The sequence below is a fragment of the Nostoc sp. genome (assembly GCF_036917575.1).
Taxonomy (GTDB): domain Bacteria; phylum Cyanobacteriota; class Cyanobacteriia; order Cyanobacteriales; family Nostocaceae; genus Nostoc.
This window is the reverse complement of the sequence record NZ_JBALDC010000027.1, coordinates 1-112,286: the sequence shown is the minus strand read 5'-3', so window position 1 is coordinate 112,286 and position 112,286 is coordinate 1. Positions and strand designations below refer to the sequence as shown.

Genomic DNA, 112,286 nt, shown 5'->3' with positions numbered 1-112,286 from the left:
TTGTAATTCTACATCCATTGCCCTACCTCCCTTGCAGAGTTTTTTCTTCTAATCCTTTTATTTAGAATAACCGGAAAGTGACAGAAGAGGGATAATTCATCACTGAGCAAAGCTGTACCAATCAATTTATCCAAAGCATTGTGTCGCCCAACATCCTCCCACAGGTTTAACAGTTGTCCTTGAGCATCAAAGATAGCCGCAGCGTGCAAACCCCCTGTTGCGGTGAAAATACCTTGAGCAGCCCGGAGTTTTTCTGGTAGGCTGTATACGATCTCAGGTGTTACCATTGGGCCAGAAGAAATTACCGCACATCCCCGCAGACGCAAAGCCTCAAGGCTAGCTTTACCACACACTCCACAGGCGCTACTTGTATAGAAATGACGCTCCAAAGGCTGTAAGTCTGGAATCAACCCATCCCGCAGTTCCACATTTACAATATTATGGCGCTGCTCACCATCTACTAATTCATCTACGCAGTAGCTGATACGTCGAAATATCTTCCCTGCTATTAACCACTCCTTCACTGTAGAGGAAACCAGCAGCTAGTTCAAAATCTACCCCTGGCGTCCGCATTGTTACAGCTACCGTCTTCTGGAAAGGAAAAAGACGAATTTCCAAAGGTTCTTCGGTGGTAAGTTGATCTAAACGAGGTCGTATTTGACCTTTTTCTACTACCCAAACAGTGGCTTTGGTCTTACTTTTAGTTGGCGTTCTCATATTTGTGAAAGTTGGTGAATTGAAATTTTGATACTAATCTGGAAACAAAGTAATGCTATTTATATGTCAGATGTCAGGTTGATGATTATCAATTACTTTGTGCAGTTGAGCTAGATCGGCTATGTTTCTGTTTAGGAAGTAAAATGAACCTAAAACTTTTGGCTTTCAGTAAAATTTTATTTGCAATAGTCTTTGTGATTTTCCTTGGTTTTACAGGATATTTAGTGGCTAATAACATTAGTCAAAGAGTAATTGAAAAATCTCTTGCTAAACAAGTGGTGTCTACCTCCACTGTAGGAAAAAGTTCTCAACTACAGAAGCTTTTAAATGAGATAGTTGTAGAACAGAAAATACCTGGTGCAGTAATGTATATTACTACACCTAATGGTTCTTGGCTGGGAGCATCTGGTGTCAGTAACTTATCAACTAAAACCCGGATAAAACCCACAGATGGCTTTTCTATTGCCAGTATGAGTAAAACTTTTGTGGCAGTGGTTGTGCTGAAATTAGTGGAACAAAGGAAGATAGGATTAGATCGGGCGATCGCAACCTATTTACCAAGAGACATCACTCCTCATATTGTCAACAGCGACAAAATTACAGTTCGTCAACTGCTTAACCATACTAGTGGTGTCGCTGAATACCTAGAAACAAAAGCATTTATTCAAGCTACAGCGAAAAGAAGTCGCTCACAGCCTTGGACAGCTAGAGAAGCTATTCGGTATATGTATCAAGAAGAACCGCAGGCAAATCCTGGAGAAAAATTTATTTATACTGATTGCAACTATATTCTTTTAGAACTGATTGTTGAAAATATCACTAGGGGAACTCTCGCCCAAGCAATCCGCAGTCAGATTTTAAAACCATTAGGATTGAAACATACCTTTACGGAATTGCGCGAACCGACAATTGGAGAAGTCGCTACAGGTTATGGCGATCGCAACAAAGATGGTAAGCTAGATAGCTACGCCCAAGTCAATGATGGCAATGGTTTGGGAGATGGTGGATTAGTTTCAACAGCAGAGGATTTAGCCAAGTTCGCCAAAGCGTTATTTGTCAAAAAAACCTTACTTTCCTCCAAGACGATGAAAGAAATGCTGAAATTTAAAGATAATGGCGCAGGTTATAGTTATGGCTTGGGTGTAGAAAGATTTTCATCTCCTTTAGCAAAAGCAATTGGGCATAGTGGTACAGCTTATGGCTTCGTAACATTGCTTGCATATTTACCCAATGAAAAAACTACTATAATAGTGCTGCTGAACAATCAGAATGTTGATATTAAATCAGTAGCTAGAACAGGTCTAAATGTCGTTGAGAATAAATGATTTGAATTTGTGATTATACTCGTAAAGCTGGCATTTTAATAATTCAAAATTCACACATTAAAGACATTTTCCGACTCTTATTTAAACCCCGACTGAAATTGATTAAAGGCGGAGTGGCTTTGATTTTGCCCTACGTATACACGTATAAATTTTAAACCCTTTAATTTACGAGAAATTTTCTGGGTCAATATTTAGTTCTCGCAATTTGGCTGCTAGGCGTTCAGCGCGTTCTCGTTCTTGTTCAGCAGCTTCTTCAAGTGTGGGAATTAGATTTCCTTCCGCAGTAAAATAGCGCAATTTATGTTCATAAATACCCAAGTACAAATTTAATTGCTGACTCCACAGCCATCCATGAGGATTAGGTTCTATCGGTTCATAAGTACCGCCAATCAAGATAAAGCCAGCAAATTCTAAATTATTGGGATCAAACCAAAAATATTCTGGTGTACGAAAGATATCTTGAAAAATTTGTTTTTTCAAACCTTTGTCAGTTGCTGCTGTAGAATCCGAGAGAAACTCTACAATTATGTTAGGATATTTCCCGTCTTCTTCCCAAACAACCCAACTTTTACGAACTTTACGTTCACATCCCAGCACTACAAAAAAATCAGGACCCCGGAATTCTTCTGACCTTCGCTGGCGTTTACTGTAGTAAATTGTTAGATTACCCGCAGCGTAAAAGTCATTGCGATTTCGCCACCATAATTCCAAAGATTGTAATAGCAGAATTATTTGGCGTAGATGTAATTCACTTTCCAAAGGTGGTTCGTCACTATATAAATCCCCTAAAGGAAATATTACATCATTTGGGAATTCAAAATCTTTAGCGGCGGACATGGCTGAAAGTTTTAGGGTGATATGGGTGATATAAACTTACCGTAATCTAAGTTTGTTTTTCCAGACGCGCGATCGCATTATAATCAGGAACTCCTTCAAGCGTTCGGCTAAAGGAGATGAAAAATTTTTCCACCGACTTACTTAACTAGTGCTTGAGTACTTTTATCACCACTGCAAAAAAGAATAAAGCGATGTGCGACTTTTTTTATTCTTGTGGGATGGACATCTTGTCCGTCCTTTCTGGTATGGCGAGATGCCTACCCCACAATGAAATCAAGGTTTAACAAAATTAAGTTGCACACGAGTTTTGCTTTTATAAGCCTACTATTGCATTATAATCAGGAATTTTTTCAAGCGATCGCTTAAAGTCACAGACGTTACTTGGCTTGCATCATACATTGAAGCAGACATTTTTGTAACTAGCATTTTCAGTTATTTATATCTGTCTTATGTAATAAATCCTATACCTACCCTAAGTAGGGTTATCTATCTAATTTTGTTCGTTAAGTTATATGAAGTACTAAAGAATTGTAATTTTCTCAGTAGGTAACTGAGGAAATTAGAATAGCCTTAACTTAATTGGAGTTTTTTATGACTTACACAGCTGATGAAGCAACAAAACCGGCTTTAGAAAGTTTTAAGCCCTTTGATGTGGATACGAAATTAGCCCTACTTTGGTTCGGTTACTTGGATCTTAAAGAGCAGCTACAGCCTGCACCTCCTGAAAGGATAGAGGTTCCTGCCAAAGCAGTGTTTGACAAATTCCTGGACTTGTCTAAAGAAGAGCAACTGCAAGCACAACGCGACATTATTAATGGTGCAGCTAACGAGATCAGCCAAGCCTATAATGCTCTAAGTGCTAATTCCAGATTAAACGTTTGGCTGTTGCTAGCACAAGGAATGGACAATGGAACCATCATTCAAGTTCCCTCCGATTATCAACTACCTAGTGAAACGGATGAATTTGTCGCATTGATCAAAAAGCTAGAGTTTGAGCAACGGATTAATTTCATGCTGACTGCGGTGCAAGCGATGGGTTAGTCAAGTCCAAGAACTCTCAATAGCTTTTTAGAATTGAGGATAATTGAAAGTAACAAATTAAGCTAGATATGGCTGTTTTTGTTCTACTTTAATAGTGGTTAACTTAAAACTACCGCAGAGATGCTTATCTTTGCGGTAGTTTTAATGCGAGTTAATTTTGTGAAAACTGGGAAAATGAGACTTGATTTAGAGGGTGTTTATAAATAAAAATAAAGAGCACCATGATTACGAATTAAAAATAAGCATTTGGGTTTGTGGCAACAATCAAAATTGTATAGCAGGAGGCAGGAGGTAAAACTATTGCTAACTCTAGCATTTACCCCATCCTTCTGTCATAACCTGTGTGACTACGGCTATAAATGAACCCCATATTTTAAAAGCAGAGTTTCAACTTTTATTACCAACCAAATTGATCCAATGAAACTCGTAGATAAGATGATTAAAACGTTAAAAATCTAATTACTCTACGTTCTTTGGCTGGAATTTTTCCAGATATGAGAAAGCATCATCACTTTGAAATGCTTATTGAAAAACGCAAGTGTAAAGAAATTACCAAGCACAGGTAGGGTAAAAGGTATTTCCGCACTTGATGATTGACATAGATATTAATCAATGCCCTCAGATATTTCATGAGGGCTTTCTTGATGGAAATCAGCATAAGTAATCAAAAAATCAGAATATAATTTTTATTCCTTAGCAGAAAATCAATACAGACAAAGGTGAGCAAGAAATGAGCAAGTTTTGGTCTGGAAAGTGAGTAGTAAGAGCAAATAAGCTGTGAAGCGCCTCGGTAATAACCGCAGTCTTTTTTGAAATCCAAATCAACTTCCTATTTCCACACCAACAGTAGAGATCAAACACCTCAAAAAGGGCAACTATGAGAATAAATGCTCAGAGTATCACCTCTTTTATAGCAACTGAAGGCAGGTTACTCGTTGTATGGGCGACGGCAATGTCAGCACTGATTACTGTACTGACATCAAATCAAGCACAGGCTGTGACGTTAACGGAAATTGGAGATGCAGGCGAGAGTTTGAGTACAGCCCAAATTATTCCATCGGGATTACTACCGCTAGAGTCAATCTCTGGGAAAATTTCTCAAGCAACTCCCGATGCTGACATATTCCAAATCTTTCTGACTGAGGGAAAGCTGTTCTCAGCTACGACAGCAATTAATCCAGGCACCCTTGCAGACCCACAGTTGTATTTGTTCGACTCAAGCGGCAAAGGCATTTTTGCCAACGACAACGAAAGCTCTAATTCAACACAGGCAACTCTGCCGATAGGTGGTTTTTCCCCTAACCAATCAGGAATCTATTACTTAGCCATTTCTGGTTTTGATTACTATCCTGTTAGTGCTGAGGGGGATATTTTCCCGCGTTTCCCTGAAGTCTCCTTTGATGGAGTGGGAGTTTACAGTCCGACTGGTGCGGGTGGCAAATCTCCACTTAGTGAATTTGACGGTCTGAGATTGAACGGTGGGAGTTATACTATTACCCTCACTGGAGTTCAGACTAGTACTGTAGCAGTCCCTGAATCATCTTTTGGGTTGGGTATATTAACGTCAGGTTTTTTATCTACAGCTGCTTTGTTGAGAAAGAAAAAAAAGCAAGAAAGCGTTGTTTCTAATAATAAACTGGGCGTAAATGTCGCCTGATGTTCATTTCTGCCCCGCTACGGATAGGCGCAGTAATTAATAGAGATGTGTTTGTAATCATCCTTAACTACTAGTGAGTAGGTAAATAAAAACTGACTTTTTTAGGAGAGAACAACATGAATAGGAAGTTATCTTCCACCTCGCGACGTGCCTTATTAAAATGGGGTCTTTGTAGTTTTGGTGGAGCAGCCTTAACGATATTACCTAAGAAGCTAATGGCAAACACTATTAGCTCAAGCAAAACTCTGACATTTGATGCTAATGATGTTGGTATCCTTAACTTTGCTTTATTATTGGAAGAGCTGGAAGCAGCATTCTATTTATTTGCTCTTAGGTCTGGCAAAATTAAAGACAAAAAAGAGTTTGACTATCTTCAAGCCATAGGCTCTCATGAAGCCTCGCACGTAACTTTTCTCCGCCAGGTGCTAGGTGCAAATGCGAAATTTAAAACGAAAGACCTCTGCTTTAATCAAGCTGGGTTAAATGCTGTTCTCAAAGACCGCGACACCATCTTGAATACAGCTGTGTCTTTGGAAGACACGGGTGTTCATGCTTACAATGGTGCGGGGACTAGCCTGAAAGACCCCACATACTTACTTGCCGCTGGTTCTATTGTGTCTGTAGAAGCACGTCATACAGCAGGCGTACGTGCTCTCCTAAAGCGACCCACGACTGAGTTAGATATAGAGCGGGCAGTGAATGATGCTAACTTAGTTCCTGCACTAAATCCAGTCAAGGGAAAAGCTTACGATGAGTTATACACGCCTAAACAGATTGTGGCGATTGTTGGCTCTTTGAATATATTGAACAACCCAATCAATGGCGCTCTCGTCGCCTAACTTAAGGAGTTACTCGAAGATGAAAACCCTTTTAGATTTGGCGACACAAATAGTTGCAAACCTCAGTAATTTTAGTGGACTATTCCGCTGTCTGGTAGCAAGAGTTTGGGGTATAGTTCTTATCCTGCCTCTAATCACCTTTCTATCTTTGTTGTTAATTTCAGCAACACCAGCCTATGCTCAAGGGACAGTGCTGAAGCCGAAAGAAGTTGTTGAATATGCCCTAACGTTAGAAAAACTGGAAGCTGATTTTTATCGCCGTGCAATTACTGCAACCCAAAGTGGCGGATTGAGCAGTCTTCCACAGGTAGCCAAAAACGCCCTCATCTCTTATGGAAACGATGAAGCTCAACACGTTACTGATTTATCAGCTGTATTGAAATCTCTAGGAGGTAATCCAGATGGAATTACTATCCCAGCTAATCCCAACTACGATGCCATACTTCAACGTAACCCATTTGCTAAACCGGAAGACTTTTTACTTGCCCTACAGTTCGTTGAAGACACAGGAGTAGCAGCTTATAAGGGACAGGTACAAAACTTGCTTGCTGCCGGTCCATCTGGCAAAACGGTGCTAGCCGCCGCTCTAGAAATCCACAGTATAGAAGCCCGACATGCTGCTGGAATACGATACCTGCGACAGACTATCTACGGTGTAGACGTGCGACCGTGGATTAGAAATGTAAGTGAAGTAATTTACAACGAGAATCGTCTTGGTAGTCCAATTCCGTTCGCTAGTGAAGCTTTCGATGGCTTTGCTACAAAAGATGAAGTGTTAGGGCTAGTGGGTCCTATATTAACTGAGAAGTAAATAGACATCTGCTGAAAATGAATGTAGAGACGTAGCATTGCTAGGTCTCTACAGGGGTTTCAGGCAAGGCAGAATTATTTTCTGGAGATGTCTAATGTAATTACGGACATCAACAGATGATAAAACTTAGACACAAAGCGAAAAGTCGGAGCGGCGGCTTCCGCCGATCTGAACTTTTCAAGACAAAGACTTTTCACCCAGTCCCCAGTCCCTTGCTATATTATCCCTGCCGAAAATCATTTCGTACTTATACTAATTCAATTAATGATTGCAACATATCTTTGGGTGAAGACGCGATGAATCGCGTCTCTACAAAATTTTAGCTGATTAGCTAATTTCTTTTTGCCACAAAATATCTACAACTTTCGTCATCCCAGCTTTCAGATGGCGGCGATAGGTACTGAAAGGCAAATCTAGTAACTCAGCTGCTTGTTCTTGGGTGGGGGCGGGATTTAAATAAGTTCGATAAACAGCGCGGTAGAGTTTTTCGTCACGCGGGGATGATTGTAAATATTCAACTGCTTGTTTCACCAGATTTTGTAAAGCGTTAACGCGTTCGCCTAATGTGTCCAAAGGACTCTCGTTCACACTTGCTTTTGTGGCAACTTGTTTTGATACGCTTCGCGAGAGCACTTCGTGCACGCTTCGCGATCGCACTAATGGATTATTCTGTAATACATCGGGACAACTAAAGTTACGTAATGCATTCTGCACCGCCTCCACAAATTCTGGCTGACTAAGAACTAATAGAGGTTCACCGACTGGAGTATTATCTACAGATTCTCCGACAGTTGTAACCTCTTTTCGGGCCAAAATTTCCTTCCATGCAGCAGGTGAGACAATTCGCCAGTCATGACCATAAACACCATAGTGTCTTCCCCCAACTGTAAAATCAGTTTCAGAAAGTCGTGTTAAGTCGAAATAGTTTAACATTGCTGTCCAACTATCTGCTTGGGCACAAGGTAGGAAGGTGTATGCTAACCCTGGTGTTTTCTGAAAATACTGCACAAAATTAATGAAAATTAGACTTTGGGTAGGGGAAACAGCTTGATACGTGTCCCGCGCCATCCAGAAGCGAAAAATAGTTGCGCCTTCACTAGGGCGTAATGGTGTATGGGTTTGGAGATATTGCCAAGATGCGAAAGCGCCCGGATCTGCACTTAAATCTTCAATAGTTGCTGTCTGCAATGCTACCATCATTGCAAATCCCCCAGGTTCGGAGTGTAAGTCACGAAATACTACTACATTCTGCGGTTGGCGCTTCAACCAGTGAGCTGCTATTTTTGCTGATTCTTCGCCTTCGTATTCTGCCACCATCCCCAGGAGTGCGGTTTTGTCAGTTTCCCGTAGTGAGTCCGTCAATAAACTACTTTGCTCACCCCAGGTAAAACAGGATCGAATTGCCGAGTTATCCCGATGCAAAAAAATATAATCAAGTAACACTCGATGCTTTTCCTGCCCTTGGGTTTGTCCTAGTCGTTTAGTATAATATTGACGCGCTCGGTGGTGTAATTCCATGTAAAATTCCGAATTACGCCAACGCAAGTCAGCGATTAAAACTTCGCGTGCTAAATCGTGGGGAAATAAACCCAATTGTCCTGATTCGATAAACGACAATCCGCGCAACCACTCAAATAAATCGTGAACATCAAGCATCTCCCCCAAAGAGTGAGGCTTACCAGCCAAAGTATTTTGAGGTACAGCCAGTATTTGATTTAGTGCGGCTTCGGTAGTCAACCGAATCACCGCACAAGCTTCTAAAGCCATCCGGTGTGCGGGCGTTGGTACTTCTTTTATGAATCTTGACAATAGTGTTTTAACAACATTGGGAGCAGATTCTGCTTGAAAAGAGATTTCTTTTCCCTGAGCAAACACCTCAGCAACCAAGGATAATGCTAGAGGATGTCCGTGGGTAAAATCTAGAATCGCCTGATGCTGTGTGGTGGGAATATCTCGTGTGGTGAGATAAGTTTGACTTTCTTCTGGAGTAAGGTTGCGTAGGGGCAATGTGTGCATCAAAGCTTGCCAACCCAAATCGCTACACCAAGCAGATGAAGGGGAATTGCGTCCAGCAATCACAATTAAGGTATTAACAGACAAATGAGGTAAGAATCCTTCCCGTAACCATTCATCTAGCTGGGTAATAGCTTCATAGGTGTCAATAAAAATTACATTACGTTCTTGTCTTTGGGCTAGTATTTGTAAAAGAGAATCTGATTCATTCAATCCCATCAACGAATGCAAGGTGCTAAGAAAAGATTCTGGTGCAGCTTCTATATTACGTCCTTCTACGTAGATAGTTGATATTTTTGACTGTTCGCAAAACCGTACAAACTGCTGTATGAGAGTTGTCTTGCCTACACCACCTGGGCCAAAGACGTGCAAAATGTGAAAAGGTAATTCTGTTGATGCGATCGCATCAAGAAATAGCTCTACTTCCTGCCCACGTCCTACAAATCTGCGATTTCTTTCTGCACTTAGTCGCTGTAATAGAGATGTCATTGCCATCCCTTCCTTAAATTTTACGTAGGATTACTGTTTTAAAGTATGAAGGATATTGTTGATTTATAAAATCTACTTTGACAAAATTTATAAATTTTACATCCAACTTTAAAGGCGTAATAAGTAGGTGGGCGCTCAAAAAATACAAATATATTAATAGATATAAAGTAACATAAACGCCTATAATATAAGCTTTTATGGTATGTTATATAATGTTTATATAGTTTGGTTTAATTGTACCTACCTATTTACTAACAAATCAGTATTAGATAATCTTCTTTGTAGCATTGATTTGGCTCCCCAATTGCAACTGGTACAACTCAGCAAAGGTGTTGCAAGGTCGCACTTAAAAGAAATGTTTATGCAACAATACTTTACACTTTATAGATTTCTTACCTTTTTCTCTTAGACCTGGCTTTTAACATTAAGTCTCAAAAAGCTTGTTTGTAGAGGATTCTGGGCAAAACACAGTATATACAATACAGGAATTGAAATTCAGTGCTAAAAGTGACAAGCTGTTTGTTGCACTAATGGAAAAAAATTTGTACTTGTCCTGCGATCGCAAACGCGGTTAAGAATTTTTTTCTAATCCCAAAACAACATTAAATCTGACTTTTCCATATCCTGTGAAAAGTCAGATTTAATAGTGGGGTGAAATGACTATGGAAATCATAAATAACTTATGCAAAAATAATACAAGTAGGCTAAGTTGTTTACTTTTTTACATTTTTAATATCACCAATTAATTCATCAATCCTTGATTGACTAGTGTTCCAAGAACACATAAAACGTACTCCTCCCACACCAATAAATGTATAAAACTGCCAGTTCTTTGCTTTTAAGCTGTGAATGACTTCTTCAGGTAATTTTACAAATACGGCATTGGCTTCTCTAGGAAACATCAAATCAACGCCTTCTATATTTAATAGTTGATTTTCTAAGTATTCAGCACATTGATTAGCGTGTCTGGCATTTTTTAGCCAAGCACCAGTTTCTAATAAACCCAACCAGGGAGCAGAGATAAACCGCATTTTTGAAGCTAGCTGGCCTGCTTGCTTGCATCGATAATCAAAATCTTCTGCTAGCGCTTTGTTAAAAAAAAGAATGGCTTCACCTAATGCCATTCCATTCTTAGTACCACAAAAGCACAATACATCCACTCCAGTTTTCCAAGTAATTTCAGCAGGGCTTTTATTCATAGCAGCAACTGCATTTGCAAAACGAGCGCCATCCATGTGAATCTTTAAGTTATATTTGTTTGCAACTTCTTTGATACTTAAAAGTTCTTCAATAGAATATAAAGTTCCTAATTCAGTTGATTGGGTAATGCTAATAACTTTAGGTTTGGGATAATGAATATCAGTACGTTTAATAACAATTGCCTCTATAGCTTCTGATGTTAATTTGCCATTTTTACCTTGAGCAAGTAGCAGTTTTGAGCCATTAGATGCAAATTCAGGTGCGCCACATTCATCTGTTTCTATGTGAGATGTCTCATGGCAAATGACGCTATGATATGACTGACAAAGAGCAGCTAAAGATAAAGAATTTGCGGCCGTACCGTTAAAGGTAAAAAATACTTCACAATCAATTTCAAAGAGTTCCCGAAAATAATCTGTTGCTTTTTGAGTCCATTGATCATTTCCATAAGCTGGAACACTCCCTTGATTTGCCCTAATCATATATTCTAGTGCTTCAGGACAAATACCAGAGTAATTATCACTTGCAAACTGTTCTAATTGGCTATTCATAATTTAGATTTTAATTTTTAACAGTTATTACTACAATAATAGTAAATAATGAGTGAAGTTGCCAATTATCAGATTAAAATATAACACTATTATTTCTAACCTTATCTAATAAGTATGCTAATTTCAATAACTTTGGATGGGAGCAAAATATTTTTTTATAGCTATACTTAATAATTGACAAACATATTTTTTACTGATTCTAAAAAGTTAGAAATCAGAATGTCTCAAGCTTCATAAATAAAATCTGATTTCTATATTTTGTGTTAACCGACTAAATGAGTTTTTTGCTGAACTTTTCTCTGAATTAGTATAGTAATACTATTAAATGAGTTTACTTATATCTATAGAAAACTGGAATTTTATTCTCATCTTACTGAGATGTTTAATTACTACGGTGTATTCGTCAGCTTTGCGTTGAGAGTATTTTGAGACAACAAATATCGCTAGTAACTAAATATTATGCAAAAAAAATTATGATAAAAAATAAAGTTTGCTAATTAAAATGCTAATTATGTACTTATAATACACTATACAATGTCATAACAATAACTATGAAATTACTATTTGGTATATTTGTCCTTTGTTAGTTCTCAGTAGTCATTTGTTTATTTTCTACTGATTAATGACCAATGACCAATGACTAATAACTAATGAATAAACCATTGATTGAACTCAAAGGTGTTTCTAAGTCCTTTGGTAGCCATAAAGTTCTAGATAATATAGACTTGACTATCTACCGGGGAGAATCACTGGGGATTATTGGCCCATCAGGAACTGGAAAATCAACTATTCTACGAGTAATAGCGGGGTTACTTAGTCCTGATGAAGGAGAAATTTATGTGCAAGGAGTGCAGCGAGAGGGTTTAATTGAGGATGGCGGCCAGCAGGTTGGCATTAGTATGGTGTTTCAGCAGGCGGCACTATTTGATTCGCTGACAGTAGAGGAGAATGTAGGATTTTTACTTTATGAAAATTCAAAGCTGCCGCGATCGCGCATCCGAGATTTGGTAAGAGAAAAATTAGAGATGGTAGGTTTGCCAGAAGTAGGCAACCAATACCCAGCCGAACTTTCCGGGGGAATGCGAAAACGAGTGAGTTTTGCCCGTGCAATTATGTCTAATCCTGATATTCCCAGTGAAAGCCCAGAAGTTCTACTATACGACGAGCCAACAGCCGGACTCGACCCCATTGCCTCAACAGTAATCGAAGATTTAATCCGCCACTTACAATGTTTACATGGAACTTGTAGTACTTATGCCGTTGTTACCCACCAGCACAGCACTATCCGCCGTGCATCTGATAAACTTATATTTCTCTATGAGGGTAAAGTGCAGTGGCAAGGTACAGTTACTGAAATATACAACACAGAAAATCCCTTGATCAGACAATTTCTGAGTGGAAATGTTGAAGGCCCGATTAAAGTCGTCGGCTAGAAACTTAAAAATGAAGAGTAAAGAATTACTAATGTCCTAACTTTTAACTCCTAATTGGTTATTGGTTGTTGGTGGAGGCAAAACAATGCGAGGTCTTATGACAAGCCGCTTCGCCTCTGGGCGAACATTTAGAGAAGGTTCTGTGGGGTTATTACTCCTGCTAGGACTAGGGGTATTTGGATTATTTTTTCTGTGGTTAAATAGATTAACTGCTGCTGGCCGTTCATACAAAATTATTGTAGAATTTGCTAATGCTGGCGGAATGCAAAAGGGATCGCCAGTTCGCTATCGTGGCTTTAAGGTAGGAACTATTTTCCAGGTTCGACCAAGACCAAATGCCATTGATGTAGAGATTGAAATTCCCCAACCTGACCTAATTATCCCTCGCGATGTAGTGGTAGAAGCTAATCAAAGCGGATTAATTAGCGAAAGTATTATCGACATCACACCAAAAGCGACGTTACCTTCTGGGGTTGTGCTTGCTAAACCCCTAGATAAAAATTGTGATAACAGCCTCATAGTGTGCAATGGCTCTCGGTTAAAAGGTCAGCTTGGCATCAGTGTTGATGAACTAATTCGCAGTTCAACTGAGCTAGCCGGTGCATATAATGACCCCAAATTTTATCGAAATGTCAATAGGGTTCTAGAAACTACCACAGGCGCAGCATCTAGTTTTACTCAGCTAAGTCAGGATTTACAAGGTTTGACCAAAAGTTTAAGACTACAACTTAATACCTTTTCTGCCACGGCTAATTCAGTGCAACGGGCGACAAACCAACTTAATGCATCCGCAAATCAAACAGTAAATAAATTCGGTGCAACTGCAACTCAAGCAAATCGATTGCTGAACAACCTGGATAATCTGTTGACAACAAATCGTTCGGCGCTGGTTGGTGCTTTGAATAATATCACCGAAACCAGCAACCAACTGCGGGTTACAGTCAGTAGCTTATCACCATCTGTGAATCGATTGACTAAAGGAGAATTACTTAACAATTTAGAAACGCTTTCAGCAAATGCAGCCCAAGCCTCAGCTAATTTACGCGATGCTTCTAAAACCTTAAAAGATCCCAGGAACATGGTGCTGCTGCAACAAACTTTAGATTCAGCACGAGTCACCTTTGAAAATACCCAAAAAATTACATCTGATTTAGATGAATTGACAGGCGATCCTAATTTCCGTAAAAATCTGCGGCAATTGGTAAATGGTCTAAGTGGTTTAGTATCTTCTACACAACAGATGCAGCAACAAGTGCAAGTTGCTACTACTCTAGACTCGGTGAAAGCTGCTGTGAGCAAGCCAAATAATCTAGTTCCGATACCAGCACCAACCCAAGAGGCGATGTTAAATGACAAGTCGCTACCCGTCTACGTAATTAATCCCTTATCGGCTAATTTTGCAAGTACCGACACCAACCTTCAACCAATTCCCAGTCCATCTATTCTTAACTCATCCCAAGAAAACCTGTTGAAGCAACTGCGGGAGTATGGCAAGCAAAGGGGGCAACTAGAGACACAGAAAGAGATAATACAGGTTGAACCTTCAGCTTCGCTCACCGTTGACCCAAAGCAAAGCCGAACTGTTGACAATTTTAAGTAAGAGCTAGATTCGGAAAGAAAATCTTAAGCAGCTAATCGCCTAACCATAAGACGAAGCAAGGAACCATAAATCATCTCTTATGCCCAATGCCCTTCAGGAGTGCTGAGTGCTGAGTGCTGAGTGGGGAATCTCACTTCTTTACTCGCTTGCCGAGGAACTCGAAACGGGCTAAACGCCCCGCTTGCGCTAACGGAACTGTTTTGCTCACTGCCCATTCCCCATTCCCCATTCCCCATTCCCCATTCCCCATTCCCCATTCCCCATAACTAATTCCAATCCTGTTCATCCTTCTTGCCACGGCTTTTGTAAATTCCTCCCAAATCGTGAATTTGACGAGTTTTCTCAAAAAGCTCGGCTTCGGTCAAACTCCACTGCTGCAAGACTTTATCTAGGTCTTTTTGAATGTCTCTCGCCCCTGGAAACCCTTGATAACGCATTCGTAGCCTAGCCAATTCTGCTAAGTTATAGTCTGTCGCCTCTTGAGAGAGTAAAATATCAATAAGGGTGCGATCGCGGTTATAAAGTGGATGTTGTTGATCTTTACCGGCCGTTGCTTCAGTCATTGTCAGTCTTGAGTTGAGAGTGCTAAGTCCTGAGTTTTAAGTTTAGCTGACAGTGGAAAACAGGACAGACAAAAGAAAATTGTCAAATACCGAAAGTTTAACTGTCAACTTTGCAACTCTTGTACAGACAAGGGTTAATCGCGTCTCAGCACTCAGCACTCCTAGTAGACGGCAAGTACACCTGATGTCTTACGGCTCTCACCACTGCCACTCAAGTTTAAATAAAGTTACATTGTTCTTAAGAAAATACAAAAAACTTTAGATGAGGGTGAATTTTATCTCACCCAAAGTCCAAGCAGCGAGGGAGCAAGAACCCATTATGTTTGAACACTTCACTTCCGAAGCCATTAGAGTAATTATGTTAGCTCAGGAGGAAGCACGTCGCCTGGGACACAATTTTGTAGGAACTGAACAAATTCTCCTGGGTTTGATGGGAGAAGGAACTGGGGTTGCTGCTAAAGTGCTGGCGGAATTAGGCGTTACCCTCAAAGATGCACGTCGCGAGGTAGAAAAAATTATTGGTAGGGGTTCTGGCTTTGTACCACCAGAAATTCCTTTTACTCCTAAAGTGAAAAGCCTCTTCGAGCAATCGTTTAAAGAAGCTCATAGTTTAGGACAGAATTACATTAACACTGAACATTTACTCTTAGGATTAACCGAGGCTGGTGAAGGTGTCGCCGCCAAAGTACTGCAAAATCTTGGGGTTGACTTCAAGAGTGTCCGCAGTGCTATAGTTCGCCGTTTGGGTGAAAATGCACCAGCTTTTGCTGGTAGTAGTGGTAGTCAAAAACGCACCCAACCGCTAACGATGGAAGAGTATGGCAGAAATTTGACTAAATTAGCCCAAGAAGGCAGACTTGACCCCGTAGTTGGTCGCCAGAAGGAAATTGAGCGGGCGATCCAAATTCTCGGTCGCCGTACTAAGAATAACCCAGTGTTGATTGGAGAACCAGGAGTTGGTAAAACTGCGATCGCCGAAGGTCTAGCTCAACGCATTATCAACCAGGATGTTCCCGAAAGTTTGCAAGACAAGCAAGTTATCAGCCTCGATATGGGGTCATTGGTAGCTGGAACTCGCTTCCGTGGCGATTTTGAAGAACGCATCAAAAAAGTCGTGGAAGAAGTCCGCACTGTCGGCAATATCATCCTAGTGATTGATGAGATTCATACCTTGGTTGGCGCTGGTGGTACAGAAGGTGGCTTGGATGCAGCCAACATCCTTAAACCTGCCCTAGCACGAGGTGAACTCCAGTGCATCGGCGCAACTACCCTCGATGAATATCGTAAGCATATCGAACGCGATGCCGCCCTAGAGCGTCGTTTCCAACCGATTCAGGTCGGGGAACCCTCAGTAGAGGAAACCGTACAAATTCTTTACGGCTTGCGCGGTGCTTATGAACAACACCACAAAGTCACAATTTTGGATGCGGCACTTGTCGCAGCAGCAGAATTATCAGACCGCTATATTAGCGATCGCTTCTTGCCCGATAAGGCAATAGACTTGATTGATGAAGCTGGTTCTCGCGTTCGTCTGCGGAACTCCCAAAGTTCTCCTAATAAAGAACTTAAGCGCGAACTTGCTGGCGTTACCAAAGAAAAAGAAGCAGCAGTTAGAGTTCAAGATTTTGACAAAGCTACACAACTGCGCGACCAAGAATTAAAACTTGCAGAACAACTGCAAGCGACGTTTACATCAAACGAGCAACCTGTCAACTCGACTGTGGTTGACGAAGAAGACATCGCTCAAATCGTTGCCTCGTGGACTGGTGTACCAGTCAACAAACTTACTGAATCGGAGTCAGAGTTGCTCCTGCATTTAGAAGATACTCTGCATCAGCGGCTCATTGGACAAGAGCAAGCAGTCACGGCTGTATCTCGCGGTATCCGTCGCGCCCGCGTCGGCTTGAAAAATCCCAATCGTCCCATTGCCAGCTTTATCTTCTCTGGCCCCACTGGCGTTGGTAAAACAGAATTAGCGAAGGCGTTAGCTGCCTATTTCTTCGGTGCGGAAGATTCGATGATTCGGCTAGATATGTCCGAATACATGGAAAGTCACACCGTTGCCAAGCTAATTGGTTCGCCTCCAGGTTATGTAGGATACGATGAAGGCGGACAGCTTACAGAAGCTGTACGTCGGAAACCGTACTCAGTGCTGCTATTCGACGAAATCGAAAAAGCACACCCCGATGTATTCAATATGCTGTTACAACTTTTGGATGACGGTCAACTTACTGATTCCAAAGGTCGGAAAGTAGACTTCAAGAACACGCTGATCATTTTGACTTCTAACATCGGTTCCAAGGTGATTGAAAAAGGCGGTAGTGGTTTAGGCTTTGACTTCGACACTCAAGCCGACGCTAGTTATAACCGCATCCGCAACTTGGTAAATGAGGAATTGAAAGCTTACTTCCGTCCTGAGTTCCTTAACCGTCTTGATGAGATTATCGTCTTCACCCAGCTTTCTAAGGATGAAGTCAAGCAAATCGCCGAAATTATGCTGCGCGATGTTGCTAACCGCTTGACAGAAAAAGGAATTATCCTGGAAGTTAGCGATCGCTTCAAAGAACTTGTAGTACAAGAAGGTTATAACCCCAGCTACGGCGCTAGGCCATTACGTCGGGCAATTATGCGCCTTTTAGAAGATTCTCTTGCCGAAGCAATGCTGTCTGGTGAAATTACAGATGGAGACACGGCCCTTATCGATGTTGATGATGACTCTCAAGTGAGAGTACAAAAATCAGAAAAACGAGAATTACTCTTGGCAAATGTTGGCTAATTTTATACCCCTCGCTTTTTACTGTAATATTTGAGAAAAACTCCAGCCTCTTGCCTAGAGCAGAGGCACAATCAGGGTCATCTCAGACAAACATCAAGTGAAATGGTATTATTTCTCACCCCTAGTAGAAATGCTAGGGTTTTTTTTATGCGATTCTTTTTGAGTGGTCAATACTCACTGGAGTTTAGACTAGTCAGGAGTGCAAAACTCGAAGTTATAGCAGGAGGTAGGAGGCAGAGGGCAGGAGGTAAAACTATTGCTAACTCTCTTCTTTCACCCAGGGCAAATGTCCTAACCTGTGTGACTACGGCTATATTTGAAACTTGGTTAGAAACGTGCTTGATTCCCACCCTTAGACCAGGACAGAAACTGGTGATTGACAATGCCACCTTTCATAAAGGCCGACGCATTGAGCAACTGGTTCGAGCTGTAGGCTGTGAGGTGTGGTACTTACAACCTGTTTCACCAGACTTAAATCGGATTGAAAAATGCTGGTCGTGGCTAAAAAGCCGCATTCGCAAACAACTAGAGTATTTTGAAACACTGCGAGAAGCTATGGAGCATGTCCTAAGTTTAGCGTCCTAACCAAACTGGCGGTTGCTATAACTCTAGCTCTTGGGATAAATGGCTGCCATTAGCATTACGGTAACAGGTGGGTGGCGCGGTGGATTCATCATTCCCCTATTTTTCACTGGTGCTTGCATTGGTAAAGCAGTAGCAGTTTTAATTACAGGACTCGATCTTACCCTGGCGATGATTTGGACAATGGCAGCTGTTAATGCTGCCGTAACGCGCACACCCATAAGTACAATTTTACTACTGTCAAAACTGACCAACTTGAGTCCTTTGACACCGATCCTTTTTGCGAGTTTAATTGGATTTTTTCTCGCGCCCAAAGTTCCTTTGATTGCATCTCAACTTAAATCCCAGAAAGAAGCTACTGAATTAGACAGCTAAAGTAGTTACTAGTAAAATCTTTATCATTTGAGGTTTTAAAGGAAATCTTGCATTTATTCCAAAAAAGCCATTTTTTTGGTCAACTCACTTCTGCTAATTGGTATTCGCCGATCGAATTTTATTAATTCAGATAACTGTCAATTTGTACGGAGCATAAGTCCTAATATTTTATGAATATTTTCCTCAAAACCGTCTTTACGCTGATATATAAACAACTGGGCGCTTTTTCTAATTTAGAAAACTTTTAGAATTTGTTCGATACCGTCTTTGGTACACAATACATTCATGCTACTACCACAACATTGCGATCGCAGTGATAAGCTGGTAATTTTAGTCAATTACCTAAAATCATTAGGTGCTAAATTATTATTCCAATTAACTTTTATAGCTCCAATGTCTGTATACTTAATCTAATTTATCAGTAGGATTACTAAATCGTCAGTGTAGTAACAGTATCAATGCAGTTGCACCTGCTCACTTTATAGTTTTGATGGGTTCAACGAGTGAAGTTGATCCCCATATTCTGTCGTAGTCTTTTTCAAAAATCAAACCGGATTCTGATATTCAATCTTTAAGAATGCTTGTCCAAATTTCACAAAAGGAAAAATATGCCAGGAAGTACATTAAGGACTGCTCAAAAGATTGGTGTTCTCACATTTTTTAACTACAATGATGCTATCGGGAATACAAATCCAGTTGATTACTACAAATTCTCCCTAACAAGCACAAGTAATATTAGTTTGCTGTTGAGTGGAGTGACTCAAAACTATGTCGATGCAGCTATTTATTACGATAGCAACAATGATGGATTGATTGAGAGTGGAGAACAACTTTACTCTACTTATGCTGGTAGTTCCGGTCAAAACGGTCAAATTAGTGCAACCTTGGGAGCATCGGGGAATTATTATGTTGGAATTCGTCAAGACTCCAACAACGTTAACTCCAACTATTCCCTACAGTTATCAGCGACATCTGCACCTCCTTCCATTGCCTCAGATCCTGGTAGCACACTCAGCACTGCTTATAATATTGGCAATCTGACTGGTACTAAAAGTTTCAAAGAATTTGTCGGGAATGTAGACACAGTTGATTACTACAAATTCTCCCTAAGCAGCACAAGTAATATTAGTTTGCTGTTGAGTGGAGTGACTCAAAACTATGTCGATGCAGCTATTTATTACGATAGCAACAATGATGGATTGATTGAGAGTGGAGAACAACTTTACTCTACTTATGCTGGTAGTTCCGGTCAAAACGGTCAAATTAGTGCAACCTTGGGAGCATCGGGGAATTATTATGTTGGAATTCGTCAAGTACTGTAGGACAAGCTTTAACTGACTTTGCAGTTGTCACTGATGATAAATTCGTCAACGCTAATAATGCGCGTATTATATTTAGTCAAAGTAGTGGCAGCTTATTCTATAACCAGGATGGCAATGTTTCGGGTACAGGAACAGTGTTTGAGTTTGCTCGTTTAGGGAATCCTGATATTACTCTCAATACTAGCAATTTCACTCTGATTGCCTAGCTTTTTAAGTATTAAGATGTAGAATATCTTAATACCTATGTCAAAAAGAAATGTAGGTTTAACTTTTACCAAAACAGCCCAAAACAAAGCTGTGCTTGAGTATTAAACAAAATGTAAAACCTTTATTGTCTGAGACTTTGAAGGAACTCTTGCTTGAGCGTAAAATAGTTAGTAATTTCTGCGTGAGTAAGTGGTGTAACTTTTGTTTCTGCTCGAATTAGTTGTAATATGAGAAGCATTTAAACTGCAATGTGAACTACTAGCCTTTCTATATACGCAACCGGAACTCATACTAGGTATCCGAAAGTAGTCACCTATTTGTAGTTGTCGGAAAGTCATCAGATCCTCAGAATTTTTAGTAAATAAAGGTTATAAAAGTAAGAGCTTATAAAATAAATTTAGATTTATATCTTAAATTTTACCTCGTCATATTTCAAGTTAGGTAAATTTGTATTCAACAAGCTTTTAGTTCATCGCTCTCGTTAACTAGTCAAGAGTTTTTTATTGTAAATTATTATACTATTTATTTATTGAATACTTTGGTTAGTTATCCAGACAAAAAAAGCAATGAATATGCTAGAATTGTATCAAATTATAGCAATTATTCAAGAGTAATTTAGAATAATTTTGCGCTTTGTTGAGTAAAAAAGCTAAAATCTACGATTTTTGGAGATTTTTAGGTTATGACAACCTCACAGGAGAGGATTATCCCGATAGACTTGCGAACCGAAATGTCGCAGTCTTATCTGGAATACGCCATGAGCGTGATAGTGGGTCGGGCGTTGCCAGATGCCAGGGATGGTCTAAAACCTGTGCATCGCCGCATTCTCTACGCAATGCACGAGCTAGGTCTGCTCCACGATCGCCCCTTTAAGAAATGCGCCCGTGTGGTGGGTGAAGTATTGGGTAAATATCACCCCCACGGCGACACGGCAGTATATGACGCCTTGGTGCGGATGGCGCAAGATTTTTCCATGCGATCGCCATTAGTTAACGGGCATGGTAACTTTGGTTCGGTAGACAACGATCCGCCAGCCGCCATGCGGTACACAGAATGCCGCTTGCAAGCTTTAACTAGTGCTGGTCTACTCCACGACATTGAGTATGAAACCGTAGACTTTGCCGATAACTTCGACGGTTCCCAGCAAGAACCCACAGTTTTACCAGCAAGAATTCCGCAGTTATTGCTCAACGGTTCCTCTGGAATTGCTGTGGGCATGGCCACCAACATTCCGCCGCACAACTTGGGGGAATTAATTGATGCTTTGGTGGCTGTAATCCACAATCCCGAAATCACCGACATCGAATTAATGCAGTATGTCCACGGCCCAGACTTTCCGACTGGGGCGCAGATTTTAGGAACATCTGCCATTCGAGAAGCTTATACTACAGGGCGTGGTTCCATTACCATGCGTGGTGTCGCTAACATTGAAACCGTTGAACAACGGGGACGCCCAGATAGAGAAGCAATTATCATTACTGAATTGCCCTATCAAACCAACAAAGCGGCGCTGATTGAAAAAATCGCCGAAATGGTGAACGAAAAGCGTTTAGAGGGGATTGCAGATATCCGAGATGAAAGCGATCGCGACGGGATGCGAGTTGTCATCGAACTCAAGCGTGATGCTTATCCCCGCGTCGTGCTGAACAATCTCTACAAGCAAACGCCACTGCAAGCCAACTTCGGCGCTAATATGCTGGCGTTGGTGAATAGCGAACCCCAAGTACTCACCCTCAAGCAGTTCTTAACCGTCTTCTTGGATTTCCGTATCGAATCCATTGCCAGACGCACCCGCTACGAACTGCGGAAAGCCGAAGAACGCGACCATCTTCTCCAAGGATTATTAATTGCTCTGTCTCATCTAGATCCAATTATTGTCTTAATTCGTCATGCTCCCGATGCACCCACAGCTAAAGGTGAATTAATCACAACTTACGGACTCTCAGAAGTGCAAGCAGATGCGATTTTGCAAATGCAATTGCGGCGCTTGACTGCTTTAGAAGCAGACAAAATTCGTCTGGAACACGAAGAATTACAAGCGAAAATTACCGACTTGCAAGATATTTTGGCACGTCGGGAGAGAGTGCTAGAAATCATTGAAACTGAAGTTACACAACTGAAAACTAACTTCGCCACACCCCGCCGCACGGTAATTTTACCAGGGGAAGGGGAATTAGATGACCGCGACCTCATTGCCAATGAAAAAGCGATAATTCTGGTGACAGAACAAGGCTACATCAAACGGATGCCAGTTAACACCTTTGAAGCCCAAAGCCGTGCTACCAGAGGCAAAGCCGCAGCCAAGGTTAAAGATGATGATACTATTGAGCATTTTTTGACTTGCTGCGATCACGACAGTATTTTATTCTTTAGTGAGCGTGGTGTTGTTTATTGCCTGAGAGCTTATCAAATTCCAGCGAGTTCGCGTACCAGTCGCGGGACACCAATCGTCCAGATGCTACCGATTCCCAAAGAGGAAAAAATTACCTCGATTGTCCCGGTTGACGAATTTAGCAACGAAGAATATCTGGTCATGCTCACCAAAGGTGGCAATATCAAGAAAACCGAATTGGCAGCCTTTAGTCACATTCGCGCCAATGGTTTGATTGCCATTTCCTTAGAAGAAGGCGATCAACTGCGCTGGGTGCGACGTGCTAGAGTCGAGGACAGTGTAATTATTGGTTCTCGTCACGGGATGGCGATTCACTTCCGGTGCAACCACGAACAACTGCGTCCTTTAAGTAGGGCGACTCGTGGGGTAAAAGCGATGAAACTCAAAAATAAAGATGAACTGGTGGGTATGGATATTCTCCCCGCAGCAATTCTGGAAACTTTGGATACAGTTATAGAAGCTGAAAATGAAGATATCGAAACAATCGAAACAGAAGATATCGAAATTACCGAAACTAATGAGGAGTCCGCAGAAGCGCCTAGCAGTGGCATTGTTGGCCCTTGGGTGTTGGTAATTACAATGGGAGGATATGGTAAGCGCGTGCCCGTTGCCCAATTCCGCCTGCAAAACCGTGCTGGTCAGGGTTTAATGGCTACCAAGTTCAAAAACCGCAAAACTAAAGACAAATTGGCAACCCTACGCATTGTCAACAATGATGCTGATGAAATCATGATGGTGACAAATCGCGGTATCATCATCCGTCAAGCGGTGAATGCGATTTCTATCCAATCGCGATCGGCAACTGGAGTCAGAGTACAGCGTTTAGACGAAGACGACGCCATTACTGGAGTGGCAATAGTTCCACCTGATGCTGGCGATGCAGAAGAAGCTGAATAAAAAGCAGGGGGAGAGGTTAACCGCCTTACTCCCTTACTTGATTGCCTTAAGTAGCGGCATTTTAATGGGGCTAACCGTCGCCCCTGTCGGCGCATGGTTCTTGGCTTGGATTGCCATAGTCCCTTTATGGGTGCTAGTTATCTCTTCAGCCAAAGGTAAAAACCAATTCCCTCCTGCTTTCTTCTGGGGTATCGGTTATCACGGTGTCGCCCTATGGTGGATTACCGGAATTCATCCGATGACATGGTTGGGCGTTCCTTGGTTGCCAAGTTTGGCAATCACCCTTTTTTGCTGGGGATTTATCACTGTATTGGGAGGGATATTCCTTACTATTTGGGCAGCTGTAATGGTTCGCTTGAGCGGACAAAAACCGTGGCTACGTGTATTGATTGGTACATCTGTCTGGTGCGGCTTAGAGAGCCTGTGGAGTGCGGGGCCTTTGTGGTGGAGTTCTCTTGCTTACACACAAAGCCCGCACAATCTCGTAATTGTACACCTTGGTCAACTCTCTGGCCCTAATACTGTAACAGCAGCGATCGCTGCTGTTAATGGTTTTATTGCTGAAGCATATATAAACCGCCAAGACACCAAGATTTCCTCTGTATCGCGCCAGTTGCTACCCTACGGGAACGCTAAAAGCGAACAAGTCGGGGAACCGCAAGGGCGCACTGGCTTCTTTGCGCCTCTGCGGTTCGTTAATAAATACTTAGCGACTGCCACAGGATTATTAATTAGTTTACACCTCATCGGTTTTTTCTTATACAGCCGTCCCATCGTCCAACCTCCAGAAGCAGCCTTAAAAGTGGGGATTGTTCAGGGTAATATCCCGAACCGACTTTTACGAAGTTCCGAAGGGTTTCGTCGCGCTCAAGAAAATTACACCAGTGGGTATATAACTTTAGCAAATCAAGGTGTAGATGCAGTCCTCACCCCAGAAGGAGCCTTACCTATTTTCCAACGTAATTTGCTCTTAACGGCCTTAGTTGCAGCCGTGAAAGAAAAAGGCGTAGTTGCTTGGATTGGGGCTTTTGGCGAACGGGGAGACAGTTATACAATTAGTTTGTTTACTTTCAATACTAAAGGTGAGATTGTCAGCCGCTACGACAAAGCTAAATTAGTACCTTTGGGAGAATATATTCCCTTTGAAGGAATTTTAGGCAAACTAGTTCAACGCTTGTCGCCTTTGGATGCACACCAAGTTGCTGGTTCAGCAAATCAGATATTTGACACTCCTTTTGGCCGGGCGATCGCTAGTATATGTTATGAATCTGCTTTTCCCGAACAATTTCGCCGTCAAGCGGCGGCGGGTGGGCAATTTATTCTCAGTTCTTCTAACGATGCTCATTACACTGCATCCATGCCATTCCAGCATCATGCACAGGATATCATGCGGGCAATTGAAATTGATCGCTGGTCAGCACGAGCAACTAATACCGGATATTCAGCTTTTGTAGATCCTCATGGCAAAACTTTATGGATGTCTGGATACAATACCTACGAAACTCATGCTGAAACAATTTATCGACGACAGACACAGACTTTATATGTGCGTTGGGGTGATTGGTTAACACCGTTGTTATTGATCTCCTCTGGAGGAGCTTGGCTGATAATTCGTGGTATCAAATAAATCCAGTATATTTGGGCAATTCCTAGCCTATTGAGTCTTTGGTGGCATGAAATCTGACCTCTCATAACTTTTCAAACACCCTGTTAATGGTTTGTACTCACAAGGAGAACTGAATTTATGGCAACAACAGCTTTAATCATCGGTGCAGGTAATGGACTGAGTGCTTCTTTAGCTCGCCTATTTGCTAAAGAAGGATTTACCATAGCTTTAGCGGCTCGCCAAATTGAAAAACTGACTCAATTGAGCAATGAAATTGGGGCGGTTAGTTTCGCTGCTGATGTCTCAAAGCTAGATGAAGTAGAACAGTTATTTATTGATGTTGATAATAAAGTCGGTTCCCCGAATATTGTCGTTTACAATCCCAGTTTCCGGGTGCGGGGGCCTCTTGTCGATCTAGACCCTGGTGAAGTGGCAAAAACCCTAGATATCACTGCTTTTGGTGGCTTTCTTGTGGCTCAAGCTGCTACCAAAAGGTTTTTACAGCAGGGTAGCGGTGCGATATTTTTTACTGGAGCCTCAGCCAGTGTTAAGGGTTATGCTCTGTCTGCTCCCTTTGCAATGGGTAAATTTGCACTACGCGGTTTGGCTCAGAGTATTGCTAGAGAATTAGCACCAAAAAATATCCATGTAGCGCATTTTATAATTGATGGTGGAATCCGCTCCGCAGACCGCCAAGATCCAGTAGATAATCCTGATAGTACTCTTGACCCGGATGCGATCGCTCAAACTTATCTCAGCATTCTCCGCCAACCCCGCAGTGCTTGGACTTATGAAGTAGAACTACGTCCTTGGGTAGAGAACTTCTAGCCTAAACAATTGTTACAAAAATAGTTTTGCAAGTATGAAAATTGATTTTGGTGCAACTGCTACTGATTATGCAAAACATCGGGCTGGCTTTCCCAATTCATTATTTAACAAACTGTCTGAATATGGCATAGGTTTACCAGGGCAAAATATTGTTGATCTCGGCACAGGAACAGGAACACTAGCGCGCGGCTTTGCCGATAGAGGTGCTTATGTAATTGCTATAGATCCATCAGCCTCACTTTTAGAACAAGCGAGACTGTTAAGTGAATCTGCCCAACTGAAAGTAGATTATCGAGTCGCAACTGCCGAAAATACAGAGTTACCAGACACTAGTGCAGATGTGGTGACAGCAGGACAGTGTTGGCATTGGTTTGATCGTCGGCGTGCTGTCCAGGAAATTACTCGGATATTGAGAAGAAATGGCTCGCTGGCGATTGCACATTTTGATTGGATACCCTTAAAAGGTAATGTAGTTGAAGCAACAGAACAACTAATCGAGGCTCATAATTCCGCATGGAATCTAGGCGGCGGTAACGGATTGTATCCCCAGTGGTTACAAGATATTGGCGAAGGAGGTTTTCGAGAAATCCGCACATTTTCTTATGATGTATTTGTATCTTATTCACACGAAGACTGGCGAGGACGAGTTCGGGCGAGTGCTGGTGTGGGAGGCAGCTTGACACCAGAAAAAGTAGAAGTATTTGACCAGGAATTGGCAACATTGCTTGAAACAAGATATTCTCCACCAATTCTTCAGGTTCATCATAGAGTTTGGGCTGCGATCGCAAAATCACCGCAATCTAATTCCTAATTCGTAATACTCGCCAAAAGTGAGAAGCAAGCTACGTAATTCGTAATTAAGATAAGAAATGTCTGTAACACACTATTAACCTACAAAACAATCGCGCAATTTTAGGAAAAGAACCATGATTGAACTTTACTATTGGGCAACTCCAAACGGTCATAAAATCACAATTTTCTTGGAAGAAGTTGGCTTACCATACACCATAATTCCTGTGAATATTGGGGCTGGAGATCAATTTAAGCCGGAATTTCTGAAGATTTCTCCTAACAACCGTATGCCTGCGATCGTTGACCACGAGCCAGCAGATGGAGGTGCGCCAATTTCGGTATTTGAGTCTGGTGCAATCTTATTATATTTGGCAGAAAAAACCGGGAAATTAATCCCCCAAGATTTACGTAATCGCACTCAAGTTTTACAATGGTTATTTTGGCAAATGGCAGGGCTAGGGCCAATGGCGGGACAAAATCATCACTTTAGCGTCTATGCTCCTGAAAAGATTGAATATGCCATTAACCGCTATGTGAATGAAACAGGACGCTTGTATGCAATACTGAATAAGCAACTAGCAGATAAAGAATTTATAGCTGGCGATTATTCCATTGCTGATATTGCTGCTTATCCCTGGATAGTGCCCCATGAACTCCAAAGTCAAAATCTAGAGAATTTTCCTCATCTCAAGCGCTGGTTTGAGACAATTAAAGCGCGTCCAGCAACAATTAGCGCCTACGAAAAAGCAGAAACATTCAAAACTGAAGCGCTCGATCCAGATAAGTTACGAAATTTGTTATTTAACCAGTCGGCGAAGACTATTCAGCCTTGAGCCTTTTAAATTGTTTTCTCACTGTGGCGATCGCTAATTTAGTAGGACTTACGCACAAGTTACGAAATAACGAACCGCCGAGGCACAGAGAAGCCAGTGCGCCCTTGCGGTTAAGAGACTTAAAGCAACTGGCGCGGCATGGAGAAATCAGAGTTTGAGAGATATTTTGCGTAAGTCCTATATTATTAGTTTCGTTAAAAGCTAGGTTATACAATTTGCAAAAAAAACCTACAGATTCAAAGCTGAAAATCCCGATCAATCTAATTCTTATTAATTATGAATTACTAACTACGTAGCTTACTTCTTACCTTTGGCGGGTATTACGAATTACAAAATAGTATTATCATTTCAACAATTTGCTAAACTTCAACTTCGTGGAGAGCAAATAAAAACAATTTATTTGAGTATTAGGAATTTGAAGGGGGTTGTAGAGTGGCTGATGATGAAGGCATAGTCAATACACAACAGATTTATCCAAAGGATTTTTCTTGGGGATTATGGCCTGTTGTGCCACTCTACCCTTATGGTAGGCGGCAGACAATTCGTCAAGAAGTGATTAAGGACACAATCTGGAATTTTGACCAGATTCAAGGCATTTTCTACGTCGTTGTACCGATTCGCATGACTGTTATTAAGCTGGAAACCGGGGGTCTTCTCGTCTATGCGCCTGTTGCCCCAACTCCAGAGTGTATCAGACTTGTGAATGAGTTGGTGACAAAATATGGCAATATTTTGTACATCATTCTGCCAACTATCTCTGCTATAGAACACAAAGTTTTCGTTGGTCCCTTTGCTAGATATTTTCCGACTGCACAAGTGTTTGTGGCTCCGCATCAGTGGAGTTTCCCGCTAAATCTCCCCCTTAGCTGGCTTGGCTTACCCCCAAAACGAACTCAAGTACTTCCAGAAGATAGCAGCAAAACACCTTTTGCTAATGAATTTGATTATGCAATGCTAGGCCCCATCGGTCTTGGCCCTGGTAGGTTTGCGGAAGTTGCTTTTTTCCACAAGCGATCGCATACTCTTTTAGTTACAGATTCTGTGCTTTCGCTTCCAGAAGATCCACCTGCGATCGTTCTGTTAGATCCATATCCTTTATTATTCCATGCCAAGGATTACGCTTCTGATATTGTTGTAGATAATCAGATAAATCGCCGTAAGGGTTGGCAGCGCATCTGTCTGTTTGCTTTGTACTTCCAACCAAGCGCATTAGATATACGCCGATGGGGTCAGGTGTTACAAGACTCCTTGAAAGCCCCAGAACGCTCAAGAAAAGCTTATTTTGGATTATATCCCTTTAAATGGCATCTAGATTGGCAGCGATCGTTTGATGCTCTGCGAGGGAATGGACGTTTGTTTGTCGCACCAATTTTACAAACGTTGATTCTCAACCGCGCACCAAGGGAAACCATTGACTGGGCTGATAAAGTTGCAAGTTGGGACTTTGAGTGGATAATTCCCTGCCACTTTGATTCACCAATTAAAGCCCAAGCGCATCAGTTTCGCCAAGCTTTCTCTTTTTTAGAAAAGCAGCCTGTTGTTAGTGGGGGTTTGTTAAGTACTAGCAGCTATGCTTTACCAGAGGAGGATTTTAAGACACTTAGAGAAATCGATGCAGGTTTAAATAAGTTTGGCATTGTGCCAGCAGCAAAAGAGAAGGTGTAAGAAAAACAATATAGTGTTCTTCTTTAATAGCTGTGCGCCCTTACTAATTGTTCACAAATAGATTACGTAGGGCTATATCCACCGTAGAATATAACTGGAGTTACGCTGGCTAATGCTTGCTTTTAACCTTTGTAATGCCAACTTCAAGATTATTCGTTTTTTGCGTAAAGTACGAAAATTGAGGTGAATAGTATTATATAACAGTATTTACTATGGCTAAACTGGAGACAACATTAATTGTCCCCTATATAATTTACTTCTATCAAAAACTGCTCTGGCTTGCATCCAGGGCAGTTTTATATTGCACGGTAGAAGACAGATTTTGAACTGCGCCTAAAATAAGTAGTTGCTATCAGCTAAGACTTTCGCAGTTCCCTACATCCTCGGTGCTTTTAAAGTCCCTATTGATTAGCTCTTTGTTCACTAGCTCGATCAACTCGCTGCCACAGTTCACGGTCTTCTCGATAAATAGCTAACGCTGCAACCGCATCTTTTGCATCGATGTCTTTTGCTTGAGCCACTAGTGAAATTAGAAAATCTATTGCTTTATCTTGTCGCAGTATCCCAATTGCTAGTAACAATGTGCGGCGAAGTTCTACGTTCCTTGTTTGCTCCCAGCAATTTCTGAGAAGATCAAATGCTTCCTCTAATCGTGATTCACCCAACGTCAATGCTGCTAACTCACAGATTTCTTCCTTTGGGTCAAAAAGAAAACCAGCAACCAAAGCAAGTGAATCAGTTGGAGCTAGTTGTAACAAAGCACTGAAGCACTCCGAAATCACCTCTGGTGCTTGATCGCCTATACGGGTTTTCAAACGAAGTAAAGGTACACCTTGGGGATTTCCTGTGTAGGCGATCGCTTTTGCAGCAGCAACTCTTGCTTCTGGTTTAGGGTCAGTTAGTAGATCGGCTAATTCGTTCATTACATTTGAGTAGTTCATTCTCACCAGACCTAAAGCACATATACCCCGAAGATGGGCAGCAGTATCTTCAAGTCCTTCCCATACTGGCTCCATCTGAACATGGCGAATCCCTTGCAGAAAAAGGTTTTCATTGCTGTATTCTAAGTAATACAGTGTTTGTGCTATCTCTCTCTTGGCAAGACAATTTTGGTCTACTTGTGTGGGTTTGACCATCATTCGAGCAAAAGCTTCTACAAGATCAGCAACCAACTCAGTGATAGTGGATTCGCCGACTATCTTGGCTGCTTGAGCAACAACTATAGAATATTTACTCTTAAGCCCTTGGCGTAAAATTATGATCTTTTCTTCACTTGTCGGATGCTGTCGAATTTGGGCAAGGATAGATAAAGTTTCTTCTAGTTTTTGTGATTTTGGCATATACCATCCTACACCCAGGCGCTCTGTTTTGATGAACTTAAAGCATTTACCATAAAAGTAGGGAATTAGAATTTGTCAAAGCGCATTCCTCACTTTTTAAGTGTGAATTGTTAATAATTGGATTTTAGACTAAATGAAGAGCGATCATTAAGTAGTGGGATTGCTATGGATGCGATCGCAGTATGTAACGCGATGTGCGACTTTTTATTCACTTGTTGAAAACCCCAACAACTACCCCTAACGTTCGATTTTCTTAAACCGTTCTTGCGCCGCTTTAAATGCTTCTTGCATCACTAACTGAATTTTCTGTTGATCGGGTTTCTTACCTCCCATTAAATCGCCAAAGTAAACACAGGCTGCTTCCCCTAGTGCCCAAGTGTAGGCGGCTGCCCAAGAGGCGGCGATCGCACTACCAATACCTGGGATAAATTTAATTAACTCCCGCGCAATTGCCTGTGCTAGAAAACCACCTGCGATCGCACTGACAACTCCTCCCGCCTGAGATGGCGTAACTGTTTGCCCATATAATTTACCCAATAGACCCACCATTGATACTTGCAAGGCAGTGAGTACAGGCATTGTGGTAAATGGCAGAGGTACAGCAGCGAGGGTGGCAGACATAATCGCAAATGGCAAAATGTAACGGCGGGCAGCATCTCGGTAAAGGTTGCCAAGTTGCTTCCCAGATTCTTCTCGATCCAAAAGTTGATAAATCGCCTGTGCTTCTGCTTGCGGGAGTAGTTCTGCTAAGGAATCTCGTAGCGCTTCTAAGCCATAAAATACCGGAGTGTAGCCATCTTCTTCTAAGGTAAAGTCAATGAGTACAGAGCGATCTGTTATTTTTGCGAAAGCTTGTTGCATGGCAACAAATGCGCGGTTGACTTCCTGATAATCTGGCGGATAAATAGGATGATCGACGGTATCAGCAGGATAAACTTCGTGCAAGCAGGTAACTACCAGCAGACAGGGAATGTCTGGATACTTCTGACGCAGTTGTTGAGCAATTTGTCGTAGCGTCTCAGTTGCAAAATCATTTATTTTAACCGTCAAAAGCAGGATTCTGGCGGAACGAGTTTCCTGTTGTAAATCGCCAACTAACTCCTGAATAATTTTTTGAGTATCTTGTTTGACATCACCCAGCCCTACTGTGTCAGTAAAAATCAGTAACGGCAGGTCATTGGAAGGATAGGCGTAGCGCTGGGTGTGTTGCGTGTGTGGGCGAAATCCTTGACCGACAATTTCAGCAGAAACTCCCGTCAATCCTCGGACAATGGAACTTTTTCCGGCTTGGGGTTTACCAATTAAGAGCGCTTCTGTGGTTGGCAGTTCGGCTCGGATTTTCTCTAAAATCTCCGCAACCTGAGTATCGCTCACACTAAACCATTCGAGAACTGTCTGTGCCAGTTGTTCTACGGGTAAGATTTGCGTTAGACGTGTTGTTGCTTTGTTCCAAACACCAGTAATCTGATTTGTCCAGGAATTATCAACCGACTTAGTAATCGTTTTGTCGATCGGTTCGCTCAATTGCTGAGAATCAGTTGATGGTAAGTCAGCATCACGTTGCTCAGTCATTTTCATCCAAACCTAGAAGACCCTTTTGTGATTTTATAGCGATTCTCAAAGGGATAACTAGTACCTTTAGTAGTGTTCCTGAGCGATCGCGTTTTGAGGGCTGACAATATTAATAATGCAAAACTAAAGTTATGGAAAACCTCTAAAAAGCTTATTTATAGCCGTAGTCACACAGGTTAGGACATTTGGAAACGGTGAATGCTAGATGTTAGCAATAGTTTTACCTCCAGCAAGAACTGCCCTCTGCCTCCTGCCTCCTGCTATATATCAGCTTGTTTGAATCAAATCAATGAGCGCTTGCACCAATACATCTGGATCTACTGGTTTGGAGATATGCATTTGAAACCCTGCGGCTAATGCTTGCTGTTGATTCATTTCGCCTGCATAAGCCGTCAGAGCGATCGCTGGTACGCGTCCTCGTTGTTAAGGCGATAACTTTTTGGTGTTGGTAAAATAGGAGCGATCGCCTGCTAATTAGTTTGCGTAGCAAGCCTCACTAATTTAGAAATTTACTTATTTCAAGTTTATTTTATCCATCTGATGGTTTCTCTTGAACACGCTCTTTCCAGTATCCCGGTTCGCGGCTACAGTGCATCACCGCCAAAATCAAAACATAATCTTCCTCAATGGTGTATAAAATTCCATAGGGAAATTTGCGCGTTAGACATCGACGAATGTCTTCGTCAACAACAGCCCAGCGATTCGGTGACTGAATAATTCGGAAAATTGCATCCTCTACCGCATTAATAAATGCTTGTGCTAATTCAACTCGGCGCTCTGCGTAAAACTTGACTGCTTCACCGTATTCAGTTAATGCTGCTGGATGAAAAACCTATTTCATTACTCCAAAAGTTGTCTTACTCTAGCTAACGCTTCCTCTCCAGGAATGGGTGAAACTGCACCGCTACGAACTTCATCTCTACGCTTCTTGGCTTCATCTGTCCACAGTGTTTGAAGTGTTTCGTCTACATCGAATTCAAGACTTTCAACCAGCTTTTCTGCCAACAATGCTCTCGCTGCACTGGGCAAAGTTAAGGCTTCTTTCATAATCTGCTCAACAGATGCCATAATTTCTGAAAGCATAAGGGCTATTCAGAGTCTAGCAGGAAAGCAGTAGATATCGTACAACACTAAAGTGATAGACAGCCGACGGGCACCAATCTAGTATTAACTTGGTTGAATCAAATCGATGAGCGCTTGCACCAATACATCTGGATCTACTGGTTTGGAGATATGCATTTGAAATCCTGCGGCTAATGCTTGCTGCTGATTCATTTCGCCTGCATAAGCCGTTAGAGCGATCGCTGGTACGTTTCCTCCTTGCTCTGGCGATCGCGATCGCACTTCACGCATCAGCATATAACCGTCTGTTTTTGGCATTCCAATATCGCTAATTAAAACATTTGGTATCACTTCAGATAGTGCTTGTAGTGCTTCCTGTGCTGATGATACGGCAGTTACTTGTACGCCGTAGTCTTGCAAAATAAAGCTAACTAAATCGCGGATATCTGGTTCGTCGTCCACTACCAAAACTTGAGTGTCTGAAAGCAGTAACGACTCAGGCTGAAAATCTGAAGACTGATTCTCGTCATCCCGAAACTGTTCGCTTCTAACCAAAAGCGGTAACTCGACAGTGAAGCTTGCACCCAATCCTTCTCCAAGACTTTCGGCTTGAACATTTCCCCCATGCATTTCTACAACCTTACGTACAATCGCTAGTCCTAAACCTAGTCCACCAAATGTCCGTGTAGTTGTGCCATCAGCTTGACGAAAGTAATCGAACACATAAGGCAAAAAGTCTAGGCTAATTCCCTTACCTGTATCGCTGACCTGAATTTGAGCCTGATTATCAGCTTCCATGAGTCGAATTTCTACTCGTCCTCCAATTGGTGTAAATTTTACCGCATTAGAAAGCAAGTTCCACACAACTTGTTGTAGCCGATTTGAGTCGCCCATAACTTGTCCCAAATTGGCATCGAATACGGTTTGAATTTGAATTGACTTGGCTTGTGCTGCTAGTTTTACTGTTTCTAAAACGGCTTCAACTACCATTACCAAGTTTACAGGACAGATATTCAAGTTTAATTTTCCTTGCAGGATGCGCGATACATCCAACAAATCTTCAATTAGCTGGGTTTGTAACTTAGCATTGCGTTCAATGGTTTCTAAGGCGTGGTGAGTAGTTTTTTCATCAAACTTGCGAGTCCGCAGCATTTTCGACCATCCGAGAATGGAGTTGAGTGGGGTTCGCAGTTCATGGGAGAGAACCGCCAGAAATTCATTTTTAACTTTGTTAGCGATTTCTGCTTGTTGGCGTGCTATCTTTTCGCACTCAAGTAAGCGATCGCATTCTTTCTCGGCCAATTTGCGATCGGTAATATCGAGTACAAAAGCAACACCATTGTCTTGGGAGTGATTTAGCAAAGCCATCCCCAAAACAATTGCTACTCGCTTACCGTTGCGGTGAATGTACTCTTTCTCGAAAATTCTGGAAACTCCACTGGTTTGCACCTCCAAAAGGGCGCGATCGTCTAAATGCTGATACTCAACAGGAGTAAGTTCTCTCCAATTAATTCCACCTAAAGTAGCAAACTCTTCACGAGTGTAGCCAGCTAGTTGCAGAAAGGCATCATTGGCATCAATAATGAAACCATCCACAGTCCAAAAAGCGACCCCAATCAGGTTAGATTCAAACAAACGCCGAAATCGCGCTTCGCTTTCACGTAATGATTTTTCTGCTCGTTTGTGTGCGGTAATATCGCGAGCAACAGTGATTACACCTTCAATACTTTGGTGATAATTTCTTAATGGTGTGAGGATGTATTCATAATAATGCAACCCATCGGCGGTAACATATTTACACTCATCCTTAATCGGCTGGCCACTTCTCATCACAGCTTGTCGTTGATTATCTATCTGCGTTATTAAGTCTAAGGGTAAATCCATTTCTGGCAAACTTTTACCGATAATATCTTCAGGATTTAAACCTAATATAGTTGCTCCATCACGGCTGACATACTGATAACAACCTTGGCGATTAAAAATGTAAATATGATCGACTGAGGCGGTAAGAATGGCATTTAAAATATTTGCCTGTTCTTGGACTTGTGTTGTGAGTTCGCGAGTACTTTCTTTTGCCTGCTTACATACAGTAGTTTCCATACAAACGCCGATCATTCGCACCGCTTGCCCTTGAGCGTCGTAGATAAATTTTCCCTTGGCAGAAATCCAATGTGTACTTTGGTCTGAGCGAACTATGCGAAATTCATCATTGTAGTCAGTCTTTTGTGTGAAAGCGTGGGCGATCGCTTGCATTACAGATTGGCTATCTTCAGGATGAACGCATTTTTTAAACGTCTCATAAGGGCTGTCAAAACTACTTGGAACTAGACCAAAAAGCAATTCATAATTTTCCGACCAGATAACTTGATTAGTAACAATATTCCAATCCCATAAGCCCATTTGGGATACATCTAGAGCTAGTCTCAGCCGTTCTTCAGTCTCTTTAAGAACTACTTCTATCTGCTGTCGTACTGCGATTTCTTGTTGGAGTTGCTGCAAAAGTAGTGTCATATCTGTTGACAAATTGAGATTTACAGAGTTTTCCTTCTCAATCTGCCAATCAGCAACTTTAAAATGACGATTTTCAACTTTTGCTGCTTCTACCAACTTTATTTTTAGTTTTTTTAATTGTTCCTCAAGCGCTGTTTGCCTTTGTTGATAATATTTTTCTGATTGCTCTAACTCAGCTACACGCTGCCGCAAAACTGCTAATTCATCAGTGAGTTTAAAGTTAATTTTATCTATATTTTGCATCTTCCACACCGCTTATTTTTTATAATATCGACTTGAAGAGTAGGTATTCCTAGTTCGATCTATGAATTTTTCAACTATCAAATGTATCTATCAAAAGGTAGATAAAGATTAATATAGATATCGTCGTAATCATTTGGCTTATTTATATACTTTGTTAGGTATAAACAGTTTCTAAATTTCAGCCAAAAGGTATATATGATTTTTACTGATTGTAGGGTAAATAATGCTAAAAATATCAAAATCAAAATTGAGTTTTTTGACATCAGTAGAACTCAATAGTTAAAGAAAATTTGTTTTTTAAATCGGATGAAAGCTATACCGATTAATATTCCCACAAATTGCCCTAAGAAGACAACACCCGATTGATTTACGCCGACAGGAGGAATATTTAAACTACCGATACCATAAAATAATTGTTGCACAAACCACCAAAATATATAGAAAAAGGCTGGAAGTTGAATAGGAATATACAAGATTATTAGCGGCAAAACAGTGTCAATTTTAACTTTAGGAAATTTCATCACATAAGCTCCTAAAATAGCTGCGATCGCACCATTTGCCCCAATCAATGGAACTGTCAAACTTGGTTCAGCCAGAACTTGTATTATCCCTGTCACCACCCCAGCAGCCAGATAAAATTCTAGATAGCGTCTGTGTCCCAGAAGATTTTCGACAGTTTTCCCAAAAACCCACAAAAATAGGAGATTTCCTAATATTTGACTAAAACTTCCGTGTAGAAATACCCCAAAAAATAGTGTAAATACCCGCCAAACGACAACTATCCAAGCAGCAGAATTGAAAAAGAGAGCATTGGTAACAGATCCACTAATCTGCGCTGGTATCACGCCCCAAGTATTGACAAAATAGCTTAATTGACCGCCAAACTCTAATTTAAGTTCCCATAAAAATACAGCTAGGTTAATGCCAATCAACCAGTAATTAATAATTGGTTTTTTTCGACAACGAATGTTATCACTAATAGGAATCATATATATTTGTCATTTGTCATTGGTACTTATCTTTCCCAGTCGCCATTCCCCCAACCTGTGGCAAGATTGAAATCAGATCGCATCGCACTTAATTAGGCAAACAAGATGCTAGGAAACACACTTGTAGGAAGATACCAAATTATTAGTAACTTGGGAGGTGGGGGTTTTGGTGAAACTTTTGTGGCTTGTGATACCCAATTACCTGGTTCACCTCTATGTGTTGTTAAGAGACTCAAACCCCAGGCAAGCGATCCAGTAACTTTAGAAACAGCTAGGCGTTTATTTGATACAGAAGCACAAGTTCTGTATAAATTAGGAACTCATGATCGCATTCCTCAACTTTTAGCTTACTTTGAAGAAAATGCCGAATTCTATCTTGTACAGGAATTGATCGAAGGTCACAATCTGAGTCAAGAATTAACATCAGGTAAAATCCTCAGTCAAGAAGAAGTTATTTCACTTTTACAAGAACTTTTGACAATCTTAGAATTTGTCCATCAACAGAATGTAATTCACCGTGATGTCAATCCCTACAATATTCTTAGACGCCAACCAGATGGCAAATTAATTTTAATTGATTTTGGTGCAGTGAAACAAATTGCTACTCAAGTTATTACTCCCCAAGGTCAAACTCTAGCAACAGTAGCTATTGGTACGCCTGGATATATTCCTGGCGAACAAGCTCATGGTACGCCAAAATTAAGCAGTGATATCTATGCTGCGGGAATAATTGCTATTCAAGCTCTGACTGGATTATCAGCAGAGGAAATAGTAAAAGATGCTGATACTAACGAAATTATCTGGCACGATAAAGCTACAGTAACACCAGAATTCGCTCAATTCTTAGATAAAATGGTCTGCTACGACTTTCGGCAACGCTATCCTTCCGCAACTGTGGCATTACAAGCGCTGAAGGAGGTAACACGACCACCTGTTCAGACAATAGCCTTAACTCCTCCTTCTCCACCAAAAAATATCAATAAACCTCAACCGAAAAAAGGTATATTAAATAAAATTTTACTAACAATATTTTTTCTTGCTGTTGGCGGAGTTGCATCAATATTTATTTGGAATTACATTAACTCAAATAATGCTATAGAGTTATCTAAACAAGGAAATACGTTTTTTGATTTGCAACGCTATCAAGATGCCCTAGAAGTATATGAAAAAGCCGTTAATCTTAGACCAGATTATGCTAAAGGCTGGAATGGTCAAGGCAAAACGCTAAATAAATTAAGAAAATATAAAGAAGCATTAGTAGCTTATGATAAAGCAATTCAAATTCAGCCAGATTATTTAGATGCTTGGATTGGACGAGGGTTTGTATTGGGAAATTTACAGCGATATCAAGAAGCGATCGCCTCTTTTGATAAAGCCTTAGAATTAAATAATGACAACTCAGAAGTCTGGAATGCTAAAGGTGAAGCTTTTAGTAATTTAAACCAATATGACCAAGCAATTAAGTCTTATGAAAAAGCGATTGCTCTCAAACCAGATAATTATGAAGCTTGGTATAAAAAAGGATTAGCTTTGCAAAATTCTCGGCAATATGAAGAAGCGATCGCCGCCTATCAAAAGGTCGTTGATTTAAAACCAGACTACGAACAAGCTTGGTATAACTTAGGGAATGTATTAGTCAATTTACAACGCTATCAAGATGCGTTTACAGCTTATGACAAATCAGTACAATATCAGCCAAACTATTATCAAGCTTGGTTATCTAGAGGTAATGTACTGCTGAATTTACGACGTTATCCAGACGCGATTGAATCTTTTAATCAAGTAATTAAATACAACCCAAGAAGCTATCAAGCATGGTATAATTTGGGCTGGTCACTGCATCAAAATCAACGCTATGAAGAAGCAATAAAATTTTATAATAAGGCAGCAACAATTAAATCAAATGACTATCAGCTTTGGTATAACTTAGGGAATTCACAATATATATTGCAGAAATACGAAGAAGCGATCGCATCTTATAATAAGGCAGTTCGTTATAAACCAGACCATTCCGAAAGTTGGTTTAGCAGAGGCAATGCTTTATTAAAATTGAAACGGTTTCAAGATGCGATCGCTTCTTACGATCGAGCAATAAAATATAAGCCTAATTACCAACAAGCAATAGATGCTCGCAATCAAGCCCAAATTCAACTGCAAGGCGAAAAATCAAAGCCTGTACCTGTAATTGTACCAACTCTTCCATTTCCTAATTCCACCAATCCACCGCAGACGAGACCCTAAGCAACTAATTCGTAATTACTTGGAGTCATAGCCCCTGCTAAATTGAAAATTTAGCGGTCTACAATTAGTGGTGGGTTCAAGGCTCCACTAATTACAATTACGAATTACGAATTATGTTGACAAAGGACACTCTAAAAGGCTTAGGGAATGAAACAGCTTTGCTCCTCATTCAATAGGGATTTGAATCAATCCGTCCCCTTTTGACACTCCTGAGATAATACCCAGAAGTTGGTCTGTTTCTCAAGTTGAAGGTGTCGCCACTGCGAACTTTCCAAATTTTGTAATTGGAAAAGGTCAAAGGCTTTCGCGGTTCGCATACTTCCGGCAGATGATTGCCAAGTACAAAGTATACCGCACCCCTACCCATAACTTTCACTAAACCGTTTTTATCCACAAGAACCGATGTACTTTCACTAACCGCTATACCTAAAACACTGCTAGATACACCGTCCTTAATTTGACGAGCAATGAAAGTCATAATTCGACCCATTCTTTCTCGCCTGTCAAAGTGCGTATCTACAATAGTTCCCTTCAAATTACTCCAATTGAAAAAGTCGTAAGTAAAAGTAATGTCTCGGTAGGGATCTTCGAGTGCGTCTCTAGTTTCAATGCCTTTTTCAGAAGAAGCGCAAGCATCATAGACGCAATCACTTTGAATCATCGCACCCGCACTTGTGCCACCAACACCACCTCCTTTCAGGTAAACTGACTTAACAGCAGCCTCAAGCTTAGTATCTTTCCAGTTGCGGATATATTGACATTGATCCCCGCCAGCAAAGAAAACTACATCAGCATTTCGGATTTTTTCATAAATCTCAACTTTGTTTGCCTCTTGTCTATCCCTAACCAGAAGAGTTTCCACAAAATTTACGCCTCTCATGGCATAAATTAACCGATTGTAATCGTGATTACCATTAGTGCGGAGAACTACAACATTAACTTTAGTGCTGGAGTCACTACCTCCCCTAACTTGGTTAATCATCCACTGGATAGCATCATCGACATCGGGGCCTCCCCCACCCAAACTCAGGACTGGGCCCGCTAAGGAGGGACGGACATCAAAGGAAGGAGAGGTGGAGGGACGAATATCAACAGTGTCACCCAGGAAGAAGCGTTTCCAGCTTTCAATAAAACGGGTTATTAGGAAGGTTCCCATCTTCAACAACTTGATTCTTGTACTTTTCAAGCGCCTTGCTTTGCTTGGGAATGCCTTTGTCATACTAAACTTCTGGAGCAAACTGCAATTATTGCTAGGCTGTGACACATTTTAATTGCTTATTTATTCGTGAAGTTTGTCCTTTGTCATTAGTCATTTATCAGTTGTTGTGAATAATCAATGACAAATCACAGTCTTGACGAAAAATATCCAATTTAGACGCGCACTAGCTTAACTGTGGCACTAGATAGGGTAGAATTTCCAGCGTACAGGTCTTGTACTGTTTGTTAACGCAAAATAACGCAGAGTAATCATTAATGCTCTGCGTTACTGTGCGAAAATCTCTACATTGCTTGTAGTGTTTAATTCCGACCAGATGAAATTTAAAATAGATTAGGTATTGGTTGTTACTGCCAAAGATTCCAAATGCAGACGATGAGGTGGCAAGGTGTCTTTCTCCAAATAGCGACAGGTGACAATCAGCCGACTTTCTACCCCGGTTTCTGCCAATGCTGCACAAATCGCCTCTAAAATTTCGTAAGCCCCTTTTTCTCGAAATTAGCGCCGATATTCGTCGCCGCAATCGCCAATAACTTGATACAAATCGCGTGATTGACGAGATACTGCATTGATGCGATCGCGATCGTCTGTATCTAAACTAAAACTAAATACTTTGGCGTTATCTTCTATATGTTCAGATACCCCAAGTTTGGCACCAACTATCACACCGCCCACTGTTGGCCGATCTAAAATGTAACGCACTGCTACGTTGGAAATGCTTACGTTATGCTTATTAGCAATTTCTTTTAAGATAGCCAGCAACTCTTGAAATAACTGCCAACCACCCCAAGCATCGATCATATTTTTATATTTTTTCAAACTAGCAGTAGATAGATCAAATCCTCGCGGTTCCGGTTTACCCACATAGTTTTCTGATAACAAACCGCCGCATAGTGTACCGTAAGTAAAAAGCTTTATGTCATGCTGTTGACAAAACTCCACCATATTAACTTCAGGGCGGCGGTCAATAAGGGAAAATTGCACTTGGTTAGAAACAATTTTGATACCTGCATCAGTAATAATCTTTAAGTTTTCCGTGTCAAAATTAGTTAAACCTAGATGCTTAATTTTACCCTCAGTCTGAAGTTCTGCCATATATTTAAGAGCATCCAGGTAATTTTTATCCTGATATTCCCACCAGTGAAATTGCATTAAATCTAACGATTGTACATTCATCCTTCTCAAGGAAATATCAATATTTTCCTCAACCAGTTTTTTCGTCATTTTGCCTGGACGAGGTACCCATTTTGTGAAAGCTTGCACCTGAGATAAAGCATCTTTCCCACGAGTATCAATTAGTTGACAGCGAAACTCACCAATAAAATCTTCTGCGGGGCCATAATGATCTGCTAAATCCCAAGTGGTAAAGCCTGCATCTACATATTTGAACATAGTCTCAATAGCGACTTGGGGATTTATCCGTCCGTGTGCGCCAGAGACTTGCCACATCCCATTTAATATGCGGCAGATGTTCAAATCAGGAGTAAATTGGAGACGACTAGCTGCGGGTAAGTTCATTTTCAAGTTAGGAGTGGAAAGTTAGGAATAGGGAGGTCTAAGAATTACTAATAGATAAATCATAACTGATAATTCCTAATTCATAACTTCTAATGTATAGACGCAATTAATCGCGTCTATCTAACTCCTAACTTATTAACGCCAGCCTTTTTCAGCTTGTTCGAGAACATAAGCAGCAACGTCTTGAATTTGCTGTTCGCTGAGACGCTCTTTGTAAGCTGACATATTATTTTTACCATTGGTAACTATAGATGTAACTGCCTCTATTGAGTCCATGCCATACTTTTTCAGCGCTGGCTTTTTGAGATTTTTACCTCGCCGAATTATGTTACTACCGTTGATATGACAACCAGCACAATGAACACTAAATATTTCTTCGCCGTTAACTGTGTCTGCCGCACTAGCAGGTAAAGTAGAAGTACTGATTAATAACAAAAACGTTACTAATACTAATGTAAGTAGTTTTTTCAATTAAATTCTCCAGATTTGGACGTACTGGTTGTAGATATAAGTGTTAGAAGCAATACTAAAGTGATTCAAAGTCAGTTGTAAATCCCGCAAAATTTGCACAATCTTCTTGAAAAGCTTCGGCATCGCTAACATCCTCAATTTTATAAGACATGATGCGCGTACCATCTGGCATTTTTTTGGAACCAATCAATTCACCTTGATATTTCGCTGCGATCGCTTTAAATTCAGTACCATAAATCTTCCAGGCATCACTGGAACAAGTAATATTTACTTGCCACATATTTTACTCCCAATTACTACCACTAAATATTCATCATCTCACAAATGGTCAACATCTTACACATCACCTCTTTGAAGCTGAAATTTTCTATCTAAAGGAAGTACCAAGCCAAATCGGGCTACGTCATAATGTGGATGTAGGAACATTTCTAGAAAATTTTATCCCAATTAGTTAAATTCTACGAGTTGAAAATGCCTAACAATATAAAGCAACAAATTCAAGCCGATTTGCAACAAGCAAAAGAAACTGGACAATTAAGAACTGAGCGAATTCGAGAAATAGTCAAATCCGCAGTTTCTCAAGTAGCTTCTGAGTTTAAACAAGGTTCTGGTGAAGTTCGTGGCATTGTCAAAGATGCAGTTTCTGCTGTAATTGAAAACTTTCAAGAAAAAGGCAGCGAACTCAAAGATGAAGTGACAGCTTCCATTGAAGGAGCGCTGGAAGGAATTAATAGCAAAAGACACGAAAGCATTGCTCAAACTCAGACAGATATCAAGCGGCTGCAAGCTCAACTAGATGGTGAAGAAGAACAACTCCAGCAAGAGGTTGATGTAATTTTGGCAGAAATTGAAGAGGCGGGTAAAGAAAAACCTGCAAGTACCAAAACTGCCATTGATTCTGCTGTCAATGCTATTAAAGATAGTGAAGAAGTAGGATTGTTAAAGAAACGTTACGCACAACTGCAAGCACAGCTAGCCATTGTCCGAGCTAACATGGCTGCACGCTATGGCGGACGTAATATGGAAGTTCAAGATTATTTAGATGAGGCTAAACACTGGTATGACAAAGCTCGTCCCCAAGCAGAATCTGTAGTTGTACAGGTAGAACAGAAGCGATCGCAACTAGAAGATAAACTGGGTGAAGCTGGTACATCTCTAGCAAGAAAAGAGCGTCAAATCAAACAAACCTTAAGAGAGTTACTTTTAACGGCGGCTGACTTGTTCAAAGATAAGGAACCAAAAGACAAGGAACTTGCTGTTAAAGAACGTGAGACTATTCAGAAATAGACTGCTTTGGCATTTAATTTATTTAGAAAAAATAGGGTGGGGAATTCTCACCCTATTTTGTTGAAACAAAGGACTTTTAAATTAGCTCTTCTCTCCCAATTGTGTGATAAATAATTGGGGGATGAAGGGTTTACTATTGCACCGGATTATAAAAAATAGTAAAAGGATAATTGTTAGACAACAATTATCCTTTTATAAAATTATTGTCGCGTATTATTAAATACGTCCTTCTTGATTAACTTGCTCGTCATGCTTGGCGATAACCCAAATTGCATGAATACTACCGGGAAGCCAACCTAAAACTGTGAGCAAAATGTTAATAATCAGAGTTGGGCCAACTCCAACTGTCAAGAAAACACCTAAAGGAGGAACTAACAAACCTAAAACAAAACGAACTAATTTCATGATGTTACAATTTGGTGATTTTGTTTAATTACATTTGAGATGCCGAATTACGAAATCCAGCTTTGGAGATTTTATGTAGGTTAGAAAATTGATGAAAAGAACTATCGTTTCTACTCTTTCTAACTTATTTAGAAGAAGGTAATTCAGCTTGATTCTTTACATCACCACTGCTGGTTAAAAGGTTTCTTTCAACAAAGTAGTTGTTAATAAAGGTGTTAGCAAAAGTTAAAATTACTGGACCAAGCAGGAAACCAATAATTCCACTAACTCCGAACCCAGGAACTAGCACTGCTGCTAACCAAAAACACAAACCATTGACAACGAGCGAAAATGCTCCAAATGAGAGAAAGTTAAGTGGTAGGGAAAGAGCAGACAGAACTGGTTTAACTGAACCGTTAATTAGACCAATTACTAAACCAGCAATCAAAGCTGCGGGGAAATTGGCAATATTAACGCCTGGAACAACGATATCAACAATCAATAGGCTCAAAGCTGTAGTTAGCGCGGTTAAAAATGGAGTCAACATTGTTTTTACTTAATAACTAGAGATTTTTTTTGCGACTTCTTATATCATCTTTGACTATCTGCTAAAGTTTCTCCTCCCTTGCAAGATAGAATTTCTTTCTACCATTAGGTCTATCATTGATAAAACTATAGCGATTCTAAATACATTTTATGGGCGTACATCTGTACGCCTAGACATTGGATATAGGAGTACTACGTCTCTATAAGGGTTGTGGATAACGCATATTAATTTCTGAAGAAGTCTAACGCATTGCAATGTTTTCAAGGGTACGTTAAACAAACTTAACGCGCCCTAAAAATTTAAGATTAATTTAATGTCACAAGGCAAAAATCACCCAGATTTTCCCGACTCAGGCTTATAATAAAGGGCTGATTTATATAAGACTTGTTCTTGATGGGTTTCTAAAGTGCAATTAGACAAAGGGTAAGTTACACAAGTAACAACATAACCAGCCTGTATTTCATTTGGACGCAGGAATTTTTGCTCGCTTTGATCGACTTCACCACTTATCAGTTTAGCAATACACGTAGAACATTCGCCTTGTTTACACCCAGATGGTAGGCGGATACCAGCTTCTTCCGCCATATCCAAAATATATTGATCGTCTGGTACTGGAATGGTGCGATCTAATCCAAGTGTAGGATTGATAAATCGGACTTGATAAACTGCCATCTGCTATTTCTAATTATTGTTTAACTGCTTTCATCGACAAACTAATCCGTTTGAGTTTTTCGTTAATTTCTAACACCTGCACTTTGACTACTTGTCCAACTTTGACCACTTTGTTGGGATCGTCTATAAATCTATCAGCAAGTTGGGATATATGCACTAAGCCATCTTGATGTACGCCGATATCGACAAAAGCACCGAAGTTGGCGACGTTCGTCACAATTCCCTCTAGTTCCATTCCTACCTTTAAGTCTCTGATTTCCTTAATTCCTTCTCTGAAGGTGGCATACTTAAACTCAGCACGAGGATCTCTACCTGGTTTTTCTAGTTCGCTAAGAATGTCGCGTAGTGTGGGTTCGCCAACGCTATCGGTAACGTATTTCTTCAGGTCGGTCTTTTTTAGTTTTTCGGCAATTTGTGTTACCTGATTTAATGGCACATTTAGATCGGATGCGATCGCTTCTACTACAGAATAACTCTCTGGATGCACTGCTGTATTATCCAAAGGGTTATCACCGCCGCGAATTCGCAGAAAACCTGCTGCTTGTTCAAAAGCTTTTGGTCCCAACTTCGGAATTTTCAACAGTTGTCGGCGATTTTTAAAGGCTCCATTTTGGTTACGATAGGCGACAATATTATTAGCTACTGTTACCGTAATCCCAGAGACGGAAGTTAAAAGTTCTTTAGATGCGGTATTCAAGTCTACGCCAACGTAGTTAACACAGCTTTCTACAGTCTCATCCAATTTCTTTTTCAACAACTTCTGATCGACATCGTGCTGATATTGTCCCACACCAATCGATTTGGGATCGATTTTTACTAGTTCCGCCAAAGGGTCTTGCAAACGGCGACCGATACTAATTGCGCCGCGCACGGTAATATCTAAATCGGGAAACTCTTCCAGCGCCACTTTGCTAGCAGAATATATAGATGCGCCAGACTCATTCACCATCACCTTAACTGGTTTGCGTTCTATAGTTTGTAATACTTGCGTGACAAATTCCTCTGTTTCACGGGACGCTGTACCGTTACCAATGGCAATTAATTCAATTTTGTACTTTTCAATCAAATTTTTGACAGTTTGTGCAGCTTTGAGTCGTTGTTCAGCCGCTTGGTGCGGAAATACCGCCTGATATTCCAAAAATTGTCCAGTTTGGTCGAGGACAGCAACCTTACACCCAGTTCTAAATCCAGGGTCTATCGCCAGTGTTGGTTTCATTCCTGCTGGTGCAGACAGCAGTAACTCCCGCAGATTAGTTTCAAATGTCTTGATTGATTCTATGTCTGAATAAACTTTTTTCTCAGAAATTACCTCTCCCATGAGAGAGATTTTCATCAAACGGTTGAATGCATCTTTCAGCATCGCCTGATAAAAATCCCGAATTGTCCGTACTTTGGTTTTAATTTCTTTCGACTCAAGATAGTAAAGTAGGGTATCTTCATCGAAAGCAATTTCAAAGCTTAATATTTTTTCAGTTTCACCCCGACACAACGCCAACATATTGTGGGGTGCAATATTTTTTACCCTAATTTGATAGTTACGGTACATCTCAAATTTGGTTGTACCTTCAGGATAATCATCTTTGATCCGGGAAACAAAGACCCCTTCTTCTAAAAAATAGTCGCGGATATATGCGCGTAACTCAGCTTTTTCAGCTACTTCTTCCGCCAAAATATCAGCAGCACCTTTGAGTGCTTCTTCTGCTGTTTTTACTCCTTTCGTTTCCGAAATATACTTAGCTGCTGCTTCCTCCAAGGATGCAATTGCAGCATTTTTGACATTTAGTGACTTGATAAACTCTGCTAGTGGTTCGAGTCCTTTTTCTCTGGCAATGGTGGCACGGGTGCGGCGTTTTGGTCGATAGGGTAAGTATAAATCCTCAAGTTCAGTTTTTTGTAAGCAGGATGAGATTTTGGCTTTGAGTTCATCTGTAAGTTTACCTTGTTGGGCGATCGCACTTAAAATCACTGATTTTCGTTCTTCCAGTTCTGTTAAATAAGTATATCGATCGGCCAGTTCGCGTAGTTGCACCTCATTCATTTCATCAGTGCGCTCTTTACGATAACGTGCAATAAAGGGAATTGTTGCACCCTCCGCCAAAAGTTCCAGCGCGTTTTGCACCTGATGGGATTTGAGGTTTATTTCAGTTGCCAGTAGTTGAGGAATGTTCAGCATTAGGTGTCTAAAATGAAAATGCTACTTCTAAAGGTAATATGCTAGATCCTTATCCTGGCGCAAGGCCAAAGTTTAAGATAATTTACCAGATGATTGCTCATAAGAGTGCAATTGGCGAAATAGACAAAATCCATCTACGCAAGTTTTATAACTAATAACTCTTTCAATCCGCCTAGACAAATGAGAATTTACATAACATAGCGCAGTAACGCTGAGTTGCGAGAACGGCAAAAATAGCATCACTCACAGGAATTGCCTATTCCTAAACATTACGCAACTTCGCATACCGCCTCATACATACTTTTAAAGCTTGCTGCGCACACCATCAACCACACAAAAAAGAGTTGTCAAGCTTTTAGGCGCTTCATGTGTCGCAATAATTATTCCAATTGGCGTAATATTACGACGTTGCATAATCTTGATTTTCTATAATATTTATTTCGCTTGACTATTGTAGGCAAAACCTCATTGGATGTAAAATTAACCACACTTCCAAAAAATTTGTTTTAAAAACACTGCAACCTTTAGTTTAGAGGTTAATAAAATGCCTTTGTTTTTCTTGATACCACTATGTACTGCTTTAGCTACTGGCTATTTCTTTAAAAAGAGTACTGATGAGATAGCATATCTTGCAGGTGTATTCGCAGCGGTTAGCTCGATCTTAAGTTTAGTATTAGCACCTTGGCAGATTCAGTTTGGATTATTAATCATTGTCTTCGTCATTACCAACAGACTTTTGCAGGATAGTGAGTCCAAACAATAAGAAAACAACCCAGAGAAACCCTTATCCAGCCCAAACAACTTAGCGTTGTTTTTCTTTATACCATTATATACTGTTAGCTACTGCCTACTTGTTTAAAAAGAGCACTAATGAAATTGCATACTTTGCAGGTATTAGCTTGATTTTAAGTCTAATATTAGCACCCTGGCAGATTTAATTTGGATTGTTAATCATTACTAACAGATTTTTGCGAGGATAATGAGTCCAAAAAATAAAAAAACCTCTACCCAGCCAGGGAAAATTGACAAACTAAATAGGACGGCGTAAATATTTATAGTTGGGATGAAACAGAAGAAGAGAGGCAGAAAGCAGAAGATAAGAGGGTTTTAACCTCATTTATTTTTATTAATATAGTTGTGTTTTTTCCCACCCACTTACTAGCTATGTCTAAGATACATGAATTTAGATAGGCACTTTTGTGGATAAATAGAAGAACACAATTCAAACTTTCGATTATTATCTAAAATTCCGGTTATAATTCAGTGTAGGATTGTATTATATTAACAGTACAAGTACTGTTAATCAAGTTTCAATTTTCCTTTAATCAACTCTTAGCTTTGCATTTATTGAGTCTGATACTAAATCCTTACTTCTACAAGTTTAATACCCAGAAGTTGCTTCATCATATCCAAATTTTCAACACAAAATTTTATAATCTTATTTTATGAAGTTTTTGTTTAAGTGTATTTGTTAGTAGATAAAATTTTGATAAAGTACGACGATAAATTTGCAACATGTCTTTCTCATGGTATTCTAGTAAGTAATTACATGTAACAATAAATTTGGAGAAAATAGTCTACTCAAAATTAGGATGAAAAATCAAACAACCATAATACTAAATGATGTAGAAATATCTCAAATCCAATGCAAGTAACGTCAACTTTAAAGTTGATTAGCCAACGCTAGTTTGCATTAGCTATTTTTTTTCAAGAAGCTCCATTTGGACATTCAGCAAAATTCCCCATAAACCTGTAAAGCGTATTACTGTAGATTGATTTATTTGTCTATGATTTACGCAGCCAGTCAGACTTATATTACTTCTTGTGTTCCCATACCCAAAAAGAGCACGTATACATACTCAATCTGAGTAAAAACCTTTACTTTTATAAATTGGCTTAATTGCCAGCCAAGATTAAAAATATGTCTGTGAGCCGGGAGAATTTTTATGATATGTCAGTACATTTCAACTTTCCTGGAGCAAATAGAGAATATTTCTCAATCGAGCTAGGTTTTATAGCTTGAGAAGCTTAATCAATAGTATCTTCAAAAGATTTATACAGGAAGATACAACTGATGAAAGTTAATGAATGGATTAATCAAAAATTCTGGCAATCCATTTTGATTTGGGTGCATCTGTTGAATATGTGGGTGTAATCAGAGTTCAGCATCAGCAATGTCTACGATGGGTTGCATCTGCGCACACTGCAAACTTTGTGTATATGGAGAGAACTTGTGACGAAGTTCTCAGGTTTCCTTATGTCTGCATCTACTACTAAATTGTCGCGATCGCTCTAAAAATAGTATTGGAGCAAACTTGAGTAGCATAGAAAATATCTGTAATTTACAGTTTGACAAACTCTAAATTGATTGTACCAATTATCAAGCAATAAACTAGTTTGCTGGGGAGTCAAATCCAGTAAAGCAATTAAGCGTGCTTTACTTAAATCATATCGAATTGCCATGATAGAGCAACCATCTTGGAAATTACATGGTATTTAATTTTTAACTCTAGAGCATGACTTTCAACGATCGTTTTGATCTCAGTCACTTCAACATAGCCTTCCTAATTTTGTTGTCTATTTACTGAAGTGAAGGTCAAATTGTAGATAAAGTGTTGCTGAGACATAAAATATTTTAAACAATAGATAGCTATTTAATGTCTAGTTAATACTTACTATCTTGATTAAGGAAAATTACGATGAAATCTATCTCTGAAATCTCAAACTTTAAAATAATTCCTTATATTATCTTATTCATCAGTATTTTATTTAGTATTTGTGGGCAATTGTTGATGAAAGATACTATGAGTCATACAGATGAGGGAGTATTTACTTGGGAATTTATTCAAAAACTAACATTAGCTATTACTGTCTATTGCTTAGGAATAGTAAATTGGATATTGGCTCTACGCTCTGTAAAGTTGAGTATTGCTTATCCACTCACTAGTTTAAATTATGTCGGTATACTTTTCGGTTCATACTACTTTTTTCACGAAGTGATCACATTAACTCGAATAGCAGGAGTTATCACTATTTTTTTGGGTGTTCTTTTAGTAGTCAATCCTATAAAACAGCTCAAATTTAGATAAATTTATATTTAATTAAAAAGCTGAACATGAGTACTTTTACTTGGATAAATTTAATACTTGTTGTTTTGTTTGGAACAACAGCTCAACTATCACTCAAGTACGGACTTCACATTTCTAGCTCTACTAAGGAAGGAAGCGGATCTCTCAAAAATCTTTTACTATCTCGTTATTTTTTGATTTGGTTTATCTGCTATGCATTTATGACTCTATTGTGGCTTTATGTATTGCGGACAATTCCTCTAAGTCAAGCGTTTCCAGTTTTAGGATTAATGTATGCATTTGTACCAATTGCTTCTCACTATCTTTTAAAAGAAGAAGTTGTGTTTAGCCAATGGTTAGGAATTTCCGTTATTATAACTGGCGTAATTTTAGTTGTACATTAATAGCTACATAGGCAATAAATCAGATTATTAATATAAACTTTTTCTGAATATCATTCTCAAAAAAATCTCACAAAATCTAAATTTAATTTATGAATATAGGCATCGTTGGCGGAGGCATAACCGGGCTAGTATTAGCTCAACGTCTTTCACATCAAGGACATACAGTTACTGTATTTGATAGCAACAAGCAGCTTGGTGGACTTACAACCTATCATGATTACGGGTTATTTACCTGGGATCGCTTTTATCACGTTATCCTACCTTCTGATATTAACTTAATCAATTTCCTCAGAGATATTGGTCTAGGAGATAAACTGCGTTGGCATCGAAGTTTAACAGGTTTTTATGACAACAAAAAGTTTTATTCTATTAGTAGCACTATAGAATTCTTGCGCTTTCCTTTATTTGGACTTATAGGTAAAATCAGATTAGCTTTTACTCTACTGTATGGTTCACGCCTTAATAACTGGCGGCGCTTAGAGAAGATTTTAGTTGAAGATTGGCTATTGAAACTCGGCGGTAAAAACACATACGAAAAGCTCTGGAAACCTTTACTTTTATCCAAATTAGGAGAAAACTATAAGCGAATCTCGGCAGTTTTTATCTGGGCTTATATCAAACGATTATTTTCAGCGCGGGATTCTTCATTAAATAAAGAACAACTTGGTTATGTCTCCGGCGGCTATAAAACTGTTTTTGATCGGATAGAAAAATTAGTTTACGCAGCTGGAGGTCATATCCACAAAGGTGTTGCAGTAGAATATATCGCACCTCATCCAGGAGGTGGAATGTGGGTAGAATATCAGGGTAAAAAAGAGCATTTTGATAAAGTCATTTTTACTGGCCCAGTTAATATCTTGCAACAGGTTGCTGCGAAGGGACTGGTAAAAGTTTCAGACACTGGTAAAACAGTAGAATACCTGGGTGTAATCTGCATGGTACTTATTACTCGTAAGCCTCTAATTCCTTATTACGTAGTAAATATTGCCGATAAAAATATTCCTTTTACCGGAGTTATCGGTATGAGTAACTTAGTTTCTTTACAAGAAACAGCAGGATATCACATTACATTTCTACCAAAATATATACTTTCCACTGATCCGTTGTTAAAACAACCAGATGACGAATTACGTCCAATATTTTTCCAAGGTATACGTTCAATGTTCCCTGAACTCAAGGCAGATGACATTGTAGCGGTACATATTAATCGAGCGATAAAAGTACAGCCATTACAAGTTTTAAATTATTCAAGCCTTGTTCCCAAAGTGAGTACTGAAAACAACGATTTTTTCGTTGTCAATACTTCACAGTTGGTCAATGATAGCGTCAATAACAACGCAGTAGTTCGACAAGTCGATGAATTTCTTAAAAAATCACCATTACTGAATTCTTAAATTTGGTAATCACATTTTATTTGAAAAATCACACGAGGTTTTTATGAGTCTTTTTGTTCTTTTACCTGCATATAACGAGCAAGAATCAATTCGACCCTTGTTCAAAAAGTTTCAAACATTGCAGCAAATCTTTAATATAGATATAGAACTGATTCTTGTCGATGATGGCAGTAGCGATAGAACTGCTCAGACTGCTTTAGAAGAATCTCAATCACTAGGGATATTACTAAAATTAGTCCAACATCCCAAAAATGCTGGTTTAGGTCAAGCAATTAAAACAGGTTTTACAACTTTCTTAGAAATTTCTAAAGAAGGTGATTTTCTAGCAGCGATGGATTGCGACAATACTCAACCACCAGAACTGTTAATAAAAATGTATGACACTATGATAGCTGGTTGCTATGATATTGCGATCGCATCTAGATATCGAAAAGGTTCTAAAGTCGTAGGCTTATCAAAATTTAGAGAGCTGCTGAGTTACGGAGCCAGCTGGCTTTTCAGAATTGCTGCCCGTGTACCAGGGGTAAAAGACTACACTTGTGGTTACAGACTGTATAACCGTACTTTCCTCAGTAAACTGGACATATATTATGGCGACAATCTATTTACTGAAAGTGGATTTGCTTGCATGATAGATTTACTGTTAAAAGCCAAACCCCTCAAACCAAAAATCGTAGAAATTCCAATGGTTTTGAGATACGATCAAAAGCCGACTGCTAGCAAAATGAAAATTCTTAAAACTATTACTCGAACACTAAAGCTCTTGTTTAAGAATTTAGCATCAACACAGCCAACTTCCAATTTAAGTCAGACTTTCAAAGAGCAAGAAACAGTCAGAATTCCACTGAAAATAGGAAATCGTAAATAAACCTGAGAAGAAGAATCTAGATTAAATTAAGTTAATCAGCAAACAAAATTGCATATTTAACATGAGTTAGTTGTCAAGAAGCTTCTATATTCTCGCCATAGATGGAATTTATTCTGTTTGACTCTAACTCCCTTCGGTGAGAAGAGTAGCAGATAAATGTATACAAGTGTATTTCATTTTACACTTAAACTCTTAGCGGAGCTTTCTTGGCTCCGCTTTTAAATTTTGACTTCTGAATTTTTCAAATAGTCCTAAATTGCTAGTCTGTAGCCTGATTGGCCAAAATATTGCCGAAGAGGAGGGAAATCCACACATTTTTCTACCAGCTGTGGTTTTTGCTCATTTGTTAGACTGAACACACTAGGATTTTTCAGTCAAATCTCTGAACTACGCCAGCAGACGAGGCTACTCATGCTTACAAGTACGCTACTTCTCTCGAATCAACTTCCCACTCTCCAATATTCCTCCACACCAGAGCGTTTCGATGAAACCTGGGAAGCCCCCCTGGCTACCCTTCTGGGACTAGGACGCGCCGCTGGTGCTGACTTCATCGAATTATTTTTAGAGCGTCGCAACTATATTAGTTCTCTTGCAGAAGATGACGCTATCACGAGTATTTCACCCAGTTTGTCTACAGGTGCAGGAGTCAGGGTATTTCGCGGCAAAGCTGACTGCTACGTTAGCACTAATGACCTTTCGTTTTCCGGTTTGAAAGCAGCCTTAGAAAAAGGTCTTTCTATTTTGGGATTACAACTACCCAGTGCTAAAGCTTTCATCCCAGAAATTAACCTGGAATTACTCAGAGATTACGCTACCAAAAGAGGTAAAGATGCATGGCTACCGATGTGTAGCTCCATCCGAGAAATGGGAGAAATCCTCTTAGATGGTACAGCCCACCTGAAGCAAAAAGCTAGCCACGTCCAATCGCGCCGTGCTAGTTATTTCCGGGATTGGCAAGAAGTTTTAATCGCCGCTAGTGACGGAACTTTTGCGCGTGATCTTCGCCTTACCCAGTCAGTAGGATTTAACTTGTTGTGTGCTGATGGTGCTAATCGTACCTCAATTGGCGATCGCGCGGGTAACACTAGTGATGCCAACTTCTTAAGAACCTGGGATTCTCAACAAGCCGCCGAAAAAATTGCAGAATCGGCTGGAAAAATGCTCTACGCAGATTACGTGGAATCGGGTACTTATCCGATCATTATGGCCAATCACTTTGGCGGCGTAATCTTCCACGAAGCTTGCGGACACCTGCTCGAAACCACTCAAATTGAACGCAACACTACTCCCTTTGCTGACAAAAAAGGCGAAAAAATTGCTCATGAAAGTTTGACAGCCTGGGATGAAGGGCGCTCTGAAAATGCCTTCGGAACTATTGACATGGATGACGAAGGTATGCCTGCTCAAAGAACCCTCTTAATTGAAAAAGGCGTTCTGAAAAACTTCTTAGCAGATAGAACAGGTTCTGCACGCACCGGACACCCCAGAACTGGAAGTGGACGCCGCCAAAATTACACCTATGCCGCTGCTAGCCGGATGCGTAATACTTATATTGATTCTGGCGAATATAGCAATGATGAATTATTTGCCTCTGTTGATAAAGGTATTTACTGTAAAAAGATGGGTGGTGGTAGCGTTGGTGCTACAGGTCAATTTAATTTTGGTGTTGATGAAGCTTATTTAATTGAAAATGGCAAAATTACCAAACCACTAAAGGGAGCAATTCTCATCGGTGAAGCCAAGGAAATTATGAATAAAATTTCCATGTGTTCTCAAGATTTGGAAATTGCACCAGGTTTTTGTGGCTCAGTCAGTGGCAGTATTTACACCACAGTCGGACAACCTCACATCAAGGTTGATTCTATTACTGTAGGGGGACGATAAGAATTTTAGATTTTGGATTTTGGATTGTGATTGAGCCGGATTTTCCGGCTAGAACAAAGCAACTGGCATTACGAGTTATTCGTTTAAAAATATAAGTCATATAGCAGGAGGCAGGAGGCAGAAGGCAGAAGGCAGGAGGTAAAACTATTACTATTCCTAGCTTTCACCCTTTCAAAATGTCCTAACCTGTGTGACTACGGCTATAACATCCAAAATCCAAACTTTAATATCAAAAATAGAATCGTTTAAAATCCCAAATCTCAAATCCCAAATCTCAAATTAACTATGCCGAATATCAAAGAGATTGCAAATTCTGCTAAGGATAATGCTGATAAGCTTGGCATTAAGAAATTCGACATTTATGGCTCAACAGTTGATGACACTAGCGTGCAAGTAGACCAAGGTGAACCAAAACAGGTCAAAGCTTCAAACCGCTCTGGTGTTACTGTTCGTGTCTGGAATGAAGATAATACGATGGGTGTCACTAGCACCACAGATGTAGACCCCAAAGGATTGGAATTAGCTTTGAAAACTGCCTACGAAGCCAGTTTCTTTGGTGTTAAAGAAAATGTTCCTGATTTTAGTCCAGAGGCTACTACTCCAATTCCAAATAAACCTCAGGATAAAGCACCCCAAGCACCTGTTGCTGAACTCATAGAAAAATTGTTGGTAGCTGAAAAAGAATTACTAGCAGCTCATCCAGCAATTAAAGGCGTACCTTATAATGGTTTGTCACAAAGAGATATTGACAGATTTTATCTCAATAGCGACGGCGCAGTGAGAACTGAATCTCACTCTTTGGCATCAGTTTATCTTTATAGCAAAACTGAGGAAGATGGCAAAAAGCCGCGCAGTGCAGGCGCTTTTAGAATCAACCAAAATTTAGATAATCTAGATATTAATGGTTGCATTAAAGAAACTGCTGATAAAACTATCAGTCATTTGAACTATGAAAAAATCAAAACTGGTAAATATCAAGTTGTTTTCTCTGCGGAAGCTTTTTTAAGTCTGCTGGGCGCTTTTTCTAACTTGTTCAATGCCCAAAGTATTTTAGACAATCAAAGTCTATCTACTGTTGATGATTTAGGTAAAGAGATTGCTTCTCCTTTGATTTCAGTTTCTGATGATGCGTTGCACCCAGCTAACGTTGGTGCAGAAAGCTTTGATGGCGAAGGAACTCCCACTCGTCAAATTTCATTAATTGAAAATGGCGTTTTAACAGGATTTCTCCATAGTGCAGGCACTGCTAAAAGGTTAAATGCCCAGCCAACGGGTAATGCTAGTATTGGCGCAAAAGTCAGCGTTAGTCCGAATTTTTATCACGTATTTTCAACAGCAACTCCTGAGCAAGAGTTAAGTTTAGAAACTGCTGAAAAGGTGATTTTTATCGATGATTTACAAGCTCTCCATGCTGGAGTTAAATCCTTGCAAGGTTCCTTTTCTTTGCCGTTTGATGGTTGGCTAGTTAACAAGGGTGTGAAGACAAGTATTGAGTCAGCAACTGTTGCTGGCGACTTCTTGGAACTATTGAAGTCAATTATTTATGTAGAAAAAGAGCCAGAGTTAACGCCAGGAGGAGTTTGCCCGAAAATTTGGGTTAATGAACTATCGATTACCGGCGAATAAAACTTAGGAATGCAGAGTTAAGAGTTTAACTCTTAACTCATAACTTGGAAATCATGACTGAGCATTAATATTCACCACCAATGCTAATGGCAGTATTAAATACATCAGCTCCGCTTAAATCAATATTAGCTAAAACAGCGCCATCTACATCACTATTATATAAACGGGAATTACTCAAATTCACGTTGGTAAGATTGGCTTTATTTAACATCGTATCGCTAACAAATGCTTGTGTGAGATTAGCAGACTTTAAGTTAGCTCCAGTTAAATCTGCACCTTCTAAGTTAGCACCTTGGAGATTAGCTCCTTTTAAATTTGCATTTCTCAAGTCAACACCGATTAGATGAGCACCTTTGAGGTTAGCTCCTGCTAGATTGCATCCCGAACATTCTCTAGTTTCTAACAAGCGGCGGACAGGGGCGGAATTTTCTGCTTTGACGGGAATGGGAGCAGCTAAGGATAGCGTGCTGAGTAAGGCTGCTGCCGTCAAAAAAATTCGTTTCATAACTTACCTCGGACACTTCTAGAAGTCATTAAATTCTGAACTTCTACGATACCAGTATGCCAAGATTACAGAATTCTGTCCTCATGCGATCGGAGGAATATTTAAGTTCGATGTGACTAGGTATTCTTGCATTAAGTAGTCCGATGGGAGGAAATTTCAAACTGAAATTATATTAACGGTAGGTTAGAGCAACTTTTGGTGCTATGTTTTTTGTACTTTGCAATACTTTAAAATTACTTAATTACTGACGATGGAATACTGAATATATTGATAAATCTGCCAAATTATAGACGTCATGTGTAATTAATATTACATTTATCAATCCAAGTGTTGCGTCCTTTGCCCGACATAAATATTCGTATCCTGCTTGACGATAATTCCCTTAGTTGTGCAAAAACATCCATAACGGCAGATGAAGGTTGTTAGTGCTTCTTTTATTTTCTGCCACTGGGGTGCTTGTTCTTACAGGCATCTCTTTAGTTTTTGCCCAGTTACTCAATTCCTTTCTCGCTCACCTTTAGTCTAAAGTCCAGAATATAGAAATGGAACAAAATTTTCAATAGAATTACGGAATTGCAATGACATCGCTTGAAGTCATAATCATCAGAACACAAACTGACTGCGTTCACTAAATTTATTGCTTGACCAACTCTAAGTAATAAATCTTGAAATACCCAAATAATTAAAGCTATAAGGAGATAATTAACATGAGTGAGAATAATAACTCACAATCCAAAACAGATAAACCGCAACCTCCTACTACAATAGGAAGACCAACTAAGACTGAATTGATTAAATCCAAACAACAGCCCCCAAAACCATAATTATCAGATAAATAATTGCTTTTACCCCAACATTTTATTTATAACTCAATACATTTGGGTTAAGGTTTATTGGTGTAGATAATTGGTCTTTTAAGACGCGATTTATCGCATCTCTAGATGAGGGTTTTGTTGCTCATCCTGAACTGTATTGATTTATAACTAGAAAACGAATTCTAGTATAGAAACCAATAAGAAACTAGAAGTCTGACGGAAATATTTACTTGCTACTAGATTTTGGGAACCATTGGTTCCCATTTTTTTCATTTCTAATCCCATTGTTTATTGATTCATTGATTCGATAAGGGCAAGCAAATAGTGAAACAAGTTCTGCCTGACTGAGATTCAAATGAAAGCGTACCATGATGGCGATTTTCTACAATCCGGCGAACGGTTTCTAAACCGAGTCCTGAACCATGCCCTACTGATTTGGTGGTGAAGAAAGGTTCAAAAATACGGGTTTTAATTTCCGGTGGAATTCCACTGCCAGAATCGATGATGTCAATATGGGCATAGCGATCGCAATGGTGTGTTGTAATTTCCAGCAGTCCTTTATCATCCATTGCATCAATGGCGTTGTCAATTAAGTTTGTCCACACTTGATTGAGTTCACTGCCATAGGCAAGAATTTTCGGAATATGTTGATCGTAATTGCGTTGCACTTGCACACCGCACTTGAGTTTATGAGCAAACAAGCGCAAGGTATCTTCTAAACCTTGATGTATATTTACTTCTTGCTGAGTGCCTTGATCGAGGTAAGAATAAGACTTCATCGCTTGCACAAGTTCGGAAATCCTCTCAGATCCTCGCAAACCATGTTTAATCATCGACATGACTTCAAAGGAAAGCGCTAGCCAGTGCAATCCCATTTCTCGCAATTCCGTGTTGTCGTTGCGCCAACGTTCCATGAGTTGCTCTAGGGTTTCAACTTCAACACCACCTTCCGCTAAAGGTTCTGCTAATTTCCAGGCTTGGTTTACACCATAGTCTTCTAACCATTCCAGCAATATGGATTCGCGATCGCTTAGTGTCACCGGATCTAGGCGATTATTCAAAATCGCATCATAGCCTAGATCGCGTACTCTCAACCAGTGTTGAGTATGGGCTTCGTCAACATTGCGTTGCCCATAAACTAAGTTCATTCGTTGTAACTCTAGGATGGCGGCTGGCATTTCTTTTAAAGTCCGAACCAGGGCTGCGGCTGGGTTGTTGAGTTCATGAGCTAGACCGGCGGCAAGTGTCCCTAAAGCTGCCATCTTTTCCCGCCCACGAATGAAGGACTCTAGCCCCCGGACACGACGTTGCATAATTCGGAAGACTGTTCGCTCAAAATCACGACATTCATGCAGCAGTTTACGGAAGTCTTCTCCCTTTAGGTCGTAAAGATTGCAATTTGTCAATGCCCGCATTGTCACAGGTGCAGGTTCATCTGTGAGAACTGGAATTTCACCAAAAAAGGATGGGGCTTCGTGTTGCCCGATGGGAATTTCCACTCCTTCACTGCGGCGGGTGAGGTTGATTTTACCTTTGACTAAGATAAATAAGCCACATCCAGGGTCTCCCTCATGGGCTAAAACTTCTCCGGCGGAAAGTTCAATTGTTTGAGCGCGATCGCAAACCCACTGCAATCGCTCTTTGGGAAGTTGTTGAAATGGGTCTAAGTTGATTAATTCCTCAACACATAACATCAATTAACCTCCTTCAGGGGGCAGCAGTGATAAGAAAGTAGGGTTATACAGGTGTGTTTCCCTATAAAGAATTGTGGCTAAAATAGTTGAAGAAAGCTTTAGTCTGAGTTTATCAGAATTCGCAAAAAACCTGATCCGTTTATACGGTGGGGATAGATAGCGGTCTGATAGCTCAAAATTTCTTGAACCCAGCAGAACGACGATAAAGTAACCAGATAAACAGGGGTGAACCTAGCAAGGCAGTGACAGAACCTACTGGTAGTTCTACTGTTCCTAGTCTAGAGAGTAAATCTGCAAAAGTGAGTAACCATGCACCTGCAAGGGCGGAAAGTGGTAAAACAAAGCGATGATCTGTACCAACAATCAGGCGGACACCGTGAGGAACAACAAGACCAACAAATCCAACCAAGCCACTGATGCTGACTGCACCTGCGGCTAATAGAGTGGCGACACCACCAATTAACAAGCGCGATCGCGTCAACGAAAGCCCTAAACTCACAGCTAAATCATCTCCTAAAGCCAATATGTTTAGCGATCGCCCCAGCAAGCATCCCCCGATCAATGCAACGATGATATAAGGTGCAGGCGTAGCAATTTCTTGCCAACCCCGTCCATTAAGACTACCAACTAGGAAACTGAGTGCAATTTGAATTTGCCCATCTTCAGCTAAAAGTAGCAATGTACTTTGTACAGCACCAAATAAAGAACTCACCGCCACTCCGCCTAAAATCAACCGCTCAACAGAAATTCCTGACCCCGAACGACCCAGTAAAATTACGATCGCGGCAGTTAAAATTGCTCCCATCCATGCCGCTAAAGGAATTGCGATCGGGAATATGTGGCAGACAATTATCAGAATTACAAATAGTCCTGCACCTGCTGAAATGCCCAAAATAAATGGATCGGCAAGACTATTACGTAACAATCCTTGCAGCAGTGCTCCTGACATTCCCAAAGCTGCGCCGACAACCATCGCAGCCGTAATGCGCGGGAGACGTAAATCCCAGAGAATTGTCTGTTTAATGGGATCGCCTTTGTGGAGAATGGCTTGCCAAAATTCCGACATATTTAAAGGTACTGCTCCTTGAGAAAGCGACAGTGCTAGCGTTACCACCAGTGCTGTACCAAAGAGTAAAACAGCCCAAAATACGCGGTGTTCAGTAAAAATGCGGTGTTCAGTAAAAATTGTCTGAAATGGTTTAGTCAAATTTTGCCATCCTTTCTCCAAAACAGTCAGCCTAAGCTTCCAAAATTTCTTCGTCACCCAGTTAATTTTATCTATTTGTATAACATCAGCTTTTATCCCTACCTTCTTGTAGCTGAAAGTGCCACTTGATCTACTATTCGACCTTAAGTGCCTTGTGTCTTGGGAGCCTAAGCAGCGAGACAGACGACAGCGCCACTGAGAAAATAACTGCATTTATTGCACCAAATAAGTCCCCGAAAGCTGACGCTAAAAACACTCCAAGCATTTCTGAAGTGACGTTACCCTCAAGTTCAATTAAAAATGAAGAAATTTTTTACTGTGGGTCAATAATTGAACCCATAAATAAAACCCCTCCCGTCTGATTATCCCTAATGGCACAGAAGAAGGGACGGTCAACAATCATTTGGAATGGTGGGTTTATGTCAATAGAAGCTGTTGCTGATATACCAATTGAAGTAACAGCAGCCGCTTCCGTGCCTTCTTCGTTCACTTCGACAAAAGTTTTATGCTTAACTTCGCTAATCTTAAGATTTTTACCCATACCGGAAAAATTGGCTTTGTCGCTGAAAGCCTCCGCCATGCCTAAACTTTTCAAGGAATCATTGAGTGTAACGTCGTAATCTGTTTTGAAGCGGGGTAGGCGAATAAACCCTTTTTGTTTGCTGAACTGAGTCATCCATTTTTCCCAGTTTTCAACATTCAAGTTTTGATAGAAGGCTTTCAGATTAGAATTCTGTTTTGGCAGGAAAATATAAAAACTGAATTTACCATCTTTGCCGTAAGGTAAACTAACTGCCTGAAATTGTTGACTTTCATAGTATCTATAGTCACCGTTTTGTGACATCATCGGCTGTTGTTTTGGTTTGCCAGATGTGCTGTTGTAAAAAGGGTATTGAGCAGTTTTATTTTTATTAAATTCTTGGCTCCATTTCCCTTTAAAATATATAGCATTAATCAGAAACAACACCTGACTTGGATCAATTGTATCAACTATATTATTGATTTTACCATTAGTATTATCTTTGACCCAGCTATTGATAATATTAGGCGCGTTGGGATCTTGAAAATTTAAATTGCTGACTTTAGCTTTATAGAAATACTGTACTCTTTGGAGAAAGTCTGGCTGAAAGCTAAAATTTTGATTTGCCCAAAGTGAGTTAGCAATATTCAGTTGCACTTTCGGATCGGAATTGTCTACAAGCTGCTTTAATACCGCCGCATAAGAAGAGTTGATTTCTTGCAGATTCATCCCCTGTAATTCCAGGGTTTTTGCGATCGCTAGTTGAGTTGTACCGCTTGCGCCATTGTAGGTCATAGCTAGAGCGATCGCAACACTCGAAGGTGAGATAAAAACATTCTTCTCACCTCTATTACCTTTTTGAACCTCTGAAAATAGTTTGAAACCAAACTTGTTGCTAGACGCAACGATTTTTGTATCAGTTTTGGTTGTCTTTTGTTGCAATGGAGTTTCTAGCTGAGGTAAGCTAGATTTGGCAAAGGCACTTTTATTACCATTGATTTGAGAATACTCTAATACACCAAATAGAATGACACTTGCAGCTACCAAAGCATAACATTTTTTCATAAAAATTTTTTCACAATACTAAATTTCTGCCGATTCATTTTACCACCTCACTTGCAAAATATTCCTGTTCTGTGCTCAGAGTTGACGCAGATACTATGTCAATGATTAACTATTGCATTTGTTCTAATAAATCAAATAGTACTCTTACCGTTTTTGTAACAGTAAGTTATTAGCTTATAAAATTAAACACAACTTGTTAGAGATGCTAATTCATAGTTGAGGTGGCTATATAGACGAATTATGAAAAATTTCTATTTTGAGGAATTTTCCTATTTAAATATCAAAGTATTGTATATTGCCTAAACACAAAATCACTAGCGTTCTTGGTTGTTGAAGGTAAAATTACGTTTGTCAGTTCACGAAATACCAAACTTTTCTATAGACACACGGCTAAACCTTTTAAAACCTCATTTCTCGCCAGAGGCTAGAAATACTTTTCATTGGGCTGCTGCCGTAAGTTAATAGGCAACAGCCCACTCATTGGGCGCACCCTTATGTTAGTTCTAGTCCACCTTGATAGCCAGTGACAATGCGGCCACCATCCTTGAGGATGTGGATTTCTATCTGGTCGCTAGCCCAAGTAATTTGGTCTTGGAAAGCCGGGTTTAACACCCGAACCCGTTGATTGCTAGAAGAGACTGGAGAGTTGGGAGAATTAATTGCCAGAGATTGTACAAAAGGCCCGTCAATCAAAATATCGAGTTGTTCTAACAATGCTTGGGAACCTGGCGGTGCAGATTGGGACTGTAGCTGCTTAAGAGTGAATCCACTAAAAGACATTACATTTAAACCAGCAGCTTTTACCTTCTGGGCTAAAGATGCCAATGCAGTTGCTTGCCAAAAAGGTTCTCCACCAGAGAATGTTACACCCGTGTTGCGGGGATTGCTGAGAATATTTTCGGCAAGAGTATCAACAGCAATCAATTGATTAGCCTCAAAAGACCAGGAGTTAGTATTAAAGCAGCCAGGGCACTCACGCAGACAACCTTGTACCCAGATGACTGCACGACAACCAGGGCCATTAACTTCTGATTGATCGACGTAACCCATAATATTAAGATAGCCTGGGGGAATTTCTATGAGTGCTAGCGATGGGTCAGTTTGCTTAATTTCCATCTCTTTAACTCCTTTTAGCCGTTAACTGTTAAATATAGCGAATCTCCAGTTAGATAACCGTGACAATAGTTATATAACTGGAGATTTAATTGATGATTAATTTCTCAAAAGTTTTGGGGGCGATAATCTATAAATTCTTGTAATTTTGCGTTAGTGTACCCCTCTAGGGAAGCAAGCTACGCGTAGCGTCTCGCAGAGAAGGTATTACTGCTTGTAGATCCTGGTAAAATATTGTTTGTTTTTACATATATTTTTCTGTATTTTCTCGTATCATTTTTTAGAAATCAAATATGATTTTTATATATCGACTGAATAATGGGCAGTTACTATTGAGTCAAGAATGTTCTAATTAACCTGAGTTCAACAAATATCTCCTTACTTTGAACTAAATTTCAAGTCTCCCCCTCTTTATCAATGAGAAATTGGGCTATAGTATTTATTCCAAAATAAAAATACTTATAGATATCTTGAACAATAAAAAATGTCAATAATATGCTCTAGATGTGTTTTTAAGCAAAGACATCTAAGTAAATAAGGTCATGTATGGTTAGTATTGCGTTAATTTGGATCTTCTGTATTCTCAAAGTAAATATGCACGCAGAATTTCTCAGATGAAGGTATAAAAAAATATTTATCAGTAGTTGACTATTGATGTGAATGTATACTCTGATTAATTTGTACAGTGTTATTGGGCTTATATCAAGTTTGGGTGATTAGTTATGATTTCCACAGTCATTGCACCATTTTCGAGGTATAAAGTATGCCAAAAACATCAATTTAGGTAAGTAATTTTTGCCCAAAAATAGCACTAAATTCAAGGTTTAGAACTGAAATTACTGAAAAAATAAAATCAGGTAGGCAAAAGTTATGGCAAATATTATTGGAACAGATGGCTACGATTTACTAGAGGGTGGTACTGGGAATGATACTTTCATTGGTGGTACTGGGAATGATGAATTTGTTTACAACTTGGGGGATGGCACTGATACAATCACTGATTTCGGTGGCATAGGTAAAGGAACTAATCCGACAGCAGCAGTTAGTGCTGAAGTCGACACCATCAAATTCCAGGGTGCAGGATTAACTGCTCAAAATTTACTGCTGACCCAGAATGACAACAATCTAGAAATCACCTTTGAAGGGAATGTTAAGACCATAGTTATTCTGGAAAACTTCAAACTAGAAAACTTGGAGAATCTGAAAGCTTCTGGAGCAAAACCAGCTCTTGGTAATATCTTATTTGACGGGCAAAATAGCATCATTGACAGCTTTAATGTCTTAGATTCCAACTCTACTGATACTAGCCTGGGCATCAAGAACACAGTAACTTTTCTCAATGACCTCAACAATAACATTACGGGGTTAGAAGACTCAAATGATGTAATTAATGGTCAAGGCGGTAATGACAAAATCGATGGCTTGAGTGGAAACGATTTGCTGCGAGGTGGTGCGGGTGATGATACCCTCATTGGTGGTACGGGTGATGATACCCTCATTGGTGGTACGGGAAATGACTCCCTTGTTGGCAATAATCTGCTTTCTGGAGGCTATGGCAATGATTATCTCTCCATCTCTGGCTACGAAAGCTTTAGCTACCCAGACTACGAATACGACTCTCGGTCGTCTGGTAAGAACACCCTCAACGGTGGTGTTGGTAACGATAACTTGAGTGCTAGCGGTTCAACAGGCAATAATTTGCTCTCTGGGGACGATGGCAATGATAATCTCTCCATCTCTGGCTACTACAAAGGAAATAACTACACCAACTACGACTCTCGCTCGTCTGGTAAGAACACCCTCAACGGTGGTGCTGGTAAGGATACTTTGAGTGCTGGCGGTTCAACAGGCGATAATTTGCTCTCTGGAGGTGATGGCAATGATTATCTCTCCATCTCTGGCGACTACAGCTATATTCCCAGCGACCCGTACTCACCCCGCGACGTCTCTATCACATACGATTCTCGCTCGTCTGGTAAAAACACTCTTGATGGTGGCACTGGGGATGATAACTTGAATGCTAGTAATTCAAAAGGCGATAACTTACTAGATGGTGGTGCTGGCAATGATTATATCTCCGCCTCTAGCGCCTTTGGTAAAAACACAATCTATGGTGGCAGTGGGAATGATATTCTTATAGGTGGTTTTGGTAATGACACCCTCTATGGAGGAACTGGTACTGATACCTTTGTTTTCAATAGTTACAATCAAGGTGTTGAGAGTATTTATGACTTCAACGCGACTAATGAACTGATTCAGGTATCAGCTGCTGGCTTTGGCGGCGGGTTATCACTAAGTCCACTTAAAGCAAGTCAGTTTACCCTCGGAACATCTGCTACGACAAGTAATCAACGATTTATCTATAACAGTGCTACAGGTGGACTGTTTTTTGACCAAGATGGCAGTGCGTCTGGGTTTACTCAGGTAAAATTTGCACAATTATCTACTGGATTGTCAGTTAGCGAAAACAATTTTGTGGTTGTTTAATCGGAATTAGCCCTCTTTGAGAGCCAAGCGGTACAGTTTGCAAGGTGCTATTTTTAGCATCTTGCATTCGATTACTTAATGCAAACCATTTTGGTAAGCGATGCGATTCTTGCAGAGATAAGTAATACCAATTCTGTACAAAGATGCGCCAAATTATATAGCAGGAGGCAGAAGGCAGGAGGTAAAACTATTACTATTACTAGCTTTCACTCTTTTAAAATGTCCTAACCTATATGACTACGGCTATATAAGGAACGAACTTCAAAGGGCGTATACTCACTCCTACGGAAAAGCAAACTACGCGCAGCGTCTCGTCAGAGAAGGACACAAAGGAAGAAATAAAATTTGGCGCAGCCTCACAAAGAAATGGTATAAGATATTCTTTGCTTGAAACGTGCATACGTTATTTTCAGATTATGGAAATAGCTATCAGTCTGTCATATTATTCCTACTTAATTGCATTCGCAATCAGGTATTATAAAATCACTTTTATGCTAAAAATTTCTCATCTTAACGTTTATTACGGCGAAAGCCATATTCTCCGCAATGTAGATTTGAGCGTACCATCTGGGCAAATGGTTTGCCTAATTGGACGTAATGGTGTCGGAAAAACTACGTTATTAAAAACTATTATGGGTTTACTCAAACCCCGGAGTGGTACTATTAATTTAGCTGAAGAATTAATCAACTCTAAATCTCCAGACCAAAGGGCAAAGTTGGGAATTGGTTATGTCCCTCAAGGACGAGAGATTATCCCTCGATTAACAGTTAAAGAAAATCTATTGCTAGGGTTGGAAGCTAGACGCAAACCAGTAAAAAAAGCAGAAATTTCAGAGGAAGTTTTTAATTTATTTCCGGTGTTAAAAACCATGCTTTCGCGGATGGGTGGTGATTTAAGTGGAGGACAGCAGCAACAATTAGCGATCGCCCGTGCTTTAATGGGAGAACCTCAATTACTCGTCTTAGATGAACCCACCGAAGGTATTCAACCCTCCATCATCTTAGAAATTGAAGCCGCAGTCCGTCGCATCATCGAAACCACAGGCATTTCGGTATTATTAGTAGAGCAACATTTACACTTTGTCCGTCAGGCTGATTACTATTACGCTATGCAAAAAGGTGGTATTGTCGCGTCCGGTTCCACAGCCGAACTTAGCCAAGATGTGATTCAGCGCTTTTTAGCTGTTTAAGAAAACAGAATTCAGGAGTCAAAAGCCAGAATTCTCCAATTGAATTGGAGTGTGACTGGCGGATAGTGCATCAGTAGCAAGTTTGTGAGTGTTTGAATAAACTGGTTTAAGTTTTCTACTTTCTGATTCTAAATTCTGAATTCTGAATTCTGAATTCTTCAGTTTTTGAGACTGCTATATCAATTGTATCGGTAGCAATCAAGTCTGCTGCTTCTTGCAAAAGCTCATTTTGTTCCTTTTGAATCGCTTCTAAGCGACTAGAAATTTCTGCTAATCGTTGTTGTTTATTTGGTTGAAAACTTTCAGATAGTAAAACTGGTAGGTTATCAGCTTTTTTAGCACCTGTAATTCGTTGAGCAGTAAAACTCCCAACTTTAGTTAAGGATAGAAAGCTAACTTGAAACAAAGCCAGAAGTAATTTTAACGGAACTTGGAGTATTGACCAACTAGCAGTCTCAATTAAGCGGACAATTGCTTTAATGATGCTCCAAAGTAAAGCCAGGGCAAACAGCAAAATTACTACACTAATAATTGGATGATTAGCTGCCCAACTTAGCATTTGAACTAACCGAAAAAATATCGGGTGTTGTATCAGCCAATCACTTACAGAAGATGCGAACGCATCTTTAACTGCTCCTGATGTTGTACTCTTAAATTTATCAGCAGTTTGCCAAGTTTGCTCTAAACTCGTTGTAACTGTATCAATTGCTTTATCAGTTGTGGTAGTGGCTGTTGTTTTTAAAGACTCACCAGCTTGTTGTGCTGAGTTACTTAGAGAGTTAACGCTTCCGCCCACAAAATCTTTCACATTTTGCCAGCGTTGTAAAACTCCATTAGGTAAATGTATTTCTATTTGAGATGTCATAAAACATTTCACCGAGGTTGAAATCTAACCTGCAACCCATCTTTAGGGCGATTGGTGGGAACCATAACTTCCTCTAAACTTTGATTGGGTAATATTTCCCAATGATAATTGCGTAGAAGATGAGCAGCAACAATTTTCATTTCCACTTTGGCAAAGGCTAGGCCAATACAGATGCGTGGCCCACCACCAAAACCAACTAAACTAAAAGGATACTTTTTATGTTCTTGTCGTCCTTCGCGCCAAGAAAAATTCTCCATTTGACTTGACAAAACTAACTCTAACGCCTCCGGCCCGGCCATCACTACAGTCGGTCTGCCAAGAAGATGAGTTTTGAAGATGGGCCCGTACTTGCGATAACGCTTTTTAGCGAAATCGCGGTCGAAAACAAAGGAGAGTGTTTCACCTAATACAGGTATACCAAAGCTTCCAGGAGGAGTTTGATCGCTTTTCATATCTCTAAGGGTAGCTATGAAAAAGTTAACACGATATTTCAACTTTGCTGCGTTAGCAAAGCTCGCCGTAGGCATCGCAGCAACCCAAGATATTTTTAGTACTTTCAAATATCTTTGTCTTTTGCATCAATAATCCAAAACTTGTCATCTGTCATAATATTTTCCCAGATCATATAATAACTTTACAGAAATTTAATATTACTTCTTATTCAATAAAATTGCTGAACGTTAAGATGTTGTGGATCTATTGTTGAAAAGTAAAAATTCTATGCATCTGGATTTACCACAACTGATTAAATCACTCGGCTATTTTGGGGTCTGGGCGATTGTCTTTGCTGAATCTGGCTTATTAATTGGTTTTTTTCTGCCTGGGGATAGCTTATTGTTCACTGCTGGATTTGTTGCATCTCAGAATTTATTGAACATTTGGGTTTTGATTTTTGGTGCTTTTATTTGTGCAGTCTTAGGTGACAATGTTGGCTATTTTACTGGACATAAATTTGGCAGAAGACTATTTAATAAGGAAGATTCATGGTTGTTTCATAAAAAACATCTTGTGAAAACTCAAAACTTTTATCACCAGCACGGTAAAAAGACGATTGTTTTAGCACGCTTTTTACCCATTGTACGGACTTTCGCGCCCATCGTAGCTGGGATTGGTGCAATGCATTATCGCACATTTATGTCTTACAACTTAATTGGTGGCTTTCTTTGGACATTCGGCATTACCATGTTAGGGTTTTTCTTAGGAAAATCTTTGCCACCTGAACAGGTTGATAAGTATTTGTTACCAATTATTGGATTAATTATAGTTATTTCTTTAGTACCATCGATTATTCATTTGGTACAAGAAAATAGAGCAAACAAAAGTTGAAATATTTTTTGTAGCTCCTTAGTAGATGTTTTATTGTAGAGACAAGTATATTGATTTACTGGAGTTATAAACATCAGAGCTTGATCATATCCTCATGAGTGATAAATAAAAGGATACAGAGCAACTAAATTTATTTATGGGGATTTTGAATTTTGAATTTTGAATTCGGAGCGTTCGCCCTTGGCGTCTCGAAGAGAAGCGACGTGACTTCCTTAAACATCAACCTCTATCTGTTCCTAGAAAATCTCCTCTTTTTCCTTATTGCCACACTTTTTATTGTGGTTGTGAACTGGGGATGGAAAAATGCAAAGCCTTATACTCTACCTTTCCCATTACCCGCTTGGTATAAAATCTGGTTTGGCTCGGTGCAACTGCTAGCAGTAGTGCCGCCATTAGTGGTCATGTTATTGTGGGGTGTATGGTGGGGCGATCGCACGGTCTTAACTGTGCTTGCTTGGTATTTTATCGTCTTAGGGTTGCAAATCATCTCTGAAACAGTGACGCTTAGGCAGTTGCAAAATGTCGTCTGGGTGATGGTTCCTTATATATATCTGCCTTACCGCTTCTGGCAGTTGTATGAGGGTTTGACACTTTTGGATTCGACAAGCAAGTTGCAGTGGGTACGATATTTATTGATTTTTGAATTGGTGATGTGGATTGTTAACTACGCCATAGATATATCTCAATTGCCGCGGCTGTTTCGTTGGGAAGTACAATCTAAACTCTGACGCTAGCTAGGGATTAATCGCAGAATTAGCCATTTTTACTAATGAAGTGCGATCGCCTGCTTTCAACCCCACAACATATTGCACACCCTGTTGTCTCCAAGTTAAAGTAGCATCTGAGCAACCAGCACCACAAGTAAAATCTACAAAATAGCCAGTAATTCCCTTAGTTAAGGATACACGTTTCCCAGTCAGGCTGGGTATTTTACGGGTTATAGCTTCAGCAGAAATAACGCCTAAACGACAGGCAGAAGCACCATTACAGTCTGGACTGAAACCCAGTAAAATTTCGTACTTTTTTTGCGTAGCAGCTTCTACAATTGCGTAAATCGGATTTTCTCCATCTGACTCAGGAATAAACTTCGGCAATAAAATCTTAATCTGAGTCTTTTGCTTTAATTTGGGCAGAATAGATTTAAAAACTGGGTGTGGCTGAGTTTTACTCTGCTGTGCTATCAGTTGTGACTGGTTGTTTATATTGGCGATGGCTAACTTGTGAAAGCTGCTGACACTGACTAATAAAAATACGGCACACACAGCACTAGTATTTTTAAAGCTTAAAATCATCTTTGAAAACCTATTCGATCTAAAGTATTTATTTGTAATACCCAGTTTGAGTATAAAAATATTACTTTTTTAAACGCAAAGGAGCGATCGCAATAACAAAGCATCTGCCATACACGAAAATTCCGAAGAGAGTTGACCTGGGGAACATCCTAGAGTCAAGATAAAAGGGTTAGATATCTTGTCAAAGTACTAAGCACATCCGATATCGCCTGATTTTCTTTCATTTGCCTGTTTTTGGGTTAAAGAGGAAGGCTATAGGCGATACTTATTAACGCGGCAAAAAACTTAAAAAAGTATGCACGGATTGCTAAGACGTGCCTGGACGCGGAGGGTTAAGCCGTTGCACCCCGATGAAGCGTCAAGAAACAGCTGATTAAATCAAATTCTAAGCGATTTAATCATATATTTTGTAGCAGATACTTGTGGAAAAGAAAATTTTAGGTGTAAATGTTGTTATGAAAGTTGGCGATCGCGTCCGCGTTATAGACTCAGTAGTGGTGTATCATCATCCTGAACATCGGAATCAGCCTTTTGACATCAAAGGCACAGAAGGCGATGTAGTAGCTATTACCACCCAATGGCGAGACAGACCAGTAAGCGCTAATCTGCCGATTTTAGTCCAGTTTAGTAAAAAGTTTAAAGCCCATTTACGTGAAAATGAGTTAGAAATCATCTAAATCGCTTATCGGCGGCGAAACCACTGAAAAATATTCAGTTCGCCGCGCATTTTTTTCAAGTCTTGACGGTTTTGTTCTGCTGTGGTATAATACCAATCACAATGACGTTTGAACTCTGAGCGTGACCGAACTTCGTGGTAAAACTGATGGGTTGTTTGGTAAGAGGCAAAAGCTTCCTCAACTTGGGGTTGAGCAGCTGGAATAATATAAGGTAAATTTTTAGACATAAAATTAAGAGTATTAGAGACGTAATTAATCGCGTCTGTTTTGAATTCAGCTAATTACCGCACTTCCTAATTAATATAGCAAGAGGCAGCTATGCTGGAGAAAGGAGGCAGGAGGTAGAACTATTACTATTTCTAGCATTGACGCTTGTCATTATGTCCTAACATATCTGACTACGGCTATAACTCATAATTTATAACTTATAACTTTTTAACAACTCTCAATAGACAGTGCTGAGTGCTGAGTAAGGAGTGAGGAGTGAAAAGTAAAAACACAGAGGAGAATTGTTTCTTTCATTCATAACGAGTGGCAAGCGCCGCCTGTGGGATGCTCCTAACTTTAATTAAAGCCAACCGTGTAAGCGATAAACTAAAGAACCAATATACTCTTTGAGAGCAATGGTAAACTGGTGTAAATTGTCAGTATCAGGTAATAAATTTAGTATAGCGGCTTTGGGAGTACTACCGAGTTCTTGCAATTCACCCTCACTAACTAAAAAGTCAGTGGGTGCAGGAATAGCACTGATTCCTTGACGCTGGAAAATCTGAAGCGATCGCGGTAAATGCATTGCCGAAGTTACTAATAATATCTGATTGATGCCACGAGATAACAAGATTTTGCGGACATTTACAGCATTTTGATAAGTATTGAGAGAGTCAGGTTCTTGGATAATCGCCTCAGATGGAATACCAATAGATGTAAGTATTGTTGCCATATCTGCCGATTCTGGCGAACCACTTCCACGCCAATCAATGCGGCCGCCGCTGAGAATGATTATAGGGGCTTTTTTTTGGCGATACAGTTGTGCGGCGTAGATGACGCGATCGCCTGCTTCACTTAAATCGACAGTAGGTCTTGGGAAAAAAGCTGATTTCGTTGCGCCACCCAAAACCACAATCGCTTCTGCATTAGGTATTTGAGTAGATGGAAGATTTTGCCATTCTAGCGATCGCACTAATGATTTCGCGATCCAAGCATTGCTACAAAATAGCAATAAAGTTAGGGAAAAAGCAATTGCGATCGCCGCAGTCTGCGGTCGTTTCCACAAAGTCACTAATGCTACTACCAAGCTTACACAGGCTAATCCTAATGGATAAAAAAATAGTGGCAGTAATTTGGAGAGATATAAAAACATACTGGGGATTGGGTACTGGGTACTGGGGATTTGGAATTAGAGATTGAGGATTAGAGATTAGAAATTAGGATTAAAATAATTCTTTTTTAGTCTCCATTGCCCCTTATGCCCAACTCCCAATCCCCATTCCCTAATCCCCAATTCTCTACCTTTCCCAAAACCTGAAATTGAAACCACTTCCAGGAGGGCGACGGTAACGGCGGCCAACTCTTCTGCTTTGCCGTTTGTTGAATCTTTCGGTTGTTGATTCAACTTCGTTTTCTTCTGACTCTTCAACTTGCAACTGAGTTCTAGTTTCTTCCTTACTTCCCCACCAAGCAATAATCCAGCCTCCAGCTAAAGCGCCTAATCCACCTAGTAAAATACTCATGGGTGCTGGATAGCCCAAATATACAAAGCCCAGCATGAAAAATAACCAGTATTTCAATCCTGCATCAACACCATCAGAGGAAGCAACAGCTGGAGCTTGGGGGCTATTATCGGTTATATTCGTGATCCAGATTAGGATAAAACCGCCCATGATTCCTAAGAAGATACTTAGGGCTGGTGCAGAGCCGGTCATTATTAATATAAATGTTAAAAATGCCCCAAATAATAGTTGAGAAAAGAAACTGGGAGAAATACTGAATAAGTCGTTCTTTTTGTCTGCCATAAAATAAAAAACTTATTTAACTAATTACTAATTTATAATTTGTAATTTTCAATTCAATTACGAATTACGAATTACGAATTACAAATTATTTTAATTGTGCCTGTTGTGGTTGAGTTGTATCCCAAATCTTTACATAAGGTTGTTCCTCTTCAGTGAAAGGTTCAGCTTGTTTGATTTGTGAGTCTAATAAATCGGCGGTGGCATCAGCAATATCACCAGTGCGATTGTTCAAACGCTCTTTTAGAACTTCAAGCGGTGCTGTGCATTGGATAATCTGAAGGGGGAGTTGATGCTTTGTAGCTTGAGCGATCGCTTCTTGCCGTAATTGTTGTTTATCATACTTGGCATCTAAAATTACCAAAAAACCTTGTTTAGCCAGGATAATCCCCAATGACAACAGCCGTGTATAAGTTTTCTCGGTCATCTCTGGTGTATACAAATCATCGCCACCCTTTTCCCACAAAGGAATTCCCCCTAAATGCTTCCGCACCGCATCAGAACGCAGGTGAATCGCTCCTTGTTGACGTGCTAAAAACCTGGCTGTGGTACTTTTACCAGAACCCGACAACCCTGACATCAAAATTAGTTGTCCCAAGTTTGGTTTAGTGTATTCCCAAGCCTGTTTGTAATAATCAGCAGCCGTTTTTGTCGCTTCTTCCTTTGCTGTCGCAGGTACACTCGGATCATCTAGCAAAAATGATGTCACCTTAGCCCGGACATAAGCCTGACGACTTAAATATAAGGGCAACACTTGTAAGCCTTCCCAGTCTCCAGTTTGCTCTATATAGGCATTCAAAAACGCATTACCCAAGTCTTGACGCTGGCGAGCTGACAAATCCATCACCGTAAACGCCACATCGTACATCACATCGACAAAGCGAAACGGTTCATTAAATTCAATGCAATCAAACAATAAAATTTTATCGTGCCACAGGGCAATATTTCTTAGGTGTAAGTCTCCGTGACATTCACGAATATAATTGTTGTCAATTCTGCTAGCAAATAATTCTGGACGTTCGGCAAAAAAGTTATCTGTATATTGCTTTGTTTGTGTAAATTGCGCCTGAGTCTGGGGGCCGCCAATATACTTCTCAGTTTGCTGATAATTTTCATCAAAGGCAGCTTGAACATTTGGCACTTCGCCAAAAGTGCGAATGTAATCATTCGTCTGTGCTTCGGCATGATATTGAGCAACCACACGTCCCAACTCATCTAGGAGTGTCTCATTTAACTTACCCTGTTCAAACAGTGTACTTAATAGCGACTCATCAGGAAACTGACGCATCTTCAGCGTATATTCTACAGGCTCAACAGTTCCCCCTAACTGGTATTGCTCCCCTACCAAAGTTATGGGCAAAACTTCTAAATACAGTTCACCAGCACCCCGCTGATTTAAGCGTAACTCTTCCTGACAAAAATGCTGCCGCTTATCTAAGGTGGAAAAGTCCAAAAAGCCAAAATTTACAGGTTTTTTCAGTTTATAGGCGTAATCTCCAGTAAGCACCACATAAGAAATGTGGGTTTGAATCAGTTGAATGGGTTCTGTTACCGAATGAGGATAAAATCCCGTCTGCAACATTTGTTCAATAAAAGCTGGAAGAGTTGCTTGTGTCATCTCTTTGCTCTGCGGGTTCAAATACAAAAAAACCAGGAGTTTCCCCCTGGTATCATCAAAAATTATTACACACTTACGTAGCTTCAGAGGTTGTTTCACTCTCTAACTCAGCCTCAGCTTCATCCTCAGCAGCAGCGCTGATTTGCGGCTGCGAGACGCTAACTACGACTCGCTCCGGATCACCAAGAACTGTGACACCTTGAGGCAAGATTAGCTCTTGAACACGCAAGCTGTCTCCGATTTTCAGATCAGAGACATCAATTTCAATTATTTCCGGGATATTTTCTGGCGCACAGCTGACTTGCAACTCAGTGATAACAGTGTCTAAAAAACCACCTTCTTGTTTAACACCAACAGCAGTTCCCACATAACGCAGAGGTACTTCTACAGTGGTGTCGCCGTGACCAGCAACTGCAAAAAAGCTGAGGTGGTAAGGCGTACCTTTTCCGGGATGAATCTGAAGTTCCCGTAGCAAGGTATTACCGCGCCAAGGTGCATCGGTAATATTTAAATCAATCAAGGTGTTGTTGACGGAAGCTCTTTTGAGCAAGCGCTCAACAGCTTTGGCATCAATGGTGAAAGAAATGGATTCTGTACCCTTATGACCATACAAATTGGCAGGTATGAGTCCAGAACGGCGCAAAGCTTTTGGCTTGCTGCCTTCTGGACGTTTTTGAGATTCGACTGTAATAGCCATAAAAGTTGTCCTTTGTCAGTTGTCATTAAATCCTAGTACTCAGCACGGGCTAAACGCCCCGCTTTTGCTAACAGCACTCACTAAGCACTAAGTAGGGTCGCAGGTGTACCGTCGGCGTGCAATAAAGCACGTTTGGGCCCGTGGATGGGGTCTTCTACGATTATGGTCTGATCGCGGCTGGCTCCTAGCGAGACGATCGCGATCGGAACTTCCATCAATTCGGCTAAGAATTTTAGATAGTCCAATGCTGCTTGTGGTAAGTCTTCCAGAGCGCGGCAGTCAGTTGTTGATACTTTCCATCCTGGTAAGGTTTTGTAGATGGGGCGACATCTAGCAAATTGACGAGAACTTGTGGGGAAGTGTTCGCTGCGTTGACCATCTATGTTATATGCAACACAAACTTTGATTTCCTCTAATTCATCGAGAACATCCAGTTTGGTGAGCGCCATACAATCCATGCCGTTAATTCGTACCGCATAGCGACCGATGACGGCATCAAACCAGCCACAGCGCCGTTTGCGTCCGGTAGTTGTGCCAAATTCCGCACCGCGATCGCACAATAATTCTCCTAACTTTCCATCCAATTCAGTGGGAAATGGCCCCTCTCCCACACGAGTTGTATAGGCTTTCGACACCCCGATTACTCGATCAATCATTGTCGGGCCTACCCCAGTACCAACACAAGCCCCACCCGCTACCGGGTTAGAGGAAGTGACGTATGGATAAGTTCCATGATCTAAGTCTAGAAGCGTACCTTGTGCGCCTTCAAACAAAATATTGCGCCGTCGCCAAATTGCATCGGATATTTTCAACGATGTATCAACAACGTAAGGCCGCAAGCGTTCTGCATACCCCAAATACTGCTCAATCACCTCTTGTGGATCTAGAGGCGGCAAGTTGTAAAGCTTTTCTAAAATGACGTTTTTATAATTAATCGTCCACTCCAACTGCTCGCGCAGCCCATCCGGGTTCATCAAGTCTAAGACTCGAATGCCTATACGTTCAGATTTGTCAGCATAAGTCGGCCCAATGCCCCGACCTGTTGTGCCGATCTTATAGCTTCCCCGTCGTTCTTCAGATGCTTGGTCAATCAATCGATGATAAGGCATCGTTACGTGGGCTGTCTCAGATATCAGCAGGTGGTCAGTGGAAATATTTAATTCTTTTAGTTGGTCGAGTTCTGCGATCAAAATCTGTGGATCGATGACTGTTCCACAGCCGATAATGCAATCGGTGTTTGGATACAAAATCCCAGAGGGAATCAAGTGCAGTTTAAAGGTCTGACTTTTAACTACAATCGTGTGTCCAGCATTGACACCCCCTTGGTAACGCACCACAACATCTGCGGAACGGCTGAGTAAGTCAGTTATTTTACCTTTTCCTTCATCGCCCCATTGGGCACCTATGACAATGACGTTAGCCAAGAGCTTATCTTAAGAAGTAAAGTTTCCACAAACTATTATTATTAACATATTGCTTGAATCATGTCAAGCTTCTTACAGTAGGGGCCACATCTGTACATTGGGGGATGAGCAAGGCAAACGCATATTATTTACTAATAAAAACTAAAAAGGATTCCCAAATTATCTAAATAACTATAAAAATTTATAAGGTTATTGAATGTCATTTAAAGAGGATTGTGATAACCAACACAAATTAACGCCTCAATAAAACTGAAATTTTTTTGATTATTGCCTTGTAGTGGCTCACTATAGCAGTCCTAAATCATTTGTGAAATATTTTTGGAGTTGCCTGCCATGAGTCATTAGTCATTAGTCCTAAGAAAATTGCAAATAACAAAAGACCAAGGATAACCACAACAAAATTTTCACGACTCAAATAGGATTGCTATAGCAGTAAGATTGAACACCAGAGGGTTAGGATGAATTGGGCAGCATACTCTTGCTTACCTGTATTTAAGTAAGATGTAAGTGATAAAGCAGCCCATCCAAAATCTGACTTTTTCCACTAAGTTCAAATTAAAAACTTTTTTTTGCGTAATGTTAGTAATCCCACTACGCCAAGAGCAATTAATGCTGATGGTTCGGGAACAGAAATTTTTTGTGCTGTCAAACTAGTTTCGTAAGAAAGTTTAGGGTTTGTAGCCGACTCAACCGTATAACTAGCTTCAACTTGTTGTAATCCTCCCTCACCGATGGGAATGGAAAAGATACCGTCTTGATCTCCGGTTATTATTTTACCCAAGTATTCTACTGTAACATCTGGAATTTGTTTTCCTTCATAAAGAACTTGAACTTTTAAGTTATCTCCTGCTTTGACTGCAAGAGGATTTTGCAAGGATACGATTTCTAATGGTAAATTGAATGGTTTAGCCAGAGTCTCAGACCAATCATAAAGAGCTTTTGTATATTTCAGGTAATGGCCTACGTCTTGATATTGCCCAATTTCCTGCTCGGAAATACTGCGATATTCATCGTCAGATATCCTCGCATAATAGCCATTATCAAAAAATCCAGTTAAGGCTGCAATTTGACTATTAGGAGTGAGAGATAATCCATCTTCTTTCTGGTTAATATTAAATGGAACTTCCTGCCTAATAGTATTATAAGCAGTAGCTTGCTTAAATTTAGATATTGGGTAAGGTTCTGGGCCTTCTTCTGGATGACCAAATAAGAGATTATATTCTCCGCTTTTGTAGTCAAACCAGATAACGTGTGCTGAGGCGGGCTGAATAATTAAAGGTAAAACTGCCACCGCTAATAGAAATTGTTTCCAAGTTTTAGTAAACATCTAAATTGTCATAAATCAGGTAATAAGTAATTAAAAACATAATACTTGATGTATAACAATCCCCCCATAAGGGATATTTATTAAGATAATTTTAAATAATAAATATTGATTTTTAAAAAAGTATCTATTGTTAACAGTGATACAATATTTATTTACAATAAATAGCCTTGTTGCACAAACAAAGAAAATGCTAATCTGTGCTATCGTGGCTATCGTGAATAACTTGGCTGCAAAACCGGGAGATAACTGGGTAGCCGATAATTGACCCACCTTTGCCTGCCTGACTGGGGAATTAGTACCAATCAGGAAATCCCTATGATTTTGCGGTTAATTAAAATTCTCAACAAAATATGTTGCATTGCAAAGTCTCTGCAAATATTATAGATAGGCAAATTATCCGATCCGAACTATATTGCCAACACTACGGCTAAAAATGAATTTATATTAAAAATGAGCGGATTTATTTGTAAATATTCTGTATAAATTATCATATTTAACAATTCAGAGATTTACAACCATAATAGATTGAATTTTGTTACCCGTGTTATCAAAATCCTTCAAATATTCTCAGTATTTGTTTTTAATCTTTAATTTTAACTGATGGAGGGCATCTGCGGCAGAAAGGGCGATCGCATGAGCAAAAAATGGTATCGAGTCCAAAAACTGAAAGCAATATTTGTCCTAGCATTGGCAGTTGTATTTACTAATGCTGTAGTTTCATATAGCAACACTGTAAAGCTGATTCACAACCAGCAATGGCTAACATATTCCTATAAAATTATTACCCAAATTGAAAATATCCAATATACACTCAAAGATACTGAAATTGCACAACGTAGTTTCTTAATTACAGCAGATGCAGATGACCTACAAACTTATATTGCAGCCGCTCAACAAACAAATAGCAATATTCAGATTCTCAAAAGCTTAACTGCCAATAACCATCAAAAGCAGCAGTGGATTGCCTTGCTAGAGCCGAAAATTACCAACAGACTCAACATTTTACAACAAGAGATTTACCTCAGAAAAAATCAAGGATTAGAAGCAGTTCGGCAGCAAATATTATCTGATAATGATAAGCAAATTGGTAAAGAGATTCAACAACTGATTAACGACTCTTTGAAGGTAGATAAAAATTTATTACAGCAGGGAATGCAGCAGTCACAAGCAAATTCCCAAAAGGCGATAGTGATATTTTTTATCGCTGCGATTGTGGATTTAGTGCTGGTGATGCTGCTATATCATTTGTTGTGGCGTTATATCAGGCAACTTCAGCAGACAGAATTGGCCCTACGCCAAAGCGAAAATCGTTTACGAGCCATGATAGATGCAGAACCAGAATGCATCCAGTTAATTGCCAGAGATAGCACCCTTTTAGAAATTAATGCAGAAGGGTTGGCAATGATGGAAGTAGAAAGTGCTGATATCTTGATTGGTAAACCAGTTGATGCCGTAATTGTGCCAGAGTATAAAGCCGCCTTTGCCGACTTGCATAAAAATGTCTGTCAAGGTAGTAAGGGAACTTTGGAGTTTGAAATCGTGGGATTTAAAGGCACTCGCCGCTACCTGGAAACTCATGCTGTACCACTGCGTAACGAATCTGATGGCACTTTCATGCATTTGGCACTGACACGAGATATAACCCAGCGAAAACAGGCAGAACAGAAAATCCGCGAACAAGCAGCGCTGTTGGATGTATCAACTGATGCGATACTGGTGCGAAATATCCACAACCAAATCTTATTTTGGAATAAAGGTGGTGAACGTCTATATGGCTGGAAAGCTGAGGAAGTTGTGGGTAAGAATGTTTTACAACTTTTATATAAAGAGATTTCACCACAGCTAGAAGATGCTTACTTGAAGGTGATGAATACGGGTGAGTGGCGGGGTGAGTTGCATCAACTGACAAGGGAAGGCAAAATAATTATCGTTGAAAGTCGGTGGACACTGATCCGAGATGATAATGGACAACCCAAATCCATTTTGAGTGTGAACACTGAGATTACGCAGCACAAACAACTAGAAGCTCAACTTCTGCGATCGCAACGTTTGGAGAGTATCGGTACTTTAGCTGGCGGTATCGCTCATGACCTCAACAACATCCTATCGCCAATTTTAATGTCAGTTCAACTGTTGCAGAAGAAATTGCCCGATTCACAGAGTCAGCAAATACTGCAAACTTTAGAAAATAATGTCAAACGCGGCGCTAATTTGCTCAAACAAGTGTTATCTTTTGCACGGGGTATTGAAGATAAACAGACAACTGTGCAAATTCAGCCTTTGATGGCAGAGATTGAGCAAATTATCGCTCAAACATTTCCTAAATCCATTATTTGCCAGATAGATATCCCTAAAAATCTCTGGTACGTTCGTGGAGACATAACTCAACTACATCAGGTATTGATAAACTTAGTAATCAACGCCCGCGACGCTATGCCCAATGGCGGTATTCTGAGGATTGCGGCGGAAAATCTAGTGATTGGCGAACATTCTGCTCAGATAAACATTGATGCGAAAGTGGGTTCTTATATTGCGCTCGTCGTGACGGATACTGGTATGGGGATGTCGTCAGAAGTCCAGCAAATGATTTTTGAACCATTTTTTACCACCAAAGAAGTAGGTAAAGGTACAGGTTTAGGACTTTCGACAGCGTTGGGTATTATTAAGAATCACGGTGGTTTTGTCAATGTTTACAGTCAAGTAAACAGAGGTACTCAATTCACAGTCTACTTGCCTGCCTCAACATTCAAAGACACACATTCGCTGTCTCAACAATTGGAATCAGTTATAAAAGATGGCTAAACAACAGAGCTTCTGCTTTGACGTTTTCATGTTTCGCGCAGGCTGTAAGAGCTTCTGTTTTCGCTGTAGCAACTTCTGCTTTGACGTTTCCGTGTTTCGCGCAGGCTGTAAGAGCTTCTGTCTTGACGTTTCCGTGTTTCGCGCAGGCTGTAGGAGCTTCTGCCTTGACGTTTTTAGCTTAAGCTTTACCCGTATGCAAAGGCTACCGAACTAGTCTTTGTAGATTGGGTATTGCTAAAACTTTTTGTCAAAGCCCGTTGTAGACATCGCTCATGTATGATGATTTGATTTAGTAGGATGGCAAACAGAAACGCAAGTCTGACCAAAGCTGCCGATGATGTGAGTTAAAATCCTGATATCTTCAATAACTACCCACACAGAACGGCCTCGAAAAAGCGATCGCTATGCTTCAGTATCCCCATCTCGAACAAGCGTTAAAATATCACTTTGGTTATGACCAATTCCGCCCTGGACAACGGCAAATTATCGAAGATGCGCTGCAAAATCGAGATTTAATGGTTGTGATGCCGACTGGTGGGGGGAAATCTTTATGTTTTCAGCTACCAGCATTGTTAAAAAATGGACTAACGGTAGTGGTGTCGCCGTTAATTGCTTTGATGCAAGACCAAGTAGAAGCACTGCGAAATAATAATATTAATGCGACATTTCTTAATAGCAGTTTGAATGCTTACAAAGTGCGATCGCGGGAAGAAGCCATCCTCAACGGTAAAGTAAAATTACTCTATGTCGCCCCAGAACGTCTCCTCAGTGAAAGGTTTCTGCCGTTTCTTGATTTAGTTAAAGAAAAAATTGGTATTTCTAGCTTTGCTATTGATGAAGCACACTGCGTTTCGGAATGGGGACACGATTTTCGTCCAGAATACCGCCAGTTAAAATCTCTGCGCAAACGCTATCCTGCTGTTCCTACCGTCGCCCTCACCGCTACAGCAACCGATCGCGTCCGTAATGATATTATTCAACAACTAGGGCTAAAGCAACCTAGCATCCATCTTGCTAGTTTTAATCGTCAAAATCTTTATTACGAAGTTCGTCCTAAAACTAAATATGCTTATGCTGAATTGTTGGAACTAATTCGAGAAACTGAAGGTTCAACAATTATTTATTGTTTAACTCGTAAAAAAGTTGATGAACTCACTTTTAAACTCCAAAATGATAAAGTTGTTGTTTTGCCTTATCATGCCGGATTAACTGATGAAGAACGTAGTAATAATCAAACGCGGTTTATTCGAGATGATGTTCGGGTGATGGTGGCAACAATCGCCTTTGGAATGGGAATAAATAAACCTGATGTGCGTTTGGTAGTTCACTTTGATCTGCCTAGAAATCTAGAAAGCTATTATCAAGAATCGGGTAGAGCCGGGAGAGACGGAGAACCATCTCGATGTACAATCTTTTTCAGCTTTGGTGATGTTAAAACAATTGAATGGAGCATCGATCAAAAAGCTGATCCTCAAGAACAGTTGATTGCTAAACAACAACTGCGACAAATGATCGATTACGCTGAAGGTACTGATTGTCGGCGAACGATTCAACTAGGTTACTTTGGCGAAAGGTTTGCGGGGAATTGTGATAACTGTGACAATTGTCGTCATCCCAAACCCATGCAAGATTGGACAATTGAAGCCATGAAGTTTTTATCTTGTGTGGCGCGTTGTAAAGAAAGATTTGGGATGCTACACATAATTGATGTGTTGCGGGGGGCAAAAAAAGACAAAATTATCCAATACGAACACGATAAACTTTCTACCTACGGTATCGGTAAAGATAGAACTGTAGATGAATGGCGAATGTTGGGGCGATCGCTTTTACATCAAGGGTTCATAGAACAAACTAGCGATGGTTACTCAGTTTTAAAACTAAATGCTTTAAGTTGGCAAGTAATGCGAAAACAACGCACAGTTTCGCTAGCTGTAACCACAGTTCAAAAGATTACTTGGGAACCAGAGAGTGAAAAAGCGGAAGTTGCAGAAATATTATTACAGAAGTTGCGATCGCTACGTAAACAATTGGCTGATGAGCAATCTGTACCACCTTACGTTATCTTCCACGATTCCACTTTAAAATTGATGGTACAGGTGCAACCCCAAACTTTAGTTGAATTTGCCAAACTTTCAGGTGTAGGTAGTCACAAACTCGCTCAATATGGCGAAAAGTTTCTTACAGAAATTCGCGCTTACCGCCAAGAAAAAGGTTTGCAAGATAAATCTGCTACTTCCGGATCATTTCCCAACTCAGCTTCCTACACTGAATTGCAGACATTACAATTACATCAACAAGGTTTAAATATTGCTCAAATTGCCCAAAAACGTAATCTTAGTCCGGCAACAGTTAGCAATCATCTAGAAAAACTTATTGAAAAAAATCAGCCAGTTGATTTAAATCAATTAGTACCTATAGAACATCAACAAAAAATTTGGCAAGTTTTAGAAGTACTCGGTGACATTTCCTTGACTCCCATTAAAGAACAACTAGGTGAAAGCTACAGTTTTGATGAAATTCGCTTAGTACGGAGTAAGTGGCGGCGCGAAAATCGCAAGTGATAATTTGCTTAGGACAAGGAATAAAAACAAAACAATGGCTCATATATTTATTTTTTGAAAAACTAGATAAGGAAACTAAACTTAAATCTTATGATTAAAATATAACGCTTCTGGGTTGAGTATAATACAGACCTAACCCCAACTCCTTCCCTACTAGCGTTGGGGAGTGAGATTCATCAAAGCCTCTTTCCTTTTAAGAGAAATCAGAGTGTATTTCATACAAACAAGAAACGCTATACACAAAAGCCAGATTAAAGGAGTTAGCTAATGAGTCAGATGCTTAATACAGGAGTACGCTGGACAATTCACGATATAGAACTATTTGCAGAAAATGAAGGGACGCGCTACGAGATAGTTGATGGAGAATTATTTATGACCAGGGCACCTCACTTTAAACATCAGCAAACTTGTGGCAAGATTTTTCGGCAGCTTGATGTTTGGTCAGAGTCTACTGGTTTAGGAGAAGCTGTAATCAATCCCGGTGTTTTGTTTTCAGAATCAGATAATGTGATTCCTGATGTAGTTTGGGCTACTAAAGAAACCTTGGCGCTTACATTGGATGAAGCGGGACATTTAACTGGCGCACCAGATTTAGTAGTCGAGGTTTTGTCTGCTAGCAAGGAAGACTTAAGACGAGATAAGGAAGCTAAACTTAAACTTTATTCTTCCAGAGGAGTAAAAGAATATTGGATTGCTGATTGGCGATCGCGTAAACTAGAGATTTATCGGCGCGAACAAAGTCAACTTAATTTGGTAGTAACCTTATTTAGTAATGATAATCTCATCTCTCCGCTATTGCCTGGTTTTAGCTGTACTATAGACCAGTTTTTTCCTGTATAAATTTTAGCTTAAATGGAAAAACAAGTCTCAAGTAGCGGATTAACTCTCATTCTTTTCCCAAAACAAAATGTGTATAATTTATTGTTTAGATATCGCCTTGCACCAATAACTAAGTTTTCTCCTCATCAAGGTGATATCTATAAGAGCATCAGTTTATATTAAGAGAAACTGGGTATTTTCGAGTTAGAGTCTTGTGATGTAAGCGTAGACGCTAAAGGTACAGTATTTTGGCTTTTGGCAGACAGAATTATAGATAGCAGCTTAGGCAGTGCCAGACAGGCTACAGTATTTAATATTGTCAAAAATATACCATCTATCAAACTCATATATCAATCTTCTCCGTTTGAAAATTGGTGGTGACTATATTTATTAGTTTGAATCAAAATCAGTATAATTGCGTAAAAACAGAATTTAGATTTCTTTTAGAGAATATAAGCTAAATAAATATATTGATATTGGACTTTGATTTAATTTCTGAAAACCTCGTGAGATTGAAAAGCCTGTATGATAAGGGTTTTATTTTAAATCTTGTTCAAAAATCCGATACGAGTCCCGTAGTAAGCCGATTTGATTTTTGAAAACATCTAAGTCATAACTCTACTTTTTATGTTTTTTGACTTCCTGTTCGGAAATGTCTTAGGGGGTCAAACCCCCTATTCACTCATCAGATACATCCTTACACAAGTTAGGCAAATCAGTCTCTAGGTAGAGAGAAAATTAAAATTGCCATATCTATGGAATTAGAGCTAAAGATAAATGAAAAAATCTCATTTGATCTATCAAAAGTATGAGATACGGATATAACAATATCCTATATCTCAAGAAACTAAATATTTGTATTTAACCTAAAAGTCTACTTCTGACAGAGGATGTAAAAAAAAATTAGACATCATAAACTAAAATCAATAAAAATCAAAGTTCCTAAACAATTCATCCAAGTGTGCTATACACGAGCTTGGAACGATCCAAAACTTTGTTAAAATCAGCAACACACAAACTATGAACTCTACCACCGAAAAACGTATCGCCTTGATTTCCGTTCACGGAGACCCAGCGATTGAAATAGGAAAAGAAGAAGCTGGGGGACAAAATGTTTATGTGCGCCACGTGGGTGAAGCACTAGCGCAACTAGGATGGCAAGTTGATATGTTTACCCGCAAAGTGAGTCTAGAGCAAGATTTAATAGTTGAACATAGCAACAATTGTCGAACCATTCGTTTAAAAGCTGGCCCCCTTGAGTTTGTGCCGCGAGATGATATTTTTGAATATTTACCAGAATTTATCGATAATTTCCTTAAATTTCAAGAAAAAAACGAAATTACATACGAATTGGTTCACACTAACTATTGGCTCTCTAGTTGGGTGGGGATGCAGCTAAATAAAATCCAAAAGAGTAAACAGGTTCACACCTACCACTCCTTAGGAGCAGTAAAGTATAACACTATAGAAAATATTCCTTTGATTGCTAGTCAGCGATTAGCAGTGGAAAAACAGGTGTTGGAAAATGCAAATCGAATTGTCGCGACGAGTCCGCAAGAAAAAGAACACATGCGATCGCTAGTTTCTACAAAAGGTAATATCGACATTATTCCCTGTGGTACAGATATTCAGCGATTTGGTTCGATTGCACGAGAAGCAGCCAGGGCTGAATTGGGAATTGACAAAGAAGCTAAAGTTGTATTATATGTAGGACGCTTTGACCAACGCAAAGGTATAGAAACCTTGGTACGGGCATTAAATGAGTCTGAGCTACGTGACTCCAACAATCTCCAGCTAATCATTGGTGGTGGTAGTACTCCAGGTAACAGCGACGGAATTGAGCGCGATCGCATTGAGCAAATCGTCAACGAATTGGGAATGAGCGACTTTACCACCTTTGCTGGTCGTTTAAGTCAAGATATTTTACCAACTTATTACGCTGCTGCCGATGTTTGCGTTGTTCCCAGTCACTACGAACCCTTTGGACTCGTGGCGACCGAAGCAATGGCAAGCGGTACACCAGTGGTAGCAAGTGATGTCGGCGGACTTCAGTTTACTGTAGTTAATGAAGAAACTGGTTTATTAGCTCCACCACAAGATGTAGAGGCTTTTGCATCTGCTATTGATCGAATTCTCTTAAATCCAGAATGGCGAGATGAATTGGGTAAAGCTGGTAGAGAGCGCGTCGAAACTAAGTTTAGCTGGGATGGTGTCGCAAATCAACTGAGTGAACTTTACACCCAACTGTTGCAGCCACAAACAGTAGCATCAACAGCAAAAGAACTAGTACACTCAACCACAGAACTAGTGCAATCAGCAGCAAAAGAATTAGTACACTCAACCACAGAACTAGTGCAATCAGCAGCAAAAGAACCAGTTTTGGTTGCTAAATAACGCTTTTGCTTAACAGATGATAGTGAGTGAGTAACTCGGATAATATTTTGGGTTTAACAAACTTAGAACTCAGGAGTCAGAAGCCAGAATTCAGAATTGAATTCTGTGAAACTGGTGGATAATGCAGCGTTAACTAGTCCGCTAGCATCTAAATTAACAGGTTCAAATCTTCCACAAGCGTAATTCTAACTCCTGAATTCTGAATTTTTCTTTAACTTTAGCAGCGATCGCTTGAGTTTGGTAAACTCGACACCAAAAATAAACTGTGTAAAAAACGAATTTATTACCTAAACGCAGACGGTTATCTGATGATAATTTCTGGGTTTTTTTATTCGCAGCTATCACCAAACCGAGTAACCGCTATGATAGGTGAGGTCTGTTATGCTTTAACTAAACAAAAATAAAGGCATAGCGATCGCCACCATTTGAATGTTAACAATTAATCGCTTTGCAACCAGTTGACTTTACCACTCTCACAGCTGCTTGTAGCGAAATCCGCGCTAACTGGCTACCATCACGCTTAGAACAAGTTTACCAGCGCGATCGCTACACGATTGCGATGGCATTACGCACCTTAGAACAGCGAGATTGGCTACAGATTTCTTGGCATCCCCAAGCTGCACATATCTGTATTGGCGATCCGCCACCGCGATCGCCAGATACCTTTACCTTTAGCCAACAACTGATACACCAATTGGGTGGTTTAGCATTGGTGGCGATTGAAGCGATCGCACCTTGGGAGCGTGTTATTGATTTGCAATTTGCCCGTCGTCCTGGAGAAAGCGCCCTATATCATGTCTATGCAGAAATCATGGGCAAGTATAGCAACGTCATACTCACCGACGCTAATAATATAATTATCACCGCCGCCCATCAAGTCAGTCAGCAACAATCTAGTGTCCGTCCTATCCAAACCGGACAACCTTATGAAACACCACCAAAACTGACTGGAACTGTCCCCAGTTTGAGCGAATTCCAAGAACGTTGGCAAGAACGGGTAAGTTTAGTACCAGGAGCAATCAAGCGGCAATTGCTCAAAAGTTATAGTGGCTTAAGTGCTGCACTACTGGAGTTAATGCTGCAAGAAGCAAATATTGCACCAGAAACATCTACCGATACTTTCCATCCCGACGACTGGCGACGGTTGTTTGAGCGTTGGCAAGAATGGCTGCAAGCCTTGAATTCTAATAAATTTCAACCCGCTTGGACAAAAGATGGTTACACCATAATGGGTTGGGGTGCAGTTGAAAAGGTCAAAAATATCCAGGAGTTGCTCAACCGCTATTACAGTAACCAGATTAACCAACAGTTATTTTCCCAATTGCGCCATCAGTTGAGTCAGAAATTGAATAATATTCTGGCAAAATTACGCAATAAAGCTCAAACCTTTCAGACGCGCTTGCAGCAATCAGATCAAGCCGATGAGTATCGGCAAAAAGCTGATTTATTGATGGCTCATCTGCAAAACTGGGAACCGGGGATGAAAGAAATTATCATTGCTGATTTTGAGACAAATTTGCCAATTGCGATCGCTCTGTTGCCAGATAAAAATGCCGTCCAAAATGCCCAAAGTCTTTACAAACAGCACCAAAAGCTGAAACGCGCTCGTGCTGCCGTGGAACCGCTACTATTGGAAGTGCAGACAGAAATTGAGTATTTAGAACAAGTAGAAGCTGCGATATCTTCGATGGGCTACGCCAACGGCCAAATAGATAACTATCAAACAGCAGAAGATTTACGAGCTTTAGAAGAAATCCGCGAAGAGTTGATTGGGCAAAAGTATCTAGAAGATCCAGAATACCGCAGCCGCAGTGCAAACGAACCTCCCAGCACTAATTTTTATCGTTACCTTACCCCCAGTGGTTTTGAAGTATTAATCGGTCGTAACAATCGTCAAAATGACCAATTAACCTTTCGTGTAGCAGGTGATTATGACTTATGGTTCCATGCTCAAGAAATTCCAGGAAGCCATGTGTTACTACGTTTAGAACCGGGTGCTATTGCCGAAGAAGCTGATTTGCAATTTGTAGCTAATCTTGCTGCATATTACAGTCGCGCTCGTCAGAGCGAACAAGTGCCAGTAGTTTACACTCAGTTAAAATACGTCTACAAACCCAAAGGAGCAAAACCGGGAATTGCCATTTACAAGCAGGAAACCATACTTTGGGGAAAACCGCAAATAGTCTAGTCATTGGGCATTGGGCATTAGGCATTAATTATTCTCCCCTGCTCCCCTGCTCCCCTGCTCCCCAGTCCCCAGTCCCCTATCTCTTCTACCCGCATCAAATCTAATTCGCGTTCAAATATTTCATCAATTGGCAACATTTGACCATCAACAGTCATAAATTTATGGTCTTTTGTTGCCCGAATCAATGAACCATCTTCCAAGCAATACTCAAACACCTCTTGTTCTCCGCGATCGTGCCACTGTACCACAGGTTGCGTGTAAATATTTCCATTATTATCAACGCTATACACAGTACATTCAATACCTTTTTCGACAATTTTCCCAATCGGCATTAATCCATATTCTACTGTCAATATTTCCGTGTTATAGCTTAAACAATATTCCGCAAACTTCAACATTTGCTCAAATAACTCATCCGCAACTTTTTTCTGAACGCCATTTTTGGCTGCACCATCCACAAATTTTTCTCGCTGCTTTTGCATCTCTGAGACTTTCTTTTTCCCCATCGCCCGACGCAGCAAGTCAGCTTGTCCTAAAGAATATCCCGCCATATCTTGAGCAATTTTCATGATTTGCTCTTGATAGACCATAATTCCATAAGTCTCGTCTAATATTGGTTCTAGAACTTGATGTTGATAATCAATATTTTCTCGACCATGTTTGCGGTTAATAAATTTAGGAATCAGTCCCGCATCTAATGGCCCCGGTCGATAAAGTGCCAAAATAGAAGAAATATCTTCTATATTAGAAGGCTTCAAATCTCGCACAATCTGACGCATCCCAGAAGATTCTAATTGAAATATTCCTTCTAACTCACCTGCTTCTAATAGTTCATAAGTTTTTTGTACATCTTTTGGCAAAGTGCTATGTTCGCCTTTAGCTAATATCCTTTGTGCTTTTCTTTCAGCGCGAGGAATTTCATCGGCATCTACCCGATATCCTCTCGTTTCTTGAATTAAATCAAGGGTTTTTTGAATCAGCGTTAAGTTCCGCAAACCCAGAAAATCCATTTTCAATAAACCCATTGATTCTAGGTCTTCCATGAAATACTGGGTAATTACAGAACCGTCATTATTCTTCTGTAGTGGAACAATTTCATCAAGTGGATCGGCAGAAATTACCACACCTGCTGCATGAACACCAAAAGTTTTGTTAGTTCCTTCAATTCGCATAGCCATATCAAGCCAATGGCGAACGTGCGGTTCTTTATCATATTTCTCTTTAAACTCTGGTTCTGGAGTTTTATCGGAAATCATCACCTTGAGTTTAGTTGGTTTCCCCCGCACCACAGGAATCAATTTCGCCATTTTGTCAGCTTCCCCGTAGGGAATATTTAATACTCTGGCGACATCTTTCAAAACTGCTTTAGAAGTCAGACGGTTAAAAGTAATAATTTGGGCAACTCTATCTGCACCATATTTATCTGTTACATAATCAATCACTTTTTCCCGTTGTTCAATACAGAAATCTGTATCAATATCAGGCATGGATTTTCGTTCTGGGTTCAAGAAACGCTCAAATAGTAACCCATGATGTACGGGGTCAATATTAGTAATTCGCATTGCATAAGCAACTAATGAACCAGCCGCAGAACCACGACCTGGCCCCACAGGAATATTATTGTCTCTTGCAAATTTGATGTAGTCCCAAACAACTAAAAAGTATTTGGAAAAACCCATCTGCTGAATCATTTTCAGTTCGTATTCCAACCTTTCTTTATAAACAGAATCAACTTCTTGGCGAGATTTGCGATTTAACCGTTCTAAAAGTCCGTTCCATGCAACATCTTCAGCGTAAGTGTCAGCACTATGACCAGAAGGAATGGGAGGTGTAGGAATTTGAGGCTCACCCATAATATGGTAAGGCTCGACTTTATCAGCGACTTCTCCAGTAGTAGCGATCGCTTCTGCAATTACATCATCCGGTAAATGGTCGCGAAATAGCTGCTGCATCTCCTCGCCAGATTTGAGGTATTCTGTGCCGCTATAACGCATCCGCTTATCTTCAATAATTAGCTTACCAGTTTGAATACATAGCAACGCATCGTGAGCTTCAACGTCAAAACAAGATATAAAATGCGAATCATTGGTAGCAACAATTTTAATCCCTAATTCACGCGCTATTTTGACAATTTCAACATTCACAATTCGGTCTTCTTGAGAGCCGTGATCTTGAATTTCTAAATAATAATCATCACCAAATACATCTTTATACCACTGAGCAACTTTCCGGGCTGCATCTGGTCTATTACTGAGAATAGCTTGGGGAATTTCTCCACCCAAACAAGCACTGGTAACGATCAAGCCTTCATGATATTGTTTTAATAAATCTTTATTAATACAAGGACGAGAAAAAATTCCTTTGCCTTGAACACCTTTCAGGTGAGAAATCGTGGTTAATTTAACTAAATTTTTGTAACCTTTAGTATTTTTAGCTAAAACAACTTGATGATATTTAGGGCGGCGTTCTTGTCTCTCAATATCGCCGTTAATTATATACATTTCATTGCCGATAATCGGCTTAATATTTTGACTACGGCAAATTTTGATCAGTTCAATAGCTCCATACATGACACCATGATCGGTAAGGGCGATCGCTTTCATTCCCAGTGCGATCGCTCGATCCACCAACTCTGGAAGCTGACTTGCCCCATCAAGCAAACTATAGTCACTGTGAATATGTAAAGGCACAAAGGACATAAGCATCTCCAACCACAAGCCTAGATATCTCTAGGGGCCTACCTTGTGGTATACCCTTTCGAGCCAGATTTTGCAAAGCAATGGAATCTTAGATTAACAGTTTTTAACCAAAATTAAAGCTGTTCTTTTTCGGGAATTATCACTATGATTAGTGTTGTTTTAATAGTTACAGCAGTTAACCAGTATCTAGCCAATGAGTCAAACAGAGAGAACAACTTCGCCTGAAACCAAAGCTAGCCCTTGGTGGCAGCGTATCCCTCTCACATTGCAAATTCTCATCGCTTTAATAGCGGCAGTCAGCGTCGGAATTGCCCTTGGTGCGGGGAATCCCAATCCCAGCAACGCCGCTTTAATCAATAATTTAGCAATTCCGCCAGAATTGGTGCTAAAGGCTCTCCGCGCTTTGGCTACACCCCTGATTTTAGTAGCGGTGCTGCATACTTTGATGACTACCAATATCCCTGGTACAGCCGGACGGCGGTTAGCAGTATTACTTTTAACCAACACTACCGTAGCTATTTTAGTGGGACTTTTGGTAGCGAATGTACTGCGTCCAGGCACTTGGGGTAATGTTAGCACCCCAACAAGTACGGCAGTAACTGCTCAGAGTCTCGATCCTTGGGGAATACTCAAAGATGCTGTACCAGAATCCGTCCTCAAGCCATTGGTTGATAATAATGTCATCCAGTTGATTGTGATTGCCCTGAGTTTTGGCATCGTCCTGCGAGGATTAAAATCTGAACAAATCGCCCAAGGTAAGAATGGATTCCAGCCGATAGAGGATGTCATCGGAATTTTATTTGAAGCGGTAGTCCGCATCCTCAATTGGGTAATTGCCTTAGTGCCGTTCGCAGTCTTTGGGATTGTAGCTAAAACGATTGCGATGCAGGGCTTTGCACCGTTTAAATCTTTGGGTGCATTTATCGTCGCCGTATTGTTAGCACTGGTATTGCAAGCGTGCTACTACCTCACCAGAGTAAAATTTGGTTCTTGGGTACACCCGTTAAAATTCCTAGCTGGCGGTTCTGATGCCTTTTTGACAGCTTTCTCAACTTCTTCTTCGGCGGCAGCAATGCCCGTAACCTTTGAAGTTTTGCAAACAAAAGTCGGTTTAAGGGAATCTTCTGCTGCCTTGGGGGCATTAGTCGGGGCAAATTTCAATAATGATGGCACTGCCCTTTATGAAGCAATGTCTGCGTTGTATATTTCCCAACTAATTGGCCAACATCTGAGTCTAGGACAGCAGTTAATTGTCATCCTTACCTCGATTTTTGCATCTGTCGGTGCGGCGAATATTCCCAATGCGGGACTGGTAACAATGACACTAGTGTTCACTTCTGTTGGCTTACCTACTCAGTACATTGCTTTGCTAGTTACTGTAGACTGGTTTTTGGATCGTTGCCGCACCGCGATTAATGTTATGGGAGATATGACTGTCAGTGCTTTACTTGACGGCAAAAAGCCACGTTCTGTAGACGAGGCTTAGTTTGCCAGCTTTTCAAATATCTAATGCTGTTGAGGCCCCTTGGCGTCACATTCTTTAGTCCAGCAGCGTTCTAAAAGTTGCAGACGCCAGATCAATACAAAGCGTTGAGGATTCAATACTAATTTAGTGTCACGACTAAATAAGGGCTGGTTCAAATACTCCCAAATAGGAAATTTTATTTTGGTGTGTTTTGGAGTCATAAGAATAACAAATATTATAAAAGTTTAGTGGTCAGAGTTGGCATTTTGTCTAGCAATTGCCTGATAGTGTTATTTCTAGTTAAAGGCTACACTGGCGAATGGTACTTGTCCTGGTGGCAATTGCGTAATTTCAGTAAGTGAATTTATATTATTTCCGCTTTCATACTGAGAATTGCAGGCATCATTTTTCTGATTCCATAAAATTTCGCATCTTTAGAAAAGTTGATGCTATGTTAATTGTTTTAGCCTAACTAAATTGAAACAGGACTTACACTTTCATTGCGTAAATCCTGTTTCATAAAATTTCCGATTTTTGTTACCAAAGAGTTAGTTTTATAGTAATTATTGTTTTTTAGCGCAATAATACCTTCGATTTTGATACTAGACTATAGTAAAATTAGCGGCAGTCAGCGTGGTAGTGTTAATACCAGTCAAGGTTGCCAAAATTTCATCAGTAGTAGTTACTATAATCTTGTGATCAGCGAAACTTAGTTGATTGAAAGTTAGACCACCAGACAAGCCAATTAAGTCAGTACCTTTGCAAAAGTCGGTAATAGTATCACCGAAATCACTCAAGCTTTGGTAAATAAATCGATCGTTACCGCTACCGCCAGTCAAAATATCATTACCTTTACCACCAACGAGAATGTCATCACCAAAAGTGCCATGAATTACATCGTTGCCATTGCCACCAAATAGGCGATCGCCTACTTGGATAGTAACACTAGCAGTAATTGTAAGTAGGCGATTGCCTATTTGGTGTAGTTGAAGCTAGCTGCACCACTAAACTTAATTTTGAATTGCTTCTCATCCCACCGTTATTAACCGCCGAATTTCGTCGCTGCGAAACCCGATCGCCATTGGACGACGTACCCCCAAAAGTGCTACCACGTCGTATAATTCCAGTACCACTCCTTCTATTCGTAGGGAATGGACAATATCGCCGCTTCTCAGGTCAATCACTAGTAACCCACAACGAGGCTCAACGTTTTTCTGATGCAATTTCTCGTCCAAAGCCAAGCCGCTAAAGGTCTTGTTATGCCTGGGTTGGGAAATTCCCACTATTGCAAAGTTGCCATGAAAAGCACAACCACGCAGATATCCCGGACAGAAGGCGACTGGTTCAAACACTCCCCGCTTTAAGTTGGCAAAGCCAAACTCTCCTGTACCTGAGTTGAGCAGCCAGAGTTTTTCCTGATACCAGCGTGGGGAATGGGGCATAGATAGCCCCTGCAAGACGATTTCATTGCTTTCTATATCAATGACACAGCCGCCATTTGCCCGATGCTCCCGCCAGCCTTCGGCTACGTCCGATTGGCTAACAGCAGTAACGTATTTAGGTTTTTCTTGCTGCATTGCCAAGCCATTCAAGTGACATCTATCCTCTGCCGCTAGTTTGCTAATAAAATTTGGCTGCCATAGAGGAACGAAACTGTGGGTTTCGCTGACTGTTCCTAAACAACTAAATAAAGTATTGACAAATAATAGCTTTTGTGAATCTAAATCTTTTTCTGCTTTACTCAAAGCAATATCGTGAATATCTAAATCTGCTGTCACATAACTCATTTGGGGCAAATAGAGAGCATCATAGCCTTGGTGGTTTTCTCCAGGTTGGATGATGTTTTCAAATCGCCACAGTTGGTATAGGGAACTCATGTAGAGGCTGTTGCCATTGGCATACAAGCCCATACACCGCTCAAAGGTACGCTCAAATACAGATAATTTACCGTTTGGTTGCAAGCCGATGAAAAATAACTTCCCCGCTTGATAGGTAGTGAAGGACAAACTAAGGTTTTGCTCATACAGCCAAGCGGTAAACTGGCGAGAAGCGTTGATTTCTAAAGATGGTTTCTCAACGTTGCTGTCACTGGAATTCATACCAATTAAAAATTGAAAATTAAAAATTAAAAATTCAGAAAACTAAATTTTATCTATATTTCTAGGCTTGTATCTGTCATATTCTTTTTTTAAATTGGTATCACTTGGTTTAAACTCCTTGATAACTCCGGTGTTTAGCTGATGAAAATTTTGTTGCAGGGGACATAAGCTGCATCAACTGCATCAAGCGATCGCTGTTAATACAGTTATTAGTCAGTGGTGATTCATTTCAGAAATTTACCAGGTATTTTGAAGTGCCTTTAGAATAATAAATAATTTTGTAATATTATGATACATTGGATATAATTTAAAATTTGCTTGAACCAACTCTGCATATCGACAAAAAAATAGGACAGGCAATATGCCTATCCCACAAGAAAAAAGATAATTTTTGTCAAAAGCGGTTTAGTTAGGTTAAACTTCTCATTATTTAATAATGAGTGCCAGTTTTCCGATGGTTGATGGCAGTAACAGCATCAGGCTTGAGTAATTTCCCTTCGTCCACAGTTGCATACACAACCCAATGATCGCCACATTCCAGACGTTGGTTAACTGAACATTCCAAATATGCTGAGGCGTCGGTAAAGACGGTACAGCCGTTATCTGCAACTGCTGTACTAAAGTTGGCAAGTCGATCTTCTCCAGGCGCGAAAGATTTACGGAAATGCTTCATGTAGTCTTGATGATTGCCTTCAGGTAGAATATTTAAGGCAAACTTACCGCCTGGATACATTAAAGATTCGATCGCTCGGTCTTTAGCGATCGCTACAGTTAGTCCGGGTGGGTTGAAGGTGGCTTGAGAAACCCAAGCGCCTAACATTGCGGTAGATACTTCTCCAAGTTTCGCTGTCACCACACAAACGGAACCAACAATCCGACCAACAGCCTGTTCCATTGGAGTAGCGGCTTGTTGGGGTACGCGTACCTTTTTAGCTTTTTTCAGTACTTGGGCAAAGTCTGTACCTAGTTCTTCACAGAACTTGAGAGTGACATCATCAGGTTTAAACTTCACCTTCAAGGTGTCAAAGCCAAAGCGATATCCAGCATCGCGGAGTTTACCTTCGATTAAGTCAAATGCTTCGCCACTCCAGCCATAAGAACCAAATACCCCAGCAAGTTTGCTGTTGTCACCGCTTGATAACACAATTCCTAAAGCAGTATGAATCGGAGTTGGCGCATGACCACCAATGGTAGGAGAACCAATGATAAAACCCTCTGACTGTGCGAGGTTGATGCGAATTTCATCAGGGGTAGCAAATTCGCAGTTAATCGATTTGACTGCGACTCCACCCTTAGTTAGTCCTAGAGCGATCGCTTGTGCTAAAGTCGCTGTATTTCCGTAAGCTGAAGCGTAAAGTAGGGCAACGGAAATCTCGCGAGCGTTTTGAGAACGGCTCCACTCTCCATAAGCTTTGGTAAGTTCAATTAAGCCGGTGCGTACTAAAGGCCCATGACCCACAGCATACATTCTCACCTGCAAATCTGATATTTTCTCCAAAGCTGCTTGCACATGAGGAGTTTGGGGAGCCATCAAGCAGTTAAAGTAGTAACGCTGGTCTTCTTTGAGCGCTTCCCAGTTATCATCAAACACTTCATCACCACAGACATGAGTTGCAAATAACTTATCTGTATAAAGAATTTGGGTTTGCTGATCGTAGGTACAAAGTCCTTCCGGCCAACGCGGACTGGGAGTGGGTAAAAATTTCAAAACATGACCCTTGCCTAAATCCAGAGTTTCTTTCCCCCGCATCACCAAGACATTTAAATCTTGCTCTAAGAAAGCAGCACGCAAATTGTTTGCACCGGGAAGAGAACAGACAAAAGTTACCTGTGGTGCCAGTTCTAAAATTGCTTTGAGGGTTGCAACTCGATTGGGACTAAAATGACCCAAAATTATATAATCCAAACTTTGCAAATTTAAAGTCTGCCGCAATGCCTCTAAATAAATTTCGGTAAAGCTTTCTGGCGGTGGCTCGATAAGTGCGGTTTTATCAGCTTCAATTAAATAGCAATTGGAGGTAGTACCTCTTTCAAGTGCGTATTCAATTTCAAACCGCAGACGTGACCAACTACGTGCTCTAATAGCTTTAGTATTGGTAGCAATTGGTAAAATTTGTACGTCGCGTGGCTTGGAATTGGTCATAGCTGTTAAAAGTTGGGGAACAGAGACTGGGGACTGGGGACTGGGGACTGGGGACTGGGGACTGGGGACTGGGGACTGGGGACTGGGGACTGGGGACTGGGGACTGGGGACTGGGGACTGGGGAAGAGTTTTCCCAATACCCAATCCCTAATCCCCAGTACCTAATCCCTAGTAGTAATTACCTACTTTGCGATGACGAACGGCTGTCAATCCATCGTTTTTGGAGACACGACCTTCTTGGACGGTGCAGTATAAAATCCAGTGGTCGCTGCATTCCATGCTGGTCTGTATTTCACATTCCATGTATGCCAAAGCATCAGTTAGAATCGGCGAACCGTTTTTCGCGGTTTGAGTTTTCACTCCTGCAAAGCGGTCAGCTCCAGGATGCAAGCGCTTGAGGAAGTGTTTTTTGAGTTCTTGATAATTGCCTTCTTCCAAAACGTTGAGGACGAAGCGATCGCCTATTTGCATTAAGGAATCAATGGCGCGGTCTTTGGCAACGGCAATTGTCAATCCTAATGGTTGCAAACTCGCTTGCGTTACCCAGGATGCCAGCATTGCACTTGAGACATTATCTTTTTTTGTAGTGACTATATATAGTCCGCTGCTAATGCGACCTAGAGCCTTTTCCATGTTGACATCAAGGGACTTGATTTGCTTGATGTTGCGATCGCGCACCAGCAATTGTCCGATGTCTTTACCTGCTTCTTCACACAACTGGAATGTTGATGCGCTGGGAGCCTCTTTGATCCGAATCGGTGGGAAAGCTTCTTTGATGCCAGAGTTAAGAAATTGTCTGCGGAGTGTATCAATGGGTTCATCATCCCCACCGTAACATTCAAACAGCCCAATCACTTGTTTGTTCTTAGCGACAGCTAGCACTGAACTGATACTAGCTTGGGCGGCGGCGGAAGTAGTTGGCGGCATACCAACAATGATGCCAGCTGCTCTGCCGGCTAGTTCTTGAATTTCTTGGCTCTGGGCAGTACTCAGATCGAGAACTTCTACCCCGATGCCAGTTTTCAGTATACCTTCGGCAATTGCGTGACCAAGGCGTTCACCATACCCATATTCTGAGACAAAAAACAAGCCCACGGTAGTTTCTGCTATAGCTTGTTTTTGGCTCCAATTTTCGTAGCACCCGGTTAAAACATCTAGATGGTGATATAATAATGGCCCATGACCGTTGGCAATAATATTAATCTTCCCTAGTTCGCCCATCCGCTTCATGGCATTTACCAAAGAACGAGCGTTAGGACCCATCAAGCAGTCGTAGTAAAATCTAAAGTCAGCTTCGATCGCTTCTAAATCTTCGTCGAAGGTGCGATCGTCACAAAAGTGCATCCCAAAAGCGTCACAGGTGTAAAGAATTTGGGTTTTGCGGTCAAAGCTAAAGATTGTATCCGGCCAGTGCAGGTTAGGCGCACTCACGAATTCCATTTCGTGTCCTTTGCCAATATTAATGCGATCGCCAGTTTTCACAACCCGCTTGGAAAATGGATCGTGGACTAACCCTTCCAAAAACTGAAGCGCAACTTTTGAGGCTAAGACGGTGGCTCTGGGAGCCAACTGGAGGACATCTTCTACTAAGCCGCTATGGTCTGGCTCTGTATGACTAACAATTATGTAATCAATTGTTTTGGGGTTGACAAGACTTTTAAGAGTCTCTAAATACAGATCGCGAAACTTCTGGTGAGAAGTATCAATCAAAACTGTTTGTTCGCCCCTAATTAGATATGAATTATAGGTTGTACCGTTTTGCAGTCCGAATTCGATATCAAAGCGATCGCGATCCCAATCAAGAGAGCGAATCGCCGTTGTGTTAGGGGCAATTTCTACAGTTTGTATAGTTAGCCGATGTTGAACGTTCTCTGCGATCGCTACCATTATTCGTCTCCGAGCGCAAATTAACAGGTTTTTCTTCTGCCCCCATTGTCTCTATTATTTTTATTTGAAGTTGTAATAAATATCAGTTTCTGAAAAATATAGCTTGTATCAATTATTGCTATTTTCTAGCAAAAAATATAACTCAAAAAATATACTATATATTAACTTATTCCTAAAGTTTACTGAGTTCTTTTTTGCTATTAATCTACTTTCACCTTCATTCAAAATATCATATTAATTATATTTTTTAACTAAACAAGTATAATTTAAATATTATTAAATTGCTGGTCAAACTCCTAAGTCTAAATTACTTTTAATACTTAATTTTGCTATAAAATACATTTATAAAGGAGAAAAATTTCTGCTTTTTGGTACTCCCTTAATTAGCAAAAGTGGGAAAAGTAGGAAAGGTAGGAAAGGTAGGAAAAGTGGGAAAAGTAGGACAAATCACCTCAACTTTCACGAAGCATCAAATAAGCTGTTAAAATTAATTTATTCAATGGATGTTGGATATATTGTTGTCTTAATCAAAAATATGATGGCATGAAATATAAACTTTATGTAAAGTTAATAAAAGAGATATTTTTTTGGAGATAATCAAGGCAAATTCTCAAAGACTAGTTGAATAAAAAGGAACTAGCTTTGTAGATATATTTCCGCTTATCTAAATGGAAACTCGCATAAAAAGGATTCTTAAAGTTTCGATAAACCTCCGTAAGCATAGTCATAATCTCAGGAATTTAATGATACAGTCCTTTATTATCGACTTTAAATATTAATCAAGACAGCGCTAACAAATCCTTCTTGTTATAGCTATAAACCACAGCTTCAGGCTATCGGATAAATTTGCCTATATTAGGTTAATAGTGTCATATCGATGTGCCTAACTTTTTATAAAAATCCATTGTTGATGAAAAATTGCCAAGTTTGATAGTGTTCTTAAACCAATATTTATTGCGTAGTAGCTTTATAGACGCTGACATCCTTAATAGTTGTAGTCCAGCTTTTTATAATGTGTGATGAAATACCTAAGTGATTCAGTATATAGACGTAAATATATACAAAAATAACAAAAATTGATTGTGTAAAAGGTTATTGTTTATGGGATGCCGATTAAAAGTGTTTCTCACAAAAGAAGAAAAGCTGACTTTAGAAGAGTTGAGAAAAGCCAAAGATGTTCCTCAACGTACTAAAGATCGTGCTCAAGTTTTACTGCTGAATACTCGCGGCTTAAAAAATGAGCAAATTGCAAAAGGCTTGAACTGGGCGATTTCAACAGTGCGTCAAACCCTTCATCGCTGGGAAAAGATGGGTTTAGCAGGTTTATGGGATGCTCCAGGTCGAGGAGGAAAACCTCGATATTCAGAATCAGATTTGGTTTATCTGGAAAATTGTTTAGCTCAAGAATCAGAGACTTATAACTCTAAACAATTAGCAAAAAAACTTGCATCTGAGCGTCAAGTCAACTTGAGTGCAGATCGACTACGACGAGTACTGAAAAAAAGGGGAAAGAGATGTGGAAGCGTACACACACAAACCCAAGAACAGCAAAGAATTAGCTGATTAAATCATCTTAGACTCGAATCATTTGTTTGGTTTGGGCAGCGATCGCTAAATTGTGGCTGATAATCAAGATTATTTTCTTGAGAAGTTCTGATTTGTGCAAAGAAGTATTTCTTACGTTTATTTCTGTTATTATGTCCGGCTAAAGACTTATCATTAAGGCAGCAAAGGGGAAGGGTTTTTGGGTTTCTGCATAGATTCAGGAATCATAACTAATTAGCCAGACTTGATATAGCCGTAGTCACACAGGTTAGGACATAAGGATGGGGTGAAAGAAGAGAGTTAGTAATAGTTTAACCTCCTGCCTTCTGCCTCCTGCCTCCTGCTATATTACCCTCTTCTAAAAAACATTTCTGTTTCTTAGAAGAGGGATTAGCTGTGCATTAGAAAAAATTCTGATAAGAGTTTCCCATAAAACAAAGTCCACTCACACATCACAGTGTCAAGTGGACTTGTTAACTATTTTTAGTGGATCCGAGCAGAGTCGAACTGCTGTCCAAATTGGGTATTGACCCCCCGCTCATTCACAGGTTTAGCCTTTCTGACCCTCAAGGCGGGAATCGTTCATTATCCCGAACGTAGGATGCTCTGATTTAATCTTAGCTAACAAGCCAACCAGAGAACGCTTGCTAGAGCATCCGTTGGGGTTTGGTCTTCAGTCCTTAACGGAGTCAAACTAAAGACGCTCGAACCTGTAAGAGGTGTTTTAGGCTGCTACTAGAGCATCCTTACGAGCAAAGTTAACGATGTTATTCGCATTTACTTTTTGTTTGAGCCTTTGATTTCCGAGAGGAGACTCACTCTCGACCTGAATCACAGAGCAGCGTTCGCCAACCTGTCGAAACCGTGACGGACCCATGCGCTTCATACTTCGATTATAATACGCAATTCTTGAAATGTGTTAGTAGACAAAATTTTTTGCTTTATGTTGAAAGTCCCAAATACTAAAATAGCCAACTGCTAATCTTAAAATAATTAGCAATTAGCTATATATTACAACGCACTACAAATAAATAATTAGCTATACCTTAAGTTAATGCTTCAGCACCACCTACAACCTCTAAGAGTTCTTGGGTAATTGCAGCTTGTCGCGCTTTGTTGTAAGACAGGGTGAGGGTATTAATTAGTTCACCGGCATTCTCACTGGCATTACTCATGGCTGTCATTCGCGCTGCTAGTTCACTAGCCGCCGATTCTTGTAGCGCCCGCAATAGCTGGTTACTCAGATACAGAGGCAATAAAGAATCGAGGATCTGCACTGGATCTTGCTCGAAAATCATGTCAGGAGCCAACGCGCGGGCTTGGTTAGTCACTTTCTCCCGTTCTACTTCAAATTTACCGCCACGGGTTGTCAAGCGGAAGATTTCGTCATCGCCTACTTCTAGACCTTGCGGATCGAGGGGCAGTAAGGTTTGGATCACAGGACGGGAGCTAACCAAAGAAAGGAATCTGGTATAGATTAATTCGATGCGGTCAACTTCTTCCGAAAGGAATAAGGAAAGTAATTGATCGGCAATCTGATTGGCTTCTGCTGCGGTAGGAATTTGCTCTAATCCGCTATAGGTAGCATCAATGGGCTGATTGCGACGTTGAAAGTACTGTGTAGCTTTACGCCCGACTAAGACAAATTGATAGTCTAGACCTTCTGCCTTGATTTCCTTGGCGCGGTTTTCTGCACGACGGATAACGTTATTATTGTAGCCGCCGCATAGACCGCGATCGCCTGAAATAACCAACAACCCAACTGACTTAACTTGGCGTTTTTTCAGTAGTGGTAGGTTTGCTTCTTCAAAGCGCAGACGGCTTTGCAAACCATATAATACTTGTGCCAAGCGATCGGCAAAGGGACGAGTTGCTAGCACTTGTTCTTGCGCCCGACGCACTCTAGCGGCAGCTACCAGACGCATGGCTTCTGTGATTTTTTTGGTATTTTTGACCGACTGAATGCGATCGCGTATTGCTTTTAAATTGGCCATAACTGTAAGTTCTGAGTCTTGAGTTCTGAGTTCTGAGTGGTAGAAAGTGCTGAATGCCAAGCTTCATAGGAATTGGAAATGTGAGAACTTGTAAGCATCATGCTCATATATCTTCACTCTGGACTCCTCTTCTCACTCAGCACTCAGCACTCAGCACGGGCTTAACGCCCCACTACCGCTAACAGCACTCTATTACGCTGTAGCTTTGAAGGTCTTTTTGTATTCGGTAAGTGCTTCCTTCAAGGCAGTTTCTTCTGCATCACCTAGCGCTTTAGATGCTTGTACTCCTTGGGCATACTGGGTTTTTCCAGTCTTTAAGTACTCACGTAGACCTGCTGTAAAGCTGGTTACTTGATTTACAGGTACATCATCTAAATAACCATTGATGCCAGCATACAAAATTGCCACTTGTTCGTATACTGAAAGTGGAGAATTTTGTGGCTGCTTGAGGAGTTCGCGCAACCGTTGACCCCGTGCCAACTGGTCTTGAGTGGCTTTATCTAAGTCAGAAGCAAATTGTGCGAAGGCTTGCAGGTCGTCAAATTGGGCTAGTTCCAATTTAATCTTACCGGCAACTTTTTTCATTGCCTTGGTTTGAGCCGCAGAACCCACGCGGGATACTGAAATACCGGGGTTTACAGCCGGACGGATACCAGCGTTAAACAAGTCAGAAGACAAGAATATCTGACCATCGGTAATAGAAATTACGTTAGTGGGGATGTATGCTGAAACGTCACCAGCTTGGGTTTCGATAATTGGTAGGGCGGTCATACTGCCTTTACCTAATTCGTCACTCAACTTTGCGGCTCTTTCTAACAAGCGGGAGTGAATATAGAATACATCTCCGGGGTACGCTTCGCGTCCGGGTGGACGACGTAGCAGTAAGGACATTTGGCGATAAGCTTGAGCTTGCTTGGAGAGGTCATCATAAATTACCAGGGTAGCTTTGCCTTTGTACATGAAGTACTCAGCAATAGTTGCGCCTGTGTAGGGAGCTAGGTATTGCAGGGTTGCTGGTTCACTGGCACTAGCGGCGACGACGATGGTGTAATCCATTGCGCCTTTTTCTTGCAATGTTTGCACCACGTTGGCGACTGTGGAAGCCTTTTGACCGATCGCAACGTAAACGCAAATTACATCTTCTTCTTTTTGGTTGATGATCGTGTCGATCGCGATCGCAGTTTTACCAGTTTGGCGATCGCCAATAATCAATTCCCGTTGACCGCGACCAATAGGAATCATTGAGTCAATAGCTGTGATACCCGTTTGCATGGGTTCGTGTACAGATCGACGAGCAATGATACCGGGTGCTGGAGATTCAATCAAACGGCTTTCTGGGGACTTGATGTCTCCCTTACCATCGATAGGACGACCCAAGGAATCTACAACTCGTCCAATTAAGGCTTCTCCTACTGGGATCTGGGCAATTCTACCAGTGGCAGTTACAGAACTACCTTCTTGAATTTCCAGCCCTTCACCCATTAGCACCGCGCCCACGTTGTCTTCTTCTAAGTTCTGGGCGATGCCGATTGTGCCATCTTCAAATTCCAAAAGTTCCCCAGACATAGCCTTTTCCAGACCATAAATCCGGGCAATACCATCACCAACTTGGAGAACAGTACCAACGTTAGCAACTTTGACCTCTTGATCGTATTGCTCGATTTGTTGTTGGATAATGCTGCTAATTTCGTCAGGTCTAATTGATATGCTCATGTGTCTATCTTTTTTGCTTTCGAGACGGAAGTAAAAGGGACTGGGGATTAGGGACTGGGGATTAGGGATTGGGGATTAGGGATGGAAAGAATTTATGACTATAATCTTCTTCCTAGTCCCCAGTACCCAGCCCCCAGTCCCCAGTCCCAAACTTCTAGCTATTAGTTAAGCGCAATGAAAGGCGGCGCAACTGACCCCGGATACTAGCGTCAATTACCTGCGAACCTACTTTAATGATCACACCACCAATTAACTCGCTGTCTATCCTGGTTTCTAGTTCTACCTGGCGAGCATTTGAGATGGCGATGACCTTTTGGATGATTGCCTGCTGTTGAGCTTCTGTGAGGGGAACGGCTGAAATTACTTCCGCTAACACGGTTTGATTCAGCTGCCGCAACAGCGCCAGATACTGTTGAAAAATTTCTTCCAAGAATGCAATCCGCCGTTTATCTACCAGTACCAGCAAAAAATTGCGTAAGTAGGTATTAGAGCCTTCACCGAGTATTTGTTTGATGAGAGCTTTTTTGTTCTCAGACTGAATAAACGGGTTGCTGAAGAAGTTGTGTAGCTGTTTGTCTGCTTTGAGCAATCCCAGGAAAGTACGCGCATCTTCCCCGAATTCTTCTGTCAAATTTTTGGATTTAGCTATTGACAAAAGTGCCTGTGCATAAGGCTGGGCTACTTCGATTGCCGCTACCTGACTTGTCATACATTGCCTCCCAGTTGTGCGATGCTGCGGTCAATTAAACTTTGTTGAGCATCGTCGGCAATCCCGCTTTTGAGTTGCGATTCGACTTTTTGCAATGCTAGTGTAGCTACCCGTTGCCGCAGTTGAGCGATCGCTCGATCAGTTTCGGAGTTTAAATCTGCTGCTGCTGTTTGTTTCAAGCGTTCTACGTCTTGCACTGCCTTCGCTAACAAGGCTTCTTTGCTCTTTTGAGCGTTTTCTGTGGCAGATTGGCGGATACGTTCTGCTTCTGCCTGAGATTGCTTCAATTGCTCTTGCGCTTGGGAAAGGGCAGTCTTTGCCTCTTTTAAGCGCGCTTCTGCTTCCTGAATTGCGGTGGCAATATTGGATTGTCGCTCGTTCAGGATATTGCTTAAAACTTTACGTCCGAAGTAGAATAATATGCCAATCAGAATCGCTAGATTAATCAGATTGGTTTCAAAAATGTCTAGGTTTAGACCGAAACCACCTTCTGCTGCGCCTTCTGCCAATTCAGAGTGAACAGCGTTCGCTTCTGCGGCAAATAATAAGAATGTCCCCATGATACCCATTTACAAGTGCGCTGCTCGCTTGCTAATACGTTAGTATTTTCCCAAAGGGAAATTAAGTATCTTTCCCCAAAGGGAAATTAAGTATCTTTCCCAATAAGGGGAAAAAGTGCCTTTTTTTGACACTTAATTAAGCGCTCTGGACTAGGGGCCAGTTCGCGTATGCTTTCACGGAACCATTCTAGTTAGTTTATCTAACTGGAGTTGGCCCCAATAGTTTTTCTAGAATCTGCCTGCTTAAAGCATCAACTTGTTGCTCTAAGGTACGAAAAGCTTCCTGCTTTTGTTGTTCTATTTCAACAGCAGCTTGTTCTCGTTGAGTCTGAGCTTCCTTTTGGGCCTCAGCAATTTTCTCAGCAGTAATTTTCTTAGCTTCTAATTGAGCTGCTTCTACAGTAGCTTGCGATTGTTTGCGAGCGTCTGCGAGTTGCTGCTCGTATTCGGTAGCCAAGCGCTCGGCTTTAGCCAAGCTCTCCCGCGCTTCCAAGGTATTCGTTCGGATATAATTATCGCGATCGTCTAGTACCTTGGTCAGTGGCTTATAAAAAATTGCATTCAACAAAGCTGCTAGTAGCAGGAATTGCAATGCCATGAAGGGCAAGGTAGCATCGAAATCAAACATTTGTCTCCTCTTTGGCTGGAGTAGCAGTTTTCGTGGCTAGCAACATCATCCAACCTTTGATATTTTAGAGACCCATAGCCAATAAGGGTCAACTGAACATTAAAACTATTACGGCACCTAAAATATTTTGATTGTAGAGGCGTGATGGTTCACGTCTCCACACTCACAAAAATATTTCAGGTATTAGCCGAAGGGGTTAGCAAACAGCAATACCAGGGCAATTACTAGACCATAGATAGTCAAGGATTCCATGAATGCCAAGGTTAATAGCAGAGTACCGCGAATTTTTCCTTCTGCTTCAGGTTGACGAGCAATACCTTCTACTGCTTGTCCAGCAGCGTTTCCTTGACCAATACCAGGGCCAATTGCAGCTAAACCAATCGCTAAAGCAGCAGCGAGAACTGAAGCGGCCTGAACTAATGGATCCATGTTGATTTTCCTTGCTTTGATTACAAAACTAACAGACATTACGTTAACAATTAGAAACGTGGTTTTCACGCTGCACGTGAGTTCTTTTCTTTGATCGCGCTTTGCGATGTTTTGAGCGAAAATGCTCTTGGAACCGTGCTATCAACTGAGAAGTTTAATGCTCCTCATGTTCTTCTCCACCATGCCCCTCCATTGCCTCATGAATGTATGCTCCGGCAAGGGTGGCGAAAACCAGGGCTTGAATGGCACTGGTAAATAAACCCAAGGCCATTACAGGCAGAGGTACAAATAGAGGAACTAGCAGCACCAATACCGCTACTACCAATTCATCAGCCAAAATATTACCAAATAGCCGGAAACTTAGGGAGAGAGGCTTGGTGAAATCTTCAAGAATTGCGATCGGCAACAAAACAGGTGTTGGCTCTATATATTTCTTAAAGTAGCCTAAACCCCGTTTGCTAAAACCTGCGTAAAAGTACGCTAAAGAGGTCAGCAGTGCTAATGCAACAGTCGTATTGATGTCATTGGTGGGGGCTGCCAATTCACCTGAAGGTAGCTTGATGAGCTTCCAGGGAATTAGTGCGCCTGACCAGTTCGATACGAAAATAAACAAGAACAATGTGCCAATAAATGGCACCCAAGGGCGGTATTCTTTCTCACCGAGTTGGTTTTTGGCTAAATCGCGAATAAATTCTAGGGCGTATTCCATCAAATTTTGGATGCCCTTGGGAATTCTTTGTGCGTTGCGAGTAGCAGCTATTGAAGCCACTACTAAAATACTAATCACAAACCATGAGGTGAGAAAAACTTGCCCATGAATTTTAAGATTGCCCAACTGCCAGTAGAAATGATGACCTACTTCTAATTCGGCGAGGGGAAAAGAATTAAAGGCGTTTAAGACACTAAGCATTTGCATTCTTCAAGCATTTTCCCCAACGAGCGAGGATGGGATTACTATCTTTGTGAGCCTGACTTTTTAAGAATCAGGAATGAACGCAACTTGCACCATATAGACCAGGAGGGTGGCTTTGTAAGTTAGAAATCCCAAAAAAATGGGCAAAATCTGTAGCTCACGCCATCGAGTTGCCACGATCATGACTCCAAGAAATAGAGCAAAACGAGTTTTGCTCAGACTGGTTTTCTCACTACCAAGCTGCTCAACATCTCTAGCCAACATTTTTAAGTAAACCACACCTGTACACGCCCCAATTAAATAATTTAGGGCAATGTTTAAGGAATAAAAAATCCACACAGAGATAAAAATAACCCCCGTCAAGACAAGCGTGATTACCAACAATCGCTGGAAGAGTTGATAGAACTCTTGCATGGAGTTACCTGATTCTGTGTCTTCAGAACCAGTTTTAGCATCTTGTTGCGTTGTCGGAGTGGGCGCAATTGATTCGTCAGACAAGCTCACGGGACTTGAAACCAGTACAGTTAAATATGATGACTGCACATTCAGTCAGCTGAATCATATCACGATGCGGTAACAATACTTTAGGAAAAAACAATTAACTTCTTGTCAACATCACAGAGTAAGTACCGACAGACTAAAGCCTACAGCACTTTTACCAAGTTCGCCAAGGTGTACTTGGTAAAAAAGTAAGAATTTTATCGGATATAGATAAATATAGGGCAGGCAAGATGCCCGCCCCACATTAGTCTTGGGTTGAATATCCCTCTGAAATTAAATTATTTTGGCAGTCCGCAGACCGAACAGCAAACCTACAGATAAGCCAAAGAATAAACCCAAGAAGACGACATAAGATACAATTGCAAACATTTATTGCTCTCCAGAATACTTCCTAAATCTATTGAATCATTAGTTGTTGGGTATTGGGCATGAGGCATTGGGCATTGCGTATTGGGCATGAAGGGAGAGGAGAAATAGTTACTGCAACATCTTTCTCTGTTTCCCTGCTTCTTATCAATCCCCAATCCCCTATTCCCTATTCCCATTTTCTAGATTGCGATACAATACAGCCCACGGGCGCTTGTTTGGGGTTGGGCAATGACTTCTGTAATTAATGTAAATCTACCAGAGCAGTCTTATGAGATTGCGATCGCACCTTCAAGTTTAGATCAACTAGGTCAACAGATGGCCAGTCTGAAACTGGGCAAGAAGGTATTGCTGGTTTCTAATCCGACGATTTTTAAGCATTTTGGGGAAAGAGCAATTACATCTCTGACATCTGCTGGATTTGAAGTTGCTAGCTGCACTCTACCACCTGGTGAACGCTATAAAACCCCCAATTCTATCCAAAAACTCTACGATGTAGCCTTGGAAAACCGCCTTGAACGTTCTTCTACGATGGTAGCTTTGGGCGGAGGTGTAATTGGCGATATGACTGGCTTTGCGGCTGCAACTTGGCTACGCGGTATTAATGTTGTCCAAGTGCCTACCTCTTTGTTGGCGATGGTAGATTCAGCAATTGGCGGCAAAACTGGCGTGAATCATCCCCACGGTAAAAACTTAATTGGAGCATTCCATCAACCGCGCTTGGTTTTGATTGACCCAGATGTGTTAAAAACTCTACCTATGCGTGAGTTTAGAGCAGGAATGGCAGAAGTTATCAAGTACGGTGTGATTTGGGATGCTGAATTGTTTGCCCAGTTGGAAGCAAGTAAACGCCTCGACCAACTCCGCTATGTCAAACCTGACCTGATAGACATCATATTAATGCGCTCTTGTCAAGCTAAAGCTGATGTTGTCGGCAAAGATGAGAAAGAAGGCGGATTACGCGCAATTCTTAACTATGGTCATACCATCGGTCACGCAGTGGAAAGTTTGACTGGTTATCGTTTAGTAAATCACGGTGAAGCGGTGGCTATTGGTATGGTAGCAGCCGGTCAAATTGCTGTGGTTTTGGGACTGTGGCAAAAGGAAGATACAGAACGTCAAAATGCTTTAATTCAAAAAACTGGTTTACGGACTCAGTTACCAGATGGGATAGATATTGAAGCAATTATTGAGACGTTGCAGTTAGATAAGAAAGTCCAAGCCGGAAAAGTCCGGTTTATTTTACCAACAGAGATTGGTGTAGTAACAATTACCGATGAAGTGCCATCGGATATTATTCGGCAGGTATTGTACGAAATGTGAACAATTTGAAAAGGAATTCAGGAGTCAGAATAAAAGTTAGTTGCTCTGTTCTTCAATTACAAATTAATCAGCCATGATACTCCAAGCCAAAAATCAATTAACTTTGTAAGAGTTCTTGAATCTTCCACCAGGCGAGGGAGATATTACTTACGAACTTGTTGATGGTCAAGCAAGTCCTAAAATACAAGCAAAAAAATTCCACTCGAAACTTACCCGCGCCCTTCTCAATTTAATTGAGCAATGCTGTGAAGGTAAAGGAGAAGTTTGCCCAGAATTAGCTGTCGCATTAACTCGTCGAGGACGAGACTGGATGCCAATACCTGATATTTTATATATTTCTAATGAACGTTTACCCCTTGATTGGGAGCAAGAAGGAATATGTCCTGTTCCTCCTGATTTGGTGATTGAAATTATTTCACCCTTCGGGTTCGAGAGTGACGCTCCTAACGTCGCTAGCGCTGCGCTAACGCAATCGACGGAAACCGCCATCGCTCTTAGCGTCTCTCCTGGGGAGAAGACTGCGACTCTCTCACCAGGGCAAACCTTTGGACAAATGGCAGCTAAAGCCAAAGACTATTTGGATGCTAAAGTGCTGCGGGTATGGGTATTAGATAGTAAAGCCAGAAGTATTACTGTTTTTTATCCAGATGCAGCGCCACAAACTTATATGGGAGAAGAATTACTCACAGATTTTTTATTTGAAGGACTACAATTTACTGTTGAGCAGGTGTTTCAAAAGGCGAAAATACCATTTACTACTGAATAGCACTTTACATTTAGCACAATTTTCTTGCTTTCAACATCCATCGAAATTTCAAGTAGCGGAAGGTTTGTCTAACTTTAACAAATTACTTAAGAACTTATTTGATTAATTCAGATGGTAATAGTTTAGCTGATTAATTCATCCATTTGTAGGAGGTAATTACCAAGTAAATAAGTATACTTTGTTTATAATCAGACCAATACAATATGGTTTGAACCTGCATTTACGCAACAAATGTATTAATCATGTTAAATATAATATTCACCGGATGTATAAAAATAAGACCATTGGTGGTTTCAACAGCTTTTTTACTGGTTGTACAGACTTCTGCCAATGCTCAACAAGCAGTTCCTAGTTTGACTCCAAGACAAGCTCAACATTTATCCCGTGACTTGGTTCCATATAATTCTCAAGAATTTTTTAGACAAGGAAAAGATTCAATTGAGAGAGAAATTCAAATTCTTAATCAAAGGCAACAGCACCCAATTAAACCTATTCTTAAAATTGAGTCAGTATCGCCAAGCAAAAGACCATATACTCAGCAAAAACCCCAATCTCTTATTTAAGTCAGAATCATCACTCTTCTATCACTCCTTCTGGCGCTGTTAATTCTTAAGCTGTAGCACATAAGCTATATCTCCAAGCATCAGAATTACTATGTTTTGTTTCTAGCTAACATAGTTTTTGTATTTTCAATAAATTTTGCAATATAAATTTACAGTTTCAATCGTCTAGCAAACTCATCAATGCTTGTATTTCAAGGTCTTGCTCTTGCGGCTCTGATATTTGAGACTGTAGCTTTAATAATTGACTGTGCAATTCTTCTGCTACATGAAACATATCAGACTCTTGTGCAATTTTTAGCTGATTTTCTTTAATTTTGATTTGTTTAAGCAAGTCATTTTCAATATGAATTGAATTGTAATGTTGAGCAATCATAGCTTTACATTTATTATCAATTTATAAAGTGGAATTAAATTTTCTACCTATGCATTATTCCATACTTTTGTTATTTTCTAAATATATTGATGACTAATCTTGATGGGGAGCATCCCACTTTGGCGGATATACCTTTTCTGGGAGAATGTATGAGAATACACAAGCCGTCCGTCTAAAGCATGAACCCGGAAAAA

88 protein-coding genes, 1 other RNA gene and 6 pseudogenes are annotated in these 112,286 nt (G+C 40.5%); 42 read left to right on the top strand and 53 right to left on the bottom strand.

Annotated elements, in window-relative coordinates; all coding sequences use genetic code 11:
* Window positions 1-85: 85 nt before the first annotated feature.
* Window positions 86-717, bottom strand: a pseudogene (locus V7K79_RS06625) (formate dehydrogenase accessory sulfurtransferase FdhD); the annotation flags it as partial.
* A 143-nt stretch (window positions 718-860) separates the two neighbouring features.
* On the opposite strand from V7K79_RS06625, the gene V7K79_RS06620 reads away from it, so the two are divergent.
* Entirely contained in the window at window positions 861-2,042 is a 1,182-nt protein-coding gene (locus V7K79_RS06620; RefSeq protein WP_335045847.1) for a serine hydrolase domain-containing protein, read from the top strand.
* Window positions 2,043-2,207: 165 nt separating this feature from the next.
* Here V7K79_RS06620 and V7K79_RS06615 read toward each other — a convergent pair whose 3' ends face one another.
* Window positions 2,208-2,879: a Uma2 family endonuclease gene (locus tag V7K79_RS06615; protein WP_335045846.1), complete on the bottom strand. Its 672-nt coding sequence runs from the start codon at window positions 2,877-2,879 to the stop codon at window positions 2,208-2,210.
* A 591-nt stretch (window positions 2,880-3,470) separates the two neighbouring features.
* Here V7K79_RS06615 and V7K79_RS06610 point away from each other — a divergent pair.
* The 4 genes from V7K79_RS06610 (at window position 3,471) to V7K79_RS06590 (ending at window position 7,227) form a co-directional block, all read left to right on the top strand.
* Complete coding sequence (locus V7K79_RS06610) at window positions 3,471-3,920, top strand: orange carotenoid protein N-terminal domain-containing protein (protein ID WP_335045844.1); 450 nt, start codon at window positions 3,471-3,473, stop codon at window positions 3,918-3,920.
* 877 nt (window positions 3,921-4,797) lie between these two features.
* Complete coding sequence (locus tag V7K79_RS06600; protein WP_335045843.1) at window positions 4,798-5,577, top strand: hypothetical protein; 780 nt, start codon at window positions 4,798-4,800, stop codon at window positions 5,575-5,577.
* A gap of 116 nt (window positions 5,578-5,693) precedes the next feature.
* Window positions 5,694-6,416, top strand: a complete 723-nt coding sequence (locus V7K79_RS06595; protein WP_335045841.1) for a ferritin-like domain-containing protein — start codon at window positions 5,694-5,696, stop codon at window positions 6,414-6,416.
* Between the two features lie 19 nt (window positions 6,417-6,435).
* Entirely contained in the window at window positions 6,436-7,227 is a 792-nt protein-coding gene (locus V7K79_RS06590) for a ferritin-like domain-containing protein (protein WP_335045839.1), read from the top strand.
* Between the two features lie 327 nt (window positions 7,228-7,554).
* Here V7K79_RS06590 and V7K79_RS06585 read toward each other — a convergent pair whose 3' ends face one another.
* Both V7K79_RS06585 and V7K79_RS06580 read right to left on the bottom strand, forming a co-directional pair.
* Window positions 7,555-9,729: an AAA family ATPase gene (locus V7K79_RS06585; protein ID WP_335045838.1), complete on the bottom strand. Its 2,175-nt coding sequence runs from the start codon at window positions 9,727-9,729 to the stop codon at window positions 7,555-7,557.
* Between the two features lie 713 nt (window positions 9,730-10,442).
* Entirely contained in the window at window positions 10,443-11,480 is a 1,038-nt protein-coding gene (locus tag V7K79_RS06580) for a threonine aldolase family protein (protein WP_335045837.1), read from the bottom strand.
* A 650-nt stretch (window positions 11,481-12,130) separates the two neighbouring features.
* On the opposite strand from V7K79_RS06580, the gene V7K79_RS06575 reads away from it, so the two are divergent.
* Window positions 12,131-12,913, top strand: a complete 783-nt coding sequence (locus tag V7K79_RS06575; RefSeq protein WP_335045835.1) for an ABC transporter ATP-binding protein — start codon at window positions 12,131-12,133, stop codon at window positions 12,911-12,913.
* Between the two features lie 85 nt (window positions 12,914-12,998).
* The gene (locus V7K79_RS06570; RefSeq protein ID WP_335045832.1) at window positions 12,999-14,513 is read left to right on the top strand and encodes an MlaD family protein; all 1,515 of its coding nucleotides are present in this window, start codon (window positions 12,999-13,001) and stop codon (window positions 14,511-14,513) included.
* Window positions 14,514-14,643: 130 nt separating this feature from the next.
* Here V7K79_RS06570 and V7K79_RS06565 read toward each other — a convergent pair whose 3' ends face one another.
* Window positions 14,644-14,799, bottom strand: coding sequence for a hypothetical protein (locus tag V7K79_RS06565; protein ID WP_335045831.1), 156 nt, complete (start codon window positions 14,797-14,799; stop codon window positions 14,644-14,646).
* Window positions 14,780-15,076 (bottom strand): DUF3288 family protein, encoded by a 297-nt coding sequence (locus V7K79_RS06560; RefSeq protein WP_335045830.1) that lies wholly within the window; start codon window positions 15,074-15,076, stop codon window positions 14,780-14,782. The genes V7K79_RS06565 and V7K79_RS06560 overlap by 20 nt, the downstream gene beginning before the upstream one ends.
* Before the next feature lie 319 nt (window positions 15,077-15,395).
* Here V7K79_RS06560 and V7K79_RS06555 point away from each other — a divergent pair, with 319 nt between their 5' ends.
* The 11 genes and pseudogenes from V7K79_RS06555 to V7K79_RS06505 all read left to right on the top strand — a co-directional run bounded on the left by V7K79_RS06555 (window position 15,396) and on the right by V7K79_RS06505 (window position 29,351).
* Window positions 15,396-17,852 carry an ATP-dependent Clp protease ATP-binding subunit gene (locus V7K79_RS06555; protein ID WP_335045828.1) on the top strand — a complete coding sequence of 819 codons (2,457 nt, stop codon included), beginning with the start codon at window positions 15,396-15,398 and terminating at the stop codon, window positions 17,850-17,852.
* Between the two features lie 195 nt (window positions 17,853-18,047).
* Window positions 18,048-18,437 (top strand): annotated as a pseudogene (locus V7K79_RS06550) (transposase); the annotation flags it as partial.
* Between the two features lie 39 nt (window positions 18,438-18,476).
* Window positions 18,477-18,809, top strand: a pseudogene (locus V7K79_RS06545) (chloride channel protein); the annotation flags it as partial.
* 608 nt (window positions 18,810-19,417) lie between these two features.
* On the top strand, window positions 19,418-20,131 hold the full coding sequence (locus V7K79_RS06540; RefSeq protein ID WP_335045826.1) for a hypothetical protein: 714 nt from the start codon (window positions 19,418-19,420) through the stop codon (window positions 20,129-20,131).
* 889 nt (window positions 20,132-21,020) lie between these two features.
* A complete protein-coding gene (gyrA, locus tag V7K79_RS06535; protein WP_335045824.1) occupies window positions 21,021-23,627 on the top strand; it encodes a DNA topoisomerase (ATP-hydrolyzing) subunit A in 2,607 nt (868 codons plus the stop codon).
* Window positions 23,608-25,254, top strand: coding sequence for an apolipoprotein N-acyltransferase (lnt, locus tag V7K79_RS06530; RefSeq protein ID WP_335045822.1), 1,647 nt, complete (start codon window positions 23,608-23,610; stop codon window positions 25,252-25,254). The genes gyrA and lnt overlap by 20 nt, the downstream gene beginning before the upstream one ends.
* A 117-nt stretch (window positions 25,255-25,371) precedes the next feature.
* Window positions 25,372-26,061, top strand: a complete 690-nt coding sequence (locus V7K79_RS06525; RefSeq protein ID WP_335045821.1) for an SDR family NAD(P)-dependent oxidoreductase — start codon at window positions 25,372-25,374, stop codon at window positions 26,059-26,061.
* Between the two features lie 34 nt (window positions 26,062-26,095).
* Entirely contained in the window at window positions 26,096-26,872 is a 777-nt protein-coding gene (locus V7K79_RS06520) for a class I SAM-dependent methyltransferase (protein ID WP_335045819.1), read from the top strand.
* A 115-nt stretch (window positions 26,873-26,987) separates the two neighbouring features.
* Window positions 26,988-27,686 carry a glutathione binding-like protein gene (locus V7K79_RS06515; protein ID WP_335045816.1) on the top strand — a complete coding sequence of 233 codons (699 nt, stop codon included), beginning with the start codon at window positions 26,988-26,990 and terminating at the stop codon, window positions 27,684-27,686.
* Window positions 27,683-27,844, top strand: a complete 162-nt coding sequence (locus V7K79_RS06510; protein WP_335045814.1) for a hypothetical protein — start codon at window positions 27,683-27,685, stop codon at window positions 27,842-27,844. Before V7K79_RS06515 ends, V7K79_RS06510 begins: the two co-directional genes overlap by 4 nt.
* Window positions 27,845-28,118: 274 nt before the next feature.
* Entirely contained in the window at window positions 28,119-29,351 is a 1,233-nt protein-coding gene (locus V7K79_RS06505) for a DUF4336 domain-containing protein (RefSeq protein ID WP_335045811.1), read from the top strand.
* Window positions 29,352-29,752: 401 nt separating this feature from the next.
* On the opposite strand, the gene V7K79_RS06500 is transcribed toward V7K79_RS06505, so the two are convergent.
* From V7K79_RS06500 to V7K79_RS06475, 7 genes and pseudogenes are all read right to left on the bottom strand, one after another.
* Complete coding sequence (locus V7K79_RS06500; protein WP_335045810.1) at window positions 29,753-30,691, bottom strand: HEAT repeat domain-containing protein; 939 nt, start codon at window positions 30,689-30,691, stop codon at window positions 29,753-29,755.
* 237 nt (window positions 30,692-30,928) lie between these two features.
* Window positions 30,929-32,263: a GTPase family protein gene (locus V7K79_RS06495; protein WP_335045807.1), complete on the bottom strand. Its 1,335-nt coding sequence runs from the start codon at window positions 32,261-32,263 to the stop codon at window positions 30,929-30,931.
* A gap of 267 nt (window positions 32,264-32,530) precedes the next feature.
* Window positions 32,531-32,680, bottom strand: a pseudogene (locus tag V7K79_RS29945) (response regulator); the annotation flags it as partial.
* Window positions 32,681-32,792: 112 nt separating this feature from the next.
* Window positions 32,793-33,080 (bottom strand): annotated as a pseudogene (locus V7K79_RS06490) (type II toxin-antitoxin system RelE/ParE family toxin); the annotation flags it as partial.
* A gap of 23 nt (window positions 33,081-33,103) precedes the next feature.
* Window positions 33,104-33,331, bottom strand: a complete 228-nt coding sequence (locus V7K79_RS06485) for an addiction module protein (RefSeq protein WP_094347640.1) — start codon at window positions 33,329-33,331, stop codon at window positions 33,104-33,106.
* A 99-nt stretch (window positions 33,332-33,430) separates the two neighbouring features.
* Window positions 33,431-36,079 (bottom strand): hybrid sensor histidine kinase/response regulator, encoded by a 2,649-nt coding sequence (locus V7K79_RS06480; protein WP_335045805.1) that lies wholly within the window; start codon window positions 36,077-36,079, stop codon window positions 33,431-33,433.
* Between the two features lie 272 nt (window positions 36,080-36,351).
* Window positions 36,352-37,068 carry a rhomboid family intramembrane serine protease gene (locus V7K79_RS06475; RefSeq protein WP_335045803.1) on the bottom strand — a complete coding sequence of 239 codons (717 nt, stop codon included), beginning with the start codon at window positions 37,066-37,068 and terminating at the stop codon, window positions 36,352-36,354.
* 105 nt (window positions 37,069-37,173) lie between these two features.
* Here V7K79_RS06475 and V7K79_RS06470 point away from each other — a divergent pair, with 105 nt between their 5' ends.
* Window positions 37,174-39,309, top strand: a complete 2,136-nt coding sequence (locus tag V7K79_RS06470; protein WP_335045802.1) for a tetratricopeptide repeat protein — start codon at window positions 37,174-37,176, stop codon at window positions 39,307-39,309.
* A gap of 169 nt (window positions 39,310-39,478) precedes the next feature.
* On the opposite strand, the gene V7K79_RS06465 is transcribed toward V7K79_RS06470, so the two are convergent.
* From V7K79_RS06465 to V7K79_RS06450, 4 genes are all read right to left on the bottom strand, one after another.
* Window positions 39,479-40,528, bottom strand: coding sequence for a cyanophycinase (locus V7K79_RS06465; RefSeq protein ID WP_335045800.1), 1,050 nt, complete (start codon window positions 40,526-40,528; stop codon window positions 39,479-39,481).
* Window positions 40,529-41,023: 495 nt separating this feature from the next.
* Window positions 41,024-42,043 carry an aldo/keto reductase gene (locus V7K79_RS06460; protein ID WP_335045798.1) on the bottom strand — a complete coding sequence of 340 codons (1,020 nt, stop codon included), beginning with the start codon at window positions 42,041-42,043 and terminating at the stop codon, window positions 41,024-41,026.
* Between the two features lie 135 nt (window positions 42,044-42,178).
* Window positions 42,179-42,514: a cytochrome c6 PetJ gene (gene petJ / locus V7K79_RS06455; RefSeq protein WP_335045795.1), complete on the bottom strand. Its 336-nt coding sequence runs from the start codon at window positions 42,512-42,514 to the stop codon at window positions 42,179-42,181.
* Between the two features lie 55 nt (window positions 42,515-42,569).
* Window positions 42,570-42,794, bottom strand: coding sequence for a hypothetical protein (locus tag V7K79_RS06450; RefSeq protein WP_335045792.1), 225 nt, complete (start codon window positions 42,792-42,794; stop codon window positions 42,570-42,572).
* Window positions 42,795-42,985: 191 nt separating this feature from the next.
* Here V7K79_RS06450 and V7K79_RS06445 point away from each other — a divergent pair, with 191 nt between their 5' ends.
* Entirely contained in the window at window positions 42,986-43,801 is an 816-nt protein-coding gene (locus V7K79_RS06445) for a histidine kinase (RefSeq protein ID WP_335045789.1), read from the top strand.
* Window positions 43,802-44,017: 216 nt separating this feature from the next.
* Here the strand turns inward: V7K79_RS06445 and V7K79_RS06440 are convergent, their stop codons facing one another.
* The 4 genes from V7K79_RS06440 to V7K79_RS06425 form a co-directional block, all read right to left on the bottom strand.
* Window positions 44,018-44,206 (bottom strand): YqaE/Pmp3 family membrane protein, encoded by a 189-nt coding sequence (locus tag V7K79_RS06440; protein ID WP_335045787.1) that lies wholly within the window; start codon window positions 44,204-44,206, stop codon window positions 44,018-44,020.
* A 124-nt stretch (window positions 44,207-44,330) separates the two neighbouring features.
* Window positions 44,331-44,732, bottom strand: a complete 402-nt coding sequence (locus tag V7K79_RS06435; RefSeq protein ID WP_335045786.1) for a phage holin family protein — start codon at window positions 44,730-44,732, stop codon at window positions 44,331-44,333.
* Window positions 44,733-45,062: 330 nt separating this feature from the next.
* A complete protein-coding gene (locus V7K79_RS06430; protein WP_335045784.1) occupies window positions 45,063-45,404 on the bottom strand; it encodes a 2Fe-2S iron-sulfur cluster-binding protein in 342 nt (113 codons plus the stop codon).
* Window positions 45,405-45,417: 13 nt separating this feature from the next.
* On the bottom strand, window positions 45,418-47,577 hold the full coding sequence (locus V7K79_RS06425; RefSeq protein ID WP_335045781.1) for a Tex family protein: 2,160 nt from the start codon (window positions 47,575-47,577) through the stop codon (window positions 45,418-45,420).
* 2,699 nt (window positions 47,578-50,276) lie between these two features.
* Here V7K79_RS06425 and V7K79_RS06420 point away from each other — a divergent pair.
* The 6 genes from V7K79_RS06420 (at window position 50,277) to V7K79_RS06395 (ending at window position 56,821) form a co-directional block, all read left to right on the top strand.
* Window positions 50,277-50,666 (top strand): EamA family transporter, encoded by a 390-nt coding sequence (locus tag V7K79_RS06420; RefSeq protein WP_335045780.1) that lies wholly within the window; start codon window positions 50,277-50,279, stop codon window positions 50,664-50,666.
* 26 nt (window positions 50,667-50,692) lie between these two features.
* On the top strand, window positions 50,693-51,049 hold the full coding sequence (locus tag V7K79_RS06415; protein WP_335045778.1) for an EamA family transporter: 357 nt from the start codon (window positions 50,693-50,695) through the stop codon (window positions 51,047-51,049).
* 89 nt (window positions 51,050-51,138) lie between these two features.
* Complete coding sequence (locus tag V7K79_RS06410) at window positions 51,139-52,443, top strand: NAD(P)/FAD-dependent oxidoreductase (protein WP_335045776.1); 1,305 nt, start codon at window positions 51,139-51,141, stop codon at window positions 52,441-52,443.
* A gap of 43 nt (window positions 52,444-52,486) precedes the next feature.
* Window positions 52,487-53,311 carry a glycosyltransferase family 2 protein gene (locus V7K79_RS06405; RefSeq protein ID WP_335045775.1) on the top strand — a complete coding sequence of 275 codons (825 nt, stop codon included), beginning with the start codon at window positions 52,487-52,489 and terminating at the stop codon, window positions 53,309-53,311.
* Between the two features lie 411 nt (window positions 53,312-53,722).
* Window positions 53,723-55,195: a TldD/PmbA family protein gene (locus V7K79_RS06400; protein WP_335045773.1), complete on the top strand. Its 1,473-nt coding sequence runs from the start codon at window positions 53,723-53,725 to the stop codon at window positions 55,193-55,195.
* 285 nt (window positions 55,196-55,480) lie between these two features.
* Complete coding sequence (locus V7K79_RS06395) at window positions 55,481-56,821, top strand: TldD/PmbA family protein (RefSeq protein WP_335045772.1); 1,341 nt, start codon at window positions 55,481-55,483, stop codon at window positions 56,819-56,821.
* Window positions 56,822-56,885: 64 nt separating this feature from the next.
* Here the strand turns inward: V7K79_RS06395 and V7K79_RS06390 are convergent, their stop codons facing one another.
* The 5 genes from V7K79_RS06390 to V7K79_RS06370 all read right to left on the bottom strand — a co-directional run bounded on the left by V7K79_RS06390 (window position 56,886) and on the right by V7K79_RS06370 (window position 63,743).
* Entirely contained in the window at window positions 56,886-57,326 is a 441-nt protein-coding gene (locus tag V7K79_RS06390; RefSeq protein ID WP_335045770.1) for a pentapeptide repeat-containing protein, read from the bottom strand.
* A 1,111-nt stretch (window positions 57,327-58,437) separates the two neighbouring features.
* Window positions 58,438-59,835: an ATP-binding protein gene (locus tag V7K79_RS06385; protein WP_335045768.1), complete on the bottom strand. Its 1,398-nt coding sequence runs from the start codon at window positions 59,833-59,835 to the stop codon at window positions 58,438-58,440.
* 172 nt (window positions 59,836-60,007) lie between these two features.
* Window positions 60,008-61,042 carry a FecCD family ABC transporter permease gene (locus V7K79_RS06380; RefSeq protein ID WP_335045766.1) on the bottom strand — a complete coding sequence of 345 codons (1,035 nt, stop codon included), beginning with the start codon at window positions 61,040-61,042 and terminating at the stop codon, window positions 60,008-60,010.
* Window positions 61,043-61,355: 313 nt separating this feature from the next.
* Complete coding sequence (locus tag V7K79_RS06375; protein WP_335045764.1) at window positions 61,356-62,627, bottom strand: serpin family protein; 1,272 nt, start codon at window positions 62,625-62,627, stop codon at window positions 61,356-61,358.
* A 492-nt stretch (window positions 62,628-63,119) separates the two neighbouring features.
* Window positions 63,120-63,743 carry a 4Fe-4S single cluster domain-containing protein gene (locus V7K79_RS06370; protein WP_335045762.1) on the bottom strand — a complete coding sequence of 208 codons (624 nt, stop codon included), beginning with the start codon at window positions 63,741-63,743 and terminating at the stop codon, window positions 63,120-63,122.
* Window positions 63,744-64,610: 867 nt separating this feature from the next.
* Between V7K79_RS06370 and V7K79_RS06365 the strand changes: the two genes are divergently transcribed.
* The gene (locus tag V7K79_RS06365) at window positions 64,611-66,227 is read left to right on the top strand and encodes a calcium-binding protein (RefSeq protein ID WP_335045760.1); all 1,617 of its coding nucleotides are present in this window, start codon (window positions 64,611-64,613) and stop codon (window positions 66,225-66,227) included.
* Window positions 66,228-66,718: 491 nt separating this feature from the next.
* On the top strand, window positions 66,719-67,417 hold the full coding sequence (gene urtE, locus V7K79_RS06360; RefSeq protein WP_335045758.1) for an urea ABC transporter ATP-binding subunit UrtE: 699 nt from the start codon (window positions 66,719-66,721) through the stop codon (window positions 67,415-67,417).
* Window positions 67,418-67,532: 115 nt separating this feature from the next.
* Here the strand turns inward: urtE and V7K79_RS06355 are convergent, their stop codons facing one another.
* Together V7K79_RS06355 and V7K79_RS06350 are read right to left on the bottom strand one after the other, a co-directional pair.
* On the bottom strand, window positions 67,533-68,282 hold the full coding sequence (locus V7K79_RS06355; protein WP_335045757.1) for a hypothetical protein: 750 nt from the start codon (window positions 68,280-68,282) through the stop codon (window positions 67,533-67,535).
* An 8-nt stretch (window positions 68,283-68,290) separates the two neighbouring features.
* Window positions 68,291-68,809 carry a cytochrome P450 gene (locus tag V7K79_RS06350; protein ID WP_335045755.1) on the bottom strand — a complete coding sequence of 173 codons (519 nt, stop codon included), beginning with the start codon at window positions 68,807-68,809 and terminating at the stop codon, window positions 68,291-68,293.
* A gap of 193 nt (window positions 68,810-69,002) precedes the next feature.
* On the opposite strand from V7K79_RS06350, the gene V7K79_RS06345 reads away from it, so the two are divergent.
* On the top strand, window positions 69,003-69,608 hold the full coding sequence (locus tag V7K79_RS06345; protein ID WP_335045753.1) for a DedA family protein: 606 nt from the start codon (window positions 69,003-69,005) through the stop codon (window positions 69,606-69,608).
* A 203-nt stretch (window positions 69,609-69,811) separates the two neighbouring features.
* Window positions 69,812-70,336: a hypothetical protein gene (locus V7K79_RS06340; RefSeq protein WP_335045751.1), complete on the top strand. Its 525-nt coding sequence runs from the start codon at window positions 69,812-69,814 to the stop codon at window positions 70,334-70,336.
* A 6-nt stretch (window positions 70,337-70,342) separates the two neighbouring features.
* Here the strand turns inward: V7K79_RS06340 and V7K79_RS06335 are convergent, their stop codons facing one another.
* Window positions 70,343-70,900 carry a hypothetical protein gene (locus V7K79_RS06335; RefSeq protein ID WP_335045749.1) on the bottom strand — a complete coding sequence of 186 codons (558 nt, stop codon included), beginning with the start codon at window positions 70,898-70,900 and terminating at the stop codon, window positions 70,343-70,345.
* 455 nt (window positions 70,901-71,355) lie between these two features.
* Between V7K79_RS06335 and V7K79_RS06330 the strand changes: the two genes are divergently transcribed.
* Window positions 71,356-71,577 carry a ferredoxin-thioredoxin reductase variable chain gene (locus V7K79_RS06330; RefSeq protein WP_335045848.1) on the top strand — a complete coding sequence of 74 codons (222 nt, stop codon included), beginning with the start codon at window positions 71,356-71,358 and terminating at the stop codon, window positions 71,575-71,577.
* Window positions 71,578-71,582: 5 nt separating this feature from the next.
* Here V7K79_RS06330 and V7K79_RS06325 read toward each other — a convergent pair whose 3' ends face one another.
* The 7 genes from V7K79_RS06325 to V7K79_RS06295 form a co-directional block, all read right to left on the bottom strand.
* Window positions 71,583-71,804, bottom strand: a complete 222-nt coding sequence (locus V7K79_RS06325; protein WP_335045747.1) for a hypothetical protein — start codon at window positions 71,802-71,804, stop codon at window positions 71,583-71,585.
* A 341-nt stretch (window positions 71,805-72,145) separates the two neighbouring features.
* Window positions 72,146-72,937, bottom strand: a complete 792-nt coding sequence (locus V7K79_RS06320) for a YdcF family protein (RefSeq protein ID WP_335045745.1) — start codon at window positions 72,935-72,937, stop codon at window positions 72,146-72,148.
* A gap of 145 nt (window positions 72,938-73,082) precedes the next feature.
* Entirely contained in the window at window positions 73,083-73,589 is a 507-nt protein-coding gene (locus V7K79_RS06315) for a hypothetical protein (protein WP_335045742.1), read from the bottom strand.
* Between the two features lie 85 nt (window positions 73,590-73,674).
* Entirely contained in the window at window positions 73,675-75,204 is a 1,530-nt protein-coding gene (locus V7K79_RS06310; protein ID WP_335045741.1) for a bifunctional aminoglycoside phosphotransferase/ATP-binding protein, read from the bottom strand.
* Window positions 75,205-75,277: 73 nt separating this feature from the next.
* Window positions 75,278-75,901: a 50S ribosomal protein L25/general stress protein Ctc gene (locus tag V7K79_RS06305; protein WP_335045739.1), complete on the bottom strand. Its 624-nt coding sequence runs from the start codon at window positions 75,899-75,901 to the stop codon at window positions 75,278-75,280.
* A gap of 80 nt (window positions 75,902-75,981) precedes the next feature.
* The gene (locus tag V7K79_RS06300) at window positions 75,982-77,325 is read right to left on the bottom strand and encodes an adenylosuccinate synthase (protein WP_335045736.1); all 1,344 of its coding nucleotides are present in this window, start codon (window positions 77,323-77,325) and stop codon (window positions 75,982-75,984) included.
* Window positions 77,326-77,875: 550 nt separating this feature from the next.
* Window positions 77,876-78,652 carry a DUF4198 domain-containing protein gene (locus V7K79_RS06295; protein ID WP_335045733.1) on the bottom strand — a complete coding sequence of 259 codons (777 nt, stop codon included), beginning with the start codon at window positions 78,650-78,652 and terminating at the stop codon, window positions 77,876-77,878.
* 600 nt (window positions 78,653-79,252) lie between these two features.
* Between V7K79_RS06295 and V7K79_RS06290 the strand changes: the two genes are divergently transcribed.
* The 4 genes and pseudogenes from V7K79_RS06290 to V7K79_RS06275 all read left to right on the top strand — a co-directional run.
* A complete protein-coding gene (locus V7K79_RS06290) occupies window positions 79,253-81,454 on the top strand; it encodes a PAS domain S-box protein (RefSeq protein WP_335045730.1) in 2,202 nt (733 codons plus the stop codon).
* Between the two features lie 404 nt (window positions 81,455-81,858).
* Complete coding sequence (gene recQ, locus V7K79_RS06285; RefSeq protein WP_335045728.1) at window positions 81,859-84,015, top strand: DNA helicase RecQ; 2,157 nt, start codon at window positions 81,859-81,861, stop codon at window positions 84,013-84,015.
* A 267-nt stretch (window positions 84,016-84,282) separates the two neighbouring features.
* Window positions 84,283-84,855, top strand: coding sequence for a Uma2 family endonuclease (locus V7K79_RS06280; protein ID WP_335045726.1), 573 nt, complete (start codon window positions 84,283-84,285; stop codon window positions 84,853-84,855).
* A 999-nt stretch (window positions 84,856-85,854) separates the two neighbouring features.
* Window positions 85,855-87,090: pseudogene (locus tag V7K79_RS06275) on the top strand (glycosyltransferase family 4 protein); the annotation flags it as partial.
* Between the two features lie 300 nt (window positions 87,091-87,390).
* Here the strand turns inward: V7K79_RS06275 and V7K79_RS06270 are convergent.
* A complete protein-coding gene (locus tag V7K79_RS06270; protein WP_335045724.1) occupies window positions 87,391-87,576 on the bottom strand; it encodes a hypothetical protein in 186 nt (61 codons plus the stop codon).
* A gap of 100 nt (window positions 87,577-87,676) precedes the next feature.
* Here V7K79_RS06270 and V7K79_RS06265 point away from each other — a divergent pair, with 100 nt between their 5' ends.
* Window positions 87,677-89,416: an Rqc2 family fibronectin-binding protein gene (locus V7K79_RS06265; RefSeq protein WP_335045721.1), complete on the top strand. Its 1,740-nt coding sequence runs from the start codon at window positions 87,677-87,679 to the stop codon at window positions 89,414-89,416.
* Window positions 89,417-89,433: 17 nt separating this feature from the next.
* Here V7K79_RS06265 and V7K79_RS06260 read toward each other — a convergent pair whose 3' ends face one another.
* Entirely contained in the window at window positions 89,434-92,115 is a 2,682-nt protein-coding gene (locus V7K79_RS06260; protein ID WP_335045719.1) for a DNA polymerase III subunit alpha, read from the bottom strand.
* 193 nt (window positions 92,116-92,308) lie between these two features.
* Here V7K79_RS06260 and V7K79_RS06255 point away from each other — a divergent pair, with 193 nt between their 5' ends.
* Window positions 92,309-93,601 carry a dicarboxylate/amino acid:cation symporter gene (locus tag V7K79_RS06255; protein ID WP_335045716.1) on the top strand — a complete coding sequence of 431 codons (1,293 nt, stop codon included), beginning with the start codon at window positions 92,309-92,311 and terminating at the stop codon, window positions 93,599-93,601.
* Window positions 93,602-94,182: 581 nt separating this feature from the next.
* On the opposite strand, the gene V7K79_RS06250 is transcribed toward V7K79_RS06255, so the two are convergent.
* The 3 genes from V7K79_RS06250 to V7K79_RS06240 all read right to left on the bottom strand — a co-directional run bounded on the left by V7K79_RS06250 (window position 94,183) and on the right by V7K79_RS06240 (window position 97,822).
* Window positions 94,183-94,419 carry a hypothetical protein gene (locus V7K79_RS06250; RefSeq protein WP_335045713.1) on the bottom strand — a complete coding sequence of 79 codons (237 nt, stop codon included), beginning with the start codon at window positions 94,417-94,419 and terminating at the stop codon, window positions 94,183-94,185.
* A 189-nt stretch (window positions 94,420-94,608) separates the two neighbouring features.
* Window positions 94,609-95,679, bottom strand: coding sequence for a TIGR03032 family protein (locus V7K79_RS06245; protein ID WP_335045710.1), 1,071 nt, complete (start codon window positions 95,677-95,679; stop codon window positions 94,609-94,611).
* Window positions 95,680-96,109: 430 nt separating this feature from the next.
* On the bottom strand, window positions 96,110-97,822 hold the full coding sequence (locus V7K79_RS06240; RefSeq protein WP_335045708.1) for a diflavin flavoprotein: 1,713 nt from the start codon (window positions 97,820-97,822) through the stop codon (window positions 96,110-96,112).
* On the opposite strand from V7K79_RS06240, the gene V7K79_RS06235 reads away from it, so the two are divergent.
* Window positions 97,815-97,973 (top strand): hypothetical protein, encoded by a 159-nt coding sequence (locus V7K79_RS06235; RefSeq protein WP_335045706.1) that lies wholly within the window; start codon window positions 97,815-97,817, stop codon window positions 97,971-97,973. The genes V7K79_RS06240 and V7K79_RS06235 overlap by 8 nt on opposite strands.
* Before the next feature lie 17 nt (window positions 97,974-97,990).
* On the opposite strand, the gene V7K79_RS06230 is transcribed toward V7K79_RS06235, so the two are convergent.
* Window positions 97,991-99,709: a diflavin flavoprotein gene (locus tag V7K79_RS06230; RefSeq protein ID WP_335045704.1), complete on the bottom strand. Its 1,719-nt coding sequence runs from the start codon at window positions 99,707-99,709 to the stop codon at window positions 97,991-97,993.
* Between the two features lie 1,101 nt (window positions 99,710-100,810).
* Here V7K79_RS06230 and V7K79_RS06225 point away from each other — a divergent pair.
* Window positions 100,811-101,272, top strand: coding sequence for a helix-turn-helix domain-containing protein (locus V7K79_RS06225; protein WP_335045701.1), 462 nt, complete (start codon window positions 100,811-100,813; stop codon window positions 101,270-101,272).
* A 466-nt stretch (window positions 101,273-101,738) separates the two neighbouring features.
* Here the strand turns inward: V7K79_RS06225 and ssrA are convergent.
* The 10 genes from ssrA to petL form a co-directional block, all read right to left on the bottom strand.
* Window positions 101,739-102,129, bottom strand: a transfer-messenger RNA (tmRNA) gene (ssrA, locus tag V7K79_RS06220).
* Between the two features lie 171 nt (window positions 102,130-102,300).
* Complete coding sequence (locus V7K79_RS06215) at window positions 102,301-103,248, bottom strand: F0F1 ATP synthase subunit gamma (RefSeq protein ID WP_335045699.1); 948 nt, start codon at window positions 103,246-103,248, stop codon at window positions 102,301-102,303.
* 192 nt (window positions 103,249-103,440) lie between these two features.
* Entirely contained in the window at window positions 103,441-104,961 is a 1,521-nt protein-coding gene (gene atpA / locus V7K79_RS06210; RefSeq protein ID WP_335045697.1) for a F0F1 ATP synthase subunit alpha, read from the bottom strand.
* Window positions 104,962-105,115: 154 nt separating this feature from the next.
* Entirely contained in the window at window positions 105,116-105,670 is a 555-nt protein-coding gene (atpH, locus tag V7K79_RS06205; protein ID WP_335045695.1) for an ATP synthase F1 subunit delta, read from the bottom strand.
* Window positions 105,667-106,239, bottom strand: a complete 573-nt coding sequence (locus V7K79_RS06200; RefSeq protein ID WP_335045693.1) for a F0F1 ATP synthase subunit B — start codon at window positions 106,237-106,239, stop codon at window positions 105,667-105,669. The genes atpH and V7K79_RS06200 overlap by 4 nt, the downstream gene beginning before the upstream one ends.
* Before the next feature lie 187 nt (window positions 106,240-106,426).
* Window positions 106,427-106,858 carry a F0F1 ATP synthase subunit B' gene (locus tag V7K79_RS06195; RefSeq protein ID WP_104907880.1) on the bottom strand — a complete coding sequence of 144 codons (432 nt, stop codon included), beginning with the start codon at window positions 106,856-106,858 and terminating at the stop codon, window positions 106,427-106,429.
* 183 nt (window positions 106,859-107,041) lie between these two features.
* Window positions 107,042-107,287 carry an ATP synthase F0 subunit C gene (gene atpE, locus V7K79_RS06190; RefSeq protein ID WP_012411162.1) on the bottom strand — a complete coding sequence of 82 codons (246 nt, stop codon included), beginning with the start codon at window positions 107,285-107,287 and terminating at the stop codon, window positions 107,042-107,044.
* Window positions 107,288-107,441: 154 nt separating this feature from the next.
* Window positions 107,442-108,203, bottom strand: coding sequence for a F0F1 ATP synthase subunit A (gene atpB / locus V7K79_RS06185; RefSeq protein ID WP_012411161.1), 762 nt, complete (start codon window positions 108,201-108,203; stop codon window positions 107,442-107,444).
* A 60-nt stretch (window positions 108,204-108,263) separates the two neighbouring features.
* Complete coding sequence (locus tag V7K79_RS06180) at window positions 108,264-108,704, bottom strand: ATP synthase subunit I (RefSeq protein WP_335045692.1); 441 nt, start codon at window positions 108,702-108,704, stop codon at window positions 108,264-108,266.
* A 270-nt stretch (window positions 108,705-108,974) separates the two neighbouring features.
* Window positions 108,975-109,070 carry a cytochrome b6-f complex subunit PetL gene (petL, locus tag V7K79_RS06175; protein ID WP_084227316.1) on the bottom strand — a complete coding sequence of 32 codons (96 nt, stop codon included), beginning with the start codon at window positions 109,068-109,070 and terminating at the stop codon, window positions 108,975-108,977.
* 228 nt (window positions 109,071-109,298) lie between these two features.
* Between petL and aroB the strand changes: the two genes are divergently transcribed.
* The 3 genes from aroB (at window position 109,299) to V7K79_RS06160 (ending at window position 111,719) form a co-directional block, all read left to right on the top strand.
* Window positions 109,299-110,390, top strand: a complete 1,092-nt coding sequence (gene aroB, locus V7K79_RS06170) for a 3-dehydroquinate synthase (RefSeq protein ID WP_335045690.1) — start codon at window positions 109,299-109,301, stop codon at window positions 110,388-110,390.
* 115 nt (window positions 110,391-110,505) lie between these two features.
* The gene (locus tag V7K79_RS06165; protein ID WP_335045688.1) at window positions 110,506-111,156 is read left to right on the top strand and encodes a Uma2 family endonuclease; all 651 of its coding nucleotides are present in this window, start codon (window positions 110,506-110,508) and stop codon (window positions 111,154-111,156) included.
* A gap of 242 nt (window positions 111,157-111,398) precedes the next feature.
* Entirely contained in the window at window positions 111,399-111,719 is a 321-nt protein-coding gene (locus tag V7K79_RS06160) for a hypothetical protein (RefSeq protein ID WP_335045686.1), read from the top strand.
* Between the two features lie 157 nt (window positions 111,720-111,876).
* On the opposite strand, the gene V7K79_RS06155 is transcribed toward V7K79_RS06160, so the two are convergent.
* Window positions 111,877-112,092 carry a hypothetical protein gene (locus V7K79_RS06155; protein WP_335045684.1) on the bottom strand — a complete coding sequence of 72 codons (216 nt, stop codon included), beginning with the start codon at window positions 112,090-112,092 and terminating at the stop codon, window positions 111,877-111,879.
* Between the last annotated feature and the right edge of the window lie 194 nt (window positions 112,093-112,286).

Coding starts and splice junctions, on each gene's coding strand:
- V7K79_RS06480 (WP_335045805.1), bottom strand. CDS start 36,079: ATGCAAAATATAGATAAAATTAACTTTAAACTCACTGATGAATTAGCA.
- V7K79_RS06460 (WP_335045798.1), bottom strand. CDS start 42,043: ATGAACTTACCCGCAGCTAGTCGTCTCCAATTTACTCCTGATTTGAAC.
- V7K79_RS06415 (WP_335045778.1), top strand. CDS start 50,693: ATGAGTACTTTTACTTGGATAAATTTAATACTTGTTGTTTTGTTTGGA.
- V7K79_RS06410 (WP_335045776.1), top strand. CDS start 51,139: ATGAATATAGGCATCGTTGGCGGAGGCATAACCGGGCTAGTATTAGCT.
- urtE (WP_335045758.1), top strand. CDS start 66,719: ATGCTAAAAATTTCTCATCTTAACGTTTATTACGGCGAAAGCCATATT.
- V7K79_RS06245 (WP_335045710.1), bottom strand. CDS start 95,679: ATGAATTCCAGTGACAGCAACGTTGAGAAACCATCTTTAGAAATCAAC.
- V7K79_RS06385 (WP_335045768.1), bottom strand. CDS start 59,835: ATGTTATGTGTTGAGGAATTAATCAACTTAGACCCATTTCAACAACTT.
- V7K79_RS06540 (WP_335045826.1), top strand. CDS start 19,418: ATGCCAGGAAGTACATTAAGGACTGCTCAAAAGATTGGTGTTCTCACA.
- V7K79_RS06215 (WP_335045699.1), bottom strand. CDS start 103,248: ATGGCCAATTTAAAAGCAATACGCGATCGCATTCAGTCGGTCAAAAAT.
- V7K79_RS06425 (WP_335045781.1), bottom strand. CDS start 47,577: ATGCTGAACATTCCTCAACTACTGGCAACTGAAATAAACCTCAAATCC.
- V7K79_RS06420 (WP_335045780.1), top strand. CDS start 50,277: ATGAAATCTATCTCTGAAATCTCAAACTTTAAAATAATTCCTTATATT.
- V7K79_RS06225 (WP_335045701.1), top strand. CDS start 100,811: ATGGGATGCCGATTAAAAGTGTTTCTCACAAAAGAAGAAAAGCTGACT.
- V7K79_RS06375 (WP_335045764.1), bottom strand. CDS start 62,627: ATGAAAAAATGTTATGCTTTGGTAGCTGCAAGTGTCATTCTATTTGGT.
- V7K79_RS06255 (WP_335045716.1), top strand. CDS start 92,309: ATGAGTCAAACAGAGAGAACAACTTCGCCTGAAACCAAAGCTAGCCCT.
- V7K79_RS06485 (WP_094347640.1), bottom strand. CDS start 33,331: ATGGCATCTGTTGAGCAGATTATGAAAGAAGCCTTAACTTTGCCCAGT.
- V7K79_RS06350 (WP_335045755.1), bottom strand. CDS start 68,809: ATGCCTACGGCGAGCTTTGCTAACGCAGCAAAGTTGAAATATCGTGTT.
- V7K79_RS06260 (WP_335045719.1), bottom strand. CDS start 92,115: ATGTCCTTTGTGCCTTTACATATTCACAGTGACTATAGTTTGCTTGAT.
- V7K79_RS06445 (WP_335045789.1), top strand. CDS start 42,986: ATGCCTAACAATATAAAGCAACAAATTCAAGCCGATTTGCAACAAGCA.
- V7K79_RS06365 (WP_335045760.1), top strand. CDS start 64,611: ATGGCAAATATTATTGGAACAGATGGCTACGATTTACTAGAGGGTGGT.
- V7K79_RS06310 (WP_335045741.1), bottom strand. CDS start 75,204: ATGACACAAGCAACTCTTCCAGCTTTTATTGAACAAATGTTGCAGACG.
- V7K79_RS06405 (WP_335045775.1), top strand. CDS start 52,487: ATGAGTCTTTTTGTTCTTTTACCTGCATATAACGAGCAAGAATCAATT.
- V7K79_RS06440 (WP_335045787.1), bottom strand. CDS start 44,206: ATGAAATTAGTTCGTTTTGTTTTAGGTTTGTTAGTTCCTCCTTTAGGT.
- V7K79_RS06595 (WP_335045841.1), top strand. CDS start 5,694: ATGAATAGGAAGTTATCTTCCACCTCGCGACGTGCCTTATTAAAATGG.
- V7K79_RS06615 (WP_335045846.1), bottom strand. CDS start 2,879: ATGTCCGCCGCTAAAGATTTTGAATTCCCAAATGATGTAATATTTCCT.
- V7K79_RS06320 (WP_335045745.1), bottom strand. CDS start 72,937: ATGTTTTTATATCTCTCCAAATTACTGCCACTATTTTTTTATCCATTA.
- V7K79_RS06370 (WP_335045762.1), bottom strand. CDS start 63,743: ATGGAAATTAAGCAAACTGACCCATCGCTAGCACTCATAGAAATTCCC.
- V7K79_RS06305 (WP_335045739.1), bottom strand. CDS start 75,901: ATGGCTATTACAGTCGAATCTCAAAAACGTCCAGAAGGCAGCAAGCCA.
- V7K79_RS06575 (WP_335045835.1), top strand. CDS start 12,131: ATGAATAAACCATTGATTGAACTCAAAGGTGTTTCTAAGTCCTTTGGT.
- V7K79_RS06560 (WP_335045830.1), bottom strand. CDS start 15,076: ATGACTGAAGCAACGGCCGGTAAAGATCAACAACATCCACTTTATAAC.
- V7K79_RS06325 (WP_335045747.1), bottom strand. CDS start 71,804: ATGTCTAAAAATTTACCTTATATTATTCCAGCTGCTCAACCCCAAGTT.
- V7K79_RS06295 (WP_335045733.1), bottom strand. CDS start 78,652: ATGTTTACTAAAACTTGGAAACAATTTCTATTAGCGGTGGCAGTTTTA.
- V7K79_RS06315 (WP_335045742.1), bottom strand. CDS start 73,589: ATGGCAGACAAAAAGAACGACTTATTCAGTATTTCTCCCAGTTTCTTT.
- petL (WP_084227316.1), bottom strand. CDS start 109,070: ATGTTTGCAATTGTATCTTATGTCGTCTTCTTGGGTTTATTCTTTGGC.
- V7K79_RS06330 (WP_335045848.1), top strand. CDS start 71,356: ATGAAAGTTGGCGATCGCGTCCGCGTTATAGACTCAGTAGTGGTGTAT.
- V7K79_RS06355 (WP_335045757.1), bottom strand. CDS start 68,282: ATGACATCTCAAATAGAAATACATTTACCTAATGGAGTTTTACAACGC.
- gyrA (WP_335045824.1), top strand. CDS start 21,021: ATGACAACCTCACAGGAGAGGATTATCCCGATAGACTTGCGAACCGAA.
- V7K79_RS06160 (WP_335045686.1), top strand. CDS start 111,399: ATGTTAAATATAATATTCACCGGATGTATAAAAATAAGACCATTGGTG.
- V7K79_RS06395 (WP_335045772.1), top strand. CDS start 55,481: ATGCCGAATATCAAAGAGATTGCAAATTCTGCTAAGGATAATGCTGAT.
- V7K79_RS06570 (WP_335045832.1), top strand. CDS start 12,999: ATGCGAGGTCTTATGACAAGCCGCTTCGCCTCTGGGCGAACATTTAGA.
- V7K79_RS06565 (WP_335045831.1), bottom strand. CDS start 14,799: ATGAACAGGATTGGAATTAGTTATGGGGAATGGGGAATGGGGAATGGG.
- V7K79_RS06580 (WP_335045837.1), bottom strand. CDS start 11,480: ATGAATAGCCAATTAGAACAGTTTGCAAGTGATAATTACTCTGGTATT.
- V7K79_RS06240 (WP_335045708.1), bottom strand. CDS start 97,822: ATGACCAATTCCAAGCCACGCGACGTACAAATTTTACCAATTGCTACC.
- V7K79_RS06280 (WP_335045726.1), top strand. CDS start 84,283: ATGAGTCAGATGCTTAATACAGGAGTACGCTGGACAATTCACGATATA.
- V7K79_RS06345 (WP_335045753.1), top strand. CDS start 69,003: ATGCATCTGGATTTACCACAACTGATTAAATCACTCGGCTATTTTGGG.
- V7K79_RS06435 (WP_335045786.1), bottom strand. CDS start 44,732: ATGTTGACTCCATTTTTAACCGCGCTAACTACAGCTTTGAGCCTATTG.
- atpB (WP_012411161.1), bottom strand. CDS start 108,203: ATGCAAATGCTTAGTGTCTTAAACGCCTTTAATTCTTTTCCCCTCGCC.
- V7K79_RS06465 (WP_335045800.1), bottom strand. CDS start 40,528: ATGACAAAGGCATTCCCAAGCAAAGCAAGGCGCTTGAAAAGTACAAGA.
- atpA (WP_335045697.1), bottom strand. CDS start 104,961: ATGAGCATATCAATTAGACCTGACGAAATTAGCAGCATTATCCAACAA.
- V7K79_RS06430 (WP_335045784.1), bottom strand. CDS start 45,404: ATGGCAGTTTATCAAGTCCGATTTATCAATCCTACACTTGGATTAGAT.
- V7K79_RS06590 (WP_335045839.1), top strand. CDS start 6,436: ATGAAAACCCTTTTAGATTTGGCGACACAAATAGTTGCAAACCTCAGT.
- V7K79_RS06610 (WP_335045844.1), top strand. CDS start 3,471: ATGACTTACACAGCTGATGAAGCAACAAAACCGGCTTTAGAAAGTTTT.
- V7K79_RS06585 (WP_335045838.1), bottom strand. CDS start 9,729: ATGACATCTCTATTACAGCGACTAAGTGCAGAAAGAAATCGCAGATTT.
- V7K79_RS06525 (WP_335045821.1), top strand. CDS start 25,372: ATGGCAACAACAGCTTTAATCATCGGTGCAGGTAATGGACTGAGTGCT.
- V7K79_RS06195 (WP_104907880.1), bottom strand. CDS start 106,858: ATGTTTGATTTCGATGCTACCTTGCCCTTCATGGCATTGCAATTCCTG.
- atpE (WP_012411162.1), bottom strand. CDS start 107,287: ATGGATCCATTAGTTCAGGCCGCTTCAGTTCTCGCTGCTGCTTTAGCG.
- V7K79_RS06390 (WP_335045770.1), bottom strand. CDS start 57,326: ATGAAACGAATTTTTTTGACGGCAGCAGCCTTACTCAGCACGCTATCC.
- aroB (WP_335045690.1), top strand. CDS start 109,299: ATGACTTCTGTAATTAATGTAAATCTACCAGAGCAGTCTTATGAGATT.
- V7K79_RS06290 (WP_335045730.1), top strand. CDS start 79,253: ATGGAGGGCATCTGCGGCAGAAAGGGCGATCGCATGAGCAAAAAATGG.
- V7K79_RS06230 (WP_335045704.1), bottom strand. CDS start 99,709: ATGGTAGCGATCGCAGAGAACGTTCAACATCGGCTAACTATACAAACT.
- V7K79_RS06495 (WP_335045807.1), bottom strand. CDS start 32,263: ATGACTGAGCAACGTGATGCTGACTTACCATCAACTGATTCTCAGCAA.
- V7K79_RS06620 (WP_335045847.1), top strand. CDS start 861: ATGAACCTAAAACTTTTGGCTTTCAGTAAAATTTTATTTGCAATAGTC.
- V7K79_RS06500 (WP_335045810.1), bottom strand. CDS start 30,691: ATGCCAAAATCACAAAAACTAGAAGAAACTTTATCTATCCTTGCCCAA.
- V7K79_RS06400 (WP_335045773.1), top strand. CDS start 53,723: ATGCTTACAAGTACGCTACTTCTCTCGAATCAACTTCCCACTCTCCAA.
- V7K79_RS06450 (WP_335045792.1), bottom strand. CDS start 42,794: ATGTGGCAAGTAAATATTACTTGTTCCAGTGATGCCTGGAAGATTTAT.
- V7K79_RS06475 (WP_335045803.1), bottom strand. CDS start 37,068: ATGATTCCTATTAGTGATAACATTCGTTGTCGAAAAAAACCAATTATT.
- V7K79_RS06200 (WP_335045693.1), bottom strand. CDS start 106,239: ATGGGTATCATGGGGACATTCTTATTATTTGCCGCAGAAGCGAACGCT.
- lnt (WP_335045822.1), top strand. CDS start 23,608: ATGCAGAAGAAGCTGAATAAAAAGCAGGGGGAGAGGTTAACCGCCTTA.
- V7K79_RS06520 (WP_335045819.1), top strand. CDS start 26,096: ATGAAAATTGATTTTGGTGCAACTGCTACTGATTATGCAAAACATCGG.
- V7K79_RS06600 (WP_335045843.1), top strand. CDS start 4,798: ATGAGAATAAATGCTCAGAGTATCACCTCTTTTATAGCAACTGAAGGC.
- V7K79_RS06335 (WP_335045749.1), bottom strand. CDS start 70,900: ATGATTTTAAGCTTTAAAAATACTAGTGCTGTGTGTGCCGTATTTTTA.
- recQ (WP_335045728.1), top strand. CDS start 81,859: ATGCTTCAGTATCCCCATCTCGAACAAGCGTTAAAATATCACTTTGGT.
- V7K79_RS06470 (WP_335045802.1), top strand. CDS start 37,174: ATGCTAGGAAACACACTTGTAGGAAGATACCAAATTATTAGTAACTTG.
- atpH (WP_335045695.1), bottom strand. CDS start 105,670: ATGACAAGTCAGGTAGCGGCAATCGAAGTAGCCCAGCCTTATGCACAG.
- V7K79_RS06555 (WP_335045828.1), top strand. CDS start 15,396: ATGTTTGAACACTTCACTTCCGAAGCCATTAGAGTAATTATGTTAGCT.
- V7K79_RS06155 (WP_335045684.1), bottom strand. CDS start 112,092: ATGATTGCTCAACATTACAATTCAATTCATATTGAAAATGACTTGCTT.
- V7K79_RS06515 (WP_335045816.1), top strand. CDS start 26,988: ATGATTGAACTTTACTATTGGGCAACTCCAAACGGTCATAAAATCACA.